The 113493-nt window shown below is 63.6% G+C and carries 102 protein-coding genes, 4 tRNA genes, 1 pseudogene and 1 other annotated feature (2 of these 108 only partly in view); of the genes and pseudogenes, 52 read left to right on the top strand and 55 right to left on the bottom strand.

Features of this window, described 5'->3' with window-relative positions; translation table 11 throughout:
- The 13 genes from KW821_RS13735 to KW821_RS13675 form a co-directional block, all read right to left on the bottom strand.
- A protein-coding gene (locus KW821_RS13735; RefSeq protein ID WP_218291837.1) for a DUF2878 domain-containing protein crosses the window boundary here: on the bottom strand, nt 1-169 show its 5' end (the start). It extends 311 nt beyond the left edge of the window; 169 of the gene's 480 nt are visible here — the first part of the coding sequence; it begins with the start codon at nt 167-169; its stop codon lies off the left edge, out of view.
- Nucleotides 170-171: 2 nt separating this feature from the next.
- Nucleotides 172-1428, bottom strand: a complete 1257-nt coding sequence (locus KW821_RS13730; RefSeq protein ID WP_218291836.1) for a cyclopropane-fatty-acyl-phospholipid synthase family protein — start codon at nt 1426-1428, stop codon at nt 172-174.
- A complete protein-coding gene (locus KW821_RS13725) occupies nt 1428-2174 on the bottom strand; it encodes a DUF1365 domain-containing protein (RefSeq protein ID WP_218291835.1) in 747 nt (248 codons plus the stop codon). The genes KW821_RS13730 and KW821_RS13725 overlap by 1 nt, the downstream gene beginning before the upstream one ends.
- Nucleotides 2171-3430 (bottom strand): NAD(P)/FAD-dependent oxidoreductase, encoded by a 1260-nt coding sequence (locus tag KW821_RS13720; protein WP_218291834.1) that lies wholly within the window; start codon nt 3428-3430, stop codon nt 2171-2173. The genes KW821_RS13725 and KW821_RS13720 overlap by 4 nt, the downstream gene beginning before the upstream one ends.
- On the bottom strand, nt 3427-4161 hold the full coding sequence (locus tag KW821_RS13715; RefSeq protein WP_218291833.1) for an SDR family NAD(P)-dependent oxidoreductase: 735 nt from the start codon (nt 4159-4161) through the stop codon (nt 3427-3429). The genes KW821_RS13720 and KW821_RS13715 overlap by 4 nt, the downstream gene beginning before the upstream one ends.
- Nucleotides 4158-4586, bottom strand: coding sequence for a nuclear transport factor 2 family protein (locus tag KW821_RS13710; protein WP_042654136.1), 429 nt, complete (start codon nt 4584-4586; stop codon nt 4158-4160). The genes KW821_RS13715 and KW821_RS13710 overlap by 4 nt, the downstream gene beginning before the upstream one ends.
- 1 nt (nt 4587) lies before the next feature.
- On the bottom strand, nt 4588-6024 hold the full coding sequence (gene phrB, locus KW821_RS13705) for a deoxyribodipyrimidine photo-lyase (RefSeq protein ID WP_218291832.1): 1437 nt from the start codon (nt 6022-6024) through the stop codon (nt 4588-4590).
- Nucleotides 6021-6908, bottom strand: coding sequence for a MerR family transcriptional regulator (locus KW821_RS13700; RefSeq protein ID WP_218291831.1), 888 nt, complete (start codon nt 6906-6908; stop codon nt 6021-6023). Before KW821_RS13700 ends, phrB begins: the two co-directional genes overlap by 4 nt.
- Nucleotides 6909-6976: 68 nt before the next feature.
- Complete coding sequence (locus KW821_RS13695) at nt 6977-7921, bottom strand: DUF523 and DUF1722 domain-containing protein (RefSeq protein WP_042654139.1); 945 nt, start codon at nt 7919-7921, stop codon at nt 6977-6979.
- Nucleotides 7922-8089: 168 nt separating this feature from the next.
- Nucleotides 8090-8719 carry an outer membrane beta-barrel protein gene (locus KW821_RS13690; protein WP_218291830.1) on the bottom strand — a complete coding sequence of 210 codons (630 nt, stop codon included), beginning with the start codon at nt 8717-8719 and terminating at the stop codon, nt 8090-8092.
- Nucleotides 8720-8925: 206 nt separating this feature from the next.
- Nucleotides 8926-9474 carry a DUF3157 family protein gene (locus KW821_RS13685; protein ID WP_218291829.1) on the bottom strand — a complete coding sequence of 183 codons (549 nt, stop codon included), beginning with the start codon at nt 9472-9474 and terminating at the stop codon, nt 8926-8928.
- A gap of 102 nt (nt 9475-9576) precedes the next feature.
- Nucleotides 9577-10449 (bottom strand): hypothetical protein, encoded by an 873-nt coding sequence (locus KW821_RS13680; RefSeq protein ID WP_084228374.1) that lies wholly within the window; start codon nt 10447-10449, stop codon nt 9577-9579.
- A gap of 118 nt (nt 10450-10567) precedes the next feature.
- Nucleotides 10568-11164, bottom strand: a complete 597-nt coding sequence (locus KW821_RS13675; protein ID WP_218291828.1) for an HAD family phosphatase — start codon at nt 11162-11164, stop codon at nt 10568-10570.
- Nucleotides 11165-11332: 168 nt separating this feature from the next.
- Nucleotides 11333-11455 (top strand) — a sequence feature (Phe leader region).
- A 38-nt stretch (nt 11456-11493) separates the two neighbouring features.
- Between KW821_RS13675 and pheA the strand changes: the two genes are divergently transcribed.
- Nucleotides 11494-12669 carry a prephenate dehydratase gene (gene pheA / locus KW821_RS13670; protein ID WP_218291827.1) on the top strand — a complete coding sequence of 392 codons (1176 nt, stop codon included), beginning with the start codon at nt 11494-11496 and terminating at the stop codon, nt 12667-12669.
- A gap of 97 nt (nt 12670-12766) precedes the next feature.
- Here the strand turns inward: pheA and KW821_RS13665 are convergent, their stop codons facing one another.
- Nucleotides 12767-13192 carry an LPP20 family lipoprotein gene (locus tag KW821_RS13665; protein ID WP_218291826.1) on the bottom strand — a complete coding sequence of 142 codons (426 nt, stop codon included), beginning with the start codon at nt 13190-13192 and terminating at the stop codon, nt 12767-12769.
- A gap of 15 nt (nt 13193-13207) precedes the next feature.
- A complete protein-coding gene (locus tag KW821_RS13660) occupies nt 13208-13831 on the bottom strand; it encodes a FlgO family outer membrane protein (protein WP_218291825.1) in 624 nt (207 codons plus the stop codon).
- Nucleotides 13832-14179: 348 nt separating this feature from the next.
- On the opposite strand from KW821_RS13660, the gene KW821_RS13655 reads away from it, so the two are divergent.
- Together KW821_RS13655 and KW821_RS13650 are read left to right on the top strand one after the other, a co-directional pair.
- The gene (locus tag KW821_RS13655; protein ID WP_218291824.1) at nt 14180-15334 is read left to right on the top strand and encodes a flagellar assembly protein FlgT; all 1155 of its coding nucleotides are present in this window, start codon (nt 14180-14182) and stop codon (nt 15332-15334) included.
- Nucleotides 15335-15384: 50 nt separating this feature from the next.
- Nucleotides 15385-15461, top strand: a tRNA-Arg gene (locus KW821_RS13650).
- A gap of 165 nt (nt 15462-15626) precedes the next feature.
- Here KW821_RS13650 and KW821_RS13645 read toward each other — a convergent pair.
- The 6 genes from KW821_RS13645 to KW821_RS13620 form a co-directional block, all read right to left on the bottom strand.
- Nucleotides 15627-16583, bottom strand: a complete 957-nt coding sequence (locus KW821_RS13645; protein WP_218291823.1) for a family 43 glycosylhydrolase — start codon at nt 16581-16583, stop codon at nt 15627-15629.
- A 16-nt stretch (nt 16584-16599) separates the two neighbouring features.
- A complete protein-coding gene (locus KW821_RS13640; RefSeq protein ID WP_218291822.1) occupies nt 16600-17994 on the bottom strand; it encodes a glycoside-pentoside-hexuronide (GPH):cation symporter in 1395 nt (464 codons plus the stop codon).
- 371 nt (nt 17995-18365) lie between these two features.
- Entirely contained in the window at nt 18366-19277 is a 912-nt protein-coding gene (gene araC, locus KW821_RS13635) for an arabinose operon transcriptional regulator AraC (RefSeq protein ID WP_218291821.1), read from the bottom strand.
- Between the two features lie 132 nt (nt 19278-19409).
- Entirely contained in the window at nt 19410-20411 is a 1002-nt protein-coding gene (gene araH, locus KW821_RS13630) for an L-arabinose ABC transporter permease AraH (protein WP_218291820.1), read from the bottom strand.
- A gap of 49 nt (nt 20412-20460) precedes the next feature.
- Entirely contained in the window at nt 20461-21957 is a 1497-nt protein-coding gene (gene araG / locus KW821_RS13625) for an L-arabinose ABC transporter ATP-binding protein AraG (RefSeq protein WP_218291819.1), read from the bottom strand.
- A 73-nt stretch (nt 21958-22030) separates the two neighbouring features.
- Entirely contained in the window at nt 22031-23014 is a 984-nt protein-coding gene (locus KW821_RS13620) for an arabinose ABC transporter substrate-binding protein (protein ID WP_218291818.1), read from the bottom strand.
- 376 nt (nt 23015-23390) lie between these two features.
- Between KW821_RS13620 and KW821_RS13615 the strand changes: the two genes are divergently transcribed.
- The 5 genes from KW821_RS13615 to tkt all read left to right on the top strand — a co-directional run bounded on the left by KW821_RS13615 (nt 23391) and on the right by tkt (nt 30386).
- Nucleotides 23391-25067, top strand: a complete 1677-nt coding sequence (locus KW821_RS13615; protein WP_218291817.1) for a ribulokinase — start codon at nt 23391-23393, stop codon at nt 25065-25067.
- Nucleotides 25064-25762 carry an L-ribulose-5-phosphate 4-epimerase gene (locus KW821_RS13610; protein WP_305729943.1) on the top strand — a complete coding sequence of 233 codons (699 nt, stop codon included), beginning with the start codon at nt 25064-25066 and terminating at the stop codon, nt 25760-25762. Before KW821_RS13615 ends, KW821_RS13610 begins: the two co-directional genes overlap by 4 nt.
- A gap of 15 nt (nt 25763-25777) precedes the next feature.
- Nucleotides 25778-27277, top strand: coding sequence for an L-arabinose isomerase (gene araA / locus KW821_RS13605; protein WP_218291816.1), 1500 nt, complete (start codon nt 25778-25780; stop codon nt 27275-27277).
- 63 nt (nt 27278-27340) lie between these two features.
- Nucleotides 27341-28291 (top strand): transaldolase, encoded by a 951-nt coding sequence (tal, locus tag KW821_RS13600; RefSeq protein ID WP_218291815.1) that lies wholly within the window; start codon nt 27341-27343, stop codon nt 28289-28291.
- 103 nt (nt 28292-28394) lie between these two features.
- Nucleotides 28395-30386 (top strand): transketolase, encoded by a 1992-nt coding sequence (gene tkt / locus KW821_RS13595; protein WP_218291814.1) that lies wholly within the window; start codon nt 28395-28397, stop codon nt 30384-30386.
- A gap of 345 nt (nt 30387-30731) precedes the next feature.
- Here the strand turns inward: tkt and KW821_RS13590 are convergent, their stop codons facing one another.
- On the bottom strand, nt 30732-32015 hold the full coding sequence (locus KW821_RS13590; RefSeq protein ID WP_218291813.1) for a carbohydrate porin: 1284 nt from the start codon (nt 32013-32015) through the stop codon (nt 30732-30734).
- Between the two features lie 845 nt (nt 32016-32860).
- Between KW821_RS13590 and KW821_RS13585 the strand changes: the two genes are divergently transcribed.
- The 3 genes from KW821_RS13585 to ppk2 all read left to right on the top strand — a co-directional run bounded on the left by KW821_RS13585 (nt 32861) and on the right by ppk2 (nt 35123).
- On the top strand, nt 32861-33616 hold the full coding sequence (locus KW821_RS13585) for a winged helix-turn-helix domain-containing protein (RefSeq protein WP_218291812.1): 756 nt from the start codon (nt 32861-32863) through the stop codon (nt 33614-33616).
- A gap of 16 nt (nt 33617-33632) precedes the next feature.
- Complete coding sequence (locus KW821_RS13580) at nt 33633-34133, top strand: hypothetical protein (protein ID WP_218291811.1); 501 nt, start codon at nt 33633-33635, stop codon at nt 34131-34133.
- Between the two features lie 165 nt (nt 34134-34298).
- Complete coding sequence (gene ppk2 / locus KW821_RS13575; protein WP_218291810.1) at nt 34299-35123, top strand: polyphosphate kinase 2; 825 nt, start codon at nt 34299-34301, stop codon at nt 35121-35123.
- Between the two features lie 25 nt (nt 35124-35148).
- On the opposite strand, the gene KW821_RS13570 is transcribed toward ppk2, so the two are convergent.
- The 5 genes from KW821_RS13570 to rhaB form a co-directional block, all read right to left on the bottom strand.
- A complete protein-coding gene (locus KW821_RS13570) occupies nt 35149-36789 on the bottom strand; it encodes a SulP family inorganic anion transporter (protein WP_256353476.1) in 1641 nt (546 codons plus the stop codon).
- 272 nt (nt 36790-37061) lie between these two features.
- Nucleotides 37062-37376, bottom strand: a complete 315-nt coding sequence (gene rhaM / locus KW821_RS13565) for an L-rhamnose mutarotase (RefSeq protein WP_033130190.1) — start codon at nt 37374-37376, stop codon at nt 37062-37064.
- An 11-nt stretch (nt 37377-37387) separates the two neighbouring features.
- Nucleotides 37388-38416 carry an L-rhamnose/proton symporter RhaT gene (rhaT, locus tag KW821_RS13560; protein ID WP_218291809.1) on the bottom strand — a complete coding sequence of 343 codons (1029 nt, stop codon included), beginning with the start codon at nt 38414-38416 and terminating at the stop codon, nt 37388-37390.
- 126 nt (nt 38417-38542) lie between these two features.
- A complete protein-coding gene (locus KW821_RS13555) occupies nt 38543-39802 on the bottom strand; it encodes an L-rhamnose isomerase (RefSeq protein WP_218291808.1) in 1260 nt (419 codons plus the stop codon).
- On the bottom strand, nt 39799-41283 hold the full coding sequence (gene rhaB, locus KW821_RS13550) for a rhamnulokinase (protein WP_218291807.1): 1485 nt from the start codon (nt 41281-41283) through the stop codon (nt 39799-39801). Before rhaB ends, KW821_RS13555 begins: the two co-directional genes overlap by 4 nt.
- 278 nt (nt 41284-41561) lie before the next feature.
- On the opposite strand from rhaB, the gene KW821_RS13545 reads away from it, so the two are divergent.
- From KW821_RS13545 to KW821_RS13510, 8 genes and pseudogenes are all read left to right on the top strand, one after another.
- Nucleotides 41562-42404 carry a helix-turn-helix domain-containing protein gene (locus KW821_RS13545; protein ID WP_052100909.1) on the top strand — a complete coding sequence of 281 codons (843 nt, stop codon included), beginning with the start codon at nt 41562-41564 and terminating at the stop codon, nt 42402-42404.
- A 107-nt stretch (nt 42405-42511) separates the two neighbouring features.
- Nucleotides 42512-43663: an iron-containing alcohol dehydrogenase gene (locus tag KW821_RS13540; protein ID WP_218291806.1), complete on the top strand. Its 1152-nt coding sequence runs from the start codon at nt 42512-42514 to the stop codon at nt 43661-43663.
- Between the two features lie 180 nt (nt 43664-43843).
- Entirely contained in the window at nt 43844-44671 is an 828-nt protein-coding gene (rhaD, locus tag KW821_RS13535; RefSeq protein WP_033130217.1) for a rhamnulose-1-phosphate aldolase, read from the top strand.
- A 147-nt stretch (nt 44672-44818) separates the two neighbouring features.
- Entirely contained in the window at nt 44819-45880 is a 1062-nt protein-coding gene (locus tag KW821_RS13530) for a PQQ-dependent sugar dehydrogenase (RefSeq protein WP_218291805.1), read from the top strand.
- A gap of 212 nt (nt 45881-46092) precedes the next feature.
- The gene (locus KW821_RS13525) at nt 46093-46983 is read left to right on the top strand and encodes a DMT family transporter (RefSeq protein WP_218291804.1); all 891 of its coding nucleotides are present in this window, start codon (nt 46093-46095) and stop codon (nt 46981-46983) included.
- Between the two features lie 58 nt (nt 46984-47041).
- Nucleotides 47042-48977 (top strand): annotated as a pseudogene (locus tag KW821_RS13520) (methyl-accepting chemotaxis protein).
- 705 nt (nt 48978-49682) lie between these two features.
- Nucleotides 49683-51086 (top strand): OprD family outer membrane porin, encoded by a 1404-nt coding sequence (locus KW821_RS13515; protein WP_218291803.1) that lies wholly within the window; start codon nt 49683-49685, stop codon nt 51084-51086.
- Between the two features lie 115 nt (nt 51087-51201).
- A complete protein-coding gene (locus KW821_RS13510) occupies nt 51202-52032 on the top strand; it encodes an SDR family oxidoreductase (protein ID WP_218291802.1) in 831 nt (276 codons plus the stop codon).
- Nucleotides 52033-52107: 75 nt separating this feature from the next.
- On the opposite strand, the gene KW821_RS13505 is transcribed toward KW821_RS13510, so the two are convergent.
- Entirely contained in the window at nt 52108-52440 is a 333-nt protein-coding gene (locus tag KW821_RS13505; protein ID WP_042654161.1) for a DUF1904 family protein, read from the bottom strand.
- Between the two features lie 86 nt (nt 52441-52526).
- Here KW821_RS13505 and KW821_RS13500 point away from each other — a divergent pair, with 86 nt between their 5' ends.
- From KW821_RS13500 to KW821_RS13485, 4 genes are all read left to right on the top strand, one after another.
- Nucleotides 52527-53426 carry a TraB/GumN family protein gene (locus tag KW821_RS13500; protein ID WP_218291801.1) on the top strand — a complete coding sequence of 300 codons (900 nt, stop codon included), beginning with the start codon at nt 52527-52529 and terminating at the stop codon, nt 53424-53426.
- Between the two features lie 178 nt (nt 53427-53604).
- Nucleotides 53605-53754, top strand: coding sequence for a DUF3149 domain-containing protein (locus KW821_RS13495; RefSeq protein WP_218291800.1), 150 nt, complete (start codon nt 53605-53607; stop codon nt 53752-53754).
- A 197-nt stretch (nt 53755-53951) separates the two neighbouring features.
- The gene (smrA, locus tag KW821_RS13490) at nt 53952-54533 is read left to right on the top strand and encodes a DNA endonuclease SmrA (RefSeq protein ID WP_218291799.1); all 582 of its coding nucleotides are present in this window, start codon (nt 53952-53954) and stop codon (nt 54531-54533) included.
- A gap of 133 nt (nt 54534-54666) precedes the next feature.
- Nucleotides 54667-56145: a carboxypeptidase M32 gene (locus tag KW821_RS13485; protein WP_218291798.1), complete on the top strand. Its 1479-nt coding sequence runs from the start codon at nt 54667-54669 to the stop codon at nt 56143-56145.
- A gap of 66 nt (nt 56146-56211) precedes the next feature.
- On the opposite strand, the gene KW821_RS13480 is transcribed toward KW821_RS13485, so the two are convergent.
- On the bottom strand, nt 56212-56613 hold the full coding sequence (locus KW821_RS13480; protein ID WP_042654164.1) for a glyoxalase/bleomycin resistance/dioxygenase family protein: 402 nt from the start codon (nt 56611-56613) through the stop codon (nt 56212-56214).
- Nucleotides 56614-56811: 198 nt separating this feature from the next.
- Between KW821_RS13480 and KW821_RS13475 the strand changes: the two genes are divergently transcribed.
- From KW821_RS13475 to KW821_RS13460, 4 genes are all read left to right on the top strand, one after another.
- Nucleotides 56812-58332 (top strand): AlkA N-terminal domain-containing protein, encoded by a 1521-nt coding sequence (locus tag KW821_RS13475; protein ID WP_218291797.1) that lies wholly within the window; start codon nt 56812-56814, stop codon nt 58330-58332.
- Complete coding sequence (locus KW821_RS13470; protein WP_218291796.1) at nt 58329-58805, top strand: methylated-DNA--[protein]-cysteine S-methyltransferase; 477 nt, start codon at nt 58329-58331, stop codon at nt 58803-58805. The genes KW821_RS13475 and KW821_RS13470 overlap by 4 nt, the downstream gene beginning before the upstream one ends.
- A 360-nt stretch (nt 58806-59165) precedes the next feature.
- Nucleotides 59166-59540 (top strand): cupin domain-containing protein, encoded by a 375-nt coding sequence (locus KW821_RS13465; protein ID WP_042654167.1) that lies wholly within the window; start codon nt 59166-59168, stop codon nt 59538-59540.
- Nucleotides 59541-59758: 218 nt separating this feature from the next.
- A complete protein-coding gene (locus KW821_RS13460; protein WP_218291795.1) occupies nt 59759-60181 on the top strand; it encodes a cupin domain-containing protein in 423 nt (140 codons plus the stop codon).
- Nucleotides 60182-60280: 99 nt separating this feature from the next.
- Here KW821_RS13460 and KW821_RS13455 read toward each other — a convergent pair whose 3' ends face one another.
- The 6 genes from KW821_RS13455 to KW821_RS13425 form a co-directional block, all read right to left on the bottom strand.
- Nucleotides 60281-60952, bottom strand: coding sequence for a class I SAM-dependent methyltransferase (locus KW821_RS13455; protein ID WP_218291794.1), 672 nt, complete (start codon nt 60950-60952; stop codon nt 60281-60283).
- Nucleotides 60953-61107: 155 nt separating this feature from the next.
- Nucleotides 61108-61353, bottom strand: coding sequence for a DUF1272 domain-containing protein (locus KW821_RS13450; RefSeq protein ID WP_218291793.1), 246 nt, complete (start codon nt 61351-61353; stop codon nt 61108-61110).
- A gap of 40 nt (nt 61354-61393) precedes the next feature.
- A complete protein-coding gene (locus KW821_RS13445) occupies nt 61394-61723 on the bottom strand; it encodes a DHCW motif cupin fold protein (protein ID WP_218291792.1) in 330 nt (109 codons plus the stop codon).
- Between the two features lie 175 nt (nt 61724-61898).
- The gene (locus KW821_RS13440; protein WP_218291791.1) at nt 61899-63746 is read right to left on the bottom strand and encodes a U32 family peptidase; all 1848 of its coding nucleotides are present in this window, start codon (nt 63744-63746) and stop codon (nt 61899-61901) included.
- 344 nt (nt 63747-64090) lie between these two features.
- A complete protein-coding gene (locus KW821_RS13430; RefSeq protein ID WP_042654173.1) occupies nt 64091-64699 on the bottom strand; it encodes a LysE family translocator in 609 nt (202 codons plus the stop codon).
- A 127-nt stretch (nt 64700-64826) separates the two neighbouring features.
- The gene (locus tag KW821_RS13425) at nt 64827-65807 is read right to left on the bottom strand and encodes a LysR family transcriptional regulator (protein ID WP_218291790.1); all 981 of its coding nucleotides are present in this window, start codon (nt 65805-65807) and stop codon (nt 64827-64829) included.
- 203 nt (nt 65808-66010) lie between these two features.
- Between KW821_RS13425 and KW821_RS13420 the strand changes: the two genes are divergently transcribed.
- From KW821_RS13420 to KW821_RS13400, 5 genes are all read left to right on the top strand, one after another.
- A complete protein-coding gene (locus KW821_RS13420) occupies nt 66011-67096 on the top strand; it encodes a ketoacyl-ACP synthase III (RefSeq protein ID WP_218291789.1) in 1086 nt (361 codons plus the stop codon).
- Between the two features lie 296 nt (nt 67097-67392).
- Nucleotides 67393-67477: transfer RNA gene (locus KW821_RS13415), tRNA-Tyr, on the top strand.
- A gap of 32 nt (nt 67478-67509) precedes the next feature.
- A tRNA-Tyr gene (locus KW821_RS13410) sits at nt 67510-67594 on the top strand.
- A 49-nt stretch (nt 67595-67643) separates the two neighbouring features.
- Nucleotides 67644-67728: transfer RNA gene (locus tag KW821_RS13405), tRNA-Tyr, on the top strand.
- Between the two features lie 135 nt (nt 67729-67863).
- Nucleotides 67864-68139, top strand: a complete 276-nt coding sequence (locus tag KW821_RS13400) for a hypothetical protein (RefSeq protein ID WP_163156237.1) — start codon at nt 67864-67866, stop codon at nt 68137-68139.
- 18 nt (nt 68140-68157) lie between these two features.
- On the opposite strand, the gene KW821_RS13395 is transcribed toward KW821_RS13400, so the two are convergent.
- Nucleotides 68158-68994, bottom strand: a complete 837-nt coding sequence (locus KW821_RS13395; RefSeq protein ID WP_163156235.1) for a patatin family protein — start codon at nt 68992-68994, stop codon at nt 68158-68160.
- 142 nt (nt 68995-69136) lie between these two features.
- Between KW821_RS13395 and KW821_RS13390 the strand changes: the two genes are divergently transcribed.
- A complete protein-coding gene (locus KW821_RS13390) occupies nt 69137-70510 on the top strand; it encodes an endonuclease/exonuclease/phosphatase family protein (RefSeq protein ID WP_218291788.1) in 1374 nt (457 codons plus the stop codon).
- A gap of 65 nt (nt 70511-70575) precedes the next feature.
- Here the strand turns inward: KW821_RS13390 and KW821_RS13385 are convergent, their stop codons facing one another.
- The 3 genes from KW821_RS13385 to dsrO are packed head-to-tail and all read right to left on the bottom strand — an operon-like array spanning nt 70576 to nt 75582.
- Nucleotides 70576-73683, bottom strand: a complete 3108-nt coding sequence (locus tag KW821_RS13385; protein WP_218291787.1) for a tetrathionate reductase subunit A — start codon at nt 73681-73683, stop codon at nt 70576-70578.
- Nucleotides 73683-74810 (bottom strand): NrfD/PsrC family molybdoenzyme membrane anchor subunit, encoded by a 1128-nt coding sequence (gene nrfD, locus KW821_RS13380; protein WP_218291786.1) that lies wholly within the window; start codon nt 74808-74810, stop codon nt 73683-73685. The genes KW821_RS13385 and nrfD overlap by 1 nt, the downstream gene beginning before the upstream one ends.
- The gene (gene dsrO, locus KW821_RS13375; RefSeq protein ID WP_218291785.1) at nt 74800-75582 is read right to left on the bottom strand and encodes a sulfate reduction electron transfer complex DsrMKJOP subunit DsrO; all 783 of its coding nucleotides are present in this window, start codon (nt 75580-75582) and stop codon (nt 74800-74802) included. The genes nrfD and dsrO overlap by 11 nt, the downstream gene beginning before the upstream one ends.
- A 279-nt stretch (nt 75583-75861) precedes the next feature.
- Between dsrO and KW821_RS13370 the strand changes: the two genes are divergently transcribed.
- The 3 genes from KW821_RS13370 to pepE all read left to right on the top strand — a co-directional run bounded on the left by KW821_RS13370 (nt 75862) and on the right by pepE (nt 79225).
- Nucleotides 75862-77733: a sensor histidine kinase gene (locus tag KW821_RS13370; RefSeq protein ID WP_256353481.1), complete on the top strand. Its 1872-nt coding sequence runs from the start codon at nt 75862-75864 to the stop codon at nt 77731-77733.
- 1 nt (nt 77734) lies between these two features.
- Nucleotides 77735-78343, top strand: a complete 609-nt coding sequence (locus KW821_RS13365) for a response regulator transcription factor (protein WP_218291783.1) — start codon at nt 77735-77737, stop codon at nt 78341-78343.
- Nucleotides 78344-78496: 153 nt separating this feature from the next.
- Nucleotides 78497-79225 carry a dipeptidase PepE gene (gene pepE, locus KW821_RS13360; RefSeq protein ID WP_042654184.1) on the top strand — a complete coding sequence of 243 codons (729 nt, stop codon included), beginning with the start codon at nt 78497-78499 and terminating at the stop codon, nt 79223-79225.
- A 101-nt stretch (nt 79226-79326) separates the two neighbouring features.
- Here pepE and KW821_RS13355 read toward each other — a convergent pair whose 3' ends face one another.
- Genes KW821_RS13355 through KW821_RS13345 form a run of 3 tightly spaced genes read right to left on the bottom strand, consistent with a single transcriptional unit; the run spans nt 79327 to nt 82398 of the window.
- The gene (locus KW821_RS13355) at nt 79327-80865 is read right to left on the bottom strand and encodes a DHA2 family efflux MFS transporter permease subunit (RefSeq protein WP_218291782.1); all 1539 of its coding nucleotides are present in this window, start codon (nt 80863-80865) and stop codon (nt 79327-79329) included.
- Between the two features lies 1 nt (nt 80866).
- Nucleotides 80867-81931 (bottom strand): HlyD family secretion protein, encoded by a 1065-nt coding sequence (locus KW821_RS13350; RefSeq protein WP_218291781.1) that lies wholly within the window; start codon nt 81929-81931, stop codon nt 80867-80869.
- Between the two features lie 38 nt (nt 81932-81969).
- Nucleotides 81970-82398 (bottom strand): MarR family winged helix-turn-helix transcriptional regulator, encoded by a 429-nt coding sequence (locus KW821_RS13345; RefSeq protein WP_042654187.1) that lies wholly within the window; start codon nt 82396-82398, stop codon nt 81970-81972.
- Between the two features lie 125 nt (nt 82399-82523).
- Between KW821_RS13345 and fumC the strand changes: the two genes are divergently transcribed.
- Nucleotides 82524-83915 (top strand): class II fumarate hydratase, encoded by a 1392-nt coding sequence (gene fumC, locus KW821_RS13340; protein WP_218291780.1) that lies wholly within the window; start codon nt 82524-82526, stop codon nt 83913-83915.
- Nucleotides 83916-84070: 155 nt separating this feature from the next.
- Here fumC and KW821_RS13335 read toward each other — a convergent pair whose 3' ends face one another.
- Nucleotides 84071-84508: a VOC family protein gene (locus KW821_RS13335; protein WP_218291779.1), complete on the bottom strand. Its 438-nt coding sequence runs from the start codon at nt 84506-84508 to the stop codon at nt 84071-84073.
- Nucleotides 84509-84977: 469 nt separating this feature from the next.
- On the opposite strand from KW821_RS13335, the gene putA reads away from it, so the two are divergent.
- Nucleotides 84978-88919 (top strand): trifunctional transcriptional regulator/proline dehydrogenase/L-glutamate gamma-semialdehyde dehydrogenase, encoded by a 3942-nt coding sequence (gene putA / locus KW821_RS13330; RefSeq protein WP_218291778.1) that lies wholly within the window; start codon nt 84978-84980, stop codon nt 88917-88919.
- A gap of 283 nt (nt 88920-89202) precedes the next feature.
- On the opposite strand, the gene alr is transcribed toward putA, so the two are convergent.
- On the bottom strand, nt 89203-90276 hold the full coding sequence (gene alr, locus KW821_RS13325) for an alanine racemase (protein ID WP_042654190.1): 1074 nt from the start codon (nt 90274-90276) through the stop codon (nt 89203-89205).
- Between the two features lie 147 nt (nt 90277-90423).
- Complete coding sequence (dnaB, locus tag KW821_RS13320) at nt 90424-91818, bottom strand: replicative DNA helicase (RefSeq protein WP_042654191.1); 1395 nt, start codon at nt 91816-91818, stop codon at nt 90424-90426.
- 431 nt (nt 91819-92249) lie between these two features.
- Between dnaB and KW821_RS13315 the strand changes: the two genes are divergently transcribed.
- Nucleotides 92250-93101, top strand: coding sequence for a Tim44 domain-containing protein (locus KW821_RS13315; RefSeq protein ID WP_218291777.1), 852 nt, complete (start codon nt 92250-92252; stop codon nt 93099-93101).
- A 195-nt stretch (nt 93102-93296) separates the two neighbouring features.
- Here the strand turns inward: KW821_RS13315 and ushA are convergent, their stop codons facing one another.
- A complete protein-coding gene (gene ushA / locus KW821_RS13310; protein WP_042654193.1) occupies nt 93297-94967 on the bottom strand; it encodes a bifunctional UDP-sugar hydrolase/5'-nucleotidase UshA in 1671 nt (556 codons plus the stop codon).
- Nucleotides 94968-95225: 258 nt separating this feature from the next.
- Between ushA and KW821_RS13305 the strand changes: the two genes are divergently transcribed.
- From KW821_RS13305 to KW821_RS13295, 3 genes are all read left to right on the top strand, one after another.
- Nucleotides 95226-95567 carry a DUF2956 domain-containing protein gene (locus KW821_RS13305; protein WP_218291776.1) on the top strand — a complete coding sequence of 114 codons (342 nt, stop codon included), beginning with the start codon at nt 95226-95228 and terminating at the stop codon, nt 95565-95567.
- A gap of 216 nt (nt 95568-95783) precedes the next feature.
- Nucleotides 95784-96119: a hypothetical protein gene (locus tag KW821_RS13300; protein ID WP_042654195.1), complete on the top strand. Its 336-nt coding sequence runs from the start codon at nt 95784-95786 to the stop codon at nt 96117-96119.
- 113 nt (nt 96120-96232) lie between these two features.
- Nucleotides 96233-97102, top strand: a complete 870-nt coding sequence (locus tag KW821_RS13295; RefSeq protein ID WP_218291775.1) for a tetratricopeptide repeat protein — start codon at nt 96233-96235, stop codon at nt 97100-97102.
- A 160-nt stretch (nt 97103-97262) separates the two neighbouring features.
- On the opposite strand, the gene KW821_RS13290 is transcribed toward KW821_RS13295, so the two are convergent.
- Nucleotides 97263-98666, bottom strand: coding sequence for a sigma-54 dependent transcriptional regulator (locus tag KW821_RS13290; RefSeq protein WP_218291774.1), 1404 nt, complete (start codon nt 98664-98666; stop codon nt 97263-97265).
- Nucleotides 98667-98814: 148 nt separating this feature from the next.
- Complete coding sequence (gene fkpA, locus KW821_RS13285) at nt 98815-99621, bottom strand: FKBP-type peptidyl-prolyl cis-trans isomerase (protein ID WP_042654197.1); 807 nt, start codon at nt 99619-99621, stop codon at nt 98815-98817.
- 119 nt (nt 99622-99740) lie between these two features.
- Here fkpA and KW821_RS13280 point away from each other — a divergent pair, with 119 nt between their 5' ends.
- Nucleotides 99741-100709 carry a WD40 repeat domain-containing protein gene (locus KW821_RS13280; RefSeq protein WP_218291773.1) on the top strand — a complete coding sequence of 323 codons (969 nt, stop codon included), beginning with the start codon at nt 99741-99743 and terminating at the stop codon, nt 100707-100709.
- 14 nt (nt 100710-100723) lie between these two features.
- The gene (locus tag KW821_RS13275) at nt 100724-100939 is read left to right on the top strand and encodes a SlyX family protein (RefSeq protein ID WP_025328072.1); all 216 of its coding nucleotides are present in this window, start codon (nt 100724-100726) and stop codon (nt 100937-100939) included.
- A 66-nt stretch (nt 100940-101005) separates the two neighbouring features.
- Here the strand turns inward: KW821_RS13275 and KW821_RS13270 are convergent, their stop codons facing one another.
- Both KW821_RS13270 and KW821_RS13265 read right to left on the bottom strand, forming a co-directional pair.
- Nucleotides 101006-101647: a peptidylprolyl isomerase gene (locus KW821_RS13270; protein ID WP_042654199.1), complete on the bottom strand. Its 642-nt coding sequence runs from the start codon at nt 101645-101647 to the stop codon at nt 101006-101008.
- A gap of 222 nt (nt 101648-101869) precedes the next feature.
- On the bottom strand, nt 101870-102076 hold the full coding sequence (locus KW821_RS13265; RefSeq protein WP_033130616.1) for a YheV family putative zinc ribbon protein: 207 nt from the start codon (nt 102074-102076) through the stop codon (nt 101870-101872).
- A gap of 39 nt (nt 102077-102115) precedes the next feature.
- Here KW821_RS13265 and KW821_RS13260 point away from each other — a divergent pair, with 39 nt between their 5' ends.
- The 3 genes from KW821_RS13260 to KW821_RS13250 all read left to right on the top strand — a co-directional run bounded on the left by KW821_RS13260 (nt 102116) and on the right by KW821_RS13250 (nt 104898).
- On the top strand, nt 102116-102811 hold the full coding sequence (locus tag KW821_RS13260; RefSeq protein WP_042654323.1) for a hypothetical protein: 696 nt from the start codon (nt 102116-102118) through the stop codon (nt 102809-102811).
- Nucleotides 102812-102954: 143 nt separating this feature from the next.
- On the top strand, nt 102955-103854 hold the full coding sequence (locus KW821_RS13255) for a chemotaxis protein (RefSeq protein WP_042654200.1): 900 nt from the start codon (nt 102955-102957) through the stop codon (nt 103852-103854).
- Nucleotides 103855-103914: 60 nt separating this feature from the next.
- Nucleotides 103915-104898: a hydrolase gene (locus KW821_RS13250; protein ID WP_218291772.1), complete on the top strand. Its 984-nt coding sequence runs from the start codon at nt 103915-103917 to the stop codon at nt 104896-104898.
- On the opposite strand, the gene KW821_RS13245 is transcribed toward KW821_RS13250, so the two are convergent.
- Nucleotides 104880-106031: a GGDEF domain-containing protein gene (locus KW821_RS13245; protein ID WP_218291771.1), complete on the bottom strand. Its 1152-nt coding sequence runs from the start codon at nt 106029-106031 to the stop codon at nt 104880-104882. The genes KW821_RS13250 and KW821_RS13245 overlap by 19 nt on opposite strands.
- An 89-nt stretch (nt 106032-106120) precedes the next feature.
- On the opposite strand from KW821_RS13245, the gene KW821_RS13240 reads away from it, so the two are divergent.
- From KW821_RS13240 to KW821_RS13230, 3 genes are all read left to right on the top strand, one after another.
- Nucleotides 106121-106363 carry a YheU family protein gene (locus KW821_RS13240; protein WP_042654203.1) on the top strand — a complete coding sequence of 81 codons (243 nt, stop codon included), beginning with the start codon at nt 106121-106123 and terminating at the stop codon, nt 106361-106363.
- A gap of 251 nt (nt 106364-106614) precedes the next feature.
- On the top strand, nt 106615-107484 hold the full coding sequence (locus tag KW821_RS13235; RefSeq protein ID WP_042654204.1) for a phosphoribulokinase: 870 nt from the start codon (nt 106615-106617) through the stop codon (nt 107482-107484).
- Nucleotides 107485-107499: 15 nt separating this feature from the next.
- Complete coding sequence (locus KW821_RS13230) at nt 107500-108030, top strand: DUF4136 domain-containing protein (protein WP_218291770.1); 531 nt, start codon at nt 107500-107502, stop codon at nt 108028-108030.
- A 76-nt stretch (nt 108031-108106) separates the two neighbouring features.
- Here KW821_RS13230 and KW821_RS13225 read toward each other — a convergent pair whose 3' ends face one another.
- On the bottom strand, nt 108107-108406 hold the full coding sequence (locus tag KW821_RS13225) for a hypothetical protein (protein ID WP_042654206.1): 300 nt from the start codon (nt 108404-108406) through the stop codon (nt 108107-108109).
- A 48-nt stretch (nt 108407-108454) separates the two neighbouring features.
- A complete protein-coding gene (locus KW821_RS13220; protein ID WP_042654207.1) occupies nt 108455-108859 on the bottom strand; it encodes an OsmC family protein in 405 nt (134 codons plus the stop codon).
- A gap of 358 nt (nt 108860-109217) precedes the next feature.
- Here KW821_RS13220 and crp point away from each other — a divergent pair, with 358 nt between their 5' ends.
- Complete coding sequence (gene crp, locus KW821_RS13215) at nt 109218-109856, top strand: cAMP-activated global transcriptional regulator CRP (RefSeq protein WP_025328082.1); 639 nt, start codon at nt 109218-109220, stop codon at nt 109854-109856.
- Nucleotides 109857-109984: 128 nt separating this feature from the next.
- Nucleotides 109985-110785 carry a putative RNA methyltransferase gene (locus KW821_RS13210; RefSeq protein WP_218291769.1) on the top strand — a complete coding sequence of 267 codons (801 nt, stop codon included), beginning with the start codon at nt 109985-109987 and terminating at the stop codon, nt 110783-110785.
- A 116-nt stretch (nt 110786-110901) separates the two neighbouring features.
- Here the strand turns inward: KW821_RS13210 and KW821_RS13205 are convergent, their stop codons facing one another.
- Both KW821_RS13205 and KW821_RS13200 read right to left on the bottom strand, forming a co-directional pair.
- Nucleotides 110902-113283: a M66 family metalloprotease gene (locus tag KW821_RS13205; RefSeq protein ID WP_371317611.1), complete on the bottom strand. Its 2382-nt coding sequence runs from the start codon at nt 113281-113283 to the stop codon at nt 110902-110904.
- Nucleotides 113284-113451: 168 nt separating this feature from the next.
- Nucleotides 113452-113493, bottom strand: the final stretch of a protein-coding gene (locus KW821_RS13200; RefSeq protein WP_218291767.1) for a carbohydrate-binding protein. Its footprint extends 2628 nt past the window's final position; 42 of the gene's 2670 nt are visible here — the last part of the coding sequence; its start codon lies off the right edge, out of view; it ends in the stop codon at nt 113452-113454.

Here is a 113493-nt window from a genome sequence, read left to right as displayed (position 1 = left end):
CGAGCAGACAACCTGCCAGGGCAACGGGAATGAGCCGCCAGTCTTGCCGGCGACGAGGAGAGAAGAGGAAATGAAGCAACAGCATCAGCAGCAGCGGGCCTGGTTGCTGCCATTTCACCGCCAGCAGCCAATAGAGGTTGAACCCCAGCAGCTGGGCCCACTGCCACATGGTCAGTGACCGCTCACTGGCAGATCACCGGACCAGCCGAGCGGGCCCGGCTTGGCCGCCTCCAGCTGCACCAGGCTGATGGCCCGCTCCCAGAAGCCCCCCTCGCAGTAGGCAAAATAGAAGTGCCACAGCCGGATGAAGTCCTGGCTGTAGCCGAGTCTTGGCAACTCCGGGGCCAACGCCAGGAAGCGTTCACACCAGTGGGCCAGGGTGCGGGCGTAGTGGTGGCCGTGATCGTGCAGTCGCACCAGCTGCATGTCGGTCTCCCGGGCGAGCAGCCCCGCCATCTGGGAGACGCTCGGCAGACAGCCGCCGGGGAAGATGTAGCGCTGGATGAAGTCGACACCGCGCAGATACTGGGCGTGGCGCTGATCGGCGATGGTGATGGCCTGAATGAGCAGGCGGCCGCCGGGCCTGAGCAGGCGCGACAGCTGGCGGAAGTAGTCCGGCAGGAAGGCGTGCCCCACCGCCTCTATCATCTCGATGGAGACCAGCTTGTCGAAGCTCCCCTCCAGCTTGCGGTAATCCTCCAGCAGCAGGGTGATGCGATCACCCAGCCCCTCCCGCGCAATCCACTCTTTTGCGTAGTCATGCTGGGCCTGGGAGATAGTCGTAGTGGTCACCCGGCAGCCATGGTGGCGAGCGGCATAGACCGCCAGGCCGCCCCAGCCGGTGCCTATCTCCAGCAGGTGATCGTCCGGCCCCAGCTCGAGCCGCTCGCAGATGGTGCGCAGCTTGGCCTGCTGCCCCTGCTCCAGGCTGGCCTCGGCGCTCGGGTAGAGGGCGCTCGAGTACTGCATGTGGCTGTCGAGGAAGCCCTGATAGAGGGTATTGCCGAGATCATAGTGAGCGGCGATGTTGGATCTCGAGCCGGTCAGCGTGTTGCGGCTCCGCCAGTGGCGTACCTTGTTGAAGGGGAAGCTGAGCCAGCCGAGCCGCCGCTCCAGGCTGTCGAGCAGCGTCAGGTTGCGGGCCAGCAGCCGCACCAGGGCCACCGGATCCGGGCTGGTCCAGAGCCCCTCCACCCAGGTTTCACCGGCGGCTATGCTGCCCCCCAGCAACAGGCGGCGATAGAAGGCCGGATCCTGCACTATCACCTCGGCATGGAGATCGGTGCCCGCCACCCCGAAGCTGTGGCGCTCGCTGCCGTCCCGCAGCAGCAGTTGACCCTGTTCGAGGCGTCCCAGCAGCGTGAGCAGCAGTTGCCTGGCCCCCTTGTCGATGAAAGAGGCAGAGAGGGTTGATTGAGCAAGTTCCATTAGCGGCTCTCCGGGTGGCTGAAGATCGGGGTGCGTTTGATAAAAAGGCGCAGGGCCTGCCAGTAGATACCAAGCAGCACCTTGAGGGTCATCCAGGGCCAGCGGGCCAGCAGGGCCGCCAGCCCCTTACGCGACAGCGGCTCGCGGCGCAGCGCCAGGGTGGCGTCGAACAGCTTGGCCTCGCCGGACTTGGGATGACTCTCGATATGGATCAGCGTCTCCTGCGCCGGCGCCCTGATGCGCCAGTGGTAGCGCATGGCCAGTCCCATGAAGGGGGAGACGTGAAACGCCTTGTCGTGGGGCGCCAGGGCCGCCAGATCCAGCAGGTAGTAGTGGCGCTCGTTCCAGGGGGTGTTCGACACCTCCGCCAGCAGATAGCGCGCCTCCCCCTCCCGGTAGCAGAAGTAGAAGTTGACCGGGCTGAAGTAGAAGCCCAGGCAGCGCACGTTGCCGAGCAGCAGCACCCGGCCGTCCGGCTCGGCACTGCCGCCAAGCTCGGTCACCTTGTCCCACACCGCCTGCTTGAGGGGCCCTTCGCTGCCACTCAGATAGTCGCGGCGGCGAAAGGAGAGCAGCCCGGCCCGCTCCACAGCGAACCAGCGCCCCTGATCGAGTTGCGGCAGCTCGTCCAGATCCAGCCCCAGCATGAAGAGGCCGTAAGAGAAGGCGTGGCGGCTCGGCGCGAAGCGGCGGTGGCGCACCGAGCCCTGCCAGATGGCGCTGATGGTATCGCTGGCGGCCTTCATAGGCTGGCTCCGAAGCGACTGGCCACGTCCAGGGCGCTACGCACCCCGTCCTCGTGAAAGCCGTTGTACCAGTAGGCGCCGCAGAAATGGGTGTGCTGCCGGCCGCAGATCTCGGCTCGTCGCTGCTGGGCGGCGATGGAGGCCTGATTGAAGACTGGATGGTGATAGACGAAGCGGCGCAGCACCTTGCTTTCGTCCACCCGGCCCTTGGGATTGAGGCTGACGCAGAAGGGCTGCGGCGAGCTTATCCCCTGCAGAATGTTCATGTTGTAGCTCACCAGCGGCCGCGCCTCGTCATCGTCCCCGAGCTGATAGTTCCAGCTGGCCCAGGCCTTGCGACGGCTGGGCAGGTAGCTGGCATCGGTATGCAGCCAGACGTCGTTGGCCTGATAGGCCATGGCGCCGAGAATGGCCTGCTCCCCTTCGCTCGCATCCGTCAGCAGGGCCAGCGCCTGATCGCTGTGACAGGCGAGGATCACCTCGTCAAAGCGCTCCTCCCCGTAGCCGCTCTGGACCAACGCCCCCTCGGCCGTGCGCCGTATCCCCTGCACCGGGCAGGCCAGCCGGATCCGCGGCAGCCAGCCTGCGGTGAGCGGGCCTATGTATTCCCGCGAGCCGCCCGGGATCACGTACCACTGGGGACGATTGGCAACATCGAGCAGCCCGTGGTTGGCAAAGAAACGCAGGAAGAAGCCCAGCGGAAAGGCGCGCATGTCCGCCAGGGTGGAGGACCAGATGGCCGCCCCCATGGGCAGGATATAGTGGCGGGCGAAGTAATCGCTAAAGTTCCCCACCTGCAAGAAGTCCCCCAGGGTCAGCGCGGGACACTCGCCATGTCGTTGGCCGTCGGCCAGCCAGGCGCGGGCCTCTCGGTTGAAACGCAGTATCTCGGCGACGAAGCGGTAAAAACGCGGGCTCAGCAGGTTGCTGCGCTGGGCAAACAGGGTATCCAGGTTGTGGCCGTTGTACTCCAGCCCCTCTGGGCTCTTGACCGAGAAGCTCATCTCTGTGGGCTGGCGCGCCACCCCGATCCGCTCCAGCAATTTCAGGAAATTCGGGTAGGTGCGATCGTTGAAGACGATGAAACCGGTGTCGATGGCATAGCTGCGACCGGCCAGGCTGACATCTACTGTGGCGGTATGTCCGCCGAGCAGGGGGGCCGCCTCGAACAGGGTGATGTCGTGCAGCTTGTGGAGCAGATAACCGGCGCTGAGCCCCGAGATCCCGGAACCTATGATGGCGATCTTTTTCTTCATGACGGGGATCCTTTCGAGATGAGGGCGCGACCGAGGCGCAGCCAGAGCCCTGTCGGCAGCGCCCCCAGCAGGCGCAGCAGCCAGATGAAGCGACGGGGGAAGTGGATCTGGTGACGACCGGCGGCCAGCCCGCTCAGGATGGCGCGGGAAGCCTGCTCCACCGTCACCAGACAGGGCATGGGAAAATCATTCTTCGCGGTGAGCGGCGTCTGCACGAAGCCCGGGCGGATCAGGGTCACCCCTATGCCCCGGGCCGCGAGATCGAGACGCAGGGTGGCGGCCAGATAGTCGAGGGCGGCCTTGGAGGCGCCATAGGCCTCGGCCCTTGGCAGGGGCAGCCAGCTCACCGAGGAGCCGACGATGGCGAGCCGTGATCCTGCCGCCAGCCGCGGCAGGAAGGCGGCCAGGGCGTGGCCGGTGGCGACCAGGTTGGTCTCGATCACCCGGGCAAAGAGGGCGCCGTCAAATCCCTGGGCCAGGTCCATGTATTCGCAGTTGCCGGCGTTGAGGATCAGCAGATCCAGTGCGGGCAGGCCGGCGGCAACCTCTGCCATGGCGGCGCTGTCCCGTGCATCGAACTGCAGGGGGGTGATCCCCTCATGAGCCAATGCCTGCAACCGCTCGCCGTCGCGGCCACAGCCCCACACCTGCCAACCAGAGCGCCGATAATCGAGTGCCAGCTGGCGGCCTATGCCGGAGGTGGCCCCGGTGATCAGCACACGTCCGCTCATGCTCCCAGCCTCCCCTTGATGGCGCGCACCACGGGCCCCAGCAGTGGTAACTGCTCGTAGATCATGGCGCCGAGATCGAAGTAGTCCCGGTGCAGGCAGACCTTGCCCCAGGCATCGAACTGCAGCCGGGTGGCGCCCTCGACCCGCACGGGCCGACCACCGGCGATCCTGGGATGGGCGAAGACCATGACCCAGCTGAGCCAGGCTTCGTTGCCCTGCTGCTGCTGGCTGGTGATCTCGAAGCGGCACTCCTTGAGCCGCCCGTAGAGGGAGGAGAAATAGCGGGTGAGCGCGGCCAGCCCCTCGATGCGGTGGGCCGGATCGATGAACACCACCTGATCGGCATAGATCTCCGGCAGGCGATGCAACTGATGCTTGTCCAGTTGCAGATAGAGGACGATGAAATGGGCCAGCGCGTCGTTCATGTTATTTCTTCTCCAGGTCACGGAACATCGCGATGGCCCTCACCCGAGCAACGGCATGATCCACCATGGGCGCCGGGTAATACTGCCGCCCCTTGAGCCGCAGCCAGTCGTGGGGCTGGTGCACACAGGTGGCAGGCAGATCGGCAAGCTCAGATACCCAGGTACGGATAAAGTCCCCTTGTGGATCAAATCGTTGCCCCTGAGTGGTCGGGTTGAACACCCGAAAGTAGGGGGCCGCATCGGCGCCTGTGCCCGCCGCCCACTGCCAGCCGCCGTTGTTGGCCGCCAGATCCCCGTCAATCAGCCTGCTCATGAAGTAATCCTCCCCGAGCCGCCAGTGAATGTGCAGATCCTTGGTGAGGAAACTCGCCACTATCATCCGCAGCCGGTTGTGCATCCAGCCGGTGGCGTTGAGGCAGCGCATGGCGGCGTCGACTATGGGGTAACCGGTACGCCCCTCGCACCAGGCGGCGAAGGCATCCGGGTCCCAGCCCCAGGGCAGGGCCCCGGTCTCGGGCTTGAAGGGCAGGTTCATGGAGAGGCTTGGCACCAGCACCAGCAGGTGGCGATAGAACTCGCGCCAGATGAGTTCATTGAGCCAGACGAAACCGGGCTGCGCCTTGGACTGGGGCCGGCAGCCGAGCCGCTGCTGCAAGGCCGCCACGCACTGGCGCGGGCTTATGATGCCCGCCGCCAGATAGGGAGAGAGGATGGAGGTACCCGCCAGGGCCGGAAAGTCCCGAGTCTCGCCGTAGTCCAGCACCGCCTGCTCCAGAAAATCATTCAGACGGCGACTTGCCTCGGCTTCCCCCACGGGCCAGCGGGGATCCGGTGTCGTCTCCCCGATCGCCTCATCGACAAAGGCCCTCTCGGCCAGCGGCTGCCAGGGCAGGGCGTCGCCCCGCGGCGCCGGGGCCCGGTGAATGACGAAGCCATCCTCGTCCAGCGCCTTGAGCCAGGCGCGGCTGAAGGGGGTGAACACCTTGAACATCTCCCCCGAGCCGGTCAGCACCCGCCCCGGCGGCAGCACGCAGCAGCCATTGAGCCAGTGGCAACTCGTCCCCTGCTTCGCCAAGGCCGTGTCGACGGCGCGGTCGCGGCGCTGCTCGTCGAGCTCGATGGCCTGATGGGCGTAGAGCCGGGTGACGCCAAGCTCGCGGGTCAGCTCGGCCAGCGCCGCCGGCAGCTCGGCAAAGGTCTCGACCCGCAGTAGATGAAGCGGAATGCCGAGGGCCGCCAGCTCAAGGCCCAGCGCATCGACCCGAGCCAGAATGAAGCGCTGACGGATAGGGGCCATCTTGTGCTGCCGCCACTGGCTCGGCGAGATGACAAAGAGGGCCGCTACCGGCTCCTCATCGGCGCCGGCATTGCCGCAGCACGAGCGCAGCGCCGGGTTGTCGGCCAGACGCAAGTCATTGCGAAACCAGACCAGTCTCATGATTTCTTGCTCCCGCGCCCGCCCAAGCCGCGCGCGGCAGGCTTGTCTGCCATCACCTCGGCCAGGGTCGCCCGCCAGCCGTGGGCGGCCAACCAATCCGCGTCATAGAGTCGCCCCAGCTCGCCAAAGAGGCGGGTACCGGCGGGCCAGTCGGCGGCCAGCGCCGGCTTGCCCAGCCCGGCCCCCAGCAGCACCCGCCAGGGGGTGGTCGCCCGCCCCTCCAGCAGAGCGACGTGGCGCGGCTCCACTGCCCCCAGCAGTTGCACCTCATAGCCTTGACCTATCAGCTCGTAGGCCGCCCAGACCAGATCGAGAGGGCCGACCTGACCCCAGCTCGCCAGGGTGACGGGCAGGCCCTTCTCCTGCTCGATAAGGTGGCGGGCGAAGCGGGTGTGAAGCCAGCCCAGCCACACATGTTGCAGCAGCTCGCCGTCCGGCCGCTCGCGCCAGAGGCCCAGCAGCCGCTCCACCAGCGGTTGCAGCACCCGGCTGCGCACCAGCTCGAAGGGGTAGCTCGCCAGCAGATCGTTAAGCTCGGCCTCCGCCTTGCGCTGGTTGAAGGCGAGCAACGCCTGGCTGACCCGATCCAAGGTCTGCTGCCAGTGATCGCTCACCGGCTGGGACTGGGGCTCGCTCAGCAGCCCCTTGACCTGGCCTATGCTCACCCCCCGCTCCAGCCAGCTCAGGATCTCGCCTATCTGGCGGATATCCTGCTCGCTGTAGAGACGGTGGCCCTTCTCGGTGCGGGCGGGCTGCACCAGCCCGTAGCGCCGCTGCCAGGCCCGCAGGGTGACGGCATTGACTCCGGTGAGGCGAGAGACCTCGCGGATGGGGTAGATCCCCTCATCAGGCAGAGGAGCAACTTCTTGCGGTAAATCAGACATGGCAACGTCCATCAAACAGAGGAGTGAAGCTCCCCGACGCAGGGCCTGCGCCGGGGTAACAAGCGAATTCAAAGCCCGTAGCGCAGCTTGAGCGTATCGGGGTGCGGGTTGAGATAGACCTGCTCGGCGAGATAGGCATTGGGATATTCCCGCAGATGGTGGCGGATCAGGGTGAGCGGCACCAGCAACGGAAATATGCCGGTGCGGTACTTGTCGATGGTCTCGGCCAGCTCCTGCTTCTGGGACGAGCTCAGCACCCGCTTGAAGTAGCCCTGCAGGTGCATCAACACATTGGTGTGGCTGCGGCGATTGGCGCGCAGGGTCAGCGCCGCCATCAAGCCCCTTATGTAGCTGTCTGCAACCTCCTGCAGGTTGGCCTTGCCGAGGTTGCCGAGCAGCTTGCCGAGGGTGCGGTAGTGGGTGCTGGCGTGGGAGAGCACCAGATACTTGTAGCGGGAGTGAAAGCGAATGAGGGCGGCGGCGGTGATCCCGCGGGCGCAGAGCTGCTGCCAGTCGTGATAGGCGAAGACCCGCAGCACGAAGTTCTCCCGCAGTATGGGATCGCACAGGCGGCCATCCTCCTCCACCGGCAGCAATGGGTTGGCCGCCATCAACGCCTTGGCAAAGAGGCCTATCCCCTCCTTGGCGCTCCCCTCGTTGTTGGCACCATAGATGCGCACCCGCTCCATGCCGCAGCTGGGGGACTTGGCGCAGAGGATGTAACCGGAGAGGAAATCGAGCTGACGGGCTTTTTGCTCGCTGAAGGCGATGAGCCGCTCGGTGACGTCGAAGCTGCCGTTGCTCGCCTCGGCACGCACCTCCCCATGGCGCTTGACCAGGCGGATGGCGGCGCGCGGCGCACCGAGGCCGATGGCCATCTCGGGGCAGACGGGGTGATAGTCGAAATGAGCGCCAAGATCCCGTTCGCAGAAGCTGGAGCGCTTGTGGCCCCCGTCAAACCGCACCGCCTGCCCCAGCAGGCAGGCACTGATACCGACCTTGATCTTGTACATGATTTCTACCCTTGTATAAGTATTGAATCAGTTATAGCAGTTATACAAAGGAATGGAAGTTGTATAACGATTAAGGACCGATACGACACAAGGGCGAAAACAGGATCACCGGAAAATGAAAAAGCCCATGACCAGGGCCATGGGCAAAGACACGACAGGATGGAAAAATTAGAAGCTGTACTTCACACCCACGCTGGAGATGGAGCCCTGTTGCAGGTCCCACTTGCGATAGGTGTAGTCGGCGGTGAGGGCCAGGTTCTGGCTCACCTTGTAGGCGGCGCCCACTTTGAAATCGTGCATGTCATCGGTCATGTTGGCGTAACGATAGCCGGTGGAGAGTTCCATCACTCCCAGGTCGTAACGCAGACCCACTTCGCCGTACAGGCTGCCGCTCTCCTTGCGGGTGATGTTGTCCCAGCCGGAGTCGTTCACGTCGGCGGCCAGCTCACGCTCCATGCTGTAGCCCATCAGGCCCGCTTCACCGTACAGGTTCAGACCGGAGCTGAGCGGGGTGAACACCCCCATCCCCAGATTGGTGATGGCCATGCTGTCGTTGCCGCTGTTGCGCGAGGTGTATTCGGTGCCCAGACGGCCATAGAAGTTGGAACCGAAGCTCTTGGACAGATCCAGGCTCAGACCGCCAAAGTCACGGTTGTTGCTGTCCTTGCCACCGACGTAGTCAGACTTGCTGTGAGCCCAGGTAGCGGAGCCCTTGACGTAGCTGAAGGCATCCTGCGCCATGACGGAGGAGGAAGAGAGGCCGGCCAGTACCAGAATAGACAGTGCGACTTTTTGCATTTTGTTGACTCCATAGGTAGAGCTAGTGAGGACCTAGCTGGAATGGAGCCATTGTGACGGCTAGCGGGGACGGTGCCGAGCGGCAAGCTGTTGCCAAACCATTGCAGATGTAAGCAAATATTGCTGGCAGTGACCGGGTTAACAATTGAACGAAAACAGGCTCCGTGATGGAGCCTGTTTTCAGGTGGTGGCCGAGTGGCGCAGAGTCAGCGAAATTCCACTTCGTCGATCTGCACTCGCACCAGCGGCTTGCCGCCGAGGCCCGCGGGGCGAGCCAGCTCGATGGCCCGCGAGGGACGCTGCTCGCCCTTGCGCAGATAGGAGTCGGGCAGGCGGTTCTCGCCGGCCCAGAACCTGACCTCCTGGCTCGTCAGCTGGACGCCCTGCTCGGTGAACAGGGTGACGCTGCCGCTGACCCGCACCACGTTGCGACTGCCGCTATTGTTCAGCATGAATTGCAGTTGCAGCGGATCGTCGCCATCGATCTGGGTCAGCTTGACGCCTATACCATCCTTGCTCGCCTGGGAGAGCATGTCCGGATTGGTCAGCGCCTGCTCGGTCAGCACCGGCGCCGCCACGGCTCCTGTCGCCACCCCGGTCGTCGCCGCCGGCTTGACCAGCAGATATTCCCAGGTGAAGTCATCGTTGAGCTGAACCTGACGACCATCCGGCAGGGTGACCTGGCTGAGGGGGGCGGCCTGGGCCAGCAGGGGAGAGAGACAGAGGGCGACCAGCAGTCGGGACAGGGGCTTCATAGGCTAGTGACTCGATAGAGATGCAGGAGGGCGTCAGTATAAAGAGTCGGGACCCGCTTGCCTATGACCCGACTCACGTAACGGCGCTCTCCCTCCCTGGACTCAGACGGCCAGCTCTTGCGGATCCTCGCCCGGCACCATGTCCAGAGTCACCAGATCGAACTCGGTGCTCTGCAGGGCCTTGAGGATGCTGGCCTGCATGTCGAAGGCCCGCGCCCGCATGCGCTGGGGGACCCGCACCCTGGCCAGGGTGGTCACCCGATCCGCCAGGGTGTGGAAGAACACCTGCACCCCGTCCAGCCCCATGTCGGCCAGCATCTCCTCGGCCATGTCCACCATCCGCAGGTGATCCCGGTCGAGGGAGTCGGGATCGGCGAAGCGGCTGCTCAGGCAGCCGTTGCCGCCATGACCCCAGAGATCCAGCCGCCGCTTGTTGAAGCCGTAGCGAAAATCGCGATCCGTCATGCCCTGCTCGGCGAAACACCAGAGCGTGTTGGCCGGCAGGCTGCCGAAGTGGTGCAGATAGCGCAACTGCTCCTCGGCAGAGGCGGGCAACAGGATCGGCTGATGACCCCAGTTGCTCTCCAGCGCCGTCAGCTGACAGACGTAACGGATGGGATCGATCGCCTTGCCAGAACGGCCGGGGGCGTTGCAGATGAGGATCTCGTCGGTCTTGAGCACCTTGTGCTCTATGCCGTAATGGCGGCAGTAGCGCTTGGCCCGGGCGACCGCCTGGCGGCTGAGGGTCGGGCTGTCCAGGGTGATGGCCCGGATCCTGGCCCCGCTGGCGCGGCACAGATCCATGCTGTAACAGGACGCCAGCCGGCCGGAGAAGGAGACGATCAGTTCGCCATGACCGGCCAGGGTCTCGATGAGCAGCTGTTCCCTGGCCTGAAAGGTCTGATCGTATCCCCGATTCAGCACGACAACATTGGCATCCATGACAACAGCTCCGGATGGTGAATTGGCTGCCATTTTGTCGTTTTAAAGCTGAATAGACCCTTAAAGGATGCGGATAAAACCGTGTTTTATTTCATCGGGCCTCTAACGGAGCCTGCCTGAGTCGAGCGCGGATCCCCACGCGCTACCCGGCTCAGCCGGGCAGCCATCCCTGCTCGACCAGCGTCCGGCGGCACTGGGCTGCGTCGAGAAATACCAGGCCCCGGATGCCGAGCGCCTCGGCGGCGGCCACGTTGGCCGGGCTGTCATCGATAAACAGGCAGTCCCCTGCCTGCAAGTCGAACGACACCAGCAGGTAGCGGTAGATGTCCGGCTCGGGCTTCATCATCCGCACCCGCGCCGACACCACCTTGCCGCTGAAGCAGCGCCAGAACGCGTGCTGCTCCAGCCAGTCGATGCTGGCATGGCCCATGTTGGAGAGCGCATAGAGCACCTGACCGGCGGCGTGCAGCTCCTCGATCAGCGTCAGCATGGCGGGATCCGGCAGTAGGGAGGCGGGCACCGCCTGCAAGATGGCGAGGTTGTCGGCGGTCGACAGGCCGGTGCGCGTCTCGGCCTGACGCGCCATGGCGTGCAGGGAGAGGGTCCCCCTGTCCACCTCCAGCCAGTCGGGATGATTGAACAGCCGATCGGCCAGCGCCTCGGCATCGTCGGGCCCTCTCACCCTGCGCACTATGCCCACCGGATCCCAGCTCACCACCACCCGTCCCAGATCGAAGATAATCGCCATCGTCACCCGCTCCTGATATCAGTCCTCACCATAGACAGGACCAACATGACGCTGATCACCGCCTCTGGCCCGAGCCAATTACCCTGCCCCGTTCGCCGCCCCCGGGCAAGTTTTACTTGCATCCGGCAGCCAAATCCCTTAATGGTTATGACGTTACATTCAGGACAAGATCATGCACACACCATTCTTCTTTGTTTTCTCGTTTATCCGGCCCACTTGAGGGAAGGCCCTGTCGTCGCATCAACAGAAACCAAAGACGAATCGAGCCTCCCCTAGCGGAGGCTTTTTTTTGCAGCTACCACCACAGATTACTTGGATAGGGAACCACAATGGCAACGCTCGACGAGATCAGACAAGACATTACCCAGTTGGATCAGGAGCTGCTCGCCCTGCTGGCCAGGCGCAAGACCCTCAGCATCGAGGTCGCGCGCGCCAAGCAGGCCAACCCGCGTCCCATCCGCGACACCCAGCGTGAGCAGGATCTGCTGGTCGCCCTGATCCAGCAGGGCCGGACCCTGGGGTTGGATGCCCAGTACATCACCCGCCTCTATCACACCATCATCGAAGACTCTGTGCTCTCCCAGCAGGCCTATCTGCAGAGCCTGCTCAACCCCGAGCAGCAGGAGCCCATGACCAGCGTCGCCTACCTGGGTCCGCGCGGTTCCTACTCCAGCCTGGCGGCGCGCAAGTACCTGGCCCGCTACAAGGATCAGGTGATCGAGGTAAACTGCCAGAACTTCCGCGAGGTGCTGGATTCGGTGGAATCTGGCCGCGCCGCCTTCGGGGTGCTGCCCATCGAGAACACCAGCTCGGGCTCCATCAACGAGGTGTATGACGTGATGCAGCACACCACCCTCTCCATCGTCGGTGAGCTGACCTACCCCATAGAGCACTGCATCCTCACCGCGGTGCCGACCGAACTCGCCCGCATCAAGACCTTCTACGCCCACCCGCAGGTGTTCCAGCAGTGCTCCCACTACCTGAGCAAGCTGGAAGGGGCACGCCACGAGATCTGCGACTCCTCCTCCAGCGCCATGATGAAGGTCAAGGAGCTGGCGAGCCCGGAGGCCGCCGCCATCGGCAGTGCCGCCGGCGGTGAACTGTACGGGCTGGATGTGCTGGCCGAGCAGCTCGCCAACCAGAAGGAGAACTACAGCCGCTTCATCGTGGTGGCGCGCAAGCCTATCGATGTGGCGCCCCAGATCCCGGCCAAGACCACCCTCATCATGTCCACCTCCCAGCGCCCCGGCTCCCTGGTGGAGGCGCTGCTGGTGCTGCGCAGCCACGACATCAACATGACCAAGCTGGAATCCCGTCCGGTGCAGGGCAATCCCTGGGAGGAGATGTTCTATCTGGATGTCTCCGCCAACCTGCAGACCCCCGACATGCAGGCGGCCCTGGTGGAGCTGACCAAGATCACCCGCTACATCAAGGTGCTGGGCTGCTATCCGAGCGAAGACGTCAAGCCGACCACGGTGCCACCGGTGCTGCTGGGCAACCAGTGATGCGCGGCTGAGGCCCCTCGCCCCCGAGATAGACAAAAGGCGAACCCTGGGTTCGCCTTTTTGCTGTCACGCTGTGGGCCGCGTCCGGCCACTCATCTCAAAACTGGTCAGCCATCAGCTGATTGATGTTATAGAGGGTGCGGGTATCGAGCTCCATCTCGGTGGCATAGGTATTGCCACGAGGATAGGTCGCCACCACCTTGGCACCGCGCACCATGCCGGCCACCGACACATCCAGCGCGTTGGACGTCTGGGTCAGGTCCTTGTAGCTGCTATGGGCTTTGACTTGCTGACCATTGAGCTGCTCCGCCAGTTCGCGGTAGGCATCCATCTTGGACGCGCGGATAGCCTGCAGCATCTTCTCTGACTGGGTCGGCCCCGGCTGGATGTTGATTACCGCATAGCCGACCGCCTTGAGCACCGGGAAGTCATCCGGCTTCTCGGCCACGTCGTAGTCCACGACCCGATTCCCGCTGCACGCCGTCAGCAGCAGGGCAAGCAGGCAACCAAACAGGATCTTCATGGGATTCACTCCTTGTCAGGGGGTCAGATTGACCAGGTGACCGCTGGTGCCGGCCTGGCTGCCGCGCATCAGGTAGCCCCGGTTGACCGAGGCCCGGCCGAACGAATTGCTGGCGCCGGACAGATATTGTTGCGGGATCAGGCTCTGGGCCGTGGTCTCCACCATCTTGGTACGCAGATCGATGATGCGGGCGTTGACCAGGATCCCCTGCGAGTTGCGGCTGAAAGTGCCGGTCAGGATGCGGGATATGGGCAAACGGGAGGAGAGATCCCGGTAGTTGCGGCTCATCACGAAGTCACCCTGCGGCGTCACCTGAATGTTGCCCGTGGTCTTGAAGTCCACCACCACTTCCCCGCGCCGGTTGAGCTCGTAGATAAAGCTCTCCTCGATCTGCAGCCCCATCCAGTTCGTGTCTTTCAGGGTGTCGAGATCGACGAAGGAGGCGACGGCGATGGGTTCGGTCACCGTCGTGGGAGACTTGCGCTCCATCAGCTGATCGGTCATGCGGGCCACCAGCCAGTTGAGCTCCATCCCCTTCTCGGCCTGCCTGGGATCCCCTTGATCCCGCTTGATGGGGTCGGCGGAGCCGCAACCGGCCAGGGCCAGCGCGAGCGCGAGCGCCGTGATGAATCTGTTCATGGATACCTATCCTGTATCTACACCTGACCTGTTATCGGTCGCGGCGGCCAACACTTGAGGCAGGAATGCGCCAGGTAGCCCGCCATCACGCTGCCGCCAGCCTGAATGTACCCCGCTGGCCGCCCCTCCCCAGACCGTGATGAGAGCCTGCCAGCCGCCGGAATGCCCGGGATCCTGCCGCATCTCATTCACCGGCACGGGCAGGAACGGCGGAGACCGGGAATAAGGCATGGATCTTGCTTTTATTTGCACCATGGGTGCAAACCGACCAGCGTCATGTTCCGTATCGGCCGATGGCGTCTGCGCGACAGGCGGCCATTGCCAATCCGTCTATTCAAGGTGTCTGTTATGAAAGTTCCGCTGCTGTTAACCCTGCTGCTGATCAGCCTGTCGGCCCGGGCCGAGCTCATCGAGGCCCAGGGCAGTGCCGCCATCCTCGGTGGCGACGAGGCCTATGCCCGCGAGCAGGCGACCCGGGATGCGCTGCGCCAGGCCCTGCTGGCGAGCGGCGCGGCCGTCTCCAGCATCCAGCGCCTGGAAAATGGCAGCCTGCGCTCGGAGCAGATCCAGATCCGATCCGGCGGCGACATCCGTCAGTATCGGCTCAAACGGGAAGAGGTGCGCAACGGCCGCATGTACATCACGATCAAGGCTGACATCCAGGCGGAACGCCAGATCTGCCAGACCCAGCACTACGCCAAGGATTTGACGCTGGTCAGGCTGCGGCTGCGCTATCCGGATCAGGCCAGCACCGGCGCCCTCGATGACATGCCTGCCGATCTCTCCCGTCACCTGTTCGAGACCCTGGCCGGCACGCCGCAGGGAGTAGTTGCCCGTCAGTGGCTGGACGAGAATCTGCGCATCGATCCGCTCCATCTGCAGCAGGGGGATCGCAGCGCCCTGGAGGAGATCAAGGCCCTCAGCCTGCGCACCGACAGCCAGTATCTGGTGCTCGGCAGCATAGATGACCTCTCCCTCGAGCCCCAGGGCAATCAGCTGACCAGCTGGTACCAGGATCCCATCCGCAATTTCCGCATGCAGCTCTACCTGTTCGACGGCATCAACGGCAGCCTGCTCAGCCGAAAGGAGTACCAGGGGCGCGCCAACTGGACCTTCTCCAAGCGAGAGCAGGTAGGCAGCAACAGCGGCCAATTCTGGCAGTCCAGCTACGGCCAGGAGGTGAACTACCAGCTGCAGGAGGCGGCGCAGGACATCGTCTCCCAGCTGAGCTGCGCCCCGGTCACCGCCAGGGTGGTGGGCCAGCAAGAACGCGGCCCCCATATCAACCTGGGTCGCCGCAACGGCGTCCGGCTCGGGGATCAGTTCCGCATCCAGCACAGCGCCGACTTCGTCGACCCCTATGGCAAGTCCCGCATGATGCGCAACCCGGCCGACGGCCTGTTCGAGGTGGTGCAGGTGTTCGAGGATGGCGCCGTCATCAGCAGCCAGAACAAATATTCGCCGTTTAACGTCCAAGTCGGCGATCTGGCCCTATTGGAATAGGAATCAAGGGTTTAAAAGAGTGCGGCTTCTTGTATAATGCCCGCCACAAGGTTCCCGTAGCTCAGTTGGATAGAGCGGTCCCCTCCTAAGGGACAGGCCACTGGTTCGACTCCAGTCGGGAACACCATACAAGACAAGGGGTTGACATCATCAGATGCCAACCCCTTGGTCGTTTTTGGCTTTAGCGCACTGGTTGGATCAGCCACGCCGCTTAACGTACTTGGCCGAAACATCATCCACAATACGCCGAGATAATCCCTCAGGATGCGAAACAAGCTGAGGGCACTCTCCTTTAGCCATGGTCGGCCGGCGGCACACCAAATTCAGGCATACCGTTGTCATTCCAAGCGATCGTTTTCAGACGGGTATGACGATTGGGATCGTAAAGCGGATCGCCTTCAATTTCCGTATAATTCCGTGCGTGATAAACCAGCACATCTTCCCCTTCTATCGTTTTGGTAAAGCTGTTGTGACCCGGTCCGAACTGCTTGTTCTCATAGCTAGTGGTAAAGACGGGGTGCGGGGACTTATGCCAGTTTTCGGCCTTGGTCGGGTCCGCTGTCATGTCTATCCACAATAGTCCAAGGCAATAATTTTCATCCGTGGCGCTGGCCGAGTAACTCACAAAGAGTCTTTCACCATGACTCACCACGGCGGGGCCTTCGTTAACCATGAATCCTCGACATTCCCAAGGTAATTCGGGTTTGCTGAGCAACACGGGTTCACCCTTGATTGACCATGGTGTATCCATCTCCGCGATATAAATATTCGAGTTGCCAGGAATATCGGGAGCTTTTTGAGCCCAGAGATACCATAGTTTCCCCTGATGGTGGAAAGTAGTCGCATCCAGACTGAATGTATCGAATTGTGTCTTAATTTGTCCCTTCTCGACCCATTGGCCTTCAAGCGGATCCATATTCACACATTCCAGTACGAACATTCTATGCTGGAACATATTCAGACTATCGAGTGCCTGCGTATGAGCAGCGGCGAAATAGATGTACCATCGCCCATCGATATGATGAATCTCCGGTGCCCAGATGAGATTGCTCATCGGGCCCATTTCAGGTTTGTGCCATACAACCACCGCCTCTGTGTCCGCCAGCGCACCAATAGTGGCCGCACGTCGAATTTCCAGCCGATCATATTCTGGCACTGAAGCAATAAAGTAATACCAACCTTCATGGAGCAGAATAAACGGGTCGGCACGTTGTTCAATGAATGGATTAGGCCACACTGTCTGCGTCATTCTATGTTCCCTATGCTTAGGCCTTGGCAGGCTTACCATCATTATTGGTGTTGAGTTCTTGATAGTTGGCGCGGCGTTTTTTCAAGTCTTCCTGAATACGCTTCATCAGTTCGCTATCAACTTTAAGCAGACGTACTACACCCGCGGTGATCAGATATCCAATACCAGGAATAACGGTGAACAGCATGATGATACCCTTGACCGTGTCCCGGTTTTGCTGTTCTGCACTCGCGTCATAGCCGTACCAGGAAAGCAGGAAACCGACCATGGCACCGGCTATCGCCAGGCCGAGCTTCAGGAAGAACAGGTTTCCGGAGAAACTGATCCCGGTGATACGTTTACCGGTTTTCCATTCACCATAGTCATCCACATCGGCCATCAGCGACCAGTGCAGCGGGGAAGGGATCTGGTGCAGAATGTTGAGCAGGAAGTACATCACCACGATAAGCACGGTTGCATGCGGGTCGAGGAAATAAAAGCCGCAAGAGAAGAAGCCCAGCACTATGTTGGTCCAGAAGAAGACCTTCAGTTTGCAGAATCGGTCGGTCAGGGTTTTGGCTAGCATGCTGCCGCCCATCATGCCGATGACGCCAAGGCTGATGAACATGGTGGCAAAGCTGGTGCTTTGCTGCATGACCCAGGTGACGTAATACATGGTCGCCGCCATACGGATAAAACCAGGGCAAACGTTGCACAGCGTCAGCAGCAGAATGCGTACCCACTGGTCATTCTTCCATATGTCTTTCAAATCAGATTTCAGATCACTGTTCGTTGGCACGGCCGGACGAATACGTTCGCGGACAGTAAAGAAGCAGAACAAGTACATGCACACGGCGAGCATCGCTAACACCGCCATTGCCCATTGATAACCCTTCGCCTTGTCGCCATCACCAAACCACTCCACCATGGGGAGCAGCGTCAGCGAGAGGATCAATGTTGCGATACCCACCATGACGAAACGATAGGATTGGCAAGAGACGCGCTCTTTAGGATCGTTGGTGATCACGCTGCCCAGCGAGCAATAAGGCACACCGATGGCGGTATAAGCAAGCGAACACAGGAAATAAGTCACAAAGGCGTAGATAACCTTACTTTCATAACTCCAGTCTGGCGTCGTAAACATCAGAATACTGAATATGGCGAAGGGTAACGCCATCCATAATAACCATGGACGAAAACGTCCCCAACGACTCTGTGTTCGGTCAGCAATGGCACCCATGATGGGATCAGTTATTGCATCAATAATTCGCACCGAGAGTAGCAGCACACCGACTAGCGCTGGCGCAAGGCCAAACACATCGGTATAGAAATAGTTAACAAATAACATTATGGTGCCAAACAAAATATTGCAGCCGGCATCCCCCATCCCATAACCTATTTTTTCTTTAATCGACAGCTTATTATTTTTCATCGTCAACTCTCCCGAGCGATAAGTCGTGGGCAAGATTATTCATTCTTAATGAGGAAGTTGCCTGCCAAAAAATCGCTGCCGATATGGATAATGTTGTCATGGATAGTAAAGTGTGAGGTAGGCGGTATTGGTTCGAAGTGGAGCAAGGGAAAGTCCCTGATATAAAACCATCGAATTGTCTTCATGCAAGGGTCAATCGAGTTCAATTATAAATATAATAAGAGCCATGTAGGTCACCCTGCTGCGAAGTAAATACCAGCGCCCCTGATTTGCCATGTATTCAGGCACTGGCAAGATCGGACCACCTCATATCACGAGGCCCGAGCCGTTCAGCAATATCAGGTCCCGGATATAAGGCAAGGATGGCTTCATCAGAGCGGGGTGGCGCATTTACGGTATTCAGTCGGGCTCACTCCTACCCGTTTCTTGAACACCCGCGAGAAGTAGAGCTGATCGTCATAACCGACCTGCTGGCCGATGACAGCCACCGTCAAAGGAGTGGTTTGCAGCAGCAGTTTGGCACGCATGATCCTTTGATCCTCGCGCCAGCGAACGATACTCACCCCAATCTGGTCTCGAAACAGATGGGCAAGGCGAGACGGGGAGAGGAAGACTTGTTCGGCCAGCGCATCAATCGAAATCTCTGCCGAGAGCGACTCGCTCAGGATCTGGCAAGCCTCATGGACGCGGTGATCAACTGTGGCATATTCCGTCTGGGAGGATAATTCATAGCAACGGATCAGCAGGCGCTCCAGCAGATTCATCGCCAGTTGCTCTGACATGGGACGGATCTGCTTGTACGTCTCTTCTATATCGATGAAGAGATCATCAAACTCCTGGATCAGCTGGTTATCGCCCAGGCTCAACCGCCCTACCCTCTCCAGCACTCGCGGCCATTTGAGCCAGTCTGCCCAATATGCCCTTGGCCGGAAATAGACCCAGCGGTGATACCACTCCTGCGCATCCGGCGCCCGGCCGTAGTAGTGTACGGACGCAGGTGGAAACAGCAGCAGATCACCGGGCTCAACCGTGAAGGCCTGATCGCCCTGGAAGATTTGCCCCTTGCCCTTGATGGTCAGATTGACGATGAAGCCCTTCATGCCGCCGGGTCGATCGATGATGAAATCGAGCGCACTGTCCTTCTCGATAGGCGTCATGTCTGATACCAGAAACACATTGAATGCATATCCTGGCAACAAGGGGTTGAGTTGTTTTGGCTTGTCTTTTTGTATCGAGGACATGGCAGAGAAAAGCGTTTCGGTAAAATAATCAGCGTCAGCCATTGTAGAGATTCATCCTCTTAATGCGCTATCTGGCGGTCGGTGCGATACGGAAAAATTGAGCTCGATCACACTCATTGATATTAAACACAGTATTAGCAACCAGGCCAGCGGGGGCTGGCCTGGCATGAGGGTTTAGCGTCGCGCCTTGCGCACCTGCTTGTAGCGGTCAAACAGGACGGCGGCGAGCAGGATCAGTCCGCGTACCACGTACTGGGCAAAAGGCGAGATGTTGAGCAGGTTCATCGCATTCTCCATCAGCCCCAGGATCAGCACCCCGGCGATGATGTAGGAGATCTTGCCGATCCCCCCCTTCATGGAGACCCCACCCAGTACGCAGGCCGAGATGACCACCAGCTCGAAACCGATGGAGGTCATGGGCTGACCCGAGGTCATACGGGAGGCGAGGATGATGCCCGCGATCGAGGCAATCAGCCCGGTCATGGTGAAGATGATGATCTTGGTGCGCACCACATTGACCCCGGCCAGGCGCGCCGCCTCCTCATTGCCCCCCATGGCCAGAGTATTGCGGCCGAAGGTGGTCTTGTTGAGCAACAAGCCAAACAGCACGAAGCAGATTAACGTCAGCCAGACCGGCGTCGGGATCCCCAGCATGGCCGAGTTGCCCAGTTCGAAGAAGCCCTCCTCCACAATGCCGACCGCCTTGCCGTCCGAGATGATGTAGCCGACCCCGCGCGCCATCTGCATGGTCGCCAGGGTGGTGATCAGGGCGTTGATCTTGAACTTGGCCACCACTATGCCGTTGATGAGCCCAAACAGCACACCGATCGACATGCCGGCCAGGATGCCGACCGTAATGCTCTCGGTCGCATTGATCCCGACGGCACAGGCGACGCCGGAGCAGGCGACCACGGAGCCGACCGACATGTCGAACTCGCCGGAGGCGAGGCAAAACAGCATGCCGCAGGCCACCATGCCCGACATGGAGACGGCTAGTCCCAGCCCGCGCATGTTGATCAGGCTGGCAAAGTTGGGTACCAGCAGGCAGGCCAGCAGAAACAGGATGGCGAAGATCACCAGCATCCCGTACTGATCCCAGATCCGGGCAAGTTGCAGTCTGGCGCCGGTCTCCACCGAAGCAGCGCTTCCCTGGCTGACAGAGGTCGTTGTTATCATTCTATTTCTCCTGAATTGTTTCGAATCGCTATCGGGTCATGTCGGCGGCTCAGCGGGCCGGCATGGCCAGATCCAGCGCCTTGTTTTCATTGGCATCAGCATGGGAAAGCTCCCCTGCGATCACCCCTTCCCGCATGACCATGATGCGATCCGCTATGCCCAGCACCTCCGGTAGCTCGCTTGACACCACCACCACGGCGATGCCCACCTTGGCCAGATCGTAAATCACGTTGTAGATCTCGTTCTTGGCTCCGACGTCGATGCCACGGGTCGGCTCGTCGAGCAGGATCACCTTCATGTCTTCCGAGAGCCAGCGACCCAAAATGGCCTTCTGCTGGTTGCCGCCGGAGAGATTCATGATCGCCTGATGGGGGGACGGGGTCTTGACCCGCATGTCACGGATCCGCAGCCGTGCGTTCTCGTCTTCCCACCGCTGATTGATCCAGAAGCCCCCCCACGCCTTGTGGCGACGGGCGCTGATGTTGATGTTTTCCTGTACCGAGTGGATGGGGATGATGCCCAGCGCCTTGCGATCCTCGGTACAGAGCATGATCCCGCTGTGAATGGCATCGATGGGATTGCGGATGGGCACCGGTTTGCCAAACACCGAGATCTCGCCGGACACCATCTTGTCGGCGCCAAAGATCAGCTTCATCAGCTCGCTGCGACCGGCCCCCACCAGGCCGAAGATGCCGAGGATCTCCCCCCGTCTGACGTCAAACGATATCGGCGCCTTCAAGCCCGGCCCCATCAGGTTCTGCACCCGCAGCCCCAGCTCCCCCAACGGGCGGGGGCTGTAGCCGTAGACATCGGTGAGCTCACGCCCCACCATGGTCTTGACCAGCAGATCCCGGTTGACCTCGGCCATGGAGCCGAAGGTGCGCACGAACTGACCATCCTTGAAGACGGTGATGGCATCGCACAGTGCGAAGATCTCATCCATGCGATGAGAGACATACAGAATGACCTTGCCCTCGTCGCGCAGCTGGCGAATGACCCGAAACAGCTGCTCGATCTCGCGGGACGAGAGGCTGCTGGTCGGCTCGTCAAAGGCGATGATCTGCGCGTCGCGGGTCAGCGCCTTGGCGATCTCCACCATCTGCCACTGGCCCAGCGACAGGTACTTGAGTGGCGTCTCTGGCGACACATCCATGCCGAGGCGCGCCAGCTGCCTGGCCGCATCCTGATAGAGTCTTTCCCGATCGATGACCCCGTGCCGGGTAGGCAGCTGGCCGAGATAGATGTTCTCGGCGATGCTCATCTCGGGCACCAGATGCAATTCCTGGTAGATGATGGCGATCCCGCTCTCCAACGCATCGACCGTGTTCTGAAACACCCTCTCCTGACCGGCCAGCTTCACCACCCCTGTGGTGGGGGCCTGAAAGCCGCTCAGGATCTTGAGCAGGGTGGACTTGCCCGCGCCGTTTTCTCCCATCAACGCATGCACTGTGCCCTGCTGACAGGAAAAGGAGACATTCTGCAGCGCCTTGACGCCAGGAAACTCCTTGCTGATGCCGCAAAACTCCAGATAAGGAACTTGATTCATGGATTCACTCCAGGCAACCGGCATGACGACGCAGCGCCATGCCGGTATAGGTGTCAGGGGTTAACCAGGCCTGTCACAGGCCCTTCTTCTGCAGCTCGACCTTGAAGTTGTCGCGGGTGATCAGCACCACATCGGTCACTTCGGTGAACTTGGCCGGCTCCACCCCGTTGGTGACCCAGTCATGGAGCATCTGGATACTCTTGTAGCCATGCACGTCCGGGCTCGGCAGCAGGGAGCCGAGGAAACCGGTCGCGCTGGACTTGGAGAGCTCGTTCACCGCATCCACCCCGTTGATGCCGATGCCGATGACGTTCTCGGCCTTGAAGCCCTGCCCTTCGGTGGCACGCACGCCGCCCAGTACTGTGTTGTCGTTCATGCCGACGATGAGCCAGTTCTTCACCTCGGGGTGCTGCACCAGCATGGAGTTGGCGGCATCCAGCGCCCCCGGAATGTCATTGGCCTTGGCCGGGGAGCGATAGATCTGGGCATCGGGGAAACCGGCGGCCTTCAGGGCACCGAGAGAACCCTCGACCCGGCGGCGGGCGGTATCCAGCTCGTCAGCCGTGATGGCGAGCACGGCGGTGCTCTTCAGATCCCACTGGCGCTTTTCCATCTCCTTGTAGAGCTCCTGACCCTGGCGCTCCCCTATCTTGGTGGCTGCCATCATCACCAGCGGTACCTGTTCCATCGGCTGACCCTTGGCGTTGACGAACTGGTCATCCACCGTGATGACCTTCAGATCCATGCTGTTGGCCTTGGCCATGATGGCCGCCCCCAGCTTGGGATCCGGGGTGCAGATGACGAAGCCCTTGGCGCCGTTGGCCGCCAGGCTGTCGATGGCATTGAGGGTCTTCTCGCCATCGGGCACCGCAATCTTGATCACCTCGAAGCCGAGATTCTTGCCGGCCTTGTCGGCAAAGTTCCATTCGGTCTGGAACCAGGGCTCCTCCGGCTGCTTGACCAGATAGCCCAGCTTCAACGCCTCGGCCGAGAAAGCAGAATTTGCCATACCAAAGGCAAATCCCAGCGCAATCATACTTTTAACGATTTTGTTCATGCGAGTATCTCCAATTGCTCTATCAATCCATGTATCAACGAGGAAGGGCTTATTAATTCACTCAATCCACAGAGAACATTAATCCATTAAAAAACATGTCGTTATTATATAAATTCTATTCAGTGCATATGAGCAGACACAGTTTTAGCCGCTTTCTCGGTAGGAATTTGAGAGCAGGATCTCGCTATGGAACCATAGCTATTTAGTCTATATTTTCAGCTAATTTGTCATATATCTGATTCGCGAGTGCGGTCACGTCATTACATTCCCAGCTTAAATATCCATACTTTTAGCAGCCTATTGATAACCACTCACCCGCCTCATCTCCTATGGTTGCACCCAGTCATCCCATTTCATTGATGGTCAGGAGTACACCATGTCTGAGCACATCGTCATCGGACTCGATTTCGGCAGCGATTCGGTAAGAGCGCTCGCCGTCCGTTGTCACGACGGCGCCGAACTAGCAACTCACGTTGTCTACTACCCACGCTGGCAAGCGGGAAAATACTGTCAGCCGGTCCACAACCAATTCCGTCACCACCCACTCGACTACATCGAATCGATGGAGCAGGCCGTGGTCAACGTGGTCGGTCAACTGTCCGTCGAGCAGCGCGCGGCGGTACGTGGCATCGGGGTCGACAGCACAGGCTCGACTCCCGCACCTATCGATAACGAGGGGCGGGTGCTGGCACTGCGGCCCGAATTTGCCGACAACCCGAATGCCATGTTCGTGCTGTGGAAGGATCACACCGCCATCGAGGAGGCCGAGGCCATCACGGCGCTCTGTCACAGTGGCCAGTTTGCCGATTACAGCCGCTATATCGGGGGCATCTACTCCTCCGAATGGTTCTGGGCCAAGATCCTGCACGTCTCGCGCGCAGATGCTGCCGTCCGTGAAGCGGCCTGCAACTGGGTTGAGCTGTGTGACTGGGTCCCCGCCATCCTGAGCGGCAGCCAGGCCCCGGCCGACATCAAACGCGGGCGCTGCTCCGCCGGCCACAAGTCCCTGTGGCACCCCAGCTGGGGTGGCCTGCCCCCCGCCGAGTTCCTCAATGCCCTGGATCCGTTGCTGACCGACGATCTCGACTTCCCGCTATTTACCGACAGCTGGACCGCCGATCTGCCGGTCGGCACCCTGACGCCGGAGTGGGCGGAGCGCCTGCATCTGAGCTGCGAGGTGGTCATCGCGGGAGGCGCCTTTGACTGCCATATGGGTGCGGTGGGGGCGGGAGCCAGTAAAAATGCGCTGGTGAAGGTGATAGGCACCTCGACCTGCGACATCTTGATCGCCGATGAGGCCACCATTGGCGATCGCGCGATCAAAGGGATCTGCGGTCAGGTAGACGGCAGCGTGGTGCCCGGCATGGTGGGGCTGGAGGCAGGACAATCCGCCTTTGGCGACATTTATGCCTGGTATCAACGGCTGCTGAGCTGGCCGCTGGATCAACTCGCGGAGCAATACCCCGAACTCTGCACCGCCGTCGAAGCCCAGAAACAGCAGTTGCTGCCCAACCTCGCCGCGACCTGGGATGCACAACTCGATCTGCAACATCTGCCGATTGTGCTCGACTGGTTCAACGGCCGCCGCACCCCCTACGCCAACCAACGCCTGCAAGGCACCATCACGGGTCTGAACCTGGGCTCCAGCACCGCCGATCTGTTTGGTGCCCTGGTCGCCTCCACCGCCTTTGGCGCTCGCAGCATCATGGAGTGCATGACCAGCCAACAGGTGCCGGTGGAGCAGGTCATCGCCCTTGGGGGGATAGCCCGCAAGTCCGTCACCGTGATGCAGACCTGTGCCGATGTGATGAACAGACCCATCCAGGTGGTGGCGTCGGATCAGTGCTGCGCCCTCGGCGCGGCCATCTTCGCCGCCGTGGCCGCCGGCATCTATCCCGATGTGGCCGAGGCCCAGCGCGACATGGCCAGTGCGGTGGAGCGCACCCACCAGCCACAACCCGAGCGAGTCGCCGAATATGAGCGGCTCTACCAGCGTTATCTCCAATGGAGCAGTGCCGCCGAGCCTCTCTACAATCGGGGGGACCTGGCATGAACCTGCGCACACTCAAGGAGCAAGTGCTGACCGCCAACCTGGATCTGCCGCGCCACGGCCTGGTGACCTTCACCTGGGGCAATGTGAGCGGTATCGATCGCGAGCGCAATCTGGTGGTCATCAAGCCGAGCGGTGTCAGCTACGACAGCATGCTGCTCGAAGATCTGGTGGTGCTGGATCTCGCCGGCAAGCAGGTCGAGGGGAGCCTGCGCCCCTCCTCCGACACCGCCACCCACCTGGTGCTCTATCGCACCTATCCCGAGCTCGGCGGCGTGGTACATACCCACTCCACCCATGCCACCGCCTGGGCCCAGGCGGGGCGCGCCATCCCGCTCTTCGGCACCACCCAGGCCGACTACTTCAACGGTGAGATCCCCTGCTCTCGCCTGCTGACCCCGGGCGAGGTCGAGGAGGATTACGAGGGGCTGACCGGCCATCTCATCGTCGAGACCTTGCGACAGACCCCCATTCTCACCATGCCGGGAGCATTGGTGGCCAACCACGGCCCCTTCAGCTGGGGCAAGGACGCTCACGACGCGGTGCACAACGCCGTGGTGCTGGAGGAGGTGGCGCGCATGGCCTGGCTCACCGGCCAGATCAACCCGCAGGCCAACGCCCTGCCCGACTATCTGCTGGAGAAACACTACCAGCGCAAACATGGCAAGCACGCCTATTACGGCCAGACAAAAGCATAAACAGAGGACATCAAGATGGAATTCATGAAACAGCTGGAAGTGTGGTTCCTGGTCGGCAGCCAGCATCTCTATGGCGCCACCACCCTCAAGCAGGTGGCCGATCACGCCCACACCATCAGCAGCCAGCTCAATGAGCACGCCGGCCTGCCGATCAAGATAGTGATCAAGCCCACCGGCACCACCCTCGATGAGATCAGCAGCGTCGCCCGCGACGCCAACCACAACGAGCAGTGCGTCGGCCTGATGGTGTGGATGCACACCTTCTCCCCGGCCAAGATGTGGATCCCGGCCCTGAGCCAGCTGCAGAAACCGCTGCTGCAGTTCCACACCCAGTTCAACCGCGATCTGCCATGGAGCGAGATCGACATGGACTTCATGAACCTGAACCAGACCGCCCACGGCGGCCGCGAGTTCGGCTTCATGGGGGCCCGTCTGCGTCTGCCCCGTACTGTGGTGGTCGGTCACTGGCAAGATAAGGAGGCTCACACCAAGATCGGCAACTGGATGCGCATCGCCGCCGCCATCCACGACAGCCGCCACATGAAAGTCGCCCGCTTTGGCGACAACATGCGCAACGTGGCCGTGACCGAGGGTGACAAGATTGAGGCCCAGATCCAGTTTGGCTATCAGGTGAACTATCACCCGGTCGGCGATCTGGTCAAGGTCATCGACGCCGTGCCGGTCGCCGATATCGAGGCGCTGCTGGAGGAGTACGAGGCCACCTATACCCTGACCGAGGCGGTGCAGGCGAACGGCCCACAGCGGGAGTCCCTCTATGAGGCGGCCCGTCAGGAGTTGGGGATGAAGAAATTCCTCACCGACGGCGGCTTTGGTGCCTTCACCACCACCTTCGAAGATCTCTACGGCCTGCACCAGCTGCCGGGGCTGGCCTGCCAACGCCTGATGCAGCAAGGCTTCGGCTTTGGTGGGGAGGGGGATTGGAAGACCGCGGCCCTGCTGCGCACCCTCAAGGTGATGGGCCATGGTCTGCCGGGTGGCACCTCCTTCATGGAGGACTACACCTACCATCTGGCAGAAGGCAACAATCTGGTACTGGGTGCCCACATGCTGGAGGTCTGCCCCTCCATCGCCGCTGGCAAACCCGTGCTGGATGCCCAGCATCTGGGCATCGGCAAGAAGGCCGATCCGGCCCGCCTGCTGTTCTCCGCCCCGGCGGGCAAGGCGGTCAATGCCAGCCTCATCGACATGGGCAACCGCTTCCGCCTGGTGGTCAACCAGCTGGAGGTGGTGGACTTGCCAGAGACCATGCCGAAGCTGCCGGTGGCAAGCGCCTTGTGGAACCCGATGCCGGATCTGCAGACCAGCGCCGAAGCCTGGATCCTGGCCGGCGCCGCCCACCACTCGGTGTTTAGCCAGGCGGTGGATATCGAGCAACTGCGCACCTTCGCCGACATCATGGGCATCGAGTTCCTGGTGATCGACGAAGCCACCCGGATCCCGGCCTTCCAGCAGGAGATCCGCTGGAACGAGGTCTACTACAAGCTCTGCAAATAAACCGTTGCCAGCCCCCTCTCACGGGGGCTTTTTATTGCTCTTATTTTTGCCAAGGACAATGTTATGACCAGTCTGCTAACGCAACTTAACGCCGTCACCCCTATCGTTGCCGATACCGGCGACATCGAAGCCATCAAGCGCTACCAGCCCATCGATGCCACCACCAACCCCTCCCTGGTGTTGAAGGCATCCGAGATCCCCGAATACGCGGCACTGATCGAAGACGCCATCCACTGGGCCAAGGCCCAGAGCCAGGACAAGGCACAGCAAATCATCGACGCGGGCGACAAGCTGGCGGTCAACATCGGTCTGGAAGTACTGAAAATCGTCCCGGGCCGCATCTCCACCGAAGTGGATGCCCGTCTCTCCTTCGATACCGACGCCAGCATCGCCAAGGCGCGCAAGCTGATCCGTCTCTACAACGAAGCCGGCATCACCAACGATCGCATCCTCATCAAGCTGGCCTCCACCTGGGAAGGCATCCGTGCCGCAGAAGTCCTGGAGAAAGAAGGCATCCAGTGCAACCTGACCCTGCTGTTCTCCTTCGCCCAGGCCCGTGCCTGTGCCGAGGCCGGTGCCTTCCTGATCTCCCCGTTCGTGGGCCGCATCCTCGACTGGTACAAGGCCAAGCACAACCGTGACTACAGCGCGAGCGAAGATCCAGGCGTGGTCTCCGTCACCGCCATCTACGACTACTACAAGCAGCACGACTACCAGACCGTGGTCATGGGTGCCAGCTTCCGCAACACCGGCGAGATCCTGGAACTGGCCGGCTGTGACCGCCTGACCATAGGCCCTGCCCTGCTGGAAGAGCTGAGCAAGAGCGAAGGCGCCGTGGTGCGCAAGCTGAACTACACCAGCGATCGCAAGGCAAAACCGGCTCCGCTGAGCGAAGCCGAATTCCGCTGGGAACTGAACCAGGACGCCATGGCCGTCGAGAAGCTGGCCGAAGGCATCCGCATGTTCGCCATCGACCAGGGCAAGCTGGAAACCATGCTGGCCGGTCGCCTCTGATAGGGCTTGTACACCCTCCCCGTCGGGCGCCCTCGAGCGCCCGCTTTAGACAGTAATTCGCCTTAATCTTGGCCATCAAATGAAGCAATCGCAGGAGATACAGATGCCTTCTCGTAAAGAGCTTGCCAATGCCATTCGCGCATTGAGTATGGATGCCGTTCAAAAAGCCAACTCCGGTCACCCGGGCGCCCCCATGGGAATGGCAGATATCGCCGAAGTGCTGTGGCGTGGCCACCTCAAGCACAACCCGAACAACCCCAAGTGGGCCGACCGCGACCGTTTCGTGCTGTCCAACGGCCACGGCTCCATGCTGCTCTACTCCCTGCTGCACCTCTCCGGTTACGACCTCTCCATCGATGACCTGAAAAACTTCCGCCAGCTGCACTCTCGCACCCCGGGTCACCCGGAGTACGGTTATGCCCCCGGCATCGAGACCACCACTGGCCCACTGGGTCAGGGCATCACCAATGCCGTGGGCATGGCGATCGCCGAGAAGGCCATGGCCGAGCAGTTCAACCAGCCGGGTCACGACATCGTCGACCATTACACCTATGCCTTCATGGGCGACGGCTGCCTGATGGAAGGCATCTCCCACGAGGCTTGCTCCCTGGCCGGTACTCTGCAGCTGGGCAAACTGATCGCCTTCTGGGATGACAACGGCATCTCCATCGACGGTCACGTGGAAGGCTGGTTCACCGACGACACCCCCAAGCGTTTCGAAGCCTACGGCTGGCACGTCATCCCTGCGGTTGACGGTCACAGCCCGGAAGCCATCAACGCCGCCATCGAAGCCGCCAAGGCCGAGACCGGCAAGCCGACCCTGATCTGCTGCCGCACCATCATCGGTTACGGCTCACCGAACAAGTCCGGCTCCCACGATTGCCACGGCTCACCGCTGGGCAACGACGAGATCGCCGCCGCCCGTGCCTTCCTGAAATGGGATCACGCGCCGTTCGTCATTCCGTCCGAGATCGCCGCCGAGTGGAATGCCCAGGAGAAGGGCACCAAGCTCGAATCCGACTGGGCTGCCAAGTTTGCCGCCTATGAAGCCGCGCACCCGACCCTGGCCGCCGAATTCAAGCGCCGCACCGTCGGTGAGCTGCCGGCCAACTGGGCCGCAGAATCTGCCAAGATCATCGAGACCCTGCAGGCCAACCCGGCCAAGATAGCGACCCGTAAAGCCTCCCAGAATTCCCTGGAAGCCTTCGGCAAGCTGCTGCCCGAGTTCATGGGTGGCTCTGCGGATCTGGCGCCGTCCAACCTGACCATGTGGTCCGGCTCCAAATCCCTGACCAATGAAGATGCCTCCGGCAACTACATCCACTACGGTGTGCGTGAGTTCGCCATGTCCGCCATCATGAACGGCATCGCCCTGCACGGGGGTTTCATCCCCTACGGCGCCACCTTCCTGATGTTCATGGAGTACGCCCGCAACGCCCTGCGCATGGCCGCCCTGATGAAGCAGCGCGCCATCTTCGTTTACACCCACGACTCCATCGGTCTGGGTGAAGATGGCCCGACTCACCAGCCGGTGGAGCAGATCGCCTCCCTGCGTCTGACCCCGAACATGAGCACCTGGCGCCCCTGTGACCAGGTGGAATCCGCCATCGCCTGGAAGCACGCCATCGAGCGTCATGACGGCCCGACTGCGCTGATCTTCTCTCGTCAGAACCTGCCCCAGATGGACCGCACCGCCCAGCAACTGGCCGATGTGGCCAAGGGTGGTTATGTGCTGAAGGATTGCGCCGGCACGCCGGAGCTGATCCTGATCGCCACCGGTTCCGAAGTGGAGCTGGCCGTGGCCGCCTATGAGCAGCTGACCGCCAAGGGCCGTGCCGTGCGCGTGGTCTCCCTGCCGGCCACCGACGTGTTCGACGCCCAGTCTGCCGCGTACAAAGAGTCCGTCCTGCCGGCTGCCGTCACCAAGCGTGTCGCCATTGAGGCGGGTATCGCCGACTACTGGTACAAGTACGTGGGCTTCGGCGGCAAGATCATCGGCATGCGCACCTTCGGTGAGTCCGCGCCGGCCGAGCTGCTGTTCAAGGAATTCGGCTTTACCGTGGAAAACGTGGTTGCGACCGCAGAGTCCCTGTAACAGCCCCTGTAATCGCTGAACATTGGGCCGCCTTGGCCCAATAGCCAGAATGATAAAACGCCCTCCATCGCAAGATGGGGGGCGTTTTTTGCTGCCTATGCTGACTGAGAGGAATCCTCCTCACCGCTGTGCCTCATCAGGAATACGCAGGCATCAGCAACCGTCAGATGATATCCGCCGCTCCTTGGTCCACAAGGAAAAGCCACTGGCTCGACGCCGAGATGGCTCGCCATCTAACACAGAGGGTTGGCATAGTGATGATGCCAACCCTCTGTTATCTATGTTTTTTCATCCACTTCCACTAGAGCAGAGAACGGATTTCAGCCGTTGAGCTTGGTCAGGCCGTTACCACCAGGCATTGGCCTGCACACCGACAACCCAAGTATCATCGCTTTCATTGCCTTCGAAAGTCTGGCTATTGTCGCTCCAGTTGTCGTTGTTGCTGTCGAAGTAGCTCGCGTAGAGGCGCAGCTCCGGCTGGTTACGACCCAGAGACCAGGCCTGGGCGAGTGTGTATTTGGAACCACTGCGGTCATAATCGGAACCATTTTCCGTCTTCTCATCGGAGAAATACCCCATCTCCGCATAGGTACGAGTCCGCTCGGACCAGTGGTAGGCCAGCTTGGCTGAGGCGCCAAACATGCTGGCATCGATCTGATCGTTGTCCCAGGTCTCGATGCTATCGGCCGCCGCATAGTTGATGGCGTGGCTCAGATCCCAATTGCCACTGAGCGGAATGCTGCCATAGTTGCGAATCGCATAACCGCTACCACTCTTGATGTTGCCATTGAGTGTATCGGCCGCCCCCATGAGCACCCCCTGCGCCGCCGAACCATCCACGTAGAATTGCAGCACCGTCTTGTTAAAACCGGTGCCAGCCACGGTCTGGTTCAATTCCAGCATGAAGGCATGACCATCGCTGTAATCATGCTCGCCGGCCCCCGGCTCATCCACCTGCTCCGTCGAGGGATCGGCATTCAGGAACTTGTACCCGAGCGCCAGGGTGCCACCCTCCCACAAGGGCAGAGAGTCATAGGTCAATTCCAGGTTGTTGGCATTGATCTGGTGTTTGGCGTGCTGAGTGTCCGTGCCTATCTCATTCTCAAAGTCACGATGCAGTACCGCCACGGAGAACTGGCCCGCGCCGAGACTCATGCGTTCGATACCGGCCCCGACGTTGGTCTGGTTCCAGTAAAAGTAATCGTTCATGTCAATATAATAACCTTTATTATATTGACGAATACCTGCCCAGGAGGTCTCCCCCATCCCCATGAAATTCCGCAACTGCAGGTTCATGTTTTCCCAACCGAATGGGGAGTCATTACTGACGCTGTCGGAGTCACCATCCCACATATTGAACATGGTCTGGATATAGACAGATTGATCGTCCTCCTTAATCAGCTCTTTGCCAAAACCAATCTCGGCATAATTATCGAATTCGTTCCCCAAACGACCCATCTTGTTCTTCTGAAAATCAGAGCCACCAATGCTGTTTGAAGCGGAACCATCCGCACCAGTGCCAACCCCGGCACGAAAATAGCCCCAAAAATCAAAATCTTCAGCAGCAACAGCATTGGTGGCCGCGATAGATAAAGATGCGGCCACAATATATCGAATTGAGTTTTTCAAGATACATCCTCGATAGTTATTATATTGGCTGAGCAGGTACGCTCAATTAGCATAAGAAAGGAATAGACCTTCATGCCATATGAATATGTGTCGGAAGAAACCACCATGGGTGGCGGAGTAATAATACCCCTCCATAAAGAATGAACAGGTGATAATGATCACATTAATATAATCGTTTACACCAACTGTCGTTAACTATATTTTTGCAAGTTGGTTTTTATTTTTTCACTCTCATATCTAGGCTGCATTCAGCTTATTATTAAATTCAGCACCCATTAAGTATTGGAATAAATAAAGCGGAGCTCAATGGCTCCACAATAATAGCTGGCAGCACGCCGGGGCTCTATATCAGGCCAAACAAAGGCACCCTCCCTTTCACCTCCCTCCCGGATATCTCGTCAGCGTGGTGCGGCCAGGGCTCGCCCGGTGCCGGCAGGGATGCCAAACTGCGGCAGGCCGAGGCAATAATCGTCCGTCCAACTGCCGCTGGCGGAATAGAGGAGGAAGAGTCGCCCCCTTGGTCGTTTTGCACATTCACCCTGCGGCCAGTCGGGCCCTAACGCTGGCCAGATCTGCCGGCGGTGGCGGGCGTGACTCCCCCACGGCCATCCGGGTGCCCGCTCGCTCATTCCCTGATTTCGGTCAACGACGCCCCTGGACCCTACGGGTAATCTGCCTCGCCCCGATCGGCATGGCGCACGCCGTGCCGTCTGCGGGAATGGTTTGGCACCGGCGCCTAGCGCCGCCAACCCGGGCGGCTATTTCCAAAACCATGTTCAAATGACATGCTCACCACACGCCATGGCCCGCAAAGCTGAGATGGCCACCCGACAGGAGTCGTTGATATGCAGGATGAGACGGAGGCAGGCAGCATCTCTGCCTACCAGTTCGGCAACTATCGCTTCGATGTGAACAGGCGGGAACTCAGCCTGTGCGCCGATCCGGCCTCTCCCCAGCCCCTGAGTTCGGCCCGGCTCTCCTGCGCCGAGGCCCTGATCCTGGCGTACCTGCTGGATCACCACGACGAGATCTGTGACAAGGAGACCCTGCTCGCCGCCGGCTGGCAGGGACGCCCCATCAGCCCCAACTCCCTGAACGTCGCCATCGCCAACATCAGGCGCCATCTGCTCCCCTCGCCCCGCTGCGCCGAGATCCGAAGCACGGCGCGCAAGGGCTATGCGCTGCACCTTGGCGGCCCGCTGAGCCACATCGGCGGCAAGCAGGAGCCGGCCCAGGTGCCGCAGCCAGAGCTAGCCGGGTCCCAGGTACCGCCCCAACCGGCGGAGCCGGCGTGGCACTCCCCCTCTGTCCGCCCCCTCTGGCAACGCGGCAAGCGGCTCTGGCTGAGCGGCCTCGATCGGCTGCTGCAAACGAGGACCCTGTGCTATGTCAATCTGGCCCTGCTGCTGTGCCTCCTGCTGGCCGCTGGCCTGTTGCGCTTCGAGTGGCTGGGGGTGCGCTGCGAGCAGGCCGCCAGCCACAGCCTCTGCCAGATGGAAGCCAAGGCCAGCCCAACGGCCATGTCCCCCGGCACCCTGACCCTGATCTCGGGTCACCGGGTGCTGACACTCTCATACCATGAACTGGACAAGGAGTTCTGATGCCCCGGGTGGAACCATGAGACGCACGCTGCGCAATGCCCTGCTGCTGTCACCCCTGCTGCTGCTCCTGCTCTGCGCGGGGGGGCTCGTCATCAACAGCTTCGGCTGCCACTACGACCTGAAGATGTCGGCCAACGGCGTCAACTATCATGGCATCTGTCGCTGGGGCAAGATGACCGTCATCCAGGAGGAGCTGGCCAGCGGTGAGGTGTGGCGCGTCACCGGCTTCCAGCTCACCTTTCTCAATCAGCTGATCTACCTGATCGATAGCCGTACCCAGCTGCACGCCTCCGGCAAAAAAGATTCCTACCTCAACGAATACAACCAGTTGCAGTCGGAATACGCGCTGGTCAACTACGCCTGGGTGCCCCTCACCGAGAACAAGATTGCCCTGTTCCAGCGGGATCCGGTGCACGATGTGGTGATTGCCCAGCGCGACGGCTGGTTCGATCTCTATCGCTGGTGGTTCCCCCCCACACCGATCCTGGCGCCTCCCACCCGAGATCCCTCGCACTGACCCGCACTAGCCTCGGCTAGTCATCCCGGGGCTATGGCATAAGGGACAAGATTGACGCTCAACGGCCAGGCCTGTCACGGCGGATTCAGTCATGTACACTCTTGGAGTGAGTCGTCGATGACGAGACGACCATTCTTCATTGGCTCGCATCAAGAGAAGGGAATCATGGCTAGCAAAAAAAAATCCAAACCTGAACAGCCGGCACTGGCCGAGGAGCTCAAGGCGCTCGGCACCAAGGAGTACGAGAAGGAGCTGCGGCGCCTGCACGTGGAGCTGGTGAAGCTGCAGCAGTGGGTGGTGCACAAGGGGCTCAAGGTGTGCATCGTATTCGAGGGGCGCGACGGCGCCGGCAAGGGCGGCACCATCAAGGCCATCACCGAACGGGTCAGTCCGCGGGTGTTCAGGGTCGTGGCCCTGCCCGCCCCCACCGAGCGGGAGAAGAGCCAGCTCTATATCCAGCGCTACGTCCCCCATCTGCCCGCCGCCGGCGAGGTCGTCATCTTCGATCGCAGCTGGTACAACCGGGCGGGGGTGGAGCGGATCATGGGCTTCTGCACCCCGGAGGCGAGCGACAAGTTCCTGGCCAGCACGCCGCAGATGGAGTGGTCCATGGTCGATTCGGGCATCATATTGCTGAAGTACTGGCTGGAGGTGAGCCCGGAGGAGCAGGAGCGCCGGTTGCGGGATCGCATCGACGATGGTCGCAAGACCTGGAAACTCTCGCCGATGGACATCAAGTCATTCGATCGATGGGATGACTACACCGAGGCGCGGGATGCCATGTTTGTCGCCACCGACACCAGCTGGGCCCCCTGGTTCGTGGCCCGCTCCGAGGACAAGAAACGGGTGCGGCTCAACATCATCTCCCACCTGTTGACCCATATCCCCTACGAGGAGCTGCCGGCCGAACCGGTCAAGCTGCCCAAGCGCAAGATCGGCAAGGTCAAGCCCACCGACCACCCGTTCCGCTTCATCCCAGAACCCTTCTGATCAGCCGCAAGGGGTGAGCCAAGGCTCACCCCTTGCCCTGTTGATATTGACGGATCGCCGCCCTGGCGTTGAACAGCATGCGGCCGGCCCCCAGCTGGCTGGCCAGACCACAGCGGCGCACGTTCTCCAGCACCCCGGGATTGAGCCCGGCCAGCCAGAGGTTGACCCCCCTGGCACGCGCATGCTGCTCCCCCTCCATCAGCATCATCAGCGCCGAGTACTCCACATCCTGCACCCGGCTCATATCCAGCACCACCACCTCGGGCTGGTGGGTCTCGATCAGCTGGCGGATCTGGGCGGCCACATACTGCACATTGATGAAGAACAGGCGCCCCTCCGGCCGCAGGATCAGCAGGCCCGGGATCGTCTCGTCATCGGGGTGGCGCTCGGCGAGCGGGCGCAGCACATCCTCCCCCGGCTTGCGGCCAATCACATAGACCTGGGGCTGCGCCGTCTGGCTGGCGAGCCCCAGCAGGGAGGCCAGGATCGCTACCACTATCCCCTGCAGGGTGCCAAACAGCAGCACCCCCAGGCAGGCGGTGGCGGCCCAGCGGAACTCCATCATGCGGATCTGCCCTATCTTGCGAAACTCTCCCGGCTGGATGAGGCCCACCGAGTAGACGATGACCACCACCGCCAGGGTGGCGTTCGGCAACCAGGACAGCAGGGGGGCGAGAAAGATCATGGTGGCCAGCGCCATCGCGGCCGTGACGGCGCTGGCCCACTGGCTCAGACCCCCGACGGAGCGGACCACCGCGGTCTGGGAGGTGCCGCCCCCCGCCGGCATGCTGCCGCAGAAGGCGCCGCCCAGGTTGGCAAGACCGGTGGCCACCAGCTCGCGGTTCGGATTGATCTCGGGTTCCCCCTCCCCCACGAAGGCCCGGCCGGCGGCTATGGTCTCGGTGAAGCTCATCAGCGCTATCCCCGCCGCCCCCGGCAGCAGCTGCAGCACCAGCTCCAGATCCGGCATCGTCAGGCTGGGCAGGCCGGTGGGAATGGCCCCGACGATGGCGACACCAGCCTCGTTCAGACCCCAGCCCCACACCAGCGCTATGCCGATGCCCACCCCCAGCAAGGGAGCCGGGGAGTGCGGGAAACGCCACTCCATGAACACCAGCACCACCAGGGTGACGAAGGCGACCCCCAGCGTCAGCCAGGAGGTCTCGGGCAAGGCCTGCCCCAGGTGGTAGAGATCCATGAAGAAGTTCTCCTTCTGGATGTGCACCCCGAACAACTTGGGCAGCTGATCGAGGATAATGACCAGCCCGATGCCGCTCTTGAACCCCACCAGCACCGGCAGGGAGATGAAGTTCGCCACGAAGCCGAGCCGCAGCACCGCCGCCAGCATCAGCATGGCCCCCACCAGCAGGGTCAGGGTGGCCGTCACAATGAGCAGCTGGCCGGGATCGCCATCCGGCACCACCACCCCGAGCTGGGTCGCGGTCAGGATCGCCAGCGTGCTGGTGGAGCTGACGCTGAGCACCCGGGAGGAGCCCAGCAGGGCGTAGAGCAACATGGGAACGAAGGCGGTGTAGAGACCGATCGCCACCGGCAGACCGGCCACGGTGGCATAGGCCATGGCCTTGGGCAGCACGACCGCCGATGCCGTAACGCCGGCCAGCAGATCGGACAGGGAGCGCCTTGGCGCCGACGCGGGTGATGACATCTTATCCTCCATGATCGCTGGCCTGATCGGGCCCTGATGTTGCAACCGGCGCTCAAAGAGGCCGTTGCCAACCGACGGCCATAGCCGCTCGCCTGGGCGTGCCGACTATGTCTCGTCATACCATGAAGTGTACGCGCCCCGCCTTGCGCCGGGCTGAATGCCTCGAGATAGGTGACGGGCGCGCCGCAGTAGCCGACGCCTGAGCCGCCACAACGAAACACGGGACGCTCGCGCGTCCCGTTCCAATCAGGATGAACCCTGCTCCTGTCGCGTCACGGCAGGCAGAAGACCGAGACCAGCTCCCGGCTGATCGGGCTGTCATCCGGGTGGGAGGGCATGAGGCTCTTCATGTAGCCCCACCACTCCCGGCAGATGGCGGTGTCCGCCACCGCCTCCCAGCGTGCCTCGTCCTCTATCTCGACGTAGGCAAACAGCTGGCAGCTCTTGGAGTCGAGAAAGATGCTGTAGTTGCTGGCCCCATGTGCCTTCAGGGTCTCGGCCAGGGCTGGCCAGATCTCATCGTGACGACGGCGGTATTCCGTCTCGCAGCCGGGGTGAACCGACATCAGAAATGCCTTGCGGATCATCTTGTCGCTCCTCACGCCATGCCCATGCCAACCAGGTTGGCGGCCCCGACGATCACCAGCATGCCGATGCAGAGAATGCGCACCGGGCGCGTCCCTACCCCTTTCCATTCCGCCATCAGCAACCCCACGATCCCACCGCAGAGCACGTAGCCGCTCATGTGCAGCATCCAGTTCACGAAGGAGAGGTGCTCGGGAATGCTGGCCTCACCCCAGGCATAGAAGAAGAACTGCAGGTACCACATGATGCCACCGGTGGCGGCTAGCAGGCCGTTGATCAGCAGGCTCGGCAGTGGCTGGGCCAGATCCTTGCGCAGCGACAGCTCGGGGCGGGTGGCCAGGCGGATGAAGCAGAAGGCCATGTTCACTATGGCACCGCCGCCCATGATGATGCCGTAGCTCGGCAGCATGGCATAGAGCGGGTCTATGCCCAGCGCCAGCGAGGCCTGCTTGATGGGGGCCGCCGCCTCCAGCCCGAAGGCGAAGCCCGACGAGAAGATGCCGCACATGACCGCGAGGCCGAGCCCCTTCCTCAGGTTGAACTCCTTGGTCGCCGTGCCCAGGCTCTGCTCCTTCTGGTGGCCGGCCCAGGTGACGATGCCGATGCCCACCAGGGCGACCAGCACTCCCAACAGGGTGATCTGGCCGCTGGAGGTGCTGATCAGAGTGCCAAACTCGCCGCGCAGAATGGGGGGCATCAGGGTGCCGACCACCAGGGTGACCCCGATGGCGATGCCGATGCCGAGGGACATGCCGAGGTAGCGCATGGTGAGGCCATAGTTGACGTTGCCGACGCCCCACATGGCGCCGAACAGGAACATGCCCCAGAACGCCTTGCTGTCCACCACGCTGTAGAAGGAGGCGAAGTCCTCGATCAGCAGGGAGGTGACGAACCAGGGCAGCAGGATCCAGGAGAAGAGGCCGGCCAGGGCCCAAGTCGTCTCCCACGACCATTTCTTGACCTTGCTGAGGGGGGCATAGAAGGAGGCGGCGGAGGCGGCGCCAACCAGGTGCCAACCGATTCCTGATGCGATAGCAGACATAAGATCTTCCTTGTATGGGTACGATTGTGTTGCGGCTGACCGCCGGGGGAAAGCGTTCCGGCGGGCTACCGAGCTGTTTTTGTTGTTTTTATGACACCCGGCACAGGCCGGGTGCCTGATGCCCCATCAGCGACGCGCCGACAGCACCTCGGTCTCATAACCCTTGACCACCGCCAGCCAGTCGGTACCGACCGGTACCCCTTCCTGAGCACAGGCATAGTCCCAGACCGCCTGCCAGGGCAGGCTGCGGGTCTCTTCCATCAGGGCGAGACGGGTGGCGTAATCCCCCTGCTGCTCGGCCTGACGCAGCAGGGCTATGGGTTCGATCAGGGCGCGCAGCAGCGCCTTCTTCATGTTGCGGGTGCCGATGACCCAGGCCGCGATACGGTTGATGGAGGCATCGAAGAAGTCGAGCCCGACATGCACCCGCGCCAGCAGATCGTTGCGCACTATCTCGTTGGCGATGGCCTGGGTCTCGTCATCCAGCAGCACCACGTGGTCGCTGTCCCAGCGCACCGGGCGGCTGACGTGCAGCAGCAGGTGGCGAACGAACAGGGAGGCCGCGCTGATCTTGTCGCTGATGACCTCGGTGGGGTGGAAGTGGCCGGCATCCAGGCAGAGCGCGATGTCACGGGAGCTGGCATAGCCCAGGTAGAACTCGTTCGAGCCGACGGTGTAGGACTCGGCACCTATGCCGAACAGCTTGCTCTCCACCGCATCGATGTGATGGGCCTCGTCCAGCGGCTCGGCCAACACCTCGTCCAGGGCGGCCATCAGGCGTTGGCGGGGTCCCAGCCGGTCGGCGGGCAGATCCTTCATGCCGTCCGGGATCCAGATGTTCATCACCGAGGGGGTGCCCAGCGCCTGGCCGAAGGAGGCGGAGACGCGGCGGCTGGCCTTGCAGTGATCGATCCAGAAGCGGCGGATCTCGGGGTCCGGGTGCGCCAGTGTCATGCCATCGGCGCTCAGCGGGTGAGAGAAGCAGCTGGGGTTGAAATCGAGCCCAATCCCCTTCGCCTTGGCCCAGTTCACCCAGTTGGCGAAGTGCTTCGGCTCTATCTGGTCGCGCGCCACCGGGACCTCGGACTCCAGGTAGATGGCGTGCAGGTTGAGGCGTTTGGCCCCGGGGATCAGCGACATCGCCAGGTCGAGATCCCGTCGCAGCTCGGTGGCGTTGCGGGCCTTGCCCGGGTAGTTGCCGGTCGCCTGGATGCCGCCGGTCAGATCGCCGGCCTCGGCCTCGAAGCCACCAACGTCATCCCCCTGCCAGCAGTGCATGGAGACGGGAATGGTGGCCAGGGTCGCCAGCGCCTGGTCGACGTCGACGCCGAGCGCGGCATATTGCTGTTTGGCCAGGGCGAAGGCGGTTTCAATATTCGGGTTCATACAACTTCCTCGATTAAGGTATCTGAATGGCTGTGCGCACAGAGCGCGGCAAAGTGTTTCCGGTGGCGATCCAGCTGCGGGATCTCACGGGGTTCCAGGGTTTCGATGCGGGTGTTGTGGCGGATCAGCCGGCGCACGTCCGCCAGATCCTGCAAGAGGCCCAGCCCCTTGAGCTGCCAGCCGATGTTGCCGAGCGCCGAGGCCTCCACCGGCCCGGTCAGCACGGTGCGCTGGCAGATGTCGGCGCAGAGGCGGTTGAGCAGTTGATTCTGGGAGCCCCCCCCGACGATGTGCAGTGTCGTGATGGGCTCGCCGGTGACGGCCTCCAGCTCGCCAAGCACCCGGTCGTAGCAGAGCGCCAGGCTGTCCAGCACGCAGCGCACCAGCTCCCCCGCCGTCTGCGGCTTGCCCTGCCCCGTCACCTGACAGAACTGCTGGATCGCCGTACGCATGCAGGGGGGATTGAGGAAGCGCTCATCGTTGGGGTGGATAAGGTAGGCGAAGGGCCTGACCTGCTCGGCCTGTGCCACCAGGGTGGCGAAGCTCTGGCTGGGCCACAGTGCCTGCAGCCGCTGCACCAGCCAGAGCCCCATGACGTTCTTGAGCAGACGCCAGGTGCCCTCCACCCCCCCTTCGTTGGTCAGGTTGGCCGCCTCTGCGGCCTCGTCGGTGATAGGGGCCTGGCGCTCGACCCCGACCAGTGACCAGGTGCCGGAGCTGATGTAGGCGGCCCCACTCCCGGCCAGCGGGGTGGCGACTATGGCCGAGCCGGTGTCGTGGGTCGCCGGCAGGATGACGCTGACCTGATGGCCGGAGGGGCTGGTCCAGTGCCCCAGCCGGGTGCCGGGGGCCGTGATGGGTTGCAGCCAGTTGGCCCCCTCCCCGATCAGCGCCAGCAGCTCGGGATCCCAGTCACGGCTGCGGGCGTTGACCAGCTGACTGGTGGAGGCATTGGTGAATTCGCAGCTCAGCTCGCCGCTCAGGCGGTAGTGCAGGTAGTCCGGGATCAGCAGCAGGCGGGCGGCCTGGGCCAGCCAGGCTGGCTGCTCGTCAAGCAGCGCCCGGATCTGGTACAGGCTGTTGAACTTCAGAAACTGGATGCCGCTGCGGCGGTAGATGGCCTCCCGTGGCAACTGCTGCCACAGCCGCTCCGGCACGCCGTCGGTGCGATCGTCGCGATAGGCCACCGCCTCGCCGAGCATCTTGCCGGCCGCATCCAGCAGCACGAAGTCGACGCCCCAGGCGTCGATGCCGACCGCGTCGAGTCGCACACCGGCGGCATCGATTTTTTCCAGCCCGTGCAGAATGTTGGAGAAGAGGCGCTCCGGCTCCCAGCAATCCTGCCCGTCGATCTGCACCATGCCGTTGGCAAAGCGGTGCATCTCCTGCATGGCGATATCTTGTGTGACCGGATCATAGCGGGCCCATATTACTCGCCCGCTGGAGGCACCCAAATCCACTGCTGCAATATTGACTGACATCGAATCGACTCCATAATTCTCGATGTCGTCACTTTATGTTTCTGAATTATTCGCCACCTTTCTCCCAAGGCCATAAAAAAGGAACGACTGGCATAAAAATCGAGAAAGTCCGTTGCCGATATAAAACTGTGAGTCAGTTCAAATTTAATTTCCATGGCAGGAAACAATTGAAGCTGGCCGTTAAATAAATAACCGGATAACTGTGAAAGGCCTCACGGAAAACACTCTGCCAATTTGACCCTGCTCCCTCTATGCGCGTATTCACTGAGCATCCCTTCATGAAGAGCCTGATCATGTTTCGTCTGCAGCAGACCGACTTCTTTGACCAGAACCGGATCATCAGCGTGTTACCGCGTGCCCCTCAGGAACCCTTCCCGGAGCACTGCCATTCGTTTCATGAATTGGTGCTGATCAAGTCTGGCTGCGCCATCCACATCACGGACGGCAGTGCGGTACACATCAGCCGGGGCAGCGTGTTCTACCTGCGGGAGGACGATGCCCACATGTTCGATCAGATGAAGGATCTCTGCCTGACCAATGTGCTGTTCCGGCCAGAAGGATTCCACCTTGCCGGCGATCTGGAGCAGATGCTGCAGACCAGCTGCCACCCGGGGAGCGGGGTGCTGCGCCTGCCCGCCCATCTGCAGGCCCATAGCGAGACCCTGCTGGGCCAGATAGCGCAGGAGAGCGATCGGCGGGATGCCTGCTCTCCGGTGATGATCGAGGCCCTGTTCAGCCAGCTGGCGGTGCTGCTCTGGCGCACCCAACAACGCGCCCTGACCGGCGAGCAGGGGGAGGCCGATCAGGCGCGGCTGTCGTCCCTCATCAGCTATCTCGACGAAAATTATCGGGAAGAGATCGACTGGAGTGAATTATCCGAGCGCTTCACCATTCCGCTGCGCACCCTGAATCGGAAAATACAGGAACACACGGGTTTGACGCCCAATAACTATCTTGGCCGGCTCAGATTATGCCGCGCCTCCTGGTTGCTCAGTCATACCGAAAAATCCGTGACCGAGATCGCGTTCGAAAGCGGATTCAATGATGGGAATTATTTTTCCAGCAAGTTTCACCATGTATTTGAAGCGACCCCACTGCAATATCGAAAGCGCTATAAATAATCTTCAGCTCACTGCCAATATATTATTTATGCTGGCTGTCTCTTCAAGGTTATCCGCCCTGACAGGCTTAATATCTCCCTAATTTCATTCCCAAGGAGATATTGATCATGAGCTTCACACTCTGTTTGCCCCAACTCAGCCTCTCGGGCCGCGGCGCCATCCAGGATCTGGTCGTGCTGATGAGCCAGCAACCCGCCCGCCGACCACTGATAGTGACCGAGCAGGCGCTGCTGACGTTCGGCCTGCTGGATGGTCTGCTCGCCGCCTTGCGCGATCAGGGGTTCAACCCGGTGATCTTCGACGGCGTCCTGGCCAACCCGACCGACAGGGTCGTCGAGGCGGCGCTGGCGAGCTGGCAGGAGGGAGATTGTGATGCCCTCATCGGCTTTGGCGGCGGCAGCGCCATGGACACCGCCAAGGCAATCCGCGCCCTGGTGGCCAACCCCGGCAAGCCGATCCATGCGTTCGAGGGGATCGGCAAGGTCATCCACCGCGGCCCCTTCATGGCGTGCGTCAGCACCACCTCGGGCACGGCCGCCGAGGTGACCAGCAACGCGGTGATCACCGACACCGGGCGCAAGGTGAAGATGGTCATCATAGATCCGGCCCTGATCCCGGAGGTGGCGGTCAACGATCCGACCCTGATGACAGGGCTGCCGGCCGCCGTGACCGCCGCCACCGGCATGGACGCGCTGACCCATGCCATCGAGGCTTATGTCTCCATCGGCGCCCACGTGCTGACCGATCACTCGGCCCTCGCCGCCATCCGGCTGATCGCCGAATACCTGCCGCAGGCGGTGGCAGACGGCCAGGATCTCACCGCCCGCGAGATGATGGCGCACGGCCAGTTCCTCGCCGGCATGGCGTTCAACAGCGCCGGGCTCGGCTATGTGCACTCGTTGGCACACCAGCCGGGCGCCACCCATAACCTGCCCCACGGTGTCTGCAATGCCATACTGCTGCCGGTGGTCTGCGCGTTCAACCTGCAGGTCAGGATGGCGCGCTTCGCCGAGATAGCGGCCGCCATGGGGGTCGACACCGGCGCCCTGAGCGAGGAGGCCGCCGCCCACGCCGCCATCGAGGCCATAAGGGCGCTCTCCAGCCGGGTCGGCATCCCCTCCGGCCTGCGTGAGCTCGGCATCCGGCCAGAGGATCTGCCGGGCTGGGTCGATGCAGCCGAAGCCGACCCCTGCTCCGGCTGCGCGCCGAGACCGGCCAGCAAGGCCGAGCTGCTGGCGCTCTATCAGGCCGCCTTCTGAGCCAGGCCCCTAGCCAATCGCACTCGCTACGCCGCCTGCCCAGGGCGGCGTTTTTACAGCCCATTTCCCGCTTCTTGAAAATCCGGCCAACTCCTCCCCGGCCTTGGCTGCCTCGTTGAGGCCCGCCTCGCCGGCCCCCGCTACAGTGGCTCCAGCTTCACAATGCGAGTAGAGGGAATGATGCAGCAGATTGAATTCAATGCGGCCGTGCTGGCTGAAATCGAGAAGGTGGTCGAGGTGTCCGCCTACCTGTGGCAACGGGAGTGGGCCGAGCGCAATGGCGGCAACATCTCGGTCGATCTCACCGACATCTTCGGGCCGGCGCCGACCGATCTGAGCGGCTATCCCCACTGCCCGCTCTCCATGGTGGGCGGTGAGGGGGCCTTCCCGGCCGACAGCGCCGGTCACCTGTTCTTCGTCAAGGGCACCGGCGAGCGGATCCGCGAGCTGCGCAACCCGGATCTCGCGGGCTGTGTCTTGCGGATCGATGACGAGGCCCGCGGCTATCACATCCTGTGGGGCGGCCGCGGCCTGCACGACTACCGGCCGACCAGCGAGTTCATCTCCCACGTGGAGATCATCATGGACAAGCAACGCCGGGGCGCCGCCGACCGCTGCGTGGTACACACCCACCCGCTGGAGCTGATCGCCCTCTCCCACCATCCGCGTTACGCCCGCGACAGCGCGTCCTACACCCATGCCTGCTGGAAGATGCTGCCGGAAGTGCGCGCCTTCGTGCCCCGCGGCATCGCAGTGGTGCCCTACTGCATGCCCGGCAGCCAGACCATGGCGGACGGCACCACCGCCGCCCTGCGCCAGCATGATGTGGCGATCTGGGAGAAGCACGGCGCCGTGGCCACCGGCATCGATGCGCTGATGGCATTCGACTTCGTCGACGTGGCGAACAAGGGCGCCAAGCTGCACCTGATGTGCCTCGCCAGCGGCTTCGAACCTGAAGGGGTCAGCGCGCGGGACATGCAGGAGCTGCAGGAGACGTTCGGCCTCTAAACGTCAGCCGACTGTGTCACCGCCCAAGCCCCTGCCCACGCAGGGGCTTGTTGCTTCCGACTCTTTGCAACCTCCCTCCCTATACTTCAGCGACCATCCCCGCTGGCCCGCCCGGTACCCCGGTCCATTCGAGAGAGGAGAAGTCCCTTGTTGCGACTGCTTGCACTGCTGCTGATCTGCCTGGTGACCCCGGTACGGGCGCTGACCCTGGTGCCGCTGGTGGACGGGCTGGCCCACCCCTGGGGGCTGGCCTTCCTGCCCGGGGGGGAGCTGCTGATCAGCGAGCGCCCCGGCCGCCTGCTGCGCATCGATGCCAAAGGCCAGCGCCACGTCATCGCCGGCCTGCCGCCCATCGCCAACGCGGGCCAGGGTGGCCTGCTCGATCTCGCCCTGGACCAGGAGGGCTGGCTCTATCTGAGCTACAGCGAGCCCGGCGAGGGGGGCGCCGGCACCGCCGTGGCCAGGGCCCGGCTGCAGAAAGACAGCCTGGTCGACTGGCAACTGCTGTTTCGTCAGGTGCCCAAGGTCGCCGGCGGCGCCCACTTCGGCTCCCGTCTGCTGCTGACCGATGACGGCTACCTCTACATCACCCTGGGGGATCGCTTCACCGAGCGGGAGCGGGCCCAAAGCCTGGACAACCACCTCGGTAAGACGGTGCGCCTGCACCGGGATGGCCGGGTTCCCGTCGACAACCCTTTCGTCAAGGAGCCGGGCGCCCTGCCCGAGATCTGGAGCCTGGGCCATCGCAACATGCAGGGGGCGGCACTGCGCCCCGGCAACCAGCAGTTCTGGGCCCACGAGCACGGCCCCCAGGGCGGGGACGAGGTCAACCTCATCCTGCCCGGCCGCAACTACGGCTGGCCCAAAGTGACCTTCGGCGAGGAGTATGGCGGCGGCAAGATAGGCTCGGGCACGGCGGCGGCGGGCATGGTGTCACCGCTCTGGGTCTGGGTCCCCTCCATCGCCCCCTCGGGCATGACCTTCTATGGAGGCGAGCTGTTCAAGGCATGGCAGGGGGATCTGTTCGTCGGCGCCCTGCGCGGCCAGGCCCTGTTGCGCCTGCGCCTGGCGGGGGACAAGATCCTCTCGGAGGAGCGGCTGCTGACCGATCTCGGGGAAAGGATCCGCACCGTCAAGGAGGGGCCGGACGGTGCCCTTTATCTATTGACCGATGCCGGCAACGGCCGCCTGCTCAAGCTGATCCCCTGACGATGGAAGCTGGGCCGAGCGGCACCTTGCCTGCCAAGGAGAGACGATGAACAAGCTGTGATTGATCACTTGGGGCCAGGGATAGACCGACGATAGGTATCGCACCGAGCACTAGGGGTTATCGGCAGGCCCGCCTAAGAGGCCGCAGCCAAGGGAGGGCCAGTCTGCTAGACTGGCCCTCTTTTTTTATTCATCTTGCAAAGGAGTGTCGGATGTCTGCTGTTTCCTGGTGGGACAAGTCCACCGGACTGGCCCTGGTCACCATACTGCTGTGGGCCTCGCTCGCGGCGCTCACCTCCCGGATCACCAGCGTCTCGCCGCTGGTGCTGGTGGGGCTGGTGCTGTTCTTCTGCGGCGCGGGTGCCCTGCCGTTCTGGCGCCAGTGGCGGGCCCGCCCCGTCACCTGGCTGGTGACCATCACGGCCCTGCTGCTCTACCACCTGCTGCTGTTCATGAGCTTTCGCCACGCCCCCGTGCTGGAGGCGAACCTCATCAACTACCTGTGGCCGCTGTGCATCATTTTGTTCACACCGCTGCTGTTGCCGGGTCATCCGCTGCATCCGCATCACCTGCTGGCCGGGGCGCTCGGCCTCGCCGGCTCTGTGCTGGTGATGGTCGATGGCAAGCTGCAGCTGCAGCAGACTCACCTGCCGGGCTACCTGCTGGCACTCGGCGCAGCCATCGTCTGGGGCGCCTACTCCGTGCTCTCCCGCCGCCTGCCCCCCGCCCCCGCCGTGGTCACGGCCGCCGCCTGCCTGCCCGCCGGGCTGCTGGCGCTGCTGCTCGCCTGGGGGTTGGAGGGGCCGCTGCCGCTAGGCCAGATCCCGCAGGCAGACTGGCTGCTCATCGTGGGGCTGGCACTCGGCCCCATGGGGGCGGCCTTCGTCACCTGGTACCTGGCGCTGCGGGACGGGGATCCGCGCCGCATCGGCGCGCTGGCCTATCTGACGCCGCTCTTGAGCACCCTGCTGCTGGTCTGGCTCAACGGCGAGCAGCTCACCCCGCGCCATCTGCTGGCGGGGGCCCTCATCATGGGCGGCGCCCTGCTCGGCCTGCTGGCCCGCTCCCCCAAGGCTGGCAAGGCCCCCGCTTCCCTGTCATAAAAACGCCATCACTCCTGCTTAAGCTCGCGCCATCGCGTGGTTCAAGCAGGAATCTGATGTGAAAATAGCCCATTACGCCACCCTCTCCTCCCTCGTTCTGCTGCTGGTCGCCGGCGTACAAGCCGCCGCCCTGTTTCATGGCTGGCAGCGACTCCAGCATACCGAGCAAGCCCAGCGCCAGCACGAGCGCCTGCAGCAGCAACTGACCGGCCCGCTGCAGGGCAAGTTGCGCGACTACCTCGACAGCGGCGACCCGCTGCGCCTGGCCGAAGCCCAGGGGATCCGCAAGCAGGCGCTCAGCCAGCTGGCGCGGCAGGAAGCGTCACCGAGCGCCCCGTTGCGCACCCTGCTCGAGCGGATGGGGGCACGCATCGACGGCGATTACCTGGCAGCGGGCAAGCTCTCCGGCAACCGCGAGTGGCTGCTGCAAAATGCCGAGAACGAGCTGACCGCCCACGCCAAGGCCCTGCTGCACTATGGCCAGCAGGGCGCGGCTGGGGCGGATCCTGCCAGCGCCGCTCGATACCGCCAGGGAGCGGCCGATATACTGGCGAGCCTGCCGGGACTGGCCCACCGGCGCCAGACCTACATGACACAGGCCAGCCCCGCGCTGCTGACCGGCTTGCAATTCGAGCTGGCCGCCCTGCAAAAACAGGCGGACAACCTGACCAGGCTGCCGCCGCTCGGGCTGTTTGAGGAGGCGCCGGCCGACGACTTCAGCCTGGGGGAGCCGGTGCGTCATGAGCTTGGCGAACAGCCGCGCAGCGAGCTGGTCTCCCTGCTCAAGCGCTACCTGCAGGAGCTGGACAACAGCCGCAAGGCGTTGCAACAGCAGCAATCGGCCCGCCAGAGGGTGCAACAGGATATTGAACAGTTGCTGCAGGCCGGCAGCCAGATGGGGGAGCGACTCGCCGCCGCCCGGCAGGATGTGAACCGGGAGCTCGCCACCATCCTCGGCTCCCTGGCGCTCTGCCTGGTGATAGTGGCCCTGCTGTTTGCGCTGGTGCAGCGGCGCTGGCTGGTCAGGCCCCTGCTGCAGCTGCGCGGCGCCTTCCTGCAGCTCGATGCCACCGGCGAGGCGCAACTGCTGCCGGCGGGGCGCGAGCGCAACGAGCTGGGGGACATAGTCGCGAGTTACAACCGCCTGATCCTGCGCCTGCAGCAGGATCAGCAACAGAAGGCGAGCCAGCTGTCGAGCGTCTCCCTGAGCCTGCAGGAGATGGTGGATCAGGTGCAGGAGATCCATCACAGCACCCGCACCACGGAGCAGGTGGTGGACGAGAGCGACAGCATGATGAACGAGCTGAACCAGCTCGCCAGCGAGGTACACCTGGTGGCCGCCGAGATAGCGCAGCACGCCCAGCACAACGGAACACTCCATGAGCCAGAGCGAGCGGCTGGTGGGGGGTATGCTGGCCGCCACCGCCCAGACCGGCCTCGCCATCGACGAGAGCAGTGGCGCCCTGGTGCAGCTCAAGCGTTCGGTGGACGACGTGACCGCCATCGTCGATGTCATCGGCCACATCGCCCAGCAGACCAACCTGCTGGCGCTCAACGCCGCCATAGAGGCGGCCCGCGCCGGCGAGCAGGGACGCGGTTTCGCGGTGGTCGCCGACGAGGTACGCCACCTGTCAGCCGACACCCAGCGCTCCCTCGGCCAGATCACCGAGATCCTGGCGCGCCTCACCCAGGCGGGGGATCAGCTCGCGACCGTGCTGAGCCGCATCACCAGCGAGGCCAGCGGCCAGCGCCAGCAGGCCGAGCAACTGCGCCAGACCACCCAGAAGGTGCGGGAGATGGCACGCAGCACCGCCGTCATCGCCCTGCAGGGGGCCGACAACGCCAGGAGCCAGGAGCACCGGCTGGCCAGCTTCGCCGCCCTGATCGGCCGCATCAGCCAGCACGCCCGCCAGGGCAGCCAGCTCTCGGTGCAGGTGTCGCAACACATTCACCACCAGGCCCAGCGGATCCCCCGCATCCTGGGTCAGGCTTGAGCGGGTCATCCGGGTCTGGGCCGAGCCTGGCATAGGCCCGGCCAGAACCGCCCATCCAGACCTGATTTAAGCCGCCAAACCGAGCCGCCCCCGCGCGGCTCGGGCCTGCGCCCCCCCTTGCAGCAGGCCTGCTCGCCCATGTCCAGGCTCAGCCCGCACCTCCCATCCGAGCCCGATCCGCTCCCCTCGCAAATGGGCGCATAACGACACCCTTCGATCGCCTTCTCTCGCCCCCGGCGTTCGGCATATCTTTTTTTGTGACACAAAATTATCTGTTACCACCAGGTTAACAAAGAAAGTTCTGCCTTCAGCGCGAGATCCGGGCACGACAACGGGGAATCCCGCGTGATAACGCTGTCATCGCCGCCATGAGAGGGCTGGGAGTGCCCACACCAAGAATCATGATTATTTGCACTCGGTCATATTTTTGAAACTTCGGGGGAACTTTACATTGATATTTCGCACCGCGAACGTACTCTTGGTGGTGTCCGATCGCCAAGGGTCGGTACTCAAAAAATAAAGACTGTAAAGAACAGACTGCCCTTCACCGAGAGGCGCCAAGGCACCCGGGAATGGCGGCACACATAGACAAGTATTTCTTTTTTGCCCTACGGGGTTTTGATTGCAATGCCATTACCGAGCGGCGGGCCTTTGCCTGACTGCCGGACAAAAAAGCTAAGTCCATAAAATCAGGAGCAATACAAAATGGAAAAAGTGATCTTCAAGCGCGCCGCGTTGAGTGCCGCTGTGGTTACGGCGCTGCTCGCCCCCGGAATGGCATTGGCCGCCCAGGACATGATGAGCCCGGAATACGGCAAATCCTACGAGGCCTTCCTCGATGAAGGCAAGCTGACCGGCGGCCTGTTCTACTTCCAGCGTGAGCGTGACCGCGTACAAGCCGGTCCCGGTCAGGATGGCAAGTACCACTCCAACCTGAGCCATGCCACCACCCAAGCCGCCCTGAACTACAACTCCGGTTATGCTTGGGACATGGTGGGTCTGGATGTGGGCGGTTTCGGTGCCTATGACCTGGCCGTTGACGAGAGCAACCCGGTCAACGAAGAGAACGAATTCTCCTTCTGGGGCGACCAGTGGGGTTCAGGTGGTGACGGTGTTCCCGAGAATGGCTTCAGCCTCTCCACCGCCGCCCTGAAACTCAAGTTCATGGATGGCGCCGTGACGGCCAAAGGCGGTTACACCCAGCTGTATGTGCCTGGGGTGATCGGCGTCAACTGGTCCTATCAACCCGGTACCTACCGTGGTGGCCAGATCGAGGGTAACTTCGGCAAGCTCTACCTGACCTACGCCATCGCCGACGAATACAAGGCGCCCTGGTTCAAGAACACCGCCGGCTTCTCCAAGAGCAACCCCTATGCCAGCGATCCCTTCTCCGATGAGAACCAGATCGACTACATCCACGGTCTGGCGGCCCGCTACACCTTCGACAATGGCACCGCCGTCACCGGCTCCTTCGGTCAGGCCGAAGGCTACATGGACAGCTACCACTTCAAGCTGGCCCACAAGTTTGACGTACTGGGTGGCCTGAACACCAGCTACCAGTTCTACGGTTCCGACACCGAGAACGAAGACTATGACGGCCTGGCCTGGCAACAAGCCCTGACCGCCAGCTGGGGCGCCGGTCCTTACTCCTTCCGCCTGGAAGGGCTGTACACCAAGGCCGAAGGGGATCTGGGCAACTACCTGCCCCGTCTGACCCGCGGCTACGGCAACTCCCAGGGTGCGAACGAGATCTGGTGGGATTCCCGCTCAGATTGGAACCATAACGAAGAGAAGGCCGTGTTCTTCGGCACCAGCCGCACGCTGGATGATCTGGTCGGTGCTCCAGGCTGGGCCGCCGGTGTCTCCGGTGCCTACGGTTGGGATGCCAACAACGGCGATGGTACCCTCGAGCCGGGCAAGGAGTGGGCCTTCAACTTCGACGTCATGTACACGGTGCAGGATGGCAAGCTGAAGGGCACGCTGTTCAAGCTGCACTACACCGATTACAACAACGAGCAGGACGACAAGGGCAGCTGGTACTACCCGAACATGTTCAGCTCCGAGCATGACGTCAAGTTCCACATCATCATGCCGTTCACCATCCTGTAATCAGGACGATGTTCTGCCAGCAAACCGGGCCACATGGCCCGGTTTTGTTTTTGGTGGCGCTCAGGCTACCATGCCCGCTTCGGCCATCTGCTGGCCGCCAATCAGGATGCTCCCTATGCCCCACCCCTTCGTGCTTATCACCGGCTGCTCCAGCGGCATCGGCCTCGCCGCCGCCAAGGCGCTCGGTGCCCACGGCTTCACCGTGATCGCCTCCGCCCGCAAGGCCGAGGATGTGGCACAGCTGCGGCAGCAGGGCCTGCTGGCGGTGCAGCTGGATCTGGCGGACACCGCCAGCATAGAGCGGGGGGCGGCAGAGGCACTGGCACTGGCCGGGGGTCGCCTGTACGGGCTGTTCAGCAACGGCGCCTACGGCCAGCCCGGCGCGCTGGAAGACCTGCCCACCGAGGCGCTGCGCGCCCAGTTCGACACCAACCTGTTTGGCTGGCACCATCTCATTCGTCAGGTGCTGCCGGCCATGCTGGCCGCGGGTGAGGGACGCATAGTGCAGAACAGCTCTGTGCTCGGCCTGGTGGCCATGAAGTATCGCGGCGCCTACAACGCAAGCAAGTTCGCGCTGGAAGGCTACACCGACACCCTGCGCCTAGAACTCGAGGGCAGCGGCGTGCACATCAGCCTGATCGAGCCAGGCCCCATCGACACCCGTTTTCGCGCCAATGCCCGCGACGCCTTCGTGCGCCACATAGACCCGGCCCAGAGCCGCCATCAGGGCGCCTATCGCCAGACCCTGACCCGACTGGAGAAGGAGGGGGCCACCAGCGGCTTCACCCTGTCGAGCGAGGCCTGCATACCACCGCTGCTGCATGCGCTGCAGAACAAGCGCCCCAAGCATCGCTACCCGGTCACCCTGCCGACCAAGCTGTTCACTGTGCTGCGCCGCCTGCTGCCGAGCCGCTGGCTTGACCGGATCCTCGGCAAGTCGGTGTGATCCCGTGAGCGGCCATGGGCATCCAGCAAGCCGGGCCGCATAGCGGCCCCGAGGCGCCGACCTGGTTTACCCTCCTCAATAGTGCTGGCCGTCGCTGTAGTAGTGGCTCTTGACGATCGGCAGCACCTGCACCACCACATAGGTCTGCTCCCCCAGCACCGCCTTCAGATGGCGGGTGATGAGCGCCGCGGCGGCATCCTGCAGCTCCTGCGGGCGCTCGAACCAGACCAGCTCCACGAACGGAGAACCCACCTCGCGCTCGCCGTCGCGTACCCGGATGCTGTCGACGCACTCCAGGGTGACAAACTCCGGCTTGCCGCCGGTCAGGGCGCAAAGATCCGCCAGCAAGGGGCGGCTTATCTGCTGCAGGGTGTCGACAGAAACTGCCCGAAAACGAAGGTGGGGCATGGGAAACCTCTTGGCTGTGACAAATGAGGACTTATCATAGGGCTTATTGCTTTGAAGAGAAGCCATCCCCTCACATAAGGTGTCCCATGAGATTTCATCGTACGCTGTTCTCCTTCCTGCTGTGCCTGCTGCTGCCGCTGCAAGCCTTCGCGGATCCAGCCTTCTATCGCATCAGCAAGGGCAACGAGCAGCACTGGTTGCTGGGCTCCATTCATGCGGGCAAGCCCTCGCTCTACCCCCTGCCCGAGCCCGTCGAGCGGGCCTGGCAGCAGAGCCGCGCCCTGGTGATGGAGGTCAACATGACCAACATCAGCCAGGAGCAGTGGCAGGAGATGGGCTCCATCACCCGACTGGTGGACGGCAAGACGCTCAAGGATCATGTGCCGCCCGAGCTGTATAGACGCACCCTGATCGCCGCCGGCCAGAACGGGCTGACCGAGACCATGCTGGCACCGCTGCGACCCTGGTTTGCGGCCATCACCCTGACCCAGGCGGCGCTGGAGCGCACCGGCTATCGCGGTGAATTCGGGGTGGATCAGCACTTCGCCAAGCGGGCGAGCGAGAGCGGCAAGCCCATCGTCGGCTTCGAGACGCTGCTCGAGCAGCTCGGCTACCTCGCCAGCGTCGGCGACAATCAGACCCTGATGTTGGAGAGCACCCTGGATGAGTTGCCGGAGCTCGAGAAGGGATTCGCCGAGGTCATGGCGGCCTGGCAGAACGGCGATCAGGCCACCCTGATCAACCTGTTGAAAGAGGAGATGGCGCCCCCCAAGCTGCAGGCCTGGCTGGAGCAGACCCTGCTGGCGGAGCGCAACCGCAACTGGCTGGCCAAGTGGTCCACCCTGCCGAACGAGAGCTTCATCGTGGTAGGGGCGCTGCACCTTTACGGCGAGCAGGGCCTGCTCGCGCTGCTGGAGCAGCAGGGCTGGCGCATCACGGCGCTCACCGAGCCGGGCAGGGTCGCGACCGCGCCGGCGGCCCAGTGATCCTGGTGGCATGAGGCCACTGGGCCGGGTTTAGCGCGGCGGCGGCCGCAACTGCGAGGCCGCTCACAGAACATGTCCGCGGTTAAATAACCAGCAAGGGACTTGATCGAGATCATCCCCTCCCTCCCAAAGAGGTATCTATCATGCCTGTCATCGAAGGATGACAGGAGTGAACGAGATGGAGTTTTGGCTCAACCTGATGTTTGGCAACCGCGTGGGACTGATGTCCATGCTGGTGATTATCGGCACCTTCCTGCTGATCAGCGCCTACGCGGCCTACTTCATCTACAAGGTGATGCACGCCAAGCCGCCCACCGAGGAGCAATAAACCGGCAGGCGAAACGGATCCGCCGCTTGCGGGCAAGCCATGCCAAACGACGCGGGCCCGCTATACGAGGTGATGCGCACAAAGCGCCGCCCACCGAGGCGCAATGATCCCAGCGAGCCCGTCTCGCCCGGCCCGCCATTCTAAGCACGATCAAGGCTCGCTATAATGCGCCCTCATTCTCATGCGGAGGGCCTGCCGTGTCCCATGACGACGAACGCTCACTGTTCCTGCAGGAAGTGGCCGACGTGCGGCCACTGTGTAGCGACCACCTCAGGCCCCCAGCGGGCAACCCCACCCCGACCGAGGCACAGCTCGCGCGCCGCCAGGCCGCCAGCGCCGAGCGGCTCACTCTGGATAGTCTCAGCATGGAGGCTGTCCCCATGCTCGATCCCCACGACATCATCGGCTTCAAGCGCGACGGGGTGCAGGAGGGCGTCTACAAGAAGCTGCGACTCGGCAAATACGAGCTGCAAGGCTGCCTGGATCTGCACCAGAAGACGCTGAACGAGGCGCGCCAGGCACTGATGCAGTTCATCCTGGATTGCGAGCAGCGGGACATCCGCTGCCTGCTGATCCTGCACGGCAAGGGCGAGCGCAGCAGCCCGCGCGCCCAGCTCAAGAGCCATGTCAGCGCCTGGCTGCCGCAACTGCCGGCGGTGATGGCCATCCACAGCGCCGAGCGCCGTCACGGCGGCAGCGGCGCGCTCTACGTCCTGCTCAGAAAGAGCGAGCGCAAGCAGGCACAGAACCGCGAACGTCACCAGCAGCGCCTCGGCTAGTCAGCACCTGTCATCTGGTCAGGCATCCTCGGCCAGGGTGGTAAAACGCGCGATGGCAGTGTTAGCATCGAACGGCCCCGATCATGCCAGGTACGGGGTGCATACTCTCAGGGACGATAACAAGGACAATCCCATGTCATACCAAAAGCTTGAACAACATCAGCAACAGCTGCACCGGCTCTCCCATCTCAGCGCCATCTGCGGCTGGGATCGGGCCGCCATGATGCCGGAAGGCGGCAACGAGGCACGCGCCGAGGCCATGGCCGAACTCGGCGTGCTGATCCACCAGAAACGCACCGCCCCCGAACTCGGCGACTGGATAGCGCGGGCCGAGAGCGAGCCGCTTGACGCCACCCAGCAGGCGAACCTGCGGGAGATCAAGCGCCACTGGCAGGATGCGAGCCTGCTACCGAGTGACCTGGTCGAGGCTTTGTCGCTCGCCGGCAGCAAGTGCGAGCACGCCTGGCGCAGCCAGCGCAAGCACAACGACTGGGCCGGCTTCGCCCCGAATCTCGAGGAGGTGGTGAAGCTGTCGCGGGAAGTGGCACGCCTTCGCGCCGAGGCGCTCGGGGTGCGCCCCTACGACGCCATGCTGGCGCTGTACGAGCCCGGTATGACGAGCGAGCGGCTGGATCAGATCTTCGGCGATCTCACCGGCTGGCTGCCCAGCCTGATCCAACAGGTGAGCGAGCTGCAGAAGCGTGACACCTTGCTGATCCCGCAGGGCCCCTTCCCCGTCGCCACCCAGCAGGCGCTCGGCCAGCAGGTGATGGGCTTGCTCGGCTTTGACTTTGCGCACGGCCGGCTCGACGTCAGCAGCCACCCGTTCTGCGGCGGCGTGCCGACGGATGTGCGCATCACCACGCGCTACAACGAGCAGGAGTTCGTCTCCAGCCTGATGGGCATAGTGCACGAGACGGGCCACGCCCGTTACGAGCAGGGCCTGCCGCGCAACCTGCTCGGCCAGCCGGTCGCCGAGGCGCGCTCCATGGGTATTCATGAGAGCCAGAGCCTGTTCTGCGAGATGCAGCTCGGCCACCATCCCGCGTTCCTGGCGCTGCTGGCGCCGCACATCCGTCAGCACTTCGGCGAGCAGCCGGCGTTGGCACCGGCGAACCTGGCGCGGCTGTACAACCGCGTCGAGCCGGGTCTTATCCGCGTCGATGCGGACGAGGTGACCTACCCGGCGCACGTGATCCTGCGCTACGAGCTGGAGCGCGACCTCATCGAGGGACGCATCGAGGTCGCTGACATCCCGGAGCTGTGGGATGCGAAGATGCAGCAGTGGCTCGGCCTGTCCACCAAGGGCAACTACCAGAACGGCTGCATGCAGGACATCCACTGGACGGACGGCTCGTTCGGCTACTTCCCGAGCTACACGCTCGGCGCCATGTATGCGGCGCAGCAGCGCTTCGCACTCGAGAGAGATCTGGGTGACATGGGCGAGCTGATCGCGGCGGGCCGGCTGCCGGAGATCTTCGGCTGGCTCGGCCGCCACATCTGGTCCCAGGGCAGCCAGCACAATACGGATGAGCTGGTGCGCCGCGCGACCGGCACGGCGCTGGATCCGCAGTGGCTGCGCAAGCATCTGGAGCAGCGTTATCTGAAGTAACGGTCAGCAAGCCGCAGGACGAAACGGGGCAGCCAAGGCTGCCCCGTTTCTATTGGTCGTCGCCCGTCACAGCGGATCGGGCGCGGTGAGCGACTCGCGCAGTTGCAGTATATTGCCCTCGGGATCGAACGCATTGCGCAGCACGAAGCCCGGCGCTGACCACTGTTGCGGCAGCAGACCGCCTCCGAGATCCGCGGCCTTCGCCTCGGCCCAGGCGAGGCTCGACACCGTGAAGAACGGCTTGATGGCGCCCTCCTCCCGCAGCCGCGGCGGCACCGCGATCTGGATGCCGCTGGCGATGGCGTCAGGAATCGCATGCAGCAACAGCTGGATGTCGCGATTCTCCAGCACCACGAAACCTTCATCCTGGCTGAGGATCTCCATCTGCAGCAGGGTGCGGTAGAAGTGGGTCAGCCGTCCGAGATCCTTGGCGTAGATCAGGGCACCGGCGCGGGCGGGTCCTGGCATGGGGTCATCCTTCTTGAGGGGGTCAACAGCAGATTCGCATATTTGGCCGCCCGACTCGACCGTTTTACCTCACCGTCTGCGCTCTCCCGCTCGCAGATCCCGATGAAATTTTATTTTAATCCCTGTCCGTTTCTGGCTAGTCAGGCCGCCCCCTCCCCCTTACTCTCGAAACATGTCCCCAGTGCCGAGCCCCATGCCATGAACCCGTTGCCACCGACCGATCCCCATCAGGACGAGATCATCCCCGGCCTCACCCGCGAGCAGTGCCACGCCGCCCGGCTCGCCCGGGATGCGCGCTTCGACGGCCGCTTCTTCACCGGCGTGCTTTCCACCGGCATCTATTGCCGCCCTATCTGCCCGGCCCGGGCGCCGCACGAACACAATGTGCAGTACTTTCGCTTCGCGGCGGCGGCGGAGCAACACGGGCTGCGCCCCTGCCTGCGCTGCCGGCCCGAGCTCGCGCCGCCGCAGGGCGGGGATCTGCCGCCGCTGCTCGCACGCATGTTGAGCCGCATCGAACGCGGTGAGCTCGGCGAACATTCGCTCGGCGAACTCGCGGCGCAGGCCGGCATCACGGAGCGCACGCTGCGGCGCCAGTTCGAGCAACACCTAGGTGCGTCGCCAAAGCAGGTGGAGCAGACGCGCCGCCTGCTGCTCGCGAAGCGACTGTTGACTGAGACCGCGCTGCCGATCACCGACATCGCGTTTGCGGCGGGCTTTGCGAGCATCCGACGCTTCAACGATGCGTGGCAACAGGCCTATGGCCTGGCACCGCGCGCCTTGCGCCAACATGAGGGGACGGCGGCTGACGATATGGCGACGAACGCGCCGCCGGCGAGCCTCACATTGCAACTGCCGTATCGCCCGCCGTTCGATGTGCAGGCCATGCTCGCGTTCTATCGGCTGCGCGCGATCCCGGGGCTGGAGCGCGTCGAGGGCGATGCGTACGAGCGTCGCCATCGAGTCGGTGAGCAGGAGGGGTGGATCCGCATCGAGCCGGGCAAGGGCCACAGCCTCAAGCTGACGCTGCGAGACCTGCCGCCGAGCGCGCTGCCGGATCTGCTGTATCGCGTGCGGCGCATGTGGGATCTCGACGCTGACATGGTGCGCATAGGCGCAAGACTCGCAGAAGATCCGCTGCTCGCACGGCTGCAAGGGCGCTGGCCCGGCGTGCGGCTGCCGGGGGGCTGGGACGAATACGAGGTGATGCTGCGCGCCATCGTCGGCCAGCAGGTGTCGGTCAAGGGTGCCATCACCATCATGGGGCGGCTGGTGGCGCGCACCGAGGCGCAATTTGGCGTGACGGCGCTGCCGACCCCGACGCAGCTGTGCGCGCTCACGCTGGACGGCATCGGCATGCCGGGCAGCCGCATCCGCACGCTGCAGGCGCTGGCCGCCGCGCTCGCGAGCGGGGAGATCACCCTCGCCACCGCGAGCGACGAGGCACTGCTCGCGCTGCCGGGCATAGGCCCCTGGACGGTGTCGTACTGGCGGCTGCGCACCGGGCAGGATCCGGACGCCTTCCCCGCCGCCGATCTCGTGCTGCAAAAAGCGCTCGGGGGCGGCACCAAATTACCGGTCAGGGAGGTCATGGCGCGCAGCGCGTGCTGGCAGCCCTGGCGCGCCTACGCCGCGAGCTGGTTGTGGCACGCCATGAGCGAGCAGCCCGCGCTGCTCGGCACCCCGGACAATGAACAACCTGAGGAGATGACATCATGATCCGTTACGATTTGCTGGATACCGCCTGCGGCCAGCTGCTGGTCGCCATCGACGAACACGGCCTGCGCCACGTGGACTTCGTGGACGGCCTGCGCACACTGCCGGATCAAGGCGGCTGGCGGCGAGACAGCGAGGCGCTGGCGCCCTATCTTGCACAGTTCAGGGCCTATTTCGCCGGCGAGCTGCAACGCTTCACGCTGCCGCTCGCGGCCCAGGGCACGGCGTTTCAGCGCAGCGTGTGGCAGGCGCTGTGCGACATCCCCTACGGCGAAACGCGCAGCTACGGCGAGATAGCGCACGCCATCGGCAAGCCGAGTGCGAGCCGCGCCGTCGGCGCCGCGAACGGCCGCAACCCGTTGTCAGTCATAGTGCCCTGCCATCGCGTGATCGGCCAGAATGGCAGCCTGACCGGCTATGCGGGGGGCCTGCCCATCAAGCAGGCGCTGCTGCGCCTCGAGGGGATCCCGATCTGATCCCCGGGCTTTCTCCACCACTCTCAGGGGCCATCCGGCCCCTGGTCACTCCCCCATCCAGCATGCCCGGCCCAACGACAGGCCGCCCCGCCCCCACAAGACAAGGCATTGAAGGCCAAGGAGTTATGCCGAGGCCGCGGGCAAAGGGGCAAAAAACCAGGTGCCAATAGCGCCGCGCAGGGGGTGAATACTTGGCCGCGGCGGGCATCAAAGCGCTGCGCCGACGCAAGTTTGGGCGAATACTTCGAATACCGGAATGACGCTGCGCGTTGCCAACTTGTTGACTGTCGAGATCACGGCGTGTTCCTGGTGATCCGGTCGCGGCCATCGGCTACGATCCGTTTGAAACGAGGAGGAAACATGTCCACTCCAGTCACCGTCACTCAATTCCAGGTGAGGTCCCACGGCACCCCCGACGAGGTGCGCTCACCCGACAAGACCCGGGTCGAGGTCGTCAAACTCGATGGCTACACCATAGGGCGGTTCAACTTCGCCCCCGGCTGGCGCTGGTCTGAATGCATCAAACCCGTCGTCAAGACGGACCAATGCCAGCTCTCGCACGTGGGTTACGCCGTCTCGGGATCGATCTCGGTCCGCCTGACGGACGGCACCCTCAAGACCATCAGCGCCGGCGAGTCCTACACCATTCCGCCGGGACACGACGCCTGGGTCGAGGGGGAAGAACCCTTCGTTGGCATCGAGGTGCTCAGCGCCGATCAGTACGCCAAGCCATAGTGTGTCGTCAGCAACTAACCCAGGTTGCGACCGAACCCACCGGTGGGCGCTCGCCCACCGGCACAGACCCACCCGCAGCACCATCTTGTCCATCCCGTCACAGCCCCCTTCCCCCCCCCTTTCACCGTGCCCCCAGGCTCTATGATTGAGAGGCGGGGTCGAGGGATGGCCTCGCCACGCATCGAACAGGCTTTTCTACTGACCAAAGGAGAGAGCAGATGAAATTCATGCATGCAGTCGTCCTCTCGCTATCGGCACTGCTGCTGGTCGGCGCCCCCGCCTGGGCCGCCGGCGAGTCGACCGTGGTGATGAGCAAGGCCGATCTCAAGTGGAAGGACATGGGCAACGGCATCGCCGCCGCCCCGGTGTCGGGTGACATGACGAAGGGGGAGAGCCGGTTCTTCCTGAAATATCCAGTGGGGCTGGTGACGCCGAATCATCATCATGATGCGGATCACTATGTGACGCTGGTGTCGGGCGCCATCACCCTGACGGTGGCGGGCAAGGAGTACCAGCTCGGTCCCGGCGCCTATTTCGCCCTGACCGACAAGGTACCCCATATCGCCAAGGTGGAAGGCAGCGAGGAGGCGGTGTTCTTTATCCAGGCGGATGGCCCCTGGAACGTGGTGATGGAAAAATAAGCGTGTGACCTGAGCGGGCGCCCTCTGCGGGCCCGCTCAGGAGACGACAGGGCGTGCCCCTCAGACAGGGGCCGCCCCGACTGCCGACCAGATTGCCCCTTAGAGTGGCATCCGCTCGGCCAGCCAGCCGTGAAAGCCGAGCGCCTGAAAGTAACGCCGCCCCGCCGTGAACCCCGCCTCCCGCAGCAACCCTTGGGTCTGCGCCTCATCCAGCGGGATAAAATCGTCCGCGAGACGCCGCACCATCTGCTCGCTGGCCGCTGCCGGCAAGCCGGCGAGGCGCGCCTGCTGCCCCATGACGGCCCGCTCGGACGGGTCTTGCGCCGCCATCAGATCCGCCAGCAGCAGCGGCGCCCCGGGTGTGAGCTGACGGGCGATGGCGGCCAGCAACCCGGCCTTGGCGCCGTGCGCCAGGAAGTGCAGCACCAGCAGACAGAGCGCGCCATCACACGCCAGCCCAACGGCCGGCAGCTCCCCCTGCCACCACTGCACCCTGGCGCCCATGCCCGCCTGCTCGGCGCGCCATCTGGCCTGGGCCAGCATGTCCGCCGAGATATCTTGGGCGACAAACTGCCAGTGAGGGCAGAGCCGACCCAGGAGCAGCAGCTCGCTGCCTGTGCCCACCCCCACCAGCAGCACCCTGCCACCGGGGCCCAGCCTCGTCATCAGCTGGGCCGCGCTGAGCCGATGCAACAGCTCATAACCGGGCACCAGCAGGGGGATACGCCCGTCATAATCCTGCGCCCCCGCGCCTTCGAATCGCTCCGCCATCTCGCACTCTCCTCTGGTTGAGGATCCTTGATAGAGGCTACCGTCGGTAGAAGGTAAAGCCCCATGATGGGCCGGCGCCTCAGGCCATGACCGCCACGCACCTGAGGATTGAGGAATGGCGGCCCAGTAGCCGCGGTGTTATCGGGCTTTGTTGCTCAGGGCCGGTTTCTCAGCGCCGGGTTGAACACCCGCTTGAGGGAGGCAGGATTGTTCGCCAATTTCGCCGCGGGGCGACGGGGGCGTCTTACCAGCTCGCCGCCGCAGTTGGGGCAGACCTGATGAAGATGGTGCTCGCAGCAATCGGCGCAGAAGGTGCACTCGAAGGAGCAGATATAGGCCTCCTCGCTGCCGGCGGGCAGATCCTTGTCACAGCATTCACAGTTGGGTCTGAGTTCTAGCATGGTGGTTGGCCTCAGTGGCAGGCGGCAGAAGGCGAATGGCTCAGTCGACTATAAACAGCCTGGCGCCCTGCTCGGTGAAGGATCTATGGGGCTCGGCGTTGTCGGCCACCTGATAGCTCATGCCCGCCGTCAGGGTGAAGACGCGGCCATCCTGCAACTCGGTGTGCAGTTCCCCCTCGATGCACAGCAGCACATGGCCCTTGCTGCACCAGTGATCCGCCAGATAGCCGGCGGAATACTCCACCATCCGCACCCGCATATCGCCAAAGCGCTGGGTGTGCCAGCGGGCGACGCCGGTTTCCCCCCGATGCTCGGTCGGCGCTATCTCGGCCCAGCGGGTCGTGCAAAATGGCAGGTTCTTGATTTCCATCACAACTCCCTTTGTCGGAAAAAGCGGCATCGCCACGGCAGGGGTGATAAGCATCCATCGCTACCCGCCATGCAGGCTTTTGGCCAGGATCAGGCGACCGCCCCCTATGGTGCCTCCCTTATACTGCCATCGAATCCGGCCCCGTGACATGCCCCGTCTGGCCCCCGATAGGGCATTAGCGCTTGAGGCTGCCCATCACCTGCATCTCGCAGCGATTACAGTCGAAGCGCAGCCGGAACAGGTCCTTGCCCATCTTCAGCTCCAGCGGTTCGGGTTTGAGGCCGGGCACCTGCTTGTGGCAGAGGTTCTGGCTGAAGCGGATGCAGTGTTTGGTGATCATCAGCACCACTTCCCCCTCTTCCTTGTTTGCCTCGTAGGCGGGGGCGATGCGCGCCACCCCGTGCTCGCGGAAGAACTGCTCGGCGGCGCCATTGAGCACGTTGCCAAGGTAGGAGAGACGGTGCTGGGGATAGGCCACATCCCGCAGCGCGATGAGCCGCTCTGGCCGCCGGTAGGCGGTGAGTCGCGCCGCCTCTAGAGCGGCTATGCCGTCCCGCCGCAGCCCGTTGAGCATGGACGCCGCAATAAACAGCGGCATCGTTAACACCAACTCAATCTGGCGCGCCACGAACAGGGTGTTGCCGAGCTTGCCGAGCTGATCCCGCGCCTGCTGCAACGCCCGCGCCGGGTTGTCGGCCGGTTGTTTGTCACAGGCGAGGGTCACGCTGGCGCTTATGCCCTGCTCGTCCGCGAGATCCAGCCGCAAGCCTTGCTCGCACTCGGATAACCGCAGATCGACCCGGATGCGGCGCTCGGCGCTCGGCTTCTCCAACAGCTTGCTGAACGCGCTGTCGTGGTTGCGGTAGATGGTGGTGCCCAGCTTGAGCCCGGGCACCGGCTCGGAGAGCAGTAACTGCTTACCTTCTACCTTGTTCAACCGCATCCCCACCAGCTCGTCGTTCGGCTTGAAGAAGCCGAGGCCGTCGCCGTTATTCAGCGTCACCTGATGCCCATCTATCTCTATGCCCTCCCGGGTGAGCCTGGTGACCTTGCCGAGTGGCTCACCCAGGTATTTCGGGCTCCTGGGGGAGCCGATATCGGCCTTGCGCTCGTGCAGGAAGTAGTCCGTCGAACCGCGATTGAAGCTCTTCTTCGGATCCGGCACGAAGCTGTAGCTGCAACGCCCGGCGGAGGCGGCCACCAGATCCGGGCGTTTATCCAGGATGGCGTCGAGCCGCTGGCGATACCAGGCGGTGACGTTCTTCACGTAATCCAGCCCCTTGAGCCGCCCCTCGATCTTGAAGGAGCGGATACCCGCCTCGATCAGCGCCTCCAGGTTCGCGCTCTGATCCATGTCTTTGAGGGAGAGCAGGTGACTGTCCGCCACCAGCACCTCCCCATCCGGCTTCTGCAGCGAGCAGGGCAGCCGGCACAGCTGGGCGCACTCGCCCCGGTTCGCGCTGCGGCCGGTGCGGGCATAGCTGATGTTGCACTGGCCGCTGTAGGAGACGCAGAGCGCGCCGTGGATGAAGAACTCCAGCTGCACATTGGTCTGGGCGCTGATGGCGCGGATCTGCTCGAGGGACAACTCGCGGGCCAGCACCACCTGGGAGAAGCCCACATCCTGCAGGAACTTCACCTTCTCCGGCGTGCGGTTGTCGGTCTGGGTGCTGGCATGCAGCGCTATGGGGGGGAGGTCGAGCGCCAGCAGCCCCATGTCCTGCACGATCAGCGCGTCGGCGCCGGCCTCATAAATCTGGTGGGCGAGGCGTTGGGCCTGCTCCAGCTCGTGGTCGTGCAGCAGGGTGTTGAATGCGATGAACAGCTGGGCACCGAAGCGGTGGGCATGGCGCGCCAGCGCCTCTATATCCTCGAGGGTGTTGCCCGCGGCGCTGCGGGCGCCGAACGCGGGTCCGCCCATGTAGACGGCATCGGCGCCATGGTTGATGGCCTCGATGCCATAGGCGAGGTTCTTGGCCGGAGCCAGCAGCTCGAGGCGGTTAGTCTGGGTATGATCCTGCATGGGTCTGGTCTGAAGGCGGACGAGAAATGCCCGTCACTCTAGCGAGACCGGGCGCCCCCCGCCTTGATCCCGCTTAAGATCACCGCAGAATGCAGGATTGGACAGGCCGACATCCCGAAACGGGAGATGCGGCTCTCGCCGGGCCGAGAAAAGCCTATGTGGTCACCCCTCATCCCCAACCCTTCTCCCACAAGGGGAGAAGGGAGCAGAGAGATTGTGCTGGCTACACTGGCACCAAACACTGGTCTAGATCACCACCTTCAGCGCCAGCCCCAGCAGCACCAGACCGCTTATTTTATCGATGACGGAGGACTTCGCCTTGAGCCAGGCGCGGGAGAGCAGCATCAAAGCACCACCTTCAGCGCCAGTCCCAGCAGCACCAAGCCGCTGACTTTGTCGATGACGGAGGACTTCGCCTTGAGCCAGGCCAGCACGGGGCCGCGAGACAGCACCAGCGCCACCAGCACGTACCAGATAGCATCTATGCCACCGGCGGTCAGCATCATGATGCCGCCCTCCCGCCAGCCGGTGTCGGCGTGGACGAACTGGCTGAACAGGGCGATGAAGAAGATGGCGAGCTGGGGGTTCAGGAAGGCCACCATGAAGCCCTCGAACGCGCCCTGCCGACCGCGCAGCGCATGCACCGCCTCCTCGGTCGCGCCGCTCGCGGGTTTCGCCAGCAGCGCCTTGATACCGAGCCAGGCGAGGAAGGCCGCGCCGCCGTAACGAATGAGATCGAACAGCAGCGGGGTCTGGGTGATCAGCAAGGAGAGACCCAGGGCGGTGACCAGCGCATAGATGCCGACCCCCAGGCCATGGCCGAGCGCGGTCGCCACCCCGTGGCCCTGCCCGCCCTGCACCGTATTACGGATGATCAGCGCCAGACTCGGCCCTGGGCTGATGGCCCCCATCACACAGATTGCCGCCAGCGCCAGCCAGCTCGTGAATTCCATAACTGCCTCTATCTCGAATGAAAATGAATACCGGCCGTCAGGTTAAGCGGGCGCACTACCATGCCAGAAGTGAAAGTTATGAATAGAGCCCATAGCCAATGGCTATGGGCCAGCACGACTCACTACCTCAGGATCTGCCGAGCGGTTTGTGGCTCTCGTCCAGCTGCTTGCGGCTCTCGGCTAGTTGTTTTCGGCTCTCGCCGAGGGTCCGCTGCAGATGTTCTCGCAGGAAGGGATAGGCCAGCTCCCTGAACCACTGGTGGGCCGGATCCTGATGATGGCGCTGGTGCCACAGCAGATGATACTGCTGGGCGCGGGTGGCGAAGGGCAGATCGCAGAAGCTCAGGCCGTGCTCCTGCGACAGCTGCCAGGCGATGTGGGCCGGGGTAGTCATCAGGCAATCGGTGCGCAACAGCACCTCGACCGCCGCCTGGAAGAAGGGCACCCGGGCGAACCAGCGCCGGGAGAGGCCCTGGGGCGTCAGCACCTGCTCCACCGGGCTGTCCTTGTCACCGCCGCCGCTCACCTGCAGATGGGGCCAGGCGAGGTAGTCCTCCAGAGTCGGCGCCGTGCCGGACAGCGGATGGTGGCGCCCCATCAGCATCACCAGCCGGTCTTCCCCCTGATGTAGGCCCCGGATCTGATCCGGCACCAGCTCCGTGATGGTGGAGACCAGATCCAGCTCGGACTGCCACAGCTGCGGCAGCTGGCGCTTGTCCCACAGGCTGTACTCGAGCGCCGCCAGCGGCGCCGCCCTCGCCAGCGCCGCGCAGATGTCCGGCAGGATGTGCTGGGCCACATAGTCGGAGGAGGCGAGCCGGAACACCCGCTCGCAGCGGGCGGGCTCGAAGCCGGGCGCCTCGTAGAGCCGCGCCAGGGCCCCGAGCGGATCGGCCAAGGCCGCCGCCAAGCTCTCGGCCCGCGGGGTCAGCAGCCAGCGTTGCCCCTCCCGCACCAGCAGCTCGTCGCCAAACTCGCCGCGCAGCTGATTGAGCTGCTTGCTGATGGAGGGTTGACTAAGGTGCAGCAGCTCGGCGGCCCGGCTGATGTTGCGGGTCTCCAGCAAGACCTTGAGGGTTGGCAACAGGTTGAGATTCGCTTTGTGCACTCAGATCATCCCTGGGAGAAACCAGCCCCTATCTTAGGGCAAGGCGGGGCGCTATTTTAAGCAAAATCACCGGCTTATTCGTCCCCCACCCCGCCTTCCGCCATTTGCCAAAACAGGGCCGCGAGATGACACTGGAAAACCGGTACGGCATAATTGCGCGAGTTTCCGCCCGCGGGCGATCCACAACAAGAAGCGATAACAAGATGAAATACGCCAATATCACCGGCTGGGGCAAATGCCTGCCCCCCGCAGTGCTGACCAACGATGCGCTCAGCACCATCATGGAAACGTCGGATGAATGGATCTATCCGCGTACCGGCATCAAGGCACGCCGGGTCTCCCACGTCAGCAACACCGAACTCGCCACCCTGGCCGGTCGCCGTGCCCTGGCCTGCGCCGGTCTCGAGGCCGGTGCGCTGGATGGCATCATCCTGGCCACCGCCACCCCGGGCACCCTGATCCCGAATTGTGCCTCAGCGGTGCAGCAGGCCCTCGGCGCCCACAAGGCGGCGGTGTTCGACCTCAATGCCGCCTGTACCGGCTTCGTCTATGCGCTCTCCGTGGCCACCTCTCTGGTCCAGACCGGCATGATGCAGAAGGTGCTGGTGATAGGAGCCGAGCGTCTCACCCAGTTGCTGGACTGGGCCAAGCGCGACACCGCAGTGCTGTTTGGTGACGGCGCCGGCGCCGTGGTGATCGAGGCGAGCGACAACGAGTCCGGCCTCATCGCCAACAAGCTCGGCTGCGACAGCGAGGCGCGCGAGATCCTGCACGTGCCGAACTTTGGCACCGATCGGGTACGCTTCGCCGACATCGACGGCCTCTTCACCTTCAACTTCGAGGGGCAGGAGATCTTCAAACGGGCCGTGCGCGGCATGGGCGAGGCGACCGGCGCCGTGCTGGCCCAGGCTGGCATCACCCCAGAACAGGTCGATCTCATCGTGCCGCACCAGGCCAACATGCGCATCATAGAGACCCTGGCCAAGCGCATGAATGCGCCCATGGACAAGGTGATGGTCAACATAGAGCACTACGGCAACACCTCGGCCGCCACCGTGCCCATCGCCCTGTGCGAGGCGCTGGAGCAGGGCCGGGTCAAACCGAACTCCTATCTGCTCAGCGCCGCCTTCGGGGCCGGCCTGACCTGGGGCGCCGCCCTCATCAAGTGGGGCGACAGGGTCACCCCGCTTGGCCACTGCGATGTCGAGCTGCCGCCCTGCGAGCAGAGCGCGCTGGAGCTGATCGCCCACGCCGTCGCGGGCTGCCAGCAGGCCAACACCGAGGCCTGAGCCAGGCCGCCAAGCGCATGAATAGGCAAGGCACAGCGGCATGAACAAGAAAGAGGAGCCAGCGCTGGCTCCTCTTTCTTATCTCCATCTTTATCTCCGCCCCTCTTCCCTGCCGCCAATCACCCCGTCCACATCCGCGCCCAGACGGCGGCGCACCGCCCCTGAAAGTCATTGAAAAGCGTGAATTTCGAGCTAAATAAATCAAAAAATAACCAAACGATATTTTTTTGTCGTCAGAATGGGCCTGAGGGGTTCACAACCTTACCGGATCTGGTAGTATGCGGCCTCGCACTTGGGGAGGGGTTCCCGAGCGGCCAAAGGGATCAGACTGTAAATCTGACGGCTCTGCCTTCGAAGGTTCGAATCCTTCTCCCTCCACCATTCAAGTGCGAAAAATCAGGAAAATACCCCGTGGAGGGGTTCCCGAGCGGCCAAAGGGATCAGACTGTAAATCTGACGGCTCTGCCTTCGAAGGTTCGAATCCTTCTCCCTCCACCATCTTCCTGAGCTGTATGAGTTAGGCCTGTAAAAAAAGTAGTACCCCTGTGGAGGGGTTCCCGAGCGGCCAAAGGGATCAGACTGTAAATCTGACGGCTCTGCCTTCGAAGGTTCGAATCCTTCTCCCTCCACCATTCTTCAGAAAACCCGGCCCAGCGCCGGGTTTTCGCTTTTATGGCTAGATGCCATTTGGCACTGTCAGATCTGACAATTGCCCTCCCCCGCTTTTTTCGAAACAGTGGACTCCTCACCGTCAGGAGCCGCCTCGCATGTTTGCAATCTGGGATGAAACCGGTCAGGAGCAGGGCTTGAGCCTGCCCCAACTGCAGCAACGGCTGCACAACTATCAGGGCGACGTCATGGTGCGCTATCTCAATCGCCTCGGCCTGTCGACGACCCTGTTCCTGACCGTCCGCGAGGGCCGCGCCTACCAGCGCTTCAAGGCCGGCACCCCGCCGCTGGACTGGGCCTGGCTGGACCAGGCCATTCAGCACGTGCCGCTGCTCGATGGCCGCCTTCCGCAGTCGCACCACGCCCTTCGTTAAGCCGCTCGCCGCCGGGCACTAACCCGTGCCCAGGTAGGCCTGCGCCGCCTGCCAGCCCATCTGATAGCCCTGCTCCAGCTTGTCCGGATCCGTGGTCATGCGACCGACCCTGAAGCCCGCGGGCGGATGAATGAGCCGGATGCGGCAATCCGCCGGCGGATTGCGGATGAAGTCGATGGCGTCGTTGTAGCTGTGATGGCGGGCCAGGCTGGCGCGGGCCAGCGCCGGGGTCTGCCGCAGCAGGTAACGGTGCAGGGCGGGCAGACGCGGCGCCCGCTTGCGATAGCCGAGCGGGCGGGAGAGCACCACTGTGATGTCCCGCGCCCCCTGCTCATAGGCGTGGCGCACCGGGATGGAGTCCGCCACCCCGCCGTCGGTCATAGCCTCGCCCCCGAGCCGCACGAAGTCGCGATAGGCAAGCGGCACCGAGCAGGAGGCCTTGATCTGCTGCTCCAGCTCCTCCGCCGTCGCCTTGAGATAGGCGGCCTGCCCGTCCGAGACCCGGGTGGTTACCACCGTCAGCGGCACCGGGTTCGCGGCAAACCGCACCAGATCGAGCCGGCACTCGCGGATGGTGATCTCCCACAGCCAGTCGAGATCCAGCCAGTGACCGCCGCGCATGAACTTCGCCAGGCTGATGAACTCGGGGCGACAGGAGTAATCCGTGATGACGCTGTGGTTGCGCCCCTGCTGGCCGGCCAGGAAGGCCGCCAGATTGACCGCCCCCGCCGAGACCCCGATGCAGTGATCGAACGCCGTCACTCCCCTGGCCATGAAGGCATCCAGCACCCCGGCGGCAAAGATGCCGCGCATGGCGCCCCCCTCGACCACCAGGGCCGTTTGCCGCCGACTCATCTCGTCTCCCCTCTGTTCTGCTCTGTGAATGGACTCACACTTTGGCTCATCCGGCGCCCTACCCAAGGGCGGGATCCCTATAATGGCCACGCCTCACTTGACCCTACAGAGGCATAACATATTGATGCTACGGAATATTACAATGAAAAATATCAACAAGTCCCTGCTCGCCGCTGCCATTTCTCTCGGAATGCTGGCAGGCTGTAACAGCAACAATGACTCCAAGGCCCCCGATCCCATGGTTCGCTTCGCTACCTTCAACCTCTCGTTCGATCGCACCGCCCCCGGCATGCTGAGCGGCGAACTGGCCCTGGACCGCGCCGCCCAGGACGCCCTGCTCGCCCGCTATCAGGACGGTGACACCAGCCTCGGCAAGGCCGAGATCACCCAGGCAAAAGACGTGCAGCAGATCCGCAATATCGCCGAGATCATCCAGCGCACCCGCCCCGACGTCTTCCTGCTGAACGAATTCGACAACGACGGCAAGGGCGAGAGCACCGCCGATCTGCAGGCGTTCAACGACAACTACCTGGCCCATGCCCAGCACGGCGAGGTGCAGGCCATCAGCTACCCGGTGATGCAGAATTTCGCCACCAACACCGGCCTGATGAGCGGTCATGACCTCAATCTGGACGGCAAGCGCAACAGCGGGCCGGATGACGCCTGGGGCTTTGGCAACTACCACGGCCAGTACGCCTTCGCGGTGATGTCGAAGTACCCCATCGATACCAAAGGGATCCGCACCTTCCAGCGGTTCAAGTGGAAGGACATGCCGGGCGAAGCCAACCCCATCATCGACGACTGCAACAACCCCAAGGCCCCGATCCCGGCCGGCCGCCAGTGTGGCGAGCCCTGGTATGACGCCGCGGCCTGGGAGCAGTTCCCGCTCTCCTCCAAGAATCACGCGGACGTGCCGGTGCGCATCAAGCAGGGCAACAGGGAGGAGGTGGTCCACTTCCTCATCTCCCACCCGACCCCGCCCATCTTCGGCAACGCGGCGCGCCACAACGTCAAGCACAACAGAGCCGAGGTCGCCTTCTGGCAGGACTATGTGGAGACCGCCAGCTACATGGTGGATGACGCGGGCAAGGCCGGTGGCCTGCCACAGGGCGCCAGGTTCGTCATCGCCGGGGATCTCAACGCCGATCCCCAGCTCGGTGACGGGGATCTCAGTGCCATCCAGGACCTGCACAACCATGCGCTGGTCAACCAGGCGGTCACCAACGGCGCCCTGATCCCGGTCAGCCAGGGTGGCCCCGAGTGCCTCGCCAGCCAGCCGGATCAATGCAAGCGCAACAACGGCCGCACCACCCCGGAGCGCATCACCAGCAGCAGCGGCCTGCAGCTCGATCACCTGCTCCCCTCCGCCAACCTCAACGCGGTCGCCTCCGGCGTGTTCTGGCCCGCCAGCTTCGAGCCGGGCTACCACCTGGTGTATGACGCCAAGCTCGGCATCGCCAAGGGAGTGAGCTCGGATCACCGCCTGGTGTGGGTGGACGTCGAACTGAACCCCTAATACGCGGGATCACCGTAAAATGAAGCGGGGCCATGATGGCCCCGCTTTTTTTTTTGCATCTGGCGCTACACCAGCTTCTCTACCCGGGCCGGCAAGCCCTGGCGCGCCGAGGAGCCGATGGCCCAGTCCACCAGGGGATAACGGCCGTGGCGACTGGGATCCAGCACCGCCAGATCGTTGAGGTTCACCCCGGCGCCGCGCAGGGCACTGGCCGCCACCTGCTGGCCGTCTATCCAGTGCGCCCGCGCCCCCAGCTCCTTGTGACCGAAGCCGTGCTCGATGGCGATGGCATCCACCTGCACCCCGGCCACGCACTCGGCCAGCCCGATCACGCTGCCATTGGGGGTACTGACCCGCACCCTGTCCCCGCTCACTATGCCGAGGCGGGCCGCCGTCTGGGCGTTGAGCCGCACCCCGTTGCTGGGGTGCACCTGACGCAGGCGATCCGAGCCGATGCTCATGGAGCTCATGGTGTGGGACTTGTAGCTGGTGAGCAGCAGGGGCCACTGGGCCGGCTTGAACGCCTCGCTCAGCGGCGTGCCGTCGGCGAGCTGGGCCCGGAAGAAGCGCGGGGTGCCGCTCAGGAACTGGCCGCTCTGGCTGTGACGGCGGCTGCCCACCGCCGGGTTCCACAGCATCAGGGGCTTGGGCCAGCGCTTGCTCGGTTGCCCCGCCTCGTCACGCCCCTTGGCGACCGGCTCGAAGCGCCCGCCCCTGGCGTAGAGATAGGCGGCGCGGCTCGCCTCCTCCCCACTCAGGGTGGCGTTGAGGGTGGGCAGGATCCGCTCCACCCCGGACCAGGCGAGATCCTCGGCCTCGATGGGAGGCACCGGCTGGCCGAGGTAGGCGACGTTGGCCGCCCCGTAGAGGGAGAAGTCCGCCGCTTTGTTGAGCGCATGCAGCTTGCCATCCGATCCCTCGATCGCCCCCTCGCCGAAGCCCGGCAGGCCGAGGCGTTTCGCCACGGCGATGAGGAAGGACTCCATGCAGACGGGATCCCCCTCGGCGGTCTTGACCACCCTAGGCTCGATCACAGGCCAGCGCCCGGTCGAGACCTTGGTCATGACCCCGTGCCAGGCGGTTGCCCAGCCCCAGGACTCGTAGGTCAGGGTGTCAGGCACTATGTAGTCAGACAGCGCCGAGGATTCGTTGATGAAGCTGTCGATGCTGATGAACAGCGGCAGCACCCTGGGGTCTTTGAGCTGTTCACCTATGGCCTGGTGCAACCCGGCCTGACCGTAGAGCGGGTTGCCCATGTGGTTGATCCAGGCCTTGGCGCGGTAGGGGTAACCGCTCACCGCCGCGGTCAGGTGCTCGCCGAGCAGCGGGCCCGAGATCGGGAACCAGGGCTCGTGGGCCGGATAGGGGTTCTGCCCCGCCTCTTTCTTGCGACGATATTCGGAGGTCTTCTCGTAGGGGAACTTGGAGCGGGAGAGGAAGACGCCGGCGGGTTTCACCATGCCGGGGAAGCTCTCCAGATCGTAGCGCGGCCCGCTCCCGAAGGGGTTGAACTTGCCGCCGCTCGCCACCGCGCCGCCCTTGGCGTTGAGGTTTCCTATCATGGCGTTGAGCATCATGATGGCCCAGGCCGTGTAGAAGCCGTTGGCACTCATGGTGCCGCCGTGGGTGATCACCGCCGCCCGGGTGCCGTGGCTGGTGAACTCCCGCGCCAGTTCGACGATATCGGCCACCGGCACGGCGCACTCGGCGCTGTATTGCTCGAGGGTATGCTCCCGGCTCGCCTCGGCCAGCAGCTGGAAGCTGCTCTTGACCGCCAACGCCCCGCCCGGAGTCGGGATGCTGCGTGCCACCCAGAGTCGGGCCCGCTCGCAACGGCCGGCCGGTGTCGGCTCGTCACTCCCCGCCTCGACCACCAACACCTCATCCCCCTCGCCATAGGCTTCACCGCTGTGGGGCAGCCCCAGATCGCTGGCGTGCAGCATCTGGCCGAAGCGGGGGTGCGACTCGTCGCTTATCACCAGATGGCTGGCGTTGCTGAAACCGCGATAGCCGGCCCGCTCGGCGGCATCCAAGTGGGGGGCCGTCAAGAAGGGCTTGGCGTAACGATCGTTGTCGATGATCCAGCGCAGCATGGCCAAGGCCAGGGCCGAGTCGGTGGCGGGCCTGATGGGCAGCCAGCGGTTGGCGGGGGCGGACGGCAGGTTCACCGTGTTCGGCAGGCTGGGCGCCACCACCACGTAGGTGAACGGCTTGCCCTCTCGCGCCCGGTTCGCCGCCAGCTGGCGGGACTGGCGCTTGAAGGGGTTGCCGGACTGCTGGGGTGAGGTGCCCATGAACAGCAGGAAGTCGCTCTCGTCCCAGTCGGGCTTGAGGTGGGCGTTCTTCTCCAGATCGTCCAGCAGGGCGCCGGCCCCCACCCGGAACGACAGGCCGCAGTAGGCGCCGTGGTTCGCGAAGTTGCGGGTGCCGAAGCCGTTGAAGGTGAAGCGCTTGATGAAGGCGTCGCGGCCCTCGTCCGAGGCGTTGCTCACCAGCAGCTGGTTGGCCTTGGGGCCATATTCCGGGTTGGCGGGATCGAGCGGCTCGGCGAGGTTGCGGATGGCCCTGAGCCCCTCGACGCTGCCCTCCCCGAATAGATCGCCCCCCTCCACCACCTCCTCGATCAGCTGCTCGAACGGGATGCTCTGCCAGCGACCGCTGCCACGGGGGCCGACCCGCTTGAGGCAGCGGGTGACCCTGTGCGGGCTGTCGAGCTGCTCCAGCATGGCGTTGCCCCGGGCGCAGGCGGTGGAGCGGCCATCCAGGCCCCCCTCCTGATAGCCGCTGGTGCCGATCAGCGCCTGCTTGACCGGCGTCTTGAAGTCGATGTGATGCAGGGCGGACAGCGGGTGATAAGGGTTGCCGAGGATCCGCACTATCTTGTCGCTCTCGTTGTCGATGCGGGCCCGCACCCCGCACAGGGTCCAGCAACCGAGGCACATGGTGTTGGCCAGCCGCTGGGCCGGGTTGGGGTGGATCTCCCCCCGCTCATCGACCCTGTACTCCACCGCCAGGGAGTTGCCGTGGATGGGATCCCGGGTCGGCTTGCCCGAGCTGCCGGTGGCCACCCCGCTCACCACCTGCTTGAGGGTGTCGCTGTAACCGGCCACGAACAGCCCCGTGCCCCCGGCGATGGCAGCTCCCTTGAGAAACTTGCGTTTGCTGTGATCCATCAGATTGCCTCGCGAGCGGAATGAGTGGTGGACGCCTGGGTGGCGGATGCCTGGGTGACGGATGGCAGAGAGGGGGCGCGAACCAGCTCGGAGAGCACCACCAGCAGGGCCAGCAGCAGGCCGAAGGTGCCGAGGATGCCGAGCACCCCGGCCGGCCCCCAGGCGATCTGGTAGACATAGACGCCGGCGCCATATTTCGGCGCCAGCTGCCCCTGAATGAGCACCAGCCAGCGCAGGCCCCACACCAGGTGCAGCGCCAGCAGCGCCCCCCCCCAGGATTGCAGGCGCAAAGAGATCCTGTGCCCCGCCAGCAGCAACAGGCCGAGCAGGGCCAGGGTCAGCAGCAGCCAGTGGGCCGCCAGCCGCCAACTCGGATCGAGCCGATAGAGGGCGCCAGCCTCAGCCGCCGAGGCGCCGCCGAGCAGGGCCCAGCCCAGCAGGGAGAGCGCGAGCAGGCCCAGGGTCGGGCGGATCTGGCGCAGCAGCCCCGCCTCGGTGTACTCCTGCCAGCCCGCCAGCAGCCGGTTGAGCAGCAGCAGGGCGCTCTGGGCCGCCAGCACGGCGCTCAGCGCCAGCAGCCAGGGCAACCAGAGGGTATGCCAGAGCGGGCGCGCCTGCACCGCCATGGTCTCGAGCCCGGTGTAGAGCGCTATGCTGAGCCCGCTCAAGGCCGCCATCAAGGCAAGCGGCTTGAGCCAGCGCTCGCCGGACCAGCTCCCCAGGCAGAGCAGCCGCGCCAGGGCGGCGACCCTGTCATGCTCCTCCCCACGCCTGGCCAGGTTCGGCCTTATCAGCAGCCAGCCCAGCCCCATGCTGAGCAGGCTGAACAGCGGCAGCAGGTAGGCGCCATACCACATGATGGAACCGAAGCGGGTCTGGACGTAGAAGTGCCAGGCCCGGGCCGGTTGGTGCAGATCCGCGGTCAGGGCGATGGGCGCCACCAAGCCGGCCCCCATCATCAGCACCGCGGCCAGGGTCTGCAGCCGCCGATCCGGCGCCTTGCGCCACAGATCGGCCGCCCCCAGCCAGAGGGCGCCATAGGCCAGGCCAATGAGGAAGAAATATTGCACCGCCCAGGGCAGCCAGGTGATGGGTTGATCCGGGGCCAGCAGTTCATTAATGGTCATGGGCTATCTCCTTGCCGTCGTCGCCAAGCAGGGTGCGCTGCGCCGGGTGGCCGTCGATCTTGCTGACAAACGCCTCATCCATGCCGAGATAGAAGACCCGCGGCTGGGTATGGGCCTCCGGCTTGAGCACCCTGAGCGCGGACTCGTATTCCCGCAGCAGCCGGCTGATCTGGCTCTTGGGATCGTTGAGATCGCCGATGATGCGCGCCTCGCCGACGCAGCTCTCCACGCAGGCGGGCAGCAGCCCCGCCTCCAGCCGATGGGCGCAGAAGGTGCACTTGTCGGCGGTGTTGGTCTCATGGTTGATGAAGCGGGCGTCATAGGGGCAGGCCTGCACGCAGTAGCCGCAGGCGACGCACCAGTCGTTGTTGACCACCACTATGCCGTCCTCGCGCTGGAAGGTGGCGCCGGTGGGACAGACGTCGAGGCAGGCGGGCTCGGCGCAGTGGTTGCAGAGCCTGGGCAGCATGAAGAGGGAGGCGGGGGCATCGAGGGCCGCCACATCGCTCACCTCGTACTGGCTGACCGTGGTGCGAAACTGGCCGAGGGGGGGCTGGTTCTCTATGGTGCAGGCCACGGTGCAGGCCTGGCAGCCGACGCAGCGGCGCAGATCGATCAGCATGCCGTAACGCTTGCTACCATCCCCCCGGCCTATGGCCGCCCGCCCATTGCGGGGGACGGGGACGGACTGGGCCTGGGCGACGGGGATCAGGGCCGCCCCCGCGGTGAGGGCGGCGATCCCGGATAACAATCGGCGCTTGCTGAGCTCCATGGCTTCTTTCCTTCTGCTGACGCTGGCGTGGGGGAGTGAGCCGATTGTCCCCGGGCCAGAGAGCCGTCTCTATTGTGGTTTTCCACATACCGGGAGCCGGGTTGATCCAGCGCAATAAAATCGACTCGATAACCGCCGAACTGTGACGGGAGCCCCATTCGCCGCCCCAGCATGGCGCCGAGGCGGGCCCAGGACGATACCCAGGTGATAGACTGGCTTCCCCCATCCCCGCCCAAGGAGAGCGCCCTGTCCCGTCACGCCCCTTCGTCATCGCCCGCCCTGTGGCCCCTGCTGGCCCTGTGGCTCTGGCTCGGCGTCGCCCTGGCCGAGCCGGTGCAGCCACCGACCGGATCTGAGCCGGCCCTGAGCGAGCCGGAACTAGCCTTGGCCGAGCCGGTACGAATCGGCGTGCTGGCGACCCGCGGTCTCGCCGTGGCTCGCCATCAGTGGCAGCCGCTGATGGGCTGGCTGGATGAGAGCGTGCCGGGGCGGCGCTTCGAGCTGGTCCCGCTGGAGCTCGATGCCCTGGCCGAGGCCGTCGCGAAGGAGCGGCTGGCGTTCGTCATCACCAATCCGGGCCAGTCGGTCAGCCTGTCGCGCCAGTATCCTCTCGCCTGGCTCGCCACCCTCAAGAGCCCGGCGGGCGGTGACAACCTCGCCATCGGCGCCGCCCTGGTGGTGCGCGCCCATGCCCCCTACCGGCACTGGCAGGATCTCAAGGGGCGGCCGGTCGCCGCCGTGTCGGAGAACGCCTTCGGCGGCTACCTCGCCTACCGCTTCGAGGCGGGGGAACAGGGGGTGCGGCTGGATAGCTTCTTCTCCGCCGTGCGCTTCACCGGCTTCCCCCTCGACAGGCTCATCGAGCAGCTGGCGGCGGACGAGGTCGCCGCCGCCATAGTGCCGGTCTGCCAGCTGGAGCGCATGGCGCGGGAGGGCAAGATCGCCTACTCGGATTTTCGGGTGCTGGACAACCAGGCGCCGGCCGGCTTTGGCTGCCAGAGCTCGACCCGGCTCTACCCGAACTGGTCCTTTGCCAAGACGGAGCAGGCCTCCCCCGAGCTGGCGCTGGCGGTCACCCGCGCGCTGTTTGCCCTGCCCCCCGACAGCCCGGCGGCCATCGCCGCCGACTCGGCTGGCTGGACTGTGCCCACCAGCCAACTCAGCATCGATCGCCTGCTCAAGGCACTGGATCGCCACCCCTTGCAGGGCCCCTGGTGGCAGGAGGCCTGGCACTGGTTGCGCCAACATCAGCAGTGGGGCTGGGGCGCCCTGCTGCTGGTGCTGCTGCTCGGCAGCCACCACCTGCTGCTGCAACGGCTGTTCAGCCGCAGCCAGCGCCGGCTGCTCGCCAGTCATCGCCGGCTCGATGAGCAGGCCCGCCAGCTGGCCGACAAGGGGCGCCAGCTCGAGCAGGCCAGGCGTCTCGCCCAGCTCGGCGAGCTCGGCGCCAACATGGCCCACGAGATCAACCAGCCCCTCACTGCCATCGCCAACTACAGCCAGGGGGCCCTGCTGCGCCTGGCAAAACAGGGCCAAGGCTCGGCCCCGGATCCTGTGCTGATCCAGGCGCTCGAGCAGATAGGCCAGCAGGTCGAGCGCATCAACCAGACAGTCCAGCGGCTGAGATCCCGCCTGCAGAAGCGTCCGCGCCAGCCCGAACCCACGGATCTGGTCGCCCTGGTGAACGGCCTGCTGCCCCTGCTCGAGCAGATGCTGGCGCCGCTCGGGGTCGCCCTCGAGGTGCGCTGGCAGGGTCAGCCACGGCTCCTGGCACTGGATGGCACCGGGGTGGAGCAGCTGCTGCTGAACCTCATCAAGAATGGGGCCGAGAGCGCGGCGCAGCGGGACAAGGGGGATGAGCCGGGCCGGGTCGAGCTGTCAGTCGCCTTCGAGCCCGCCCAACTGCTGCTGGAGGTGCGCGACAACGGTCCCGGTCTGAGGTTACCCCAGGCGCAGCTGCAGCAGGCGTTTCACAGCGACAAGGCCGATGGCATGGGGCTGGGGCTCGCCATCTGCCGGGACGTGGTCGAGTTCCATCGCGGCCAACTCTCTTTAAGCAACCTGAGCCCCCGCGGCTGCCTCGCCCGGGTGGTCCTGCCCATCCACAGCCAGGCCGCCACCACCTCCCCCACCATCAACAGCGAGAACTGAGATGCCGAGCCAAGCCCAACTCCCGCTCTACCTGGTCGACGACGATAGGGCCGTGCTCGACTCCCTGCGCTTCATGCTGGAGAGCTGCGATCTGAGGGTCAGCTGCTTCACCGGCGGCGAGGCGTTCCTGAGTGACATAGATCCGGCCCGGCCCGCCTGCCTGATCCTGGATTGCCGCATGCCGGGCCTGTCGGGGCCAGAGCTGCAGCAGCGGCTGAAGACGGCCCAGAGTCCCATCGCCATCCTCTTTCTCACCGGCCACGGGGAGGTGCCCCTGGCGGTGGAGTCCCTCAAGCAGGGGGCCGTCGACTTCCTGCAAAAACCGGTGCAGCTCGCGCCCCTGCTCCAGGCCATAGCGCGCGCCAATCTCGCCACCCTGGCGGCGGCGAAACGGCTGGCTCGCCAGCGCGTCTACCAGACCCTGCCACCGCGCGAGCACCAGCTGTTGCAGCTCATCGCCCTGGGCCACAAGAACCAGCAGATAGCGCGGGATCTCTGCATCTCGGTGCGCACCGTCGAGGTGTGCCGCGCCAGCCTGATGAAACGGCTCGAGGTCACTTCCCTGGCCGAGCTGATGCTGCTCTATGCGGATGTCAACGCACCGTCCTGAGGCCTGGATACCGGCCAAGGCGGGCGCAACGCCTGACTCGGCGACACAAAACGCGATGAGATCACACACTTTCTGCCCCGATGGGGTTAGAGTGCCCCCTCTGCCTTAATCGGGGTCCGTGCGGCCCTGCGCCTTTCATATCGAGGAGTCACTATGGAACTGCTTCTTCTGAGCAATGGTAAAGCCACCGAATGTCCGGGTCTGCTCGGCTGGGCCCGGGATCGGGTGCAGAGCCTGCTCGCCCGCAAACAGGTCAAGCGCATCCTGCTCATCCCCTACGCGGTGATCCGCAGCGACTGGGATGCCAGGGCCAATGAGCTCGGCGAGAGCCTGGGGGTGGAAGCCGTCAGCATTCACCAGTTCGACGATCCTGTGGATGCCATCAACCGGGCCGACGCCATCTTCATCAGCGGCGGCAACACCTGGCGCCTGAACCAGCTGCTGCACGAGTACGGCCTGATCGTGCCCATCCAGCGCGCCGTGCGCGAGCGGGGCGTGCCCTATGTGGGCTGGAGCGCCGGTTGCAACGTGGCGACCCCCAGCATCCGCACCACCAACGACATGCCGGTGTGCAACGCCGCCGTGCTGCCGGCCCTCGGCCTCTTCCCCCAGCAGATCAACCCCCACTATCTGGACGCCAGCATCAGCGGCCACATGGGGGAGACCCGCGACGAGCGCCTCGCCGAGTTCTGCGCCATCAACCCGAGCGAACACGTGGTGGCCCTGCGCGAGGCCAGCCTGCTGCAGATCAGCGGCGAGAGCATCGAATACTGGAGCGCCCGCGGCCAGGGCTTCAAGATCTTCAAGCACGGCGAGACGACTCAGGAGTATCAGGACGCCACCCCGCTGGCCGCACTGACCCCCTTCATCCCCAGAGTCTGACGCGGCTCCGTGCCCTGAGCGCATAAAAAAGAGGGATGGCCTGGGCCATCCCTCTCGCTTTCTCCCGTCCGGCGCGGGCACGTGTTCAGGGTAGCCGGCGCTTAATCCAGCAGCACCATCTCCTCCTTGTTGCCACCGCGCTTGGGGGCCTTGAGCAACAACACCAGCGGGATGGCGCACAGGCTGACCCACATCATCAGGCGGAAGTCCTGCAGATAGGCGAGCAGGCTGGCCTGACGGGTCACCTCGCCGTTGAGCATGGCGAGCCCCTTGGGCGCCATCAGCGCCACCATGCCCATCCCCTGATTCAGGGCCGCGTTGAAGGGGGTGATGTAGGAGGCGAACACCTCGTGGTTCATCTGGGTGCGCTGGGCCAGGTAGGTGATGACCACCGAGATGCCGATGCTGCTGCCGATGTTGCGCACCAGGCTGAACAGCGCCGTGCCTTCGTTGCGATAGCGCGGGGCCAGGGTCGCGAAGGTGATGGTGGAGAGCGGCACGAAGATGAAGCCGAGGCCGAGCCCCTGAATGATCCCGGTGCGCACTATGTCCCAGCTGCTGATGTCGGTGTTGAACAGCGTCATCTCCCACATGGAGAAGCTGGTGAGCAGCAGCCCCAGCAGGATCAGGATGCGCACGTCCACCCGGCCCGACAGCCGTCCCACCAGCATCATGGCGAACATGGTGCCGACCCCGCGCGGTGCCAACAGGTAGCCGACGTCGATCACCGGGTAGCCCATCAGGCCCTGCATGAAGGGCGGCAGCAGCGTCATGGTCGCCAGCAAGATGATGCCGACGATGAAGATGAACACCAGGCCGACGCTGAAGTTGCGATCCTTGAACAGGGCCGGCTCTATGTAGGGGTGAGGGTGGGTGAAGATGTGCACCACGAACAGGTAGAAGCAGAGCACCATCATGATGGTCTCGATCACTATCTCCCGGCTGGCGAACCAGTTCTGGGACTCCCCCCGATCCAGTGCCATCTGCAGCGCCCCTATCCCCAGGCTGAGCAGGGCGAAGCCGAGCAGATCGAAGCGCCGGCTGGCGTCGAGTCTGGTCTCCTCGATGAAGGCGGCGAGCCCGAACCAGGCCAGCAGGCCGAACGGCAGGTTGATGTAAAACACCCAGCGCCAGTTGTAGTACTCGGTGAGCCAGCCCCCCAGCGAGGGCCCGAGGATGGGGCCGACCATGACACCTATGCCCCAGAGCGCCATGGCGGAGCCGTGCTTCTCCGGTGGATAGGTATCGAGCAGCACCGCCTGGGAGAGCGGCACCAGGCTGGCGCCGAAGATCCCCTGCAGCAGCCGGAACAGCACTATCTGCTCCAGGCTCTGGGCCGCGCCGCACAGCATGGAGGCGACGGTGAAGCCCACCACCGACCACATGAACAGCCGCTTGCGGCCGATCCGCGACGAGATGAAGCCGGTCAGCGGCATGAAGATGGCGGCCGCCACTATGTAGGAGGTGAGCACCCAGGAGATCTGATCCTGGGTCGCGCCCATGGCGCCCTGCATGTGGGGCAGGGCCACGTTGGCGATGGTGGTATCCAGCGCCTGCATGATGGTGGCCAACATCACCGACAGGGTGATGAAGACGCGACGGGTGCCTTGATCGGCCTCCTCTGTGCCTGCTGTCGTCATATCAACCTCGGAATGACCAGCCAAGCAGGCTGCGCTTGTGGCCGGTGTCGATCTCGGCGATGGCGCTCAGACCCGCGCGCAGCAGCGGCTGATCGGCTCCCTCCTGCAGCCGGATCCGCACCGCGACGCGCTGGGCTATCTTGACCCAGTTGCCGGTGGCGTTCTGGGCCGGGATCACCGAAAACTCGGAGCCGGTGGCCGGGCTCAGGCTCTCCACCACCCCGGTCCAGTGGGCATCCGGGTAGGTGTCCACGCTGATATCCACCCGCTGGCCCGGCTGCACATGGGTCAGCTCGGTCTCGGTGAAGTTCGCCTCCACCCAGGGACTGTCTGTCTCCACCAGCATCATGGCGGTCATGCCCACCAGCATGTACTGGCCCGGCTTGGGCAGCTGGCTGGCGATGCCGTTGGCGGGGGCGTAGATGGTGGTGCGGGCCAGATCCAGCTTGGCCTTGTCCAGGACGGCGGCGGCCTCGCGATAGGCGGGCTGTTGCTCCACCGGCAGGTTCACATCGCCGCTGAGGGAGGCCTCGATCTTCTTGAGCCCCTCCTCCAGCGCCACCTGCTGCTGGGCGGTCTGGATGGTGAGCTGGCGCGCGTCATCGTAGTTGGCGGTCGAGGTGAAGTGCTTGGCCACCAGATCCGCCTGCCGACGCTCCTCCTTGAGGGCATAGGCATTGCGGGTGCGGGCCACGGCGATCTCGGCCTGCTGACCGCGATAGCTGGTCTGCAGCGCCACCAGATCGGTGCGGGCCTTGGCGAGTTCGGCCTCGGCCTTGGTCACGGCGACCTGGAACGACTCGGGATCCAGCTCGAATATCGGCTGGCCGGCCTTGACCTGCTGGTTCTCGTCGACGAACACCTTGGCCACCCGACCCAGCACCTCGGTACTGATGGGCACCTTGTCCGCCTTCACATAGGCGTTGTCGGTCTCGATATAGCGTCCGCCCTGCAGGTAGACGGCGCCGACCCCGAGCAGGGCCAGTGCCGGCACCACCACCAGCAGCAGCAAGCGGGTCCGGCGCCGGTCGGCCGCGGGACGGGAGGAGGGTGAGTCAGTGGTCATAAAAGCGCTCCGCTAATGATTAGGTCGAAAAGGGGAAATCAGGAATGGCAAAGGTTGGCACGCAGGATCTTGAGGGAGTGGCAGAGGGCAGTGGTCGCCTCCTCCCCCAGCTCACCGATGGCGCGCTGATGCACCACCTCGGAGGCCCGCTTGATCAGCGCCAGATAAGGGGTCGCGGCCTCGGTCAGATAGAGCTGATAGGCCCGGCGGTCGGTGGGATCGCTGCGTCGCTCCACCAGGCCATTCTCGGCCAGCTGATCGAGCTGGCGGGCCAGGGTGATGGGCTGGATATCCAGCCCGTCGGCCAGCTCGACCTGACGGATCCCCTCGCTGCGGGCGATATGCACCAGGGCACGGGCCTGGGCCAGGGTCAGGCCGCTCCCTTCCAGCTGCTGCTGAAACTGGCGACGCATCAGACGCTGCACATCGCCGAGCAGGAATCCGATGGAATCGGGTTGTTTGTTCATAGCATGCAACCTATATAGTAAGCCTTGCTTATTATAAGCAAGCCGCTGTCATATGTGCAAGCTGGCCCCGGCCGCCGTTTGTGGTCATGCTAGGGATTGGACACCTCATCGACAGGAGTATCGGTATGGACATCAGGATGGAACGAGACAGTCTGGGGGAGATCGCCGTCCCGGCGCAGCGGCTGTGGGGCGCCCAGACCCAGCGCTCCCTGCACCACTTCAACATCTCGGGTGAGCGCCAGCCGCTTGAGCTCATCCACGCCCTCGCCCGCATCAAGTCCGCCTGCGCCAGGGTCAACCACGCCCAGGGGCTGCTCGCCGCGCGCAAGGCCCAGGCCATCATGGCCGCCGCCGACGAGGTGCTGTGTGGCCAGCACGACGCCGAGTTTCCGCTGATGGTCTGGCAGACCGGCTCCGGCACCCAGACCAACATGAACCTCAACGAGGTGCTGGCGAACCGTGCCAGCGAGCTGCTCGGCGGCGCGCGCGGGGAGGCGCGGCTGGTGCACCCCAACGACGAGGTGAACAAGAGCCAGTCGAGCAACGACGTCTTCCCCAGCGCCATGAACCTGGCGGCCGTCACCGCCATCACGGGCCAGCTGCTGCCGGCCCTCAACACGCTCAAGAGCGCGCTCGCCAGCAAGGCCGCCGCCTTCGATGACATCGTCAAGATTGGCCGCACCCACCTGCAGGATGCCACCCCCCTCACCCTGGGCCAGGAGTTCTCCGGCTGGGTCGCCCAGCTCGAGCAGGGGGAGCGTCATCTGCGCGCCGCCCTGCCCCATCTGTATGAGCTGGCGCTGGGGGGCACTGCGGTCGGCACCGGCCTCAACTGCCCGCCCGGCTTTGCCGAGGCGGTGGCGAGCACACTCGCAGAGCAGACCGGGCTGCCGCTGGTGAGCGCCCCCAACAAGTTCGAGGCCCTGGCGGCGAGCGATGCGCTGGTGCATGGCCACGGCGCCCTCAAGACCCTCGCTGCTTCTCTCATGAAGATCGCCAACGACGTGCGCTGGCTGGCCAGCGGCCCCCGCAGCGGGCTCGGCGAGCTGATCATACCGGAGAACGAGCCCGGCTCCTCCATCATGCCGGGCAAGGTCAACCCGACCCAGAGCGAGGCGCTCACCATGCTCTGCGCCCAGGTGATGGGCAACGATGTGGCCATCAACATCGGCGGGGCCAGCGGCAACTTCGAGCTCAACGTGTTCAGGCCGATGATCGCCTACAACTTCCTGCAGAGCGTGCGGCTCTTGGCCGACGGCATGCAGAGCTTCCACGATCACTGCGCCATCGGCATAGCGCCGAACCGGGATCGCATCGACGAGCTGCTGGCCAACTCCCTGATGCTGGTGACGGCGCTGAACCCCCACATCGGCTATGACAAGGCGGCCGAGATCGCCAAGCGCGCCCACCACGAGGGGATAGGCCTGCGCGAGGCGGCCATCACCTCCGGTCATGTCAGCGCCGGCCAGTTCGACGCCTGGGTGATACCGGCCGAGATGGTGGGACGCAAACCATAGACCTCGCCTCGGACCAGTTCAGCGCCCCTGGAGTCCAACGCCTGGGTGGTGCCGGCCGAGATGGTGGGGCGCAAACCGGGCTGATGCCGGGATCGACGCCATAAAAAAAGAGGCTCCATGAGCCTCTTTTTCCTGTGTCGCACTCGAGCCACCGCTCAAGTCTTGCTCTGGCAGTTGAACATCCAGTGGGTGCCGAACTTGTCGACCAGAGAGCCGAAGTAGTCCCCCCAGAACATCTCCTGCAACGCCATCTCCACCTTGCCCCCCGCCCCCAGGGCGGCAAACAGACGATCGGTCTCGCCACGGCTGTCCGGCTCCAGGTTGAGGTAGCTGTTGTTGCCCTGCACCAGATTGAACCCCATGCTGACCGGGGCATCGGTGCCCATCAGCACATGGCCGCCGAGGATGGACAGCTCTACATGCATCACCAGCTCCTCGTCCTCCTTCGACAGGGCGGGCTGGCCAGGGCAGCCGGGGGAATCCTTGAAGCGGTGAATGGGGCCGTTGAAGTCGCCGCCGAACACCTCCCGGTAGAACAGGAAGGCCGCCTCCGTCTCCCGAGGGAAATTGAGATAGGTACTGACACGTGCCATGGTGATCTCCTTGTCACTGATGTGGCTGGCCCGCTGGCCAGCTATCAGCATAGAAGAGTCAACTGCCACAGTCGCATTCGCCCGGCACGGGCACTGAGGCTGATGGGGCCCAAATCCGCACGGCATTCATCCGCCCGCCGTGCGCCCGCCCCCCGATAAGGAAACCCTCGGCCGATGGCACCCGCCGAACGCATCCTGTGCAAACCTTGAAAAGAGCAACCAATCTTCAGCACGGGTTGCACCTCCTTCAACATTCGGGAGACAAGCCATTAACCTGTTCATCTTGCAGTAAAAAGCGCCCACGGCCGCACCACACTGGGCCCAGCCGCCAACCCGATAGGCTCCTTTAAATTCAGCAATGTAGCGAAAGCATTAAAATTTCTAACTTGCAGGTTGCACCTGGTTGCGCCATCCTCGTCAAAATTTAACCATTCGGCAATATTGTCACCGTACCGACACAGGAAGTCCCATGGCCACCACCACCCTTGGCGTTAAACTCGACGAAGCGACCCGCGACCGGCTGAAACAGGCGGCGCAGACCCTGGACCGCACCCCGCACTGGCTGATCAAGCAATCGATCTTCACCTACCTGGAGCAGCTGGAGCGCGGCCTGACCCCGCCCGAGCAGTCCGGCCTGGCCGCCGCCGCCGGTGAGGAGCCCGTAGAGGCGCTGACCGAACAGGGCATCCAGGTCTTCCTCGAGTTTGCCGAGAGCATCTTGCCGCAGTCCGTGCTGCGCGCCGCCATCACCTCCGCCTATCGCCGCCCCGAGACAGAGGCCGTGCCCATGCTGCTGGAGCAGGCACGCCTGCCGAAAGAGAAGGCCGAGGCCACCCAGAAGCTGGCCCTCGGCATTGCCGAGAAGCTGCGCAACCAGAAGAGCGCCAGCGGCCGTCAGGGCCTGGTGCAGGGCCTGCTGCAGGAGTTTTCCCTCTCCTCCCAGGAAGGGGTGGCGCTGATGTGCCTGGCCGAGGCGCTGCTGCGCATCCCGGACAAGGCGACCCGCGATGCCCTGATCCGCGACAAGATCAGCGGCGGCAACTGGAGCCAGCATCTGGGCAACAGCACCTCATTGTTCGTCAACGCCGCCTCCTGGGGCCTGCTCATCACCGGCAAGCTGGTGGCCACCCATAACGAGGCCGGCCTCAACAACTCCCTCAAGGGGTTGATCGGCAAGGGCGGCGAGCCGCTGATCCGCAAGGGCGTCGACATGGCGATGCGGCTGATGGGCGAACAGTTCGTCACCGGCGAGACCATAGCCGAGGCGCTGGCCAACGCCGGCAGCACCGAGAGCAAGGGCTTCCGCTACTCCTACGACATGCTGGGGGAGGCGGCCCTGACCGAGGAGGACGCCAAGCGCTATCTCGCCTCCTACGAGCAGGCCATCCACGCCATCGGCAAGGCCTCCCACGGCCGCGGTATCTACGAGGGCCCGGGCATCTCCATCAAGCTCTCCGCCCTGCATCCGCGCTACAGCCGCGCCCAGTACGATAGGGTGATGGAAGAGCTCTACCCCACCCTGCTCGGTCTGACCCAGCTCGCCAAGCAGTACGACATCGGCATCAACATCGACGCCGAGGAGGCGGATCGGCTGGAGATCTCCCTCGATCTGCTGGAGAGGCTCTGCTTCGATCCGTCGCTGGCCGACTGGAACGGCATCGGCTTCGTCATCCAGGCCTATCAGAAGCGCTGCCCCTATGTGATCGACTACGTCATCGATCTCGCCAAACGCAGCCGCCACCGCCTGATGATCCGGCTGGTGAAGGGCGCCTACTGGGACAGCGAGATCAAACGCGCCCAGCAGGACGGCCTGGAGGGCTATCCGGTCTATACCCGCAAGCCCTATACCGATCTCTCCTACCTCGCCTGCGCCCGCAAGCTGCTGGCGGTACCGGAGTCCATCTATCCCCAGTTCGCCACCCACAACGCCCACTCCCTGTCGGCCATCTACCAGCTGGCGGGGCAGAACTACTACCCGGGTCAGTACGAGTTCCAGTGCCTGCACGGCATGGGTGAGCCGCTGTACGAGCAGGTGGTCGGCAAGGTCGCCGACGGCAAGCTCGGTCGCCCCTGCCGCATCTATGCACCGGTCGGCAGCCACGAGACCCTGCTCGCCTACCTGGTGCGCCGCCTGCTGGAGAACGGGGCCAACACCTCCTTCGTCAACCGCATCGCGGACAACAGCATCTCGCTGCAGGATCTGGTGCAGGATCCGGTACAGCAGATCGAGCAGATGGCCGCCCGTGAAGGCAGCCTCGGCCTGCCCCACCCGCGCATCCCGTTGCCGCGTGAGCTGTACGGCAAGGCCAGACCCAATTCCGCCGGCCTGGATCTCGCCAACGAACACCGACTGGGTTCGCTCTCCGCCGCCCTGCTCGGCAGCACCAACAACCGCTATCTGGCTCAGCCCATGCTGGGTTGCGAGATTGCGGCTCCGACCGAGTTCCAGGCTGTGCTCAACCCGGCGGATCATCGCGATGTCGTCGGTCAGGTGAGCGAGGCCAGCCCCGAGCTGGTGGACAGTGCTCTGGCCTGCGCCCTGGCCAGCGGCCAGATCTGGCAATCGACCCCGCCGGCCGAACGCGCCGCCGTGCTGGACAGAGCCGCCGATCTGATGGAGTCCGAGCTGCAGCCCCTGATGGGCCTGCTGGTGCGCGAATCCGGCAAGACTTTCAGCAACGCCATCGCCGAGGTGCGCGAGGCGGTCGACTTCCTGCGTTACTACGCCGCCCAGGCGCGCGACCACTTTGCCAACGACAGCCACAGGCCGCTCGGCCCCGTGGTCTGCATCAGCCCCTGGAACTTCCCGCTGGCGATCTTCAGCGGTCAGGTCTGCGCGGCGCTCGCCGCCGGCAATACGGTGCTGGCCAAGCCGGCGGAGCAGACCCCCCTCATCGCCGCCCAGGCGGTGCGCATCCTGCGCGAGGCAGGGGTCCCCGAGGGCGCGGTGCAACTGCTGCCGGGCCGCGGTGAGACGGTGGGCGCGACGCTTATCGCCGACGAGCGGATCCGTGGCGTCATGTTCACCGGCTCCACCGAGGTGGCGGGCATCATCTCCCGCAACCTGGCCGGTCGCCTCGATGCCCAGGGCCGCACCATACCGCTGATCGCCGAGACCGGTGGCCAGAACGCCATGATCGTCGACTCCTCCGCCCTGACCGAGCAGGTGGTGATGGACGTCATCTCCTCGGCGTTCGACAGCGCCGGCCAGCGCTGCTCCGCGCTGCGGGTGCTGTGCGTGCAGGACGACGTGGCGGAGCGGGTGATCCGCATGCTCAAGGGGGCCATGGCCGAGTACAAGGTCGGCAACCCCGAGCACCTCTCCACCGACATAGGCCCTGTCATCGACGCCGAGGCCAAGGCCAATATCGAGCAGCACATCAAGGCCATGACCGACAAGGGTCGCAAGGTGCACCAGATCGCCCGCGCTCAGGGTGCCGACTACAGCCGCGGCACCTTCGTGCTGCCGACCCTGATCGAGCTCGACAGCCTGGACGAACTCGGCCGCGAGGTGTTCGGCCCCGTGCTGCACCTGGTGCGCTACCCGCGCGCCAAGCTCGGCGAGCTGCTCGCGCAGATCAACGACAGCGGCTACGGCCTGACCCTGGGGGTGCATACCCGGATCGACGAGACCATAGCCCAGGTGGTCAACACCGCCAAAGTGGGCAACCTCTACGTGAACCGCAACATAGTGGGCGCCGTGGTCGGGGTGCAGCCGTTCGGTGGCGAGGGCCTCTCCGGCACAGGTCCCAAGGCGGGCGGCCCGCTCTACATGTACCGCCTGCTGGCGACCCGCCCGCAGGATGCGGTGGCCAGCCAGCTGCGCCAGGAGCCGGGTGCAACCCAGCGCACCGAGGCGACCAAGCCGGCCCTGCAGGCCTTGCGCAACTGGGCACTCAAGCAGGAGAAGGCGCTGGTGGCCCTGTGCGACCAGTATGCCGAGCTGGCCCAGAGCGGCCTGACCCAGGTGCTGGTCGGCCCCACCGGCGAGCGCAACACTTACAGCCTGCTGCCACGGGAGCGGGTGCTCTGTCTGGCCGAGGATAAGGGCGATCTGCTGGCCCAGCTGGCGGCCTGTCTGGCGGTCGGGACGCAAGTGCTGTGGCAGGACAACGCCCAGAACCGTACCCTGCAAGCCGGCCTGCCGGCCGAGGCTCGGGGCCGCATCCAGCTGGTGGCGGACTGGGCCAACGGCGACATCGGCTTCGATGCCCTGCTGCACCACGGCGACTCTGATCAGCTGCGGGAGGTGGCCAAGCTCGCCGCCGCCCGTCCTGGTGCCATCGTCGGCGTGCACGGCCTGCACCGCGGCGAGACCGACATCCCGCTGGAGCGCCTGCTGATCGAGCACGCGCTCTCGGTCAACACCGCCGCCGCCGGTGGCAACGCCAGCCTGATGACCATAGGCTAAGCACCGCACAGTGACAGAGACCCAAGCCCCGCAGACGCGGGGCTTGTTATCTCGGCCACGCGATCAAAAGAGATTAAAAAAGGCCGTCCTTATCGGGGCGGCCTTTTTGTTGGTTCATTCAGCGGGGGAACTTACTTGGTTATGGCAGCGGCCGATTAGGCTTCGCTAATCGACCCTACACACATTCCATCAACACTCGGGAGCTGAACTTGGTGATGGGCTCGTAAGGGAAAGGTCGCGCCTGTCTCCGCCATTCATTGCCTTCTAAACCGAGATCCCAGACCTACACATACTCCATAAAGACTCTGGAGGTGAGCTTGGTGATCAGTTCGTAGGGAATGGTGCCTATCTCCTCGGCGACTCGCTCCACCGGCAAGCCTTCGCCCCAGAGCACGGCCTCGTCACCGGCCTTGTCGGTGGCGCCTGGGCCGAGATCTACGGTGGTCATGTCCATGGAGACCCGACCCACCAGCGGCACTATGCGGCCATTGACCAGCACCGAGGTGCCGTTGGGCGCCATGCGGGGATAGCCATCGCCATAACCGATGGCGATGACGCCGAGCCGGGTGTCACGGGTCGATACCCAGTTAGCGCCATAGCCCACCGGCTCGCCGGCCTTGTGATCCCGCACCGCGATGAGCTGGGTCTTGAGGGTCATCACGGGCTTGAGGTCGTAATCCGCCGCCACCGTATCCGGGAAGGGGGAGACGCCGTAGAGGATGACGCCGGGGCGCACCCAGTCGCAGTGGGAGTCAGGCCAGGCCAGGATGCCCGCCGAGTTCGCCATGGCACGCTCGCCCTTGAGCGGCGCGGTCAGGCGGCTGAACAGGTCGATCTGCTCGCGGGTGGTGGGCTGCTCCAGCTCATCGGATCGGCTGAAGTGGGTCATGATGTTGAACGGCTGCACCACGTTCTTGCAGCGGGCCAGCCGCTCGATAAAGGCGGGCATCTCGTCGGCGCGCACCCCGAGCCTGTGCATGCCGGTGTCGAGCTTGAGCCAGGCCACCACGGGGGCCGGCAGCTCGGCCTGCTCCAGCGCCTCGAGCTGCTCCCAGGTGTGCACCGCGGTCTGCAGATTGTTGGCCGCCAGCACCGGCAGATCCGCGCTCGAGAAGAAGCCTTCCAGCAGCACTATGGGCTTGACCACGGCGCAGGAACGCAGCATCAGCGCCTCCTCGATGCGGGCCACCGCATAGGCATCCGCATCCACCAGGGTGCGGGCGACCGGCAGCAGGCCATGGCCATAGGCGTTGGCCTTGACCACGGCGATGATCTTGCAGGAAGGGGCGTGGCGCTTGACCACGGCGAGGTTGTGGCGCAGGGCCGTCGTATCGATTTGGGCAATAGCCGCTTTCATCTGTTTTCCCTTACGAGGGCATGATGGCGCACGCGCGCCAGGCACCGAGTGGTGTCATCCCTTAATAGTCATCGTCTAAGGCCGGACCGGCAGAATTGTCGAACCGGGAAAACTGTGTCTGGTATCCGGGGCGATCTCGACCCCGGCTTAGTAGTCATCATCAAACGCCGGGCCGGCGTAGTTGTCGAACCGGGAGAACTGACCCTGGAAGGTGAGGCGCACCCGGCCTATGGGGCCGTTACGCTGCTTGCCGATGATGATCTCGGCAATCCCCTTGTCGGGACTGTCATCGTGATAGACCTCATCACGGTAGATAAACATGATCAGATCCGCGTCCTGCTCGATGGAGCCTGATTCCCGCAGGTCCGAGTTGACCGGGCGCTTGTCGGCCCGCTGCTCCAGGCTTCGGTTCAACTGGGAGAGCGCCACCACGGGACACTGAAGTTCCTTGGCCAATGCCTTGAGGGAGCGGGAGATCTCGCCGATCTCCAGGGTTCTGTTGTCGGACAGCGCCGGTACCCGCATCAGCTGCAGGTAGTCGATCATGATCATGCTGAGGCCGCCGTGCTCGCGGGCGATGCGCCGCGCACGGGAACGCACGTCGGTCGGGGTCAGGCCGGAGGCATCATCGATGTACATCTTGCCCTTCTCCAGCAGCAGCCCCATGGTGGAGGAGAGCCGCGCCCAATCTTCATCGTCGAGCTGGCCGGTCCGCACCTTGGTCTGATCGATGCGCCCCACAGAGGCGAGCATACGCATGATGATCTGCTCGGAGGGCATCTCCAGGGAGAAGATCAGCACCGGTTTGTCGGCGGTGAGCGCCGCGTGCTCGCACAGGTTCATGGCAAACGTCGTCTTGCCCATGGAGGGACGGGCCGCCACGATAATCAGATCCGAACGCTGCAGGCCGGCGGTCATCTTGTCGAGATCGCCGTAACCGCTGGAGACGCCAGTCACCCCGTTGTGAGGGGTCTTGAACAACTCCTCAATCTTGTCGACCGTCTGCTCCAGAATGAGCTTCAGGGGCTGCGGGCCCTCGTTGGCGCTGGAGCGCTGCTCGGCGATCTTGAACACCTTGCTCTCGGCCAGATCCAGCAGATCGCCTGAGGTGCGGCCCTGGGGCTCGTAGCCCGCCTCGACGATCTCGTTGGCGACCGCGATCATCTCCCGCACCACGGCCCGCTCACGCACTATCTCGGCGTAGGCATTGATGTTGGCGGCGCTCGGGGTGTTCTTGGCGATCTCCACCAGATAGGCGAAGCCACCGGACTCCTCCAACTGCTCGGAGCGCTCCAGCTCCTCCTGCAGGGTGATGAGATCGATGGGGTTGCCCGCGTTGGTGAGGCGGGTCATGGCCTGGAAGATCAGGCGGTGGGGACGGCTGTAGAAATCCTTGTCGATCACCCGCTCGGCCACCCGATCCCAGGCCTCGTTATCCAGCATCAGGCCGCCCAGTACGGACTGCTCGGCCTCAAAAGAGTGGGGGGGAACTTTCAGCTGTTGTGTCTTGGCGTCTTTTTTCGCCGTCACTTGCTCTGCCATACACATAAAAACCGCAGCGGGAAGGGGACGGGAATTTTACAAAAGAAACCCCGCCATCGCGAGCGCTAATGCGCGCTATTCACTTCGGATCGGGGCAACCCTCCTCCCCTGGGTTGCGGTCACGGCACTTGGATGGGATTGCGGGCGGGCTCACACCACGATGAAGGGCCAGACCAGCGTCTGATCCTGCACCTTGGCTCTGAGCTTGTTGCGCAGCTTGCGCTCCTTGCGACTCGGCCGTCTGTTTCTCATGCGGATTCTCCTCTGCGCTCCCCGGGATGGGGTAATCTGTTCATGAATAATTCATGCCAACCATGTTAATCATAGTCGCAAGCTGCAACACAAAAAGGGACCGGCAGCCTGCCATGCGCCTCGCTGAGCTTGCACAAGCAGAGCATGCCCCCACCTACATGAGAGTGAAAAGAGTCAAAATGAAAAAGATGCTGACCCTGTTTGCCGTGATCCTGGCCATTGGCCTCGGGGCACCCATAGCCGAAGCCAAGAAATTTGGTGGCGGCGGATCCTTTGGCAAGAGCTACAAGACGGCGCCGGCCCAACCGGCTCCAACCGCCGCACCGGTGAACGGTAAGAACCCGACCCTGGCCGCGGCGCCCAAGAAGAGCGGCATGATGGGCGGCCTGCTCGGCGGCCTGCTGGCCGGCGGCCTGTTCGCCTACCTGCTGGGTAGCGGCGCATTCGAAGGTCTGCAGGGCATGGACATGCTGCTGATCGCCCTGCTGGCCCTGGGTGCCGTCTTCCTGCTGCGCACCCTGCGCAAGAACAAGGCGGCGACGGCCCAGCCACAGGCAGCCTATGCGGGTTATCAGCCCCCGGTCGCGCCCCAGCAGTTCGAGCAGAGCCACGGTGCTCCGCAGGCGACCGGCTTCGCCGACAGTGACGTGCCGTTCCGTCTGCCTCCCGGCTTTGACATGAATGGCTTCCTGTCCGGCGCGCGCGATCACTATCGCACCCTGCAAGAGGCCTGGAACAAGAACGATCTGGAGAAGGTACGCGAGTACGTGAGCCCGGAGCTGTTCGAACAGCTCAAGGCCGAGCGTGCCAAGTTGACCGGTGAGCAGCATACCGAAGTCATGTATGTGGACACCCAGCTGGTACGCGCCGACTACGGCAGCGACTGGGCCCAGGTCAGCGTGCGCTTCAGCGGTCGCTACATGGACCGTCAGGAGCAGGTCGAGGAAGACATCAAAGAGGTGTGGCACCTCGAGCGCAACCTGGCCAAGGACAATGCCCCCTGGCACATCGCCGGTATCGAGCAGCTGTAAGCGCTCCCATCCGGCAAGCATGATAAAGGCGACCTCAGGGTCGCCTTTTTATTGGCACTAAATATAGAAGACGTTATTCCGGCGCCACCATGACAGCTCGCCAATATTGCCTCACCGCCGAGCCGGGTGACATCATAAATATGAAAGAGGCAGCCTGGGCTGCCTCTTTCGCTTTATGGGTGCAGGACCCTGTCGTTATTTACAGCCATCGAGCGAGGCGGAATTAACATAGCTCACCTCGCCGGCTGGCTGATAATCGGCCACCAGTATGGTCTTCTTCGCCTCGATATACTCCTTCAATACCCCGGCATCCACCAGACCGGCGTTGATGGTATTGATCTTCGGATAGCCATCGCCACCGGCCGCGCTGAAGCTCGGGATGGCAAAGCTGTAGACCGCGGCCGGATCGAACGCCTTGCCGCCCACGCTGGTGATGGTCACGCTCTTGGCCTGGCAATCCACCGCCATCTTGATGCCACCAAACTGGGCATAGCCACCGGTGTTGACTGTCTTGGTCGCCACCTGGCCCAGATAGGTCACCAGCTCGCTGCCGCTCATGGTCGCCTTGTTGACCGTGTTGCCAAACGGATGCACGGTCAGCACGTCGCGATAGCTGATGTCGCCGGCGGCGATGGAGGCACGCACCCCACCCGAGTTGACGATGGCAAAGTCGGTGCTCAGCTTCTGCGCCGTGGCGGTGGTGATCAGGCGACCCAGGTTGGTCTGCTTGTTGCGCACATTGGCACGCTCACCGTCCAGCAGGCCGTCGGTGGAACCAATTACCACGCCCAACTCCTGCTGACCCTTCTCCTGATAGGTGAGCAGAGTGTTGTACAGCTCGGGATCCTTGGTGATCTCCTCCTGAATGAAGGCACCCCCAGCGTCTTTGAGATTGACCGGGATCAGCTCATAGCTGGTCAGGGTCAGCTTGCCATTCTGGTAGTCGAACTGGGCGCGGCCCACATACTTGCCCCACTCGTGAGCCTGCATGATCCAGGTGCCGTTCTGCTGATCCGGCAGGCAGTCGTCACCCGGCTTGAAGTCGGCATACTTGTTCACCGTCCCCGGCTCCATGCAGACCGGATTCTGGGAGTGGCCGCCGATGATGGCGTCCAGGGTGCCGGCCGGCAGCGCACGGGCCATCTCGACATCGCCAGGGGCGTTGCTGCCGTGCTGACCATCCTCGTAGTGACCCATGTGGGTGATGGCGAAGACCAGGTTCGCCTCTTTGTCGGCACGGATCTGCTTGCCGAGCTTGGCCGCCTCCGTGGTCGGATCGCGGAACTCCAGGGTCTGGACGTTGTTGGGATCCACCAGCTGGGCGGTGTCTTCGGTGGTCAGCCCCAGCACGGCGACCTTGAGGCCATTCTCCAGCTTGAACACCTTGTAGGGGTCGAAGTAGCGCTTGCCGCTGGTCTTGTCGTAGATATTGGCGGAGATCATGGGGAACTTGGCCCACTGACGCTGCTTCTCCAGGATGGTCAGGGGGTTGTCAAACTCGTGGTTGCCCACGGCCATGGCATCGTAGCGAATGCTGTTCATGGCCATGAAGTCCGGCTCCGCATCCTGCAGATCCGACTCGGGCACCCCGGTGTTCACGTCACCACCGGAGAGCACCAGCACCTCGCTGCCGGCCGCCTTGGCCTCGCCACGCAGACGCTCGACCAGCGTCTTCTGGGCCGCCATGCCATATTCACCCTTGTCATTGTGCCAGAAGCGACCATGGGTATCGTTGGTATGCAGGACGGTGAGTTTGCAGACATTCTCGCTGCAGGGGGCGACACTTTCATTGCTGGAGGTATTACAGCCACTCAGCGCGGCGAGCACAGCCAGTGCGACACTTCCTTTGACAAATTTATAATTCATTTCCATATCACCTTGTTATTTTGTTATTGGACGACCCAAGCCATTAGGTCGGGCGGTAATATAACAAACAACATGTGACGCTTTTTCATCGGTGACTCACAAATTCCGCTAAATGTGATCATCTGCGCAACTTGCTTTCTCATTCTGATATTTCGATCGTCTTTCCCGCCCTGCCGAGTGGGTCGCGCACCGGGATGGCAGCCTGAGCGGCGCAGTTATGGCATACTTTCCGCCAATCGATGCCAAGGAGAGCCGTGAATGGCAAAGTACGACAAAATTTCCCCCGAGACCCAGCAAGAGGCGATGAAGATCGCCCGCGCCAACCAGAAGCCGGGCCAGACCAAGGAGCAGACCCAGCTGATCGCCCAGGGGATCCAGAAGGGGGTCGACGAATACAAGAAGCAGATGAAGGCACGGGCCCGCGAGGCCAGCCGCCAGAAGAAGCTGCAGGCCAAGGCGAAACAGCCGCAGCAGGGCGAGCAGGAGGAAGAGACCCATGAGATCGAGCTGATCGAGGTCTCCCGCCAGCATCCCCTGCCCTGGATCCTGTTGCTGCTGAGCTGGCTGGGCTTTGCCGCCGCCTGGTTCTGGCTGCGCTGATCCCGCCCCAGGCAAAGGTTTGCCTGGGATCGGCTTCACAGCCTGGGGCCGACAGGCTGGTCATGTCCCGCGCCGGCTGATTAAATCCCGCCTCCCATCGTCCTGGGGCCGCGCTGTCCCTGCCCCGTGCAGCGCCGAGGCCACGCCTGCCTGCCGCCACCGGCAGGACGATGAGGCACTCGGCCCCACTCATCCACCGTCTGGAGACCCTCTATCATGAACCCGGCCCCGCTCTATCTGTTGGCCCCCCTGGTACTGTTTATCGTGACCCTGGTGCTCTATCGCATCTCGCCGCTGCGGGCCGTCGCGGCCGGCAGCGCCCGCTGGTTCATCCTGCCCGCCTTCACCCTGTTCATCCTGCTCATCGTCATCAATGGCGCCGCCGACCCGGCCCTGCGCAGCCCGGGCTTTCACTGGCTGATGCCGGGGCTTGGCTTCGCACTCTGCCTGTTCCCGGCGCTGCCCAAGGCGCTGGTGCCCCGCCTCGCCATCAAGGAGGGCGCCTTCGCCGCCCTCGGTCTGATGCTGATGAGCCTGGCCATGGTGTATTGACGGCAGAAAGTGGTGATATCTGACGGACCAAGAGGCGCCCTGTGATGGGCGCCTCTTGTACAAACAATGGCCTGCCGGCATCTTGGTGGGCGGATAACCGGCAAGGAGGCCTGATGGACAATGCACCCGATTTCATGGCGCAGTGGGATTATCAAGATCCCGCCGCCACCGCCCTGCGTTTTCAAGCACTGCTGCCTGAGGCGCGCGCTGCCGCCGACCTGCAGTACGAGCTGGAGCTGCTCACCCAGATAGCCCGCACCCATTCGCTACAACGCCAGTTCGACCAGGCCCATCGGCTGCTCGACGAGATAGAACCCCGCCTCACCGATGCCACCCCGCGGGCCCGCCTTCGCGCCTTGCTGGAGCGAGGGCGGACGTTCAACTCCGCTGGCGACAAGGCCCGTGCCAGAGCCCTGTTTGAACAGGCCTGGCAGCAGGGAGTGAAGCACGAGGAGCGCTATCTGGCCATCGATGCGGCCCACATGGTGGCCATCGCCGCCCCGCTGGAAGAACAGAGCCGCTGGCATCAGCTGGCGATGGCATTGGCCGAGCGCAGCCAGGACAAGCGGGTGCGCGGCTGGCTCGCCACCCTCTACAACAATCAGGGTTGGACCCTGTTCGAGCTGGGCCGCATTGACGAGGCCATCGTCTGCCAGCAAAAATGCCTGGCCTGGCACGAGCAGCACAACAACCAGGCCAAGGCCTTCATCGCCCGCTGGAGCCTGGCGCGGCTGAGTCGGGCCCAGGACCAACATGAGCGGGCCATGGCCGAGCTGACGCAACTGCGGGACGACATGGCCGCAGCCGGCGTCCCCGAGGATGGCTATGTGTTTGAAGAGCTGGGGGAGAATGCGCTGGCGCTGAATGATCCTGCGGTGACCGAATACTTTGCCCGCGCCTGGTTTCTGCTGTCACAGGATCGCTGGCTGCAGGCCAACGAGGCAGAGCGGCTGGCCAGGCTCAAGCGCCTCGCCAAGCTCTAGCAATAACACAGCGGGGCGGCCAGTTGGCCGCCCCGCACACAAGCGCATCTGCCCAGGATGACGGATGCCATCCCGCCCCCGCCTCAGGCTATGCTCGCCTCTTCCCAGCCCTGCTTCTTGCGATAGATAGAGGTTGAGCGGCTGATCTTCAATCAGCTCTTCAGAGCTGGTTCGCCTCTTCCCAATTCTGCTTCTTGCGATAAATGGTGGAGGGGCTGATCTCCAGCAGGGCCGCGGCCTTGGGAATGTTGCCATCACAGCTGGCGATGGCCTGCTCTATGGCCTCCTTCTCCACCAGCCAGAGCGGGCGGATGGGGGCATTGAGCGGCGTGGGGACGCTCGCGTCTGCCTGGGTCGCGGCGGCCAGCGGCACCGGGCCGCCCCGGCGGCCGTTGAGGGGCGGCGGCAGTATGTCCGTGCTCACCCACTCCCTGTCGTTGAGCACCACTATGTTGCGCACCACGTTCTGCAGCTCGCGCACGTTGCCGGGCCAGGGGTAATCGAGCAGCACCCGCACCGCATCGCCATCGAAATCCCGGAAGCGCTTGTTCTCCTCCTTGGCATAACGCAGCAGGAGGTCGCGCGCCAGCAGCAGTATGTCCTCGCCGCGCTCGCGCAGCGGCGGCAGGCTGAGGGGGATCACGTGCAGGCGGTAGTAGAGATCCTCCCGAAAACGCCCCGCCTTCACCTCCACCAGAGGATCCCGGTTGGTGGCGCAGACGAAACGCACGTCCACCGTCTCCAGCTTGCCGCTGCCGACCCGCTGCAGGGTGCCGGTCTGGATGAAGCGCAGCAGCTTGCTCTGCAAGTCGAGATCCATCTCGCAGATCTCGTCGAGGAACAGGGTGCCGCCGTCGGCCAGGCTGGCTGCCCCCTTGCGATCCCCCTGGGCGCCGGTGAAGGAGCCCTTCACGTGGCCGAAGATCTCGCTCTCCATCAGATCGTGCGGGATAGCGGCGCAGTTGAGCGCGATGAAGGGTTGCTCCCGGCGCGGGCTGCATTGATGAATGGCCTCGGCACACACCTCCTTGCCGGTCCCGCTCTCGCCGGTGATGAACACGGTCGCCTTGCTCGGCGCCGCGCTCTCTATGATGCGGTACACCGCCTGCATCGGCATGGAGGCACCGATGAAGCCGGCGAAGGAGCTGCGCTCGAAGTTCTCCCTGTACTGGGCCACCAGCGAACTCAGCTGCTGATGGGTCAGGGCATTGCGGGCGGTGGCACAGAGCCGCTTGCTATCGAACGGCTTGGTCAGGAAGTCGAAGGCCCCGTGGCGCATCGCCTCCACCGCCACGTCCACCGAGCCGTGGGCGGTGATCACCACCACCGAGCAGGGCAGTTGCTGCTCGGTGATCTGCTGCAGGATCTCCATGCCGGACATGTCGGGCAGTTCCAGATCCAGCAGCACCACCGGCGGCGGGCTGGCCAGCAGCTGCGCCAGCGCCTGCTGGCCACAGTCGGCCAGCAGCACCTCATAGCCATCCTGGGCCAGGTACTGTTCATAGACGACAGCCAGACTGCGGGTGTCTTCCACCAGCAGGACGCGAGGTTTGCTTTCAGCCACGGGATCCATCCTTGCGATTGATTTTGTTGTCTATTCTGGGGGCTAGACGCCACACACTCAAGCCGCGGCCAGCCTCTTTCTCCCGCCGGTGGCGAGCGACACAAGTAAAAACGGCTCCCTGAGGAGCCGTTTTTGTGCAGTATCCTGCTTATTTCTTGGTGTTGTCGGCTTCGGCAGCCGGCTTCTCGATGGCCAGCAGCTCGACGTCGAATACCAGCACGGCGTTCGCCGGGATTGAGCCTGCACCGTGCTCGCCATAGGCCAGCTTGGACGGCAGGAAGAACTTGAACTTGGAACCGACCGGCATCAGCTGCACGCCTTCGGTCCAGCCCGGGATCACCTGATTCAGCGGGAAGGTCGCCGGCTCGCCACGGTCGACGGAGCTGTCGAACTTGGTGCCATCGGTCAGGGTACCTGTGTAGTGTACCTTGACGATGTCGGTGGCCTTCGGCTTGGCGCCGTCACCCATCTTCTCGACCAGGTATTGCAGGCCGGATTCGGTGCTCTTCACGCCTTCTTTCTTGGCGTTGGCGGCCAGGTACTCTTCACCCTTCTTCTGGTTTTCCACGGCATCCTTGTCAGCCTTGGCCTTGGTCAACTCGTTGATCTTGGCGTCGTACTGCTGCAGAACCTTCTGGATCTCCTCGTCAGTCATCTTGGCGTCTTTGCCCAGACCGTCGGTCACCCCTTTGAGGATGACGGAGTTGTCCAGCTTGATGCCAAGCTCCTGCTGGCGCTCCAGCGTATTGGCGATATAACGACCCATGGAGAGGCCAATTGCATAGCCGGATTGCTCTTCAAAGCTCTTGGCTTCAGCCTTGGGGGCCTCTGCCGGCTTGCTGGCTTCTGCCTTGACCTCTGCGGTGTTCGCAGCGGGCTTCTCATCTTTTTGGCAAGCAGTCAGACCTACGGCAACGGCCGCAGCCAACAGGGACACCTTCAGAAAATTGTTCATCAGTTTCTCCAAAACTCTAAATACCGCTCTCGGTTCCTTCGTGAAATGAGAGGTTTATCGTGATAAGCGCCTTATACTAACGCCGTGATCGCAGGTAACGAAAGCATGAGACAGGAAAAATGATCAAAAGTGCCATTTATCTCATCGCTATTTGTCTGATGCTGACAGGTTGCGAACAGAGCCCCCCTCCTAGCCAGCAGATCCGCGTCGCCAACCAGGGCTTGCTGAGTGCGGATCTGAGCGCTGACGGCAAGCTGGCCATCGTCTCCGGCCTGAGCCAAGGCACCGTCGTCTGGGACCTGGAACAGGGCAAGGAGCGCTGGCGCTGGCGCCAGTCCGATGACCAGAACGACTTCGTCACCCTCACCCGTTTCTCGCCGGATGACAGCCACGCCATCACCGCCTCCCAGCACCGCTTCGCCATCTGGCGTCTGCAAGATGGCCAGTCCCAAGGCTACTATTCGCTTCCTGAATCCAACCTGAGGGATGCGACACTCTCGGCGGACGGTCGCCAGGTGCTGATCGGCCGCGAAGATGGCAAGGCCGAGCTGATCGATACCCAGAGCGGGCGCAGGATCCAGTTTCTCGGCCACACCGAGCAGGTCAACACCGTGGATCTCTCCGCCAATGGCCGCTACGCCCTCACCGGCGGCAACGACTACAGCGCCTACCTGTGGGACACCCGCACCGGGCAGGTAGTGTGGCGCTTCAACCACGGCGGCAGGGTGGTGATGGCCAGGCTCGATCCCGCCGGGCGTTTCGCCTTCACCGCCGACAGCCGCCAGGCCAGCATCTGGGATCTCAAGACTGGTAAAGAAGTGAGCCGGCTGCGCTTTGATCACCGCTTCGAGGTCCATACCAGCGCCCGCTTCGCCAACGACGGCAACTGGCTCATCACCGGCGCCCCCTCCCGCCAGCTCTCCCTGTGGCGGGTCAGCGACGGCAGCCTGCTGCAGAGCTGGCGCGTCTCCCCCCATCCCAAGGTGAAACCGCCGAGCGCTGTGGTCTACGGCGTGGCTTTGCGCGACAATAGTCACCTCGTCAGCGCCAGTTCCAGTGGCCTGGCCGAAATCTGGACAATCAAGTAAGGACCAAAAGGCCCATGAGTCAGCAACTTAACGATCGCCTCGAGACCCTGGAAAGCCGTCTCGCCTATGCCGAATACACGGTGGAGCAACTCAATGAGGAGGTGACCACCCAGGGCCGTGAACTCGATCGGCTCAAGCACCAGATCCAGCTGCTGGTGGACAAGCTGCAGAGCGTGCAACCCAGCCAGATCGCCAGCATGGCCGAAGAGACGCCACCGCCCCATTATTGAGCCGCTGCCGGCCCATAAAAAAACCCGCGATAGACGCGGGTTTTTTTATCGAGCCAGAGGCTGAACTCAGTGCTGGTGACCCTTGCCACCGCAACCGCCACCACCGCAGCAACCGCCGTGGCCCTTCTCCTCACCATGGTCGTGACCGTGATCGTGGCCATGGCCACCACCGCAGCAACCGCCGTGGCCATGGTCATCACCGTGGTCGTGATCGTGGTCATGGCCATGATCGTGACCGCAGCCACCGGCACCGTGAACGTGGCCGTGGGCCAGCTCTTCGGCGGTCGCGGCACGCACGTCCTGGATCTCGACCTTGAAGCCCAGGGTCACACCGGCCAGCGGATGGTTGCCATCCACCTTGATGAACTCTTCGGAGACCTCGATGACGGTCACCGGACGGTGGCCATCGTCGGTCTCGGCAACAAAAGTATCCCCTTCAGACACTTCCATGCCATCGAACAGCTCGCCGGGCACTTCCTGCACCAGAGTCTCGTCATACTCGCCGTAGGCTTGGCCCGGCGTCAGGGTGACGTCGAACGCCTCGCCCACGCTGCGACCTTCCAGCTCGGCTTCGAGGCCGGCGACCAGATAACGGGTACCGTGCAGATACACCAGAGGCTCTTTACCGACAGTGGTGTCGATGACTTCACCGTGTTCGTCGGTGACCGTGTATTCCAGCGTAACCACGCTCAGGGGAGCTACTTTCATGTCAGGGATCCTGCGGATAGAAAAAAACGGGCCCAGAATACCTCAAAAAGGTGGCCAAGCATATGATCTGCCCCGCTCCGGCATGCTGAAAAAGTCAGCAGTCCAAAACGAGCCTCGTCGCACCCCGGGTATATAAGGAAGCCCCTCACTCGGGACTCAACAGCCAGAGCCCAGGTTTGGCCTCGCGGATGGCCTCGGCCACTCCGGCCATCCGGCTCGCCTTTACTCGGGGCGGAACACCCCTATCACCTGCTCGGCCTCGCGGGTGGCCTTGTCTACCTCGGCCTGGGTCTGCACCTGGGTATCCCCACAGTCGACACAGGTCACCTTCTCGACTCCATGCTCCATATACAGCATCATGGTGTCCATCTTGCCGCACGCCGGGCAAACTGCACCGGCAATGAAGCGCTTTTTACGTCTGGTTTCCATTTGTGTTACCTCCAGGCAGCATCATATCAGGGTTTTTACATGCATCACGCCATCGAATATCAGCATTTTTCCACGCCTCATCTGCAGGTCGGTGCCCGCAAACGTTCCCCCCTGGGTCAATTGCTGCGCGTCACCCGGGGAGCGGCGCTGCTGAGACTCGGCTCCCATGAGCTGCTGCTGACGGCGGGCAAGCAGTTCTGGCTCTGCGCCGATGCCCTCGCCGCCTTCACGCCCCTGGCGGGCTGCCGTTACGATCGGTTGACCTGCTCCCTGCGAGTGGCCCAACCCGCCCAGGCGGGCTGGTTGCAGCCTACCCCGCTGATGGATGCCCTGCTGGACAGCCTGGCCAACTGGTCTAGGCCCATCGACTGGCAGGGCGCCCACGGTCATCGCCTGCAGGTCATCCTCGACGAGTTGCAATACTGCCCCATCCAGTCGCAGGCAGATCAACCGCTGCAGGCCGCCTGGCGGGCGCTGGCGAGTGGGCAGGCGGACGGCGATGCGGCCTGGCAGGCCTGCCTCGCCCAGCGCGGCATCGAGGATCCGGCCCTGGCGGCCGATGCCCTGCGCCCCCAGTGGCAGCTGCTGCAGGCGGTGCGTCTGCTCAGAAGCGGCAGCAAGCCCGCTCAGGTGCTGGCCAAGCTCGGCTATGGGGATGAAACGGCGCTGGACGGTGCCTGCCAACGCTGGCTCGGACTGGCGCTCGACACCCTGTCACAGCAGCCCGCCCAGTAAGCCGGATGAGGAAACAAAAAATGGTGAAAGCGATCCAGTTTCATGACCAACGGCCGTTAATAACAGGCAGCTCATTGCTTTCATCATCCTCTATGCTGAATGCCAAGCCGACCGCCACCGTTTAGTTCAACAGGACATCCGCCATGACGAGCAAGGCCAACCAATCCCAGGGCATGTTGCTGTTTCACCTCTCTGCCCGACAATCCTTCGCCATCGGTACCCTCAAGGTGAAGGAGATAGTTCCCTACACCCAGCTCACGGCCATGCCGCACTCGCACCCGACCGTGCTGGGTGCCGCCAGCATGCGCGGCACCACCATACCGGTGATCGACATGGCGATGGCGGTGGGTTACAGGCGCATCGCCAGGGAAGAGATGGCGCAGTGCTTCATCATCATCACCGATTGCCGCCGCACCCTGGTGGGCTTCCTGGTGCGCGGCATCGACAAGATCACCGAGTGCAACTGGCGTGACATAGAGCCGCCGCCCCCCTCCCTCGGCCAGAACGTGTTCGTGACCGGGGTGACCAAGGTGGGCGAGCAGCTGATCCAGCTGCTGGACGTGGAGCTGATCCTGTCTCGGGTCTATCCGGACGATCCCAGCCATCTCTATCCCGTGCTGACCGATGTGCAGCGCGAGCGGCTCAAGCCAATGCGGATCCTGCTGGTGGACGACTCCTCCGTCGCCCGCCGCCAGTTGATGGCGGCCCTCGATTACATCAACATTCCCTACGAGGTGTGCACCAACGGGCGCGATGCCCTCAGCCTGATGCAGGCCAGGGTCGGCCAGGGCAGCCCCATCGACATACTGGTGAGCGACATCGAGATGCCGGGGCTCGACGGTTACGAGCTGGCCTTCGAGGTGCAGAGCGACGCCAAGCTGGCGGAGGCCTACATCATCCTGCACACCTCCCTCTCCAGCGAGATCAGCGTGGAGCGGGCCCATCAGGTCGGGGCCCATGAGGCGCTGACCAAGTTTGAGGCCAACGAACTGATCCAGGCCATGCTGCGCGGCGCCGAGCACCACGACCGCCTGCCCGCCTGACCACCGCGGCGAGCAGAGAGCAGAGGCTCGCCGCCCGCTACTTAGAGCCAGAGCCGTTCCATGCTGACAGAAAGCCACTTCCACGCCCCCTGGTGGGCCCGCAATCCCCATCTGCAGACCATATTGCCGAAGTGGCTGCGACGGGCGCCGGCCCGTTTCGTGGCCGAGCGGTTCGAGCTGGCGGATGGCGATTTCGTCGATCTCGCCTGGAGCGGCCCCATCAGCCAGGATGCCCGGCCGCTGCTGGTGCTGTTTCACGGCCTGGAGGGCAGCATCCACTCCCACTATGCCAAGGGGCTGTTTGCCCACCTGCAGCGGCAGGGGGATGAGGCGGTACTGATGCACTTTCGTGGTTGCAGCGGCGAGCCGAACCGGCTGCTGCGGGCCTATCACTCCGGTGCCATCGAGGATGCGCAGGCGCTGATCGCCGAGCTCGGCCGCCGCTTCCCCGGCAAACCGATGATCGCCATCGGCTACTCCCTGGGGGGCAACATGCTGGTCAATCTGCTGGCGCGCGGCTGTCCGGGCGAGCTGACGGCCGCGGTGGTGATCTCGGCGCCGCTGCAGCTGGCCAGCTGCGCCGATAGGGTCAATCAGGGGTTCTCACGGGTGTATCAGCGCTACTTGCTGCGCACCATGCGCGCCAACCTGCAGAGCAAGATCCGCCACCAGGGCGCCGCCGGTGCCCGCTGGCGGCCGGAGCAGGTGAGCCGTATCGCCACCCTGCGCGACTTCGACGAACAGGTCACCGCCCCCCTGCACGGCTTCGACAGTGCCGATCACTACTACCGGACCTGCTCCGGCCTCAGCCTGCTGGCCAGCATCCCCATCCCGACCCTGGTGCTCCATGCCGCCGACGATCCCTTCATGTCCCAGGCGGTGATCCCGCAACCTGAGCAACTCTCCCCCATGGTGCGCTACGAGCTGAGCCGGCGCGGCGGCCACGTGGGCTTCCTGCACGGCACCCCCTGGCGGCCCCGCTTCTGGCTGGAGGAGCGGATCAGCCTGTGGCTGCGGGAACAGACTCAGGGCGCGAGCCGGTAGCAGTTGCGCCCCTCCCCCTTGGCTTGATAGAGGGCGCCATCCACCCGCTCGAGCAGCATGACCAGGCTCTCTCCCTGGCGCCATTGGGCTATGCCCTGACTCAGGGTGAGATGGGGCGCCACCGCTGACCCCTCGTGGGGCAGGGCGCGAGCCGCCAGGGTATGGCGGATGCGCTCGGCGACCCGCTCGCCGCCCGCCAGATCCGTGTCTTGCAGCAACACCACAAACTCCTCTCCGCCGTAACGGGCCACCAGATCGCCGGACTCCCGCGCGCTCTCTTCCAGACACTCGGCCACCAGGATCAGACACTCATCCCCGGCCTGGTGACCGTAGTGATCGTTGTAACGTTTGAAGAAATCCACGTCGAGCAGGATCAGCGTGAGCGGCGTCTCCAGGGTCGTACCTTGTGCGATGGCGTTCTTGCAGACCCGATCGAAGTGACGGCGGTTGGCGAGCCCGGTCAGGGGGTCCCGATTGGCCATGGCATCCAGCTTGCGCGCCAGCACCAGATTCTCATGCTCCCGCGACACCGCCAGCTCGAACCAGCTGTTGAGCATCCGTCGCCCGGTCTCCAGCACGATCAGCAGCACCCCGACCACAATAAAGTTGAGCATGACGAACTGTTCGGGGCTCCATGAGGCTCGTGCCAACAGAAAAGACAAGGGGGCCGCCGCCAGCGTGTAGAACAGCCGCACATCGCAATAAGAGGCGATGAGGCCAGTCAGCAGCAGCAGGCTGATCATGTTGAAGATAAGGTTGAAGCCCCCCTTCAAGTCGACGATCGAGATGGTATACCCCACCGACGCCCAAGCCATACCCCAGCACAGGCCGCAGACCCACAGAGAGGGTTGCCAGACGGCATGAGGTTGTCGGGAGAGCCATAGCCACCCCATTGGTAGCAGCAGACATACGCAAGCCATGGTGATGAGCTGCCACTCATAGGACCAGGGCAGGGCGTTGACGAGCAACAGGTGAGCATCCCGAAAAATGTAGAAACGGGTCAGCAAGAACAGGATGGCGATCAGATTGATGACCCAGTACCAACGCAGCCCGGCTTTCAGGGCGCGCCGACGTGCCTCGTTCAGGTGCTGATCGAAATGACTGGAGAGGCGGCGCTGTTCAGCAGATAGCATAGACACTCCCGCTTTTGGCCACACAAATCCCTTGCGATTGCGGGTGAGACGCAGACAATATCCACACGCGAGTCACTGAAGATGAAACCATGATTATCCCCTGGCAAGAGCTGGATCCAGATACCCTCAACAACCTGCTCGAGCATTTTGTCTTGCAAGAAGGCACCGAATACGGTGAACAAGATGTCAGCCTGGCCGACAAGGTTGATGAGGTCAGACAACAATTACTACAAGGTAGTGCCGTGCTCGTCTACAGCGAGCTGCACGAGAGTGTCAACGTCGTGCCCAAGGCGACCCTGAGCGGTGCACCACGGGAAGACTACCCGGAATAACGCCTATCCTGTTCTCAACCGGGACATGGATGGAGGCAGGCAGCGGAGGCTTGATGTCAAACCGGGAATGATACCCTGCCGACGCCGGGAGCGGGCCATGCCCGGCGCAGGCTGCGACAACCCCTGACTCCATTGCCGCAGCCAGGAAGCTGGCCCCGGGCGGCCAATGCCTGCGGCCGGGCATCGAAGGCGCACTTGACCGCGCTCCGGCCCTGCCCTTATAACGGAACTCCCAAGGAAGAGAGAACGCTATGTCGGCCAAGCATCCCATCATCGCGGTTACCGGTTCGTCCGGGGCCGGCACCTCCACCTCCACCAATGCCTTCCGATCCATGTTTCATCAGCTGGGTTATCAGGCGGCCGTGGTCGAGGGGGACAGTTTTCATCGCTATACCCGACCCGAGATGGACGTGGCGATCCGCAAGGCGCGCGAGCAGGGGCGCCACATCAGCTATTTCGGCCCCGAGGCCAACGACTTCGGCCTGCTGGAGTCCTTCTTCCAGGAGTACGGCCAGAGCGGCAGCGGCCAGTACCGGCGCTATCTGCACAGCTTCGACGAGGCGGTGCCCTTCAACCAGATGCCGGGCACCTTCACCCCCTGGCAGGATCTGCCGGGGGAGACAGATCTGCTGTTTTATGAGGGCCTGCACGGCGGCGTGGTCACCGGCGAGCACAACGTGGCACGCCACGTGGACTTTCTCATCGGCGTGGTGCCCATCGTCAACCTGGAGTGGATCCAGAAACTCATCCGCGACACCTCGGAGCGCGGCCACTCCCGCGAGGCGGTCACCGACTCCATCGTCCGCTCCATGGATGACTACATCAACTTCATCACGCCGCAGTTCTCCCGCACCCACATCAACTTCCAGCGGGTACCGACCGTCGATACCTCCAACCCCTTCAGCGCCAAGGTGATACCCAGCCTGGACGAGAGTATGCTGGTGATCCGGTTTCGGGGCATCAAGCAGGTGGACTTCCCCTACCTGCTGTCGATGATCGATGGCGCCTTCATGTCCAGGATGAACACCATAGTGGTGCCGGGGGGCAAGATGGGCTTCGCGATGGAGCTGATCCTGCGCCCCCTGATCCAGCAGCTGTTAGAAACCGGCAAGATCACCTGAGCCAAGGAGCTTACGATGCGCGGTGCACTTCTTTCATTCATGTTGGCCAGCCTGCTGGCGGGTTGCAGCACGGGCCCCGCCGCCCCCGCCGTCGAGACGGGCACCATGGTGGTGCGCCCGGCGGACAACTGGCGCTACGGGGCGACGCCGCGCTATGCGCTGGCCGAGCAGTTCCAGTATGCGAGCAACAGTGCGGCGGGCTGGCTGGAGCCGGTGCAGCAGGCCGTCAGCCGGGATCTCAACGGCAAGGGCTGGCAGAGCGTGCCGCTCGATGAGGCCGACGTCTGGGTCGCCATCGGGGTGGCGGGCAGCAAGGACATGAGCGATGGCGAGATCTTCTCCCGCCTCGGCATGACACCTGGCCTGCAGGCCGGCGCCGATGCACGCAAGGGCACCCTGGCCATCATGCTGCTCGATCGGCAGACCCAGCAGACGCTGTGGAGCAGCGCCATCCAGCTCGCCAGCGACACCCCCATCGACGACACGACCCGCCAGCAATTGAGCCAGCAGCTGGCCGAGCAATTATTGGGCGCCCTGCCCCGCTGATGCCGTTCGCCCCATAGCACAACGGCCTGCATGTTGCAGGCCGTTGTTGGCACACACTGGCTGATACCGATGACGGTTACTTGAGATCGCAGCTAAGCAGCGTCACGCCTTTTTGCACCAGGGTGGCATGCTTGTCCTGATGGGAGAAGGTGGTCACCCCATCGGAATAGCTGGCGGTATCTTTGGCCGACTCGATGCGGCCCAGCTTGTGATACACCCCGGCGTAAGGGAACTGCACCATGTCGGCCTGGGCATCATAGGTGATGGCCAACATCTCTTCCCCACACTGATACTGACTGTATTGATACTGGGTCGGCTGCGGCATGCTGCAGGCGGCCAGTCCGAACAGGGGAAGCAACATTATCATCTTTTTCATCGCACTTTCCTTATGTCATGGCGTTATCGACGGGACAAACTACAACTATCAAGCTTCAAGAATTTGATAACTATGAGTAATTTCGACCGCTTTTTCCAACATCAGGGAAACTGAGCAGTACTTTTCCATCGACAGGTCGACCGCGCGGGCCACCTGCTTCTCGGCCAGCCCCTTGCCGGTCACGACGAAGTTGAGATGGATCTTCTCGAATACCCTGGGCACCGACTCGGCTCGCTCCCCGGCAAGCTCCACGTGGCAGGCGGTCACGGACTGACGAGCCTTCTCCAGAATGGAGACCACATCGATGGAGCTGCAACCACCGACCGCCAGCAGGATCATCTCCATCGGGCTGGCACCTTCGCCCGGGTTGGCGCCGTCCAGAGTCACCTGATGACCGGACTCGCTCTCGCCCACAAACTTCATGCCTTCCACCCAGCTGACCTTGGCTTTCATCTCACATTTCCTCTCAATGACAACGGTTCTAACGCTCATAGCATACCTCAGCCAGGGTCCGAGTGGCACAGTCGATTCTCTTGCACAGGGTCAGATCTCTCGTCAGATCGCAGCTTGCGCCGAAAGCTCGACAGACCCTGTCGTAAATAGATCGAAATCAACATCCAGCCCCCTCATCTTGCCTAGAATGACCGGGATGGCGCAGCAGAACGAAGCAAGGGCGACGGGCAAAAGTCCCCAAAGCCTTGTCAGCACAGACAAAGGCTCTTATCCTACTGCGACCCAAACAAGGAATGGCAAGACTGGCAACTTGCCTGGACGCACGAGTCCATAAAAAAGACACTACAGAGGAAGTCTCATGATCATTGGCAAACCGCAAAGCGATCCCACCCTGGAGTGGTTCTTGTCGCATTGCCACATTCATAAGTATCCCGCCAAGAGCACCCTGATCCACGCCGGTGAGAAAGCGGAAACCCTCTACTACATCGTCAAGGGAACAGTCGCCGTCCTGATCAAGGATGACGAAGGCAAGGAGATGATCCTGTCCTACCTGAATCAGGGGGATTTCCTGGGCGAGATGGGGATGTTCGAAGAGAACGAGAATCCGGAACGTTCCGCCTGGGTACGTGCCAAGGGAGCCTGTGAAGTCGCCGAGATCTCCTACAAGAAATTCCGCCAGCTGATCCAGGTCAACCCGGATATCCTGCTGCGCCTCTCCGGCCAGATGGCCAAGCGCCTGCAACACACCAGCCAAAAAGTCGGCAACCTCGCCTTCCTGGACGTGACCGGCCGGATCGCCCAGACCCTGCTCAACCTGGCCAAGCAGCCGGATGCCATGACCCACCCGGATGGCATGCAGATCAAGATCACCCGCCAGGAGATCGGCCAGATCGTCGGTTGCTCTCGCGAAACCGTCGGCCGCATCCTCAAGATGCTGGAGGAGCAGGAGCTCATCTCCGCCCACGGCAAGACCATAGTGGTGTTTGGTACCCGCTGATCGGATCCAAGGCTCCGTCCAGAGCCGTCAGATAAAAGGCTGCCACGGCAGCCTTTTTCGATCATCTTCCCCTATAATCCCGAACGCCCTCCCGTTTCATGGCCTTCGCCAAGAGAGTACCTACGCCTATGCATCTTCAATGCCCCCTGTGCCGCAGCCCCCTGCATCTTCACGAAGCCTCCCGTGGGGTCTATTGCGACAACAAACACCATTTTGACCCGGCGCCCGAGGGTTATCTCGACCTCATCCCCGGCAAGAAGGATCCCAAGGACAGCGATAGCCGCATGCTGATGCGGGCCAAGCGCCACTTCCTGGAACAGGGCCACCAGCTGCCGTTGATCGAGGCGATGAGTGCCCTGCTGGCACCGCTCGGCACTCATGAGCTGATCCACCTCGGCTGCGGCGAGGGCTATTACTGCCGCGCCCTGGCCGAGCGCCTGCCCGGCTGGCGCTTCGGCGGGATCGATCTCGCCAAGAACGCCATCTTCGCCGCCAACAAGGCGCAGCCGGACGGCCACTTCGTCATCGCCGATCCGGCCCGCGCCCCGCTGCAAGCCGGCACGGCCCAGGTGCTGCTGGTCAACGATCTCAAGGTCAAGACCGAGCAGCTGGTCAGCTGGCTGGCACCGGGCGGCTACCTGCTCTACCTGCAGCCGGGCCCCCGCCACCAGTGGCAGCTGAGGGTCAGCCTCAACCCGGTGAGCATGGAGCACCCCCTCAGCTGGCCGACCTTGGCGGGCCTCAACCCGGTTGAGCAGCAGCGCTGCCAGTTCTCCATGACCATGGATCAGGGCCTGCGCGGCCACATCCTGGAAACCAGCCGCCTCGGCTGGCGGGCCGGCGGTGAGCAGCGCCACGCCTTCACCCACCAGGGACCGGATGAGCTGGAGCAGGATGTGTTGCTGGGCCTGTGGCAGAAGCCGCTCTAAGCGCATCCCCTCCCCCATGAAAAAAGGCCCTGACGGGCCTTTTTTATTTCACGGGCATGCACATCGACAGCGCCGCTGACACAGGCAGCTCCCCACGGGAACGAGGGAGATGCGCCTCATTCGAGAGGACGCCCGTTGACGGTGAAGGAGAGCGCCTCGCCCGTCGCCGGGATCGACGCCTGATCCAGCACCTGGCTGGCGCATAGCACGGCGACGCTGCTCGGCTCGCTGGCCGTGGGCAGGTTTATGTGGAACTTGTTCATCACGCCGCCATTGAGGCGATGATTGGCCAGCCGGAAGCGCAGCAGGCCATCACGGGTCTCCACCTGCAGCTGGCAGTCGCGCTCCGCCACCCGCCCCGTGTCATCGCCGTAACTGAAGCCATAGGCGCCGTGCAGCGCCGGGTAGATATAGCTGGGCAAGAGCCCGCGCGGATCGTAATAGCCCACCAGGGTGGTCACCGGCACCCCGAACGCCTGCGGCTTGCGCGGCACCCGCAGATCCACCAGCGGCCCCTCGTTCCAGCGGCTGCCGTCCGAGGTGTAGCTCTTCTTGAAGCCACGGGAGACGGTGATCTGCTGACCGTTGATGAAGAGGGTGCTGTTGTAGGCGGCGCCGTGCTCGACGGTCAGGGTGCGCCCCGCATTCCCAGTCGCCGCGGGCGGCATCTGGATGTTGCGCGTCCAGTTGCCATCCCCCATGGCGACCCTGACCAGATCGTACTCCGCCAGCAGGGCCGTCAGCTTCGCCTCGCTCAAGTCGCTGACCGGCGCGGTGATCTGCTCCAGCAGATCGACCCTGTGCTGGTAGGGCTCCATCCTGGCCGTGGCGGCATTCCACTTGCTGAACCCGGTCGGCGAGCCGGCATCGAACACCGCCTTGCTCTCGAGGAAGCGCTGGATGATGGCGGCCGAGTTCGGGCTGTAGAGGGTGAAGCGGTTGAAGCTGGAGAATGGCGACCCGCCCGCCATGGCGTCGAAGCCGAACGGGTGCTCGTCGAAGGGGGCCTGGCACTGGCCGTCGAGGCAGGTGCTCTGGCCGGTGCGGGTGGCCCCGAAGTTGGGGATGAAGCGGTTGCGATCCCCATCCCAACCCCAGCTCGAGTTGACCGCCTCCGCGCTGCGGTGCACCGAGCCCAGGAAGCCGCCGACATAGTGGCCGAGGCCATAGTTGTGACCCACCTCGTGGCTGAATTCGTTGCCGAGCGAGCTGTCCAGGGTGACTATGCCGCCCCCGCCCGAGCCACCGTGCACCTGCACCCCATTGGCGTACTTGCCGCGGCTGTTGTGGGCCGCGAGCTGCGCCACTACATAGGGATGGCTGCTCTCCCCCTCCCCGGCGGTGCTGTTGATGCCGTAGTTGGCGTTGTCGATGCCCAGAGAGATGAGCTCCTTGCCGATGCGCTGGCGCATGGTGCCCTCGTGCCAGCCGCCCTGACTGGGATCGAAATCGGTGAGCAGGGTGCCATCCGGCAGCATGACTTCAGGCAGCGACAAGGGGGCATACTGGCTAACGATCAGCCGGCTGGTGGGCACCGTCTGGAAGTACTCGCGATGGGCCTCGGGATCCTTGGCGAAGGCAAACTGGTCGCGGGGTGTGGTCAGCATGCCGAGGTCAATGGTGTGAATGAGCAGCTCACTCGGGGCCCCGACCTGCAGATCCGTCAGCTCGCCGCTGAGGGCCCCCTGGCTGAGTTGCAAGGCCAGGCCTGGCCGGATCCAGTCGGCGGGCAGCACGGCGCTCCAGGCGTCGCTCGCATAGCGGATGCCGTTGTTCTCAAGCTCCCCGTCCCGGATCCACTGGCCCCCGGCGAATTTGAACTGCAGGGTCTGGCCACGGGAGAGCGTCACCTGGCGGCCGCTGTAGTGGACGGTCGAGTTATAACCGGCATTGGAGCGGGTACGCACCATCTTGCCCTCCAGCGCCGCCCCGCCCGGCAGCCGCATGTCTCTGACCCACTGGCCGTCGGCGGTCTGGATCTCCACCAGGGCATGTTGCCCCAACCGCTCGAGCAGCAAGGCCCCGGCCGGATCGCTCAGCCGGGCCAGCTCGGCGCTGCTGCGAATGACATTGGTGGTGCCGGCCCCCGGGGTGAAGTCGACCCCCTCCTCCGGCGAGCCGTCGAGGTAATAGGCCGTCTTCGGCAGTTGCTCAGGCGGGTTGAGGGCCAGGGTGCCGAGCGTTTGCCCCGCGCCATCTCGCGCCGTCACCGTCATCGGCACGCCGCTCTCGGCTTGCAGGGGTCTGACCAGCAGCAGGCTCTTGCGCAGGGCCGTCAGCCTTGGCTGGTTGTCCCCCTCAACGGCATGGGACGGCAGGATCTGGCTCTGGGCAAACTGCACCTGCGCCGCCAGCGTGCCTTGCAGATCGTTGAGCGCGGGCTGGGTATTGAATAGCTGAACCGTGGGTGCCTGAACGGTAGGAGCCTGAACCGCGGCCAGCAGGGGGCCGCTCGCCAGCGTCGTCATGATCAGGCTGGCTATGTGAGTTATTTTCATTGTCGTGGTGCTCATTGTTATGGGGCATGTCCACATGCCCTGTTGTAGGAATCTTGCAAGCGAAGGGGTCACCCGCCACATCCGTGCCCCGTGCGGGAGCGGCCTGAGGGCGCTCTTGCCGGGATGCCACGGTGGGGAAAGGGGTGTGCGACGCACACCCCCTTGGGATCAGGGGCAGCTGGCCGCCCCCAGATCTTGCCAGACAGCGTG

The organism is Aeromonas sp. sif2416, assembly GCF_019218665.1.
Lineage (GTDB): Bacteria > Pseudomonadota > Gammaproteobacteria > Enterobacterales > Aeromonadaceae > Aeromonas > Aeromonas encheleia.
Note: the sequence above shows the minus strand (reverse complement) of the source record. Positions and strands in the feature narration are given on the sequence as shown.

Bases quoted from the DNA above. Each gene is read 5' to 3' on its own strand.
- KW821_RS13515 (WP_218291803.1), top strand. From the start codon at position 49,683: ATGGAAAAAGTGATCTTCAAGCGCGCCGCGTTGAGTGCCGCTGTGGTT.
- KW821_RS13615 (WP_218291817.1), top strand. From the start codon at position 23,391: ATGTCTGAGCACATCGTCATCGGACTCGATTTCGGCAGCGATTCGGTA.
- araC (WP_218291821.1), bottom strand. From the start codon at position 19,277: ATGGCTGACGCTGATTATTTTACCGAAACGCTTTTCTCTGCCATGTCC.
- KW821_RS13695 (WP_042654139.1), bottom strand. From the start codon at position 7,921: ATGTACAAGATCAAGGTCGGTATCAGTGCCTGCCTGCTGGGGCAGGCG.
- KW821_RS13640 (WP_218291822.1), bottom strand. From the start codon at position 17,994: ATGAAAAATAATAAGCTGTCGATTAAAGAAAAAATAGGTTATGGGATG.
- nrfD (WP_218291786.1), bottom strand. From the start codon at position 74,810: ATGACCATTAATGAACTGCTGGCCCCGGATCAACCCATCACCTGGCTG.
- KW821_RS13450 (WP_218291793.1), bottom strand. From the start codon at position 61,353: ATGCTAGAACTCAGACCCAACTGTGAATGCTGTGACAAGGATCTGCCC.
- KW821_RS13225 (WP_042654206.1), bottom strand. From the start codon at position 108,406: ATGAAAAAGATGATAATGTTGCTTCCCCTGTTCGGACTGGCCGCCTGC.
- KW821_RS13710 (WP_042654136.1), bottom strand. From the start codon at position 4,586: ATGAACGACGCGCTGGCCCATTTCATCGTCCTCTATCTGCAACTGGAC.
- KW821_RS13660 (WP_218291825.1), bottom strand. From the start codon at position 13,831: ATGAACAGATTCATCACGGCGCTCGCGCTCGCGCTGGCCCTGGCCGGT.
- KW821_RS13495 (WP_218291800.1), top strand. From the start codon at position 53,605: ATGGAGTTTTGGCTCAACCTGATGTTTGGCAACCGCGTGGGACTGATG.
- KW821_RS13545 (WP_052100909.1), top strand. From the start codon at position 41,562: ATGAAGAGCCTGATCATGTTTCGTCTGCAGCAGACCGACTTCTTTGAC.
- KW821_RS13525 (WP_218291804.1), top strand. From the start codon at position 46,093: ATGTCTGCTGTTTCCTGGTGGGACAAGTCCACCGGACTGGCCCTGGTC.
- KW821_RS13205 (WP_371317611.1), bottom strand. From the start codon at position 113,283: ATGAAAATAACTCACATAGCCAGCCTGATCATGACGACGCTGGCGAGC.
- KW821_RS13385 (WP_218291787.1), bottom strand. From the start codon at position 73,683: ATGGATCACAGCAAACGCAAGTTTCTCAAGGGAGCTGCCATCGCCGGG.
- KW821_RS13300 (WP_042654195.1), top strand. From the start codon at position 95,784: ATGAACCCGGCCCCGCTCTATCTGTTGGCCCCCCTGGTACTGTTTATC.
- KW821_RS13585 (WP_218291812.1), top strand. From the start codon at position 32,861: ATGCAGGATGAGACGGAGGCAGGCAGCATCTCTGCCTACCAGTTCGGC.
- KW821_RS13465 (WP_042654167.1), top strand. From the start codon at position 59,166: ATGTCCACTCCAGTCACCGTCACTCAATTCCAGGTGAGGTCCCACGGC.
- KW821_RS13235 (WP_042654204.1), top strand. From the start codon at position 106,615: ATGTCGGCCAAGCATCCCATCATCGCGGTTACCGGTTCGTCCGGGGCC.
- KW821_RS13280 (WP_218291773.1), top strand. From the start codon at position 99,741: ATGATCAAAAGTGCCATTTATCTCATCGCTATTTGTCTGATGCTGACA.
- KW821_RS13665 (WP_218291826.1), bottom strand. From the start codon at position 13,192: ATGAAGATCCTGTTTGGTTGCCTGCTTGCCCTGCTGCTGACGGCGTGC.
- KW821_RS13345 (WP_042654187.1), bottom strand. From the start codon at position 82,398: ATGAACAAACAACCCGATTCCATCGGATTCCTGCTCGGCGATGTGCAG.
- araG (WP_218291819.1), bottom strand. From the start codon at position 21,957: ATGAATCAAGTTCCTTATCTGGAGTTTTGCGGCATCAGCAAGGAGTTT.
- KW821_RS13240 (WP_042654203.1), top strand. From the start codon at position 106,121: ATGATTATCCCCTGGCAAGAGCTGGATCCAGATACCCTCAACAACCTG.
- KW821_RS13270 (WP_042654199.1), bottom strand. From the start codon at position 101,647: ATGAAAGTAGCTCCCCTGAGCGTGGTTACGCTGGAATACACGGTCACC.
- KW821_RS13475 (WP_218291797.1), top strand. From the start codon at position 56,812: ATGAACCCGTTGCCACCGACCGATCCCCATCAGGACGAGATCATCCCC.
- KW821_RS13250 (WP_218291772.1), top strand. From the start codon at position 103,915: ATGCTGACAGAAAGCCACTTCCACGCCCCCTGGTGGGCCCGCAATCCC.
- KW821_RS13295 (WP_218291775.1), top strand. From the start codon at position 96,233: ATGGACAATGCACCCGATTTCATGGCGCAGTGGGATTATCAAGATCCC.
- rhaD (WP_033130217.1), top strand. From the start codon at position 43,844: ATGCAGCAGATTGAATTCAATGCGGCCGTGCTGGCTGAAATCGAGAAG.
- araH (WP_218291820.1), bottom strand. From the start codon at position 20,411: ATGATAACAACGACCTCTGTCAGCCAGGGAAGCGCTGCTTCGGTGGAG.
- rhaM (WP_033130190.1), bottom strand. From the start codon at position 37,376: ATGATCCGCAAGGCATTTCTGATGTCGGTTCACCCCGGCTGCGAGACG.
- pheA (WP_218291827.1), top strand. From the start codon at position 11,494: ATGGCAACGCTCGACGAGATCAGACAAGACATTACCCAGTTGGATCAG.
- KW821_RS13460 (WP_218291795.1), top strand. From the start codon at position 59,759: ATGAAATTCATGCATGCAGTCGTCCTCTCGCTATCGGCACTGCTGCTG.
- KW821_RS13395 (WP_163156235.1), bottom strand. From the start codon at position 68,994: ATGAGTCGGCGGCAAACGGCCCTGGTGGTCGAGGGGGGCGCCATGCGC.
- tal (WP_218291815.1), top strand. From the start codon at position 27,341: ATGACCAGTCTGCTAACGCAACTTAACGCCGTCACCCCTATCGTTGCC.
- KW821_RS13365 (WP_218291783.1), top strand. From the start codon at position 77,735: ATGCCGAGCCAAGCCCAACTCCCGCTCTACCTGGTCGACGACGATAGG.
- fkpA (WP_042654197.1), bottom strand. From the start codon at position 99,621: ATGAACAATTTTCTGAAGGTGTCCCTGTTGGCTGCGGCCGTTGCCGTA.
- KW821_RS13245 (WP_218291771.1), bottom strand. From the start codon at position 106,031: ATGCTATCTGCTGAACAGCGCCGCCTCTCCAGTCATTTCGATCAGCAC.
- KW821_RS13685 (WP_218291829.1), bottom strand. From the start codon at position 9,474: ATGAAGCCCCTGTCCCGACTGCTGGTCGCCCTCTGTCTCTCTCCCCTG.
- rhaB (WP_218291807.1), bottom strand. From the start codon at position 41,283: ATGTCAGTCAATATTGCAGCAGTGGATTTGGGTGCCTCCAGCGGGCGA.
- KW821_RS13730 (WP_218291836.1), bottom strand. From the start codon at position 1,428: ATGGAACTTGCTCAATCAACCCTCTCTGCCTCTTTCATCGACAAGGGG.
- KW821_RS13485 (WP_218291798.1), top strand. From the start codon at position 54,667: ATGTCATACCAAAAGCTTGAACAACATCAGCAACAGCTGCACCGGCTC.
- araA (WP_218291816.1), top strand. From the start codon at position 25,778: ATGGAATTCATGAAACAGCTGGAAGTGTGGTTCCTGGTCGGCAGCCAG.
- dsrO (WP_218291785.1), bottom strand. From the start codon at position 75,582: ATGGAGCTCAGCAAGCGCCGATTGTTATCCGGGATCGCCGCCCTCACC.
- KW821_RS13610 (WP_305729943.1), top strand. From the start codon at position 25,064: ATGAACCTGCGCACACTCAAGGAGCAAGTGCTGACCGCCAACCTGGAT.
- KW821_RS13555 (WP_218291808.1), bottom strand. From the start codon at position 39,802: ATGAACCCGAATATTGAAACCGCCTTCGCCCTGGCCAAACAGCAATAT.
- KW821_RS13680 (WP_084228374.1), bottom strand. From the start codon at position 10,449: ATGGCAGCCAATTCACCATCCGGAGCTGTTGTCATGGATGCCAATGTT.
- KW821_RS13620 (WP_218291818.1), bottom strand. From the start codon at position 23,014: ATGAACAAAATCGTTAAAAGTATGATTGCGCTGGGATTTGCCTTTGGT.
- KW821_RS13255 (WP_042654200.1), top strand. From the start codon at position 102,955: ATGACGAGCAAGGCCAACCAATCCCAGGGCATGTTGCTGTTTCACCTC.
- putA (WP_218291778.1), top strand. From the start codon at position 84,978: ATGGCCACCACCACCCTTGGCGTTAAACTCGACGAAGCGACCCGCGAC.
- KW821_RS13570 (WP_256353476.1), bottom strand. From the start codon at position 36,789: ATGTCATCACCCGCGTCGGCGCCAAGGCGCTCCCTGTCCGATCTGCTG.
- KW821_RS13510 (WP_218291802.1), top strand. From the start codon at position 51,202: ATGCCCCACCCCTTCGTGCTTATCACCGGCTGCTCCAGCGGCATCGGC.
- KW821_RS13540 (WP_218291806.1), top strand. From the start codon at position 42,512: ATGAGCTTCACACTCTGTTTGCCCCAACTCAGCCTCTCGGGCCGCGGC.
- KW821_RS13505 (WP_042654161.1), bottom strand. From the start codon at position 52,440: ATGCCCCACCTTCGTTTTCGGGCAGTTTCTGTCGACACCCTGCAGCAG.
- KW821_RS13725 (WP_218291835.1), bottom strand. From the start codon at position 2,174: ATGAAGGCCGCCAGCGATACCATCAGCGCCATCTGGCAGGGCTCGGTG.
- rhaT (WP_218291809.1), bottom strand. From the start codon at position 38,416: ATGTCTGCTATCGCATCAGGAATCGGTTGGCACCTGGTTGGCGCCGCC.
- dnaB (WP_042654191.1), bottom strand. From the start codon at position 91,818: ATGGCAGAGCAAGTGACGGCGAAAAAAGACGCCAAGACACAACAGCTG.
- ppk2 (WP_218291810.1), top strand. From the start codon at position 34,299: ATGGCTAGCAAAAAAAAATCCAAACCTGAACAGCCGGCACTGGCCGAG.
- ushA (WP_042654193.1), bottom strand. From the start codon at position 94,967: ATGAATTATAAATTTGTCAAAGGAAGTGTCGCACTGGCTGTGCTCGCC.
- KW821_RS13720 (WP_218291834.1), bottom strand. From the start codon at position 3,430: ATGAAGAAAAAGATCGCCATCATAGGTTCCGGGATCTCGGGGCTCAGC.
- crp (WP_025328082.1), top strand. From the start codon at position 109,218: ATGATCATTGGCAAACCGCAAAGCGATCCCACCCTGGAGTGGTTCTTG.
- tkt (WP_218291814.1), top strand. From the start codon at position 28,395: ATGCCTTCTCGTAAAGAGCTTGCCAATGCCATTCGCGCATTGAGTATG.
- KW821_RS13335 (WP_218291779.1), bottom strand. From the start codon at position 84,508: ATGGCACGTGTCAGTACCTATCTCAATTTCCCTCGGGAGACGGAGGCG.
- KW821_RS13480 (WP_042654164.1), bottom strand. From the start codon at position 56,613: ATGCCAGGACCCGCCCGCGCCGGTGCCCTGATCTACGCCAAGGATCTC.
- phrB (WP_218291832.1), bottom strand. From the start codon at position 6,024: ATGAGACTGGTCTGGTTTCGCAATGACTTGCGTCTGGCCGACAACCCG.
- KW821_RS13470 (WP_218291796.1), top strand. From the start codon at position 58,329: ATGATCCGTTACGATTTGCTGGATACCGCCTGCGGCCAGCTGCTGGTC.
- KW821_RS13220 (WP_042654207.1), bottom strand. From the start codon at position 108,859: ATGAAAGCCAAGGTCAGCTGGGTGGAAGGCATGAAGTTTGTGGGCGAG.
- KW821_RS13400 (WP_163156237.1), top strand. From the start codon at position 67,864: ATGTTTGCAATCTGGGATGAAACCGGTCAGGAGCAGGGCTTGAGCCTG.
- KW821_RS13700 (WP_218291831.1), bottom strand. From the start codon at position 6,908: ATGTCTGATTTACCGCAAGAAGTTGCTCCTCTGCCTGATGAGGGGATC.
- KW821_RS13210 (WP_218291769.1), top strand. From the start codon at position 109,985: ATGCATCTTCAATGCCCCCTGTGCCGCAGCCCCCTGCATCTTCACGAA.
- KW821_RS13355 (WP_218291782.1), bottom strand. From the start codon at position 80,865: ATGACGACAGCAGGCACAGAGGAGGCCGATCAAGGCACCCGTCGCGTC.
- KW821_RS13315 (WP_218291777.1), top strand. From the start codon at position 92,250: ATGAAAAAGATGCTGACCCTGTTTGCCGTGATCCTGGCCATTGGCCTC.
- alr (WP_042654190.1), bottom strand. From the start codon at position 90,276: ATGAAAGCGGCTATTGCCCAAATCGATACGACGGCCCTGCGCCACAAC.
- KW821_RS13275 (WP_025328072.1), top strand. From the start codon at position 100,724: ATGAGTCAGCAACTTAACGATCGCCTCGAGACCCTGGAAAGCCGTCTC.
- KW821_RS13420 (WP_218291789.1), top strand. From the start codon at position 66,011: ATGAAATACGCCAATATCACCGGCTGGGGCAAATGCCTGCCCCCCGCA.
- KW821_RS13690 (WP_218291830.1), bottom strand. From the start codon at position 8,719: ATGCAAAAAGTCGCACTGTCTATTCTGGTACTGGCCGGCCTCTCTTCC.
- KW821_RS13445 (WP_218291792.1), bottom strand. From the start codon at position 61,723: ATGGAAATCAAGAACCTGCCATTTTGCACGACCCGCTGGGCCGAGATA.
- fumC (WP_218291780.1), top strand. From the start codon at position 82,524: ATGGACATCAGGATGGAACGAGACAGTCTGGGGGAGATCGCCGTCCCG.
- KW821_RS13715 (WP_218291833.1), bottom strand. From the start codon at position 4,161: ATGAGCGGACGTGTGCTGATCACCGGGGCCACCTCCGGCATAGGCCGC.
- KW821_RS13265 (WP_033130616.1), bottom strand. From the start codon at position 102,076: ATGGAAACCAGACGTAAAAAGCGCTTCATTGCCGGTGCAGTTTGCCCG.
- KW821_RS13305 (WP_218291776.1), top strand. From the start codon at position 95,226: ATGGCAAAGTACGACAAAATTTCCCCCGAGACCCAGCAAGAGGCGATG.
- KW821_RS13390 (WP_218291788.1), top strand. From the start codon at position 69,137: ATGAAAAATATCAACAAGTCCCTGCTCGCCGCTGCCATTTCTCTCGGA.
- KW821_RS13455 (WP_218291794.1), bottom strand. From the start codon at position 60,952: ATGGCGGAGCGATTCGAAGGCGCGGGGGCGCAGGATTATGACGGGCGT.
- KW821_RS13350 (WP_218291781.1), bottom strand. From the start codon at position 81,931: ATGACCACTGACTCACCCTCCTCCCGTCCCGCGGCCGACCGGCGCCGG.
- KW821_RS13655 (WP_218291824.1), top strand. From the start codon at position 14,180: ATGAAAGTTCCGCTGCTGTTAACCCTGCTGCTGATCAGCCTGTCGGCC.
- KW821_RS13230 (WP_218291770.1), top strand. From the start codon at position 107,500: ATGCGCGGTGCACTTCTTTCATTCATGTTGGCCAGCCTGCTGGCGGGT.
- KW821_RS13260 (WP_042654323.1), top strand. From the start codon at position 102,116: ATGCATCACGCCATCGAATATCAGCATTTTTCCACGCCTCATCTGCAG.
- KW821_RS13440 (WP_218291791.1), bottom strand. From the start codon at position 63,746: ATGCAGGATCATACCCAGACTAACCGCCTCGAGCTGCTGGCTCCGGCC.
- KW821_RS13675 (WP_218291828.1), bottom strand. From the start codon at position 11,164: ATGGCGATTATCTTCGATCTGGGACGGGTGGTGGTGAGCTGGGATCCG.
- pepE (WP_042654184.1), top strand. From the start codon at position 78,497: ATGGAACTGCTTCTTCTGAGCAATGGTAAAGCCACCGAATGTCCGGGT.
- KW821_RS13645 (WP_218291823.1), bottom strand. From the start codon at position 16,583: ATGACGCAGACAGTGTGGCCTAATCCATTCATTGAACAACGTGCCGAC.
- KW821_RS13430 (WP_042654173.1), bottom strand. From the start codon at position 64,699: ATGGAATTCACGAGCTGGCTGGCGCTGGCGGCAATCTGTGTGATGGGG.
- KW821_RS13500 (WP_218291801.1), top strand. From the start codon at position 52,527: ATGAGATTTCATCGTACGCTGTTCTCCTTCCTGCTGTGCCTGCTGCTG.
- KW821_RS13580 (WP_218291811.1), top strand. From the start codon at position 33,633: ATGAGACGCACGCTGCGCAATGCCCTGCTGCTGTCACCCCTGCTGCTG.